Here is a 112,199-nt window from a genome sequence, read left to right on the forward strand (position 1 = left end):
TGGCGATGACATGATCGGGCGGCGGCAGGTCGGGATTGCCCATGCCCAGGTCGATAATATCCTCTCCCGCGGCGCGGGCTGCGGCTCGCATCGCGTTCACTTCGGCGATGACATAGGGCGGCAGGCGCTTCATGCGGTAGAATTCTTCGGACATTATAGGGGCTTTCCTGAAAGCTCTCGGTAAGGAATAGTGCGTGGCACGCATTCGGCGTGTCACAATCTGGCTATAACCCGCCAGGCTGCGGCGCGCCAGTGAAAGCGGCTGATATCGGCAATGCCAGGAGGAGGAAGGTGGCCATGGAAACGCAGGATGTCCTGGAGCCCCATCTCCCGACCCTGGCGGAGATGCAGAAATGGACCCAGGTGCTGGGCCGCGCGCAGCAATTGATGCTGGAGCAGGCGGCGGGCGCGACCGGCCGGGTGCTGCCCTTCGATCCCGAAACCGTCGCCCGCATCCAGACCAGCTTTGCCGATGAAGGGCTGGCGCTGTGGCAGCGCTTCCTCGATTCCGGCGGCCTGCTGCGCGACCAGCCCGATCCGCCGCCGGCCGACAGCCCGGCCGCGCGCAAGGACCGGCGCTTTGCCGATCCCGCCTGGACGACCCATCCCTTCTACGACCTGATCCGGCAAAGCTATCTGCTGATCTCCGACTATCTGATGAACCTGGCCGATGCGGTCGACGGCGTCGATCCCAAGGCGAAGGCCAAGCTGCGCTTTGCCACCACCGGCATGCTCGATGCGATGGCGCCGTCCAACTTTCCGCTGATGAATCCGACGGTCGTGGAAAAAACGATCCAGAGCGGCGGCGAGAATCTGGTGAAGGGCCTCCAGCATATGCTGGCCGATATGGAGAAGGGCCAGCTCACCCATACCGATGGCACTCAGTTCGAACTGGGGCGCAACATCGCCGCGACGCCGGGCAAGGTGGTTCACGAAACCCCGCTCTACCAGCTCATCCATTATGCGCCCTCGACGGCCAAGGTGCTGGCGACGCCGCTCATCATCTTCCCGCCCTGGATCAACCGCTTCTACATTCTCGATCTCTCGCCCGAAAAAAGCTTCGTCAAATGGGCGGTGGACCAGGGGATCAGCGTCTTCCTCGTCTCGTGGAAATCGGCCGACGCCTCGATGAAGGACATGGTCTGGGACGATTATATCCTGAACGGCCAGGTCGACGCGATCGATACGGTGCGCGACCTGTTGAACGTGCCCAGCCTCCACACCATCGGCTATTGCGTGGCCGGCACGACGCTGGCCGCCACGCTGGCGCTGCTGGCGGCGCGGGGCGAAGCCGACAAGGTGGCGAGCGCGACCTTCTTCACGGCGCAAGTGGATTTCAGCGCGGCCGGCGACCTCACTTTGTTCGTCGATGACGAGCAGATGAAGCTGGTCGACCGTCTCTCCTCCAGCGGCTTCCTCGACGGGCGCTACATGGCGGCGACCTTCAACCTGCTGCGCGGGCGCGACCTCATCTGGAACTATGTGGTCAACAACTACCTGCTCGGCATGGACTATCCGCCCTTCGACCTGCTCTACTGGAATGGCGACACCACCAACCTGCCGGCGCGCTGGCATCGCGACTATCTGACTCAGCTCTATCGCGACAATATGCTGGTGGTGCCCGGCGCGATCAGCGTCGCGGGCACGCCGATCGACCTGACGCAGATCCACACCCCCGCCTATGTCCAGGCCGGCAAGGAGGATCATATCGCCCCGCTCGAAAGCGTGTGGAAACTGACCGAGCATCTCGCCGGGCCGGTGCGCTTCCTGCTGGCAGGCTCGGGCCACATCGCCGGCGTCATCAACCCGCCGGTCGCGCAGAAATATCAATATTGGACCGCCGATGCACCGCAGCCGACGCTGGATGATTTTGTTGCAGCTGCGCGCGAGACCAAGGGCAGTTGGTGGCCCGACTGGGCCGAATGGCTGCGCGGCATCGATTCGCGCGAGGTGGCTGTCCGCGGCGCGCGCAAGCCGGGCGGCGGCAAGCTTCGGGCAATAGAAGATGCGCCCGGACGTTACGTAAAAGCCCGTTAGAGGCGCGGATTTCAGCCATTCCCCATTGGCCGCTGATCAGTGCCAAGCCATCAATATGTCTGATTTGTTGCACTGCACAATGGGCCTTGTAATCCTTTGGGATAAGGCTTATTGTGCAGTGCAACAAACGGAGGATGGTCGATGGCCGTTACCCCTAAGTCTGCGCGTGCCAAGCCGGTCGCGAAAAGCGGTTCCGCAACCTTGTCTGCCAGTGAGGCACTCAAGGCGGCTGAGTCCGCCCTGGGTGAAAAGCCCGCGCCCAAAAAGCCTGCCCCGCGCAAACCCGTCGCCAAGGCTGCTCCGGCAAAGGCGTCCGCGCCCAAGCCGGTAGCAAAGAAGCCGGCGTCGGTCGCTGCTGCTGCTAAAGCCCCTGCTGCGGAACCGGCACCCGTTGCCGATCCGGTGGCGGTGGTCGCGGCGACGACGGCGGTGGATGCCGCACCCGAACCGATTGTTGAAGATGTTGAGGCGGTAGTGGCTCCGGAGCCTGTGTCCGCCCCGAAGACCAAAGCGAAGACGCTGCCTGCCACGGAAGGAACATTGATCATGAACGATATCCTCGAAACCGGTAAGAAGTTCGCCGAAGATACCAAGGCCAAGATGGAAACGGCCTATGCCGACCTGAATGAGAAGGCGAAGGCCGGTGTCGAAAAGTCGACCAAGGCGATGGAAGAGCTGAGCGACATCGCCAAGGGCAATGTCGAAGCGCTGGTGGAATCGGGCAAGATCGCGGCCAAGGGCTTCGAGACGCTGGGCCAGGAAGCCGTCGACTACAGCCGCAAGAGCTTCGAGAAGGCGACTGCCTCGATCAAGAGCTTCTCGACCGCCAAGACCCCGACCGAATTCTTCCAGCTGCAGAGCCAGTTCCTGTCGAGCAGCTTCGACGAGTTCACCAAGGAAGCCGCCAAGAGCAGCGAAGCCTTCATGAAGCTGGCCGGCGACATCAGCCAGCCGCTGACCGCGCGCGTGACCCTGGTCACCGACAAGGTGAAGTCGCTCGCCGCCTGAGGCGGGCTGATTTCACAGCCGAATTCCCGGGCCGATATCCGGCCGGGATGACGAACAAGGGCGGTGCTCCGGTCGGAGCATCGCCTTTTTTCTCGCCGGGGAAACGTGGTTACGCAGCGATGGCATGCGGTCGGCCCCCTTGCCTTGGCAGGACAAATCGCCATATTCTTCTGCATCATGAACCATCTCTTCAACGCATCGGCAGGCGCGCCCTTCAGGGCCGGTCCGGATCAGGACGATACGGGCGACAATGACCCGAACATCGGCGTCGCCACGCGTACCCGCACCCGCACCAAGAAGCCGTCGCTCTACAAGGTGCTGATGCTGAATGACGATTACACGCCGATGGAGTTCGTCGTGCATGTCCTTCAGCATTTCTTCCGCATGGACATGGAGGAAGCGACGCGGGTGATGCTGCACGTCCATCAGCGCGGCGTCGGCGTGTGCGGCATCTTCAGCTATGAAGTGGCCGAGACCAAGGTGAACCAGGTGATGGACTTCGCCCGGCAGAACCAGCATCCGCTGCAATGCACGCTGGAAAAGGCCTGATATCATCGGGTAAGGGCGCGCGCTTAACCTTTTCTTGGTCAGTGTAGCGCCTCTATTTCAATCAATTACATGATTGAAATACAATGTTTTTTCAGACTTATTCGGCATGAATGGTCCCGCTAAACGAAGTGGGGACTTCCAGCATGACGACTATCAGCAGTTACAACAGCATGACCATGCCGCCATCGCCGCGCATGTCGATGACCAATCGCATCGACGCCGCGGTGGAGGCCGGTTCCATCTCGGAAACGGATGGCGACGCGCTCGAAACCGCGCTCGATTCCATCGATTCCGCGCTCAACAGCTCCGCCAGTTCGGGCAGTTCACGGCTTGATCCGTCCTCGATGAAGGATCGGATCGATTCCCTGATCGACGAGCAGGTGTCGGCCGGCACCCTGACCGAGGATCAGGCGGCGCAGTTGCAGAGCCTCTTTGCCCAGGGACCGGGCGGCGCGGAGGCGTCGTCTGGCGACGAGATGAGCATCGACGGCCTGGCCGCCATGGACGGGATGCAGGGGCCGCAAGGCATGCGCGGCCCACCGCCGCCGCGCCCGGTCGAGGACAGCAGCGATGACGACAGCACGACCAGCGAGACGAGCGCGACCAGCGCCACCGATCAGCTGGATTCGATCATCGCCTTCCTCGAAAATCTCCGCTCCAGCCTCAGCCAGTCGCTCTACGGATCGACCAGCAGCGCCACGAGCAGCAGCAATAGCGGTCTGGTGGTCGACAGCCTCGCCTGACGGCGCGCCCTTCTGACGAGCGCGGGGGCTCGCAGACATCCGGCCGGCACCATGGGCTATCGCGCATGGGGCTGGCCGGATGAATTTTCACGATCTTGCCTTCGTTAATATCGGGGGCAGCATTTTGCCGCTAGAAGGGCGGCGTGACGCAGGAGACGGCCCCTTTCATCCACGACCTTGCCGTGATCGGCGGCGGGGTGAACGGGTGCGGCATCGCGCGCGATGCGGCGGGGCGGGGGGCCAGCGTGTTGCTGCTCGAACGGGGCGACCTGGCACAGGGCACTTCCTCGGCCTCGACCAAGCTCATCCATGGCGGGCTGCGCTATCTGGAACATCGGGCCTTCGGCCTGGTCCGCGAATCCCTGGCTGAACGGGAAAGGCTGTGGCGCATCGCGCCGCACATCATCCAGCCGATGCGTTTCGTCCTGCCCTGGGTCGAGGGGCTGCGCCCGCGCTGGCTGCTGCGCTTCGGCCTCTTCCTCTACGATCATATTGGTGGTCGCCGCGCCCTGCTGGCGACGGAGGCGATCGACCTGCGCCAGCATGTCGCCGGCGCGCCGCTGCGGGCGGGGTTCGGCCCTGCCTATGTCTATTCGGACGGCTGGGTCGACGACGCCCGCCTGGTCATCCTCAATGCCCGCGACGCCGCCGATCATGGCGCGGATATCCGCCCCCGCATGCAGGTGCTGCGGCTGGAGCAGGCCGGCGATCATTGGCGCATCCATGCGCGCGATGCGGCCGGGCAGGCGCAGACCTTCCATGCGCGGGTCGTGGTCAATGCCACTGGTCCCGCCGTGCTCGACCTGCTGGATCGGGCTGATCGCCGCGCCGATCGGCTCATCCGGCTGGTGCGCGGATCGCATATCGTCGTGCCGCGCCTGTTCGACCATGGCATGGCCTATTTCTTCCAGCTGCCCGACGGCCGCATCTTCTTCGCCATCCCCTATCAGCATCTCTACACGCTGATCGGCACCACCGACCGCGATCATCAGGATGGCGTCGATCCGATCGAGGCCAGTGCCGAGGAAATCGCCTATCTGTGCGAGGGCGCGAACCGCTATTTCGCCCGGTCGATCAGCCCCGCCGATGTCGTCTGGGCCTTTGCCGGCGTCCGGCCGCTGATCGACGATGGATCGGCCCGGTCGGAATCGGCGACGCGCGGCTATCATCTCGACCTCGACCGGGAGGAGGACGCGCCGCCGCTGCTCAGCATCTATGGCGGCAAGATCACCACCTACCGTCATCTCGCGGCCGATGCGATCGCCCTGCTGAAGCCGCTCGTGCCTGCGCTCGCGGGCGATGACTGGACGGCGGATGCGCCGCTCCCCGGCGGCGATTTCCCGATGACCGGCCTGGCTGATCTCGTCGCCGCGCTGGCGGGCGACTATCCTTTCCTCGATCTCGACACGGCCGAACGGATCGGCTGCGCCTATGGCACCCGTGCCCGCGACTGGCTGGGCGCGGCGCGCGACTGGTCGGACCTGGGCCGGGATTTCGGCCATGGCCTGACCGAAGCGGAACTCTGCTACCTGCTCGCGCGCGAATGGGCAGAGACCAGTGAGGATATTCTCTGGCGCCGGACCAAATTGGGTCTGCGCTTCGACGCCGCGCAACTGGCCGCGCTCGATGCCTGGCTTGAGGAGAGGGCATGACCGACCGCTATCTGCTGGTGCTGGACGAGGGGACCACCTCGACCCGCGCGATGCTCTATGCCCCCGACGGCCGCCGCATCGCGATGGCGCAGGCGGAACTGACCCAATATTATCCACAGCCCGGCTGGGTCGAGCATGACGCCGCCGAAATCTGGACCCGCACGCGCGATTGTGCCCGCCAGATGGTGGACCGGGCGGGTGGCGCGGACCGGATCGCAGCCATCGGCATCACCAACCAGCGCGAGACGGTGGTTGCCTGGGACCGGCGCACCGGCGAACCGCTGGCACCCGCCATCGTCTGGCAGGATCGACGCACGGCGGCGCAATGCACGGCGCTGCGCGAAACCGGTCATGAAGCGATGCTGCAACAGCGTACCGGCCTTGTCGTCGATCCCTATTTTTCCGCCAGCAAGATGCGCTGGCTGATCGATAATGTCCCGGCCGTGGCAGAGGCGGGGGATAGGCTGGCGCTCGGCACGATCGAAAGTTGGCTGGTATGGAAACTGACCGGTGGCCTGCATGTCAGCGACGCCAGCAATGCCAGCCGCACCCAGCTGGTGGCGCTCGACGGCACCGACTGGGATCCGGCGCTTTGCGACCTGTTCGGCGTGCCCTGTGCCGCGCTCCCCGAAATCGTCGACAATGCCGGCACCTTTGGCGAGACGCTGGGGGAATTGTTCGGCGGCGCCATCCCGATCCGCGGACTGGCGGGCGATCAGCAGGCGGCCAGCATCGGTCAGGCCTGCTTGACGCCTGGCGATGCCAAGGCGACCCTGGGCACCGGCGCCTTCATCCTCGCCAATATGGGCGCGCAGATGCCGGCCTCGCGCCATCGCCTGCTCGGCACTCTGCTCTACCGGATCGGCGACCAGCGCATCTATGCGCTGGAAGGATCGATCTTCATTGCCGGCAATCTCATCAAATGGCTGCGCGATCAGCTCGGCCTGATCGGATCAGCGGCGGAGACGGAGGCGCTGGCCCGCTCCGTGCCTGACAGCGGCGGCGTGCTGATGCTGCCGGCGCTGGCGGGGCTGGGCGCGCCGCACTGGCGGCCCGATGTGAACGGCGTCATCGCTGGCCTCACCCAGGGATCGACCCGCGCGCATATCGTCCGAGCCGCGCTCGAATCCCTCTCGCACCAATTGTCCGACCTCGCCACCGCCTTCGCCGCCGACGGCGCGCCCTGGCGCCAGTTGCGGATCGACGGTGGCATGAGCGCCAATGACTGGATCGCCCAGGATATCGCTGATATGCTTGATGTCAGTGTGGATCGTCCGGCGGATGTGGAAACCACGGCGCTGGGTGCGGCCATGCTGGCAGGGCTGGGGGCTGGATTGTTCCGCTCCCTGGACGAGGCCGCGACGATGGCAGGGAAGACGACTCGATTTGATCCGGCGATGCTGCCGCAGCCGCGTGATGCGCGACTGTCGGCATGGCACTGCCTGCGCGATCGGGCGCTGACCTCCTGAATCGGGCGATCTTCAGATTGACCGTAAAAATCGATCACCCAATCCGATTTAATCAGTTTTTCTGAAACTTCGCGGGGCCTTAGCCTGTTCTCATCCAAAGCTGAGGAGGACGATATGGTCGATAAGCCAGTGATGACGACAAGCGCGGGTGCGCCGATTGCCGATAACCAGAACAGCCTGAGCGCAGGCCCGCGCGGTCCGCTGCTGCTCCAGGATTATCAGCTGCTCGAAAAGCTGGCGCACCAGAATCGCGAACGCATTCCCGAACGCGTCGTCCATGCCAAGGGCTGGGGTGCCTATGGCACGCTGACCATCACCGGCGACATCTCCCAATATACCAAGGCGAAGGCGCTGCAGCCGGGCGCGCAGACGCCGATGATCCTGCGCTTCTCGACCGTGGCCGGCGAGTTGGGCGCGGCCGATGCCGAGCGCGACGTGCGCGGCTTCGCGATGAAATTCTATACGCCCGAGGGCAATTGGGATCTGGTCGGCAACAACACGCCGGTTTTCTTCGTGCGTGATCCGCTGAAATTCCCCGATTTCATCCACACGCAGAAGCGTCATCCGCGCACCAATCTGCGCTCGCCAACGGCGATGTGGGACTTCTGGTCCTTGAGCCCCGAATCGCTGCACCAGGTGACGATCCTGATGTCGGATCGTGGCCTGCCGACCGATGTGCGCCACATCAACGGCTATGGCAGCCACACTTTCAGCTTCATCAACGACGCTGGCGAGCGCTTCTGGGTGAAGTTCCACTTCAAGACGATGCAGGGCCATCGCCACTGGACCAATGAGGAGGCCGCGGATGTCGTCGGCCGCACCCGTGAATCCACGCAGGAGGATCTGTTCGAGGCGATCGAGAAGGGCGACTTCCCCAAATGGAAGATGCAGGTCCAGATCATGCCGGAACTGGATGCGGACAAGACGCCCTATAATCCGTTCGACCTCACAAAGGTCTGGCCGCATGCCGATTATCCGCCGATCGACGTCGGCGTGCTGGAACTGAACCGCAACGCCGACAATTATTTCGCGGAGATCGAGCAGGCCGCCTTCTCGCCGTCCAACATCGTGCCGGGCATCGGCTTCTCGCCCGACAAGATGCTGCAGGCGCGCATCTTCTCCTATGCCGACGCGCACCGGCACCGGATCGGCACCCATTATGAGGCGCTGCCGGTCAATGCCCCCAAATGCCCGGTGCATCATTATCACAAGGACGGGGCGATGCGCTTCTTCCCGAACAACCCCAACCCGGCCGCCTATTATGAGCCCAACAGCTTTGGCGGCCCGGTCGAGGATCAGCGCTTTCTGGAGCCGCCGCTGAAGATTTCGGGCGATGCCGACCGCTATAATCATCGCGAAGGCAATGATGATTTCGGCCAGCCGCGCGCGCTGTTCAACCTGTTCGACGATGCGCAGAAGGCGCGGCTCTTCGCCAATATCGCCGCCGCCATGGGCGATATCCCGGACGAGATCGAGGAGCGCCAGTGCAAGCTCTTTGATCAGGTCCATCCCGACTATGGCGCCGGCGTGCGCCAGGCGCGGGCGACGATCAAGGATCGCAATCCGTCGATTTCGGCCCCGACCGATGCGCTGTTGGCTGACGCATCCAGTTGAATAGACTTGTAATATTGTAAAAACAGGCACCGATGATGATCACCGGGGCCTGTTTTTATCTATTCGCTGTGAAATAGTCGGCGGCATAGGAATATATATTAACATTGTCCGCTTAACCCGGATGGGAACATGACGCGGCCCGCCCTTCGCCATATTTCCCTGAAAATGTCGGTATTTACCGGCCTGCTTTACTTTGCGGTCGCGTCGCTTGCTCTGCTGACCTCGCGATTCGAAGGCGGCTTGGCGTTCATCTGGGGCGCCAATGCCCTGCTGATGGCGGAAATGATGACCGCGCGCATGCGCGCCTGGCCGCGTCTCATCCTCTCCTGCATGATCGCCAGCACGATCGCGACCGCGCTGTTCGGCATCGGCGCAATGGCGGCGGTGCCGATGGCTATCCTCAATGTCGGGGAGGCGCTGGTGGTTGCCTATATCTGCCGCCGGCTTGGTGTCGGGCGACAGATCGCCGCATCGATGCGCGAACTGTGCATCTTCATCTTCGCACTGGCGGGCGTTGCCAATGTCCTTGCCGGTATCGGTGCCGGGCTGGTGGTCTCCACTTTGCTGGGTGGTGATTTTCCCCATATCTGGCTGCAATGGTATAGCGGCCATGTGCTGGGCGGCCTCATCTGCACGCCGCTGCTGCTGATCCTGCTGCAGGGCGAGGTAAGCCGCTGGGCGCGCCAGGCTCGGCCGATCGAGCGGCTGGAGGCGTTCGGCCTGCTGTCCGCCTTTGCCCTGTGCGCCTGGTGGATCTTCTATCGCGTCGATTATCCCATGCTGTTCGCCTCGTTGCTGCCGCTGGTGCTGATCGCCTTCCGCACCGGCTATGCGGGGTCGGCGGCGGCGATCGTCATCCTGGCGCTGATCGGCGGCACGGCGACCATGACCGGCCATGGACCGCTCCGTCTGGTCGCGGCCAGCATTCCCGAACGCATCCAGTTCTTCCAATTCTATCTGGCGCTCAGCTTCCTGCTGTCGGTCCCCGTGGCCGCCGAACTCAACAGCCGTCGCCGGCTGATCCGCATGCTGCGCGACAGCGAGGCGCGCTATCGCGCCTTCGCCGAACATAGTGGCGATGGCGTGGTCAATCTCAGCATCGACGGCATCATCCAATATGTCTCGCCCTCGGCCGTGGACCAGATCGGCATCGACGCCGACCGGTTGCTGGGCCAGCCGGCTGTCGACCTGATCGACCCGGAATATCGCCCCTTCGCCATCGTCACCCATCGCCGCGCGCTCGCCCATCCGGGGGAGGCGCATGCGGTCGAATTTCGCCCCAACCGGCCGGACAATGATTTCGACTGGTACGAGATGCTGGTCCGCGCCGTGCTGGACGAGCAGGGGCGGGCGATCGGGGTCATCAGCACGGTGCGCGACATTTCCCGCCACAAGGCGCGCCAGCGAGCGCTGCACCAGGCCGCGGCGCAGGATGCCCTGACCGGTGCCGATAGCCGCCGCGCGTTGCAGGAAAAGCTGGACGACCAGATCGCCCGCGTCGCGGCCGGCGGGCAGGCTTGCCTGCTGCTGATCGACATCGACCATTTCAAGTCGGTCAATGACCGCCACGGCCATGCTGCCGGCGACCGGGTGCTGGTGGGCTTTGTCGAGCGGCTGCGCCAGGCACTGCGTGGCACCGGCAGCGTCGGGCGCCTGGGCGGCGAGGAATTTGCCGTGCTGCTGCCCGATGTCGATCTGGAACGGGCCGAGCGCATCTGCGAGCATCTGCGCACCCGCGTCGGGGTGCGGCCTTTCCCGCTCGGCAATGGCGAGGATATCGCCATCACCTTCAGCGCGGGCCTTGTCGAACTGGACGGCAGCGCCAGCGCCGCGACCCTGATGGAGGCGGCGGACAAGGCGCTCTATGCCGCCAAGGGCAGCGGTCGCAACTGCCTGCGCTTCGCCGCCTGACGGTCCGGCGGAACGGGAACGTCTTTCCCGCCCGAAAAATCGGTGATGTTATGTTGTAACTTATGCCGGTCTCGACTATGTAGCACGCACCATGCTGCTTAGCTTCCGTCACGCCCTGGAATCCGGACGCCTTGATCGCCTCGCGATGGCGCTTTCGGGCCTGTGCGTCGCGCATTGTTTCCTGACCGCGGTGGTGCTGGGCCTGCTGGCATCGGCTGGCGGCATTTTCGACAGTCCGATCTTCCATGAAGCGGGGCTGGCGCTGGCGATCTTGATGGGCGCGATCGCGCTCGGTCATGGTGCGCTCGTCCATCGCTTCATGATGCCCGCCGCGATCGGTTCGCTGGGCCTTGGCATCATGGCCGGCGCGCTGACCATGGACCATGGCTGGCAGGAAAGCGCCTATACGCTGCTTGGAGTCGCCATCCTCGCGCTCGGCCACGATCTCAACCACCGCGCCAGCCACTGACCGCCGGCGATTATCGGGGGCTGGTCTTCCCGCATCGATGACCACGAAAAAGGGGGCCTTTCGGCCCCCTTCGTCTTTTCGTCCTGTCCGCCCGATCAGGCGTCCTTGCGCTCGACGCGATGCTCGCCCTTGACCCAGCGCACGGTGCCGGTGCTGGCGCGCATCACTACGCTCTCGGTGGTCAGCTTGTCGCCCGGCAGATGCTTCACGCCCGCCAGCAGCGATCCGTCGGTCACGCCGGTCGCGGCAAAGATGCAGTCGCCCTTGGCCAGTTCCTTGAGGTCATAGACCTTGTCCAGGTCGGTGATGCCCCACTTATAAGCGCGCTGCTTCTCGTCATCGTTGCGGAACAGCAGGCGGCCCTTGAACTGGCCACCCACGCAGCGCAGCGCGGCACAGGCCAGCACGCCCTCGGGCGCGCCGCCCGAACCCATATAGATGTCGATCGTGGTTTCGGGATTGGTGGTCGCGATCACGCCGGCAACGTCGCCGTCCGGGATCAGCATGATGCCGCAACCGATCGCGCGCAGTTCGGCGATCAGCTTCTCGTGGCGCGGGCGATCCAGCACGCAGACGATGATTTCATGCGGATCGACGCCCTTGGCCTTGGCCACCGCCTCGACATTTTCCTTCACCGACTTGTTGAGGTCGATGATGTTGTCGGGATAGCCCGGACCGACGGCGATCTTGTCCATATAGACGTCGGGCGCGTTGAGCAGGCCGCCTTCTTCCGAAATGGCGAGCACGGCCAGCGCGTTCGGGCCGGCCTTGGCGGTGATGGTGGTGCCTTCCAGCGGATCGAGCGCGATGTCGATCTTGGGGCCCTTGCCGATCGCATTGCCGACCTTCTCGCCGATATAGAGCATCGGCGCCTCGTCGCGCTCGCCCTCGCCGATCACGACGGTGCCGTCCATATAGAGGTCGTTGAAGGCCAGGCGCATCGCCTCGACCGCAGCGGCGTCGGCGGCCTTCTCGTCGCCCCGACCGACCAGCTTGGATGCGGCGATTGCAGCCGCTTCGGTGACGCGCACCATTTCGAGTACCAAGACGCGATCGAGAATCGAACTAGCCTGCACCATAGCCACTCCTCTGCTGTAACTGATAGAGCAGGGCGATAGGATGTCCGCCTCTGCTTGTCGACCCAACTTGCCCGGCTCGCAAAGCTTTTCATAGTCGTGATGCCACGGATGGACGCGCCTTTGCCTTATATGGCATTCCGCAGCGTCCAGCCGCTGCCATCATCCCGCCATGTTCGACTGTTCAGATGTCGTCATGCGGTGGGTCTTGTCTTTCCCTCTTTTGCTGATCGGCCTGCCGCCGGTGGCCGCGCAGGATATCGTGCCGGTGGATGAAGCGCCGCTCGCCCAGCGTACCGCGATGGAGCAATATCAGGCGCGCACCGCTGTCGTCCGGCCCTGCGATCGCAGCGGCGGCGGCATCGTCGTCTGCGGCAGCCGGGCGGAGCGCAATGCGAAGGAACGGCTGCCGCTACCGCGCGAACCGGTCGAGGGGCGACCGCTTGCCGGTGACACGCCCCGCGCTTCCGCTGCCGCACCCAGGCAAGGCGCCTGCGGTGTCGTCGGCGGGCAGGGGACGGGTTGCGTCGGTGGTGGCGTGCCGATCCTGGGCGCTGCCATGCTGGCCGGCAAGGCCATCACCCATTTGCTCGACCCCGACGCCGACATGGCGCCACCGCCGCCCCTGCCGGATTCGGTCAAGGGCGCCGGCCAGCACTGATCCCACCGGTCCCGGCGCGATCAATCCAGAATATGCATGACCATCGGCGTGTCGAGCAGGCTGTCGGAGCCGGCCAGCCGTTCCAGCGTCTCGCGCACGCAGCGTTCCTCGCCGGCATGGGTGACGATCGCCACCAGCACGCCGTCGGCCTGGTTGGCGCCGCGCTGGATCATGCTCTCGATCGAGACGCCGGCATCGCGGGTCGCGGCGGCAATCTCGGCCAGCACGCCGGGGCGATCCTGCACCTTGAAGCGCAGATAGGCGCGGCCGATCCGCTGGCCGGCGTCGGCCGGCTGTTGCGGGGTCAGGGCGGCGACCGGCATTGCCAGCGCATCGCCATATTCGTCGCGCGCCACGTCGATCAGGTCGGCAACCACGGCCGAAGCGGTCGGGCCGTCACCCGCGCCACGCCCCTGGAAGAAGAGACGACCGACGAAATTGCCCTCGGCCACCACGGCATTGAGCGAACCGTCGACATGGGCCAGCGGATGATCGAGCGGCACCAGCATCGGATGGACGCGCTGGAACAGGCCTTCCGGGCCGTTCTCCGCCATGCCGACCAGGCGGATGCGGAAGCCCAGCGCCGCTGCCTCGGCGATGTCGGCGGCGATCACATGGCGGATGCCGGTGGTCGCGACATGGTCGAAGTCCAGTTCGGTGCCAAAGGCCAGGCTGGCGAGGATGGTCAGCTTGTGCGCGGCATCGACGCCGTCAATGTCGAAGCTCGGATCGGCCTCGGCATAGCCCAGTTCTTGGGCTTCCTTCAGCACCTCGTCAAAGCCCCGGCCTTCCTTCTCCATGGTGGTCAGGATGTAATTGCAGGTGCCGTTGAGGATGCCATAGACGCGGCTGATCTCGTTGGCGGCCGCGCCTTCGCGCATGCCCTTGATGACCGGGATGCCGCCGGCGACCGCCGCTTCATATTTGAGCGCTACGCCCGCCTTCTCGGCCCGGCTGGCAAGGTCGAGGCCATGATGGGCCAGCATCGCCTTGTTCGCGGTGACGAACGGCTTGCCGGCGGCCAGGCACTGGCGCGCGAGGGTGAGGGCCGGGCCGTCGGCACCGCCGATCAGTTCGACCACCACGTCGATATCGTCGCGGGTCGCCAGCGTCGTCATGTCGTCGACCCACTCATAGGGGGACAGGTCGACGCCACGATCCTTGTTACGGTCGCGCGCGGAGATGGCGACGACCTGAATCGGGCAACCGGCACGGCGGGCAATCAGGTCGCCATTGGTGTTGAGCAGGCGAATGACGCCGCCACCCACCGTTCCGAGGCCAACGAGCGCGACGCGCAGCGGGGCATGGCGGTGGAGATTGGTCATGGCGTTTCCTGGTCCTTCGCACTGTAAGAGCCGCGCTGATAGCGGCCCGAACGCCGCTGTCCAAGGAAAAGCACAGTGGCGCCTAATTGAAAGATAAGTGCGTAGGCGGTCAGTTCGGCTTTCGATTGCGTGCGCAGCGGCCAAGTGCATTGAGGACGAACTGATAATCGGCGCGCGCCGCTTCGGCGTCCTGCACTGCCAGGGTGCGAACCGAGCGGGCCGGCAAAGTGGCCGGCAGGCTGCAGCTCAGCCGATACCAGAGCAGGCTGCCGGGGGCAGGGGCGCGGGCGGCTTCGTCGACGATTTCGCCCAGCGCCACGGCCCAGCTGGGCTGTTGTCCGGGGCGGCGGATGATCGACAGCGACACCGGATCGCCATTTTCGGTGCGCAGGAAAATCTGGGTCTCGCCTTCGCCGGCGATCGTGCCGGCAACATGGAAAGCGTCGCCCAGGCCGATGATTCGCGGCGGTGCGTCCGGCGCAACCAGCGCCGATAGAACGGTCTTTACCCGTTCGACCTCGGCGGGGGTGGCGGCGATCTGCGCATCGCGCGCAATCAGCTGAATCTGGCCCGGCCGCCCGCCCGGACGGGCGAACAACAGCACTTGCGCCTTCTTCAGCTTGGGTATCTTGCCCTTCGAATCGAGGCGGGCGTCATAGAGGTAGCCAACGGTCGGGCTTATGCCCCCTTCGCCGCGAATCAGTGCGGTCACTTCGGCCTCGACATAGACCCTGCGATAGCCCGCGGGGACGTCCGGAGCCTGTTCGGGCTTCAACGGGACGATGTTGCTTATGCGCACGTTGGCAACCAGCGGTGCCGCATCGGACAGGTCCGCAATGTCGGCGTAGGTCAATCCGGCGGCAACCGTCGATGATTGCGCTGTCATCGAATTTGTCTGAGAAAATGCCGGAAAAACGGCGGTATATGAGGCGGAAATGAGGCACAGCGAGGCGAGTGTCTTCATGGCCATGGTGGATTTCTTCTGCATCTTCGTCCTATGCTGTCAGCCCGTGGCAGGGATGTCACAGGCAAGTCATTCCGGTGTGTGATGGTAAACGCAAGCCGGTAGTTCGATAAAGCGTTTGCGTGCCACGATGCGCCGCGATAGGAGTTCGCACGGTAGCAAATGGACGGATAAGGGCCAAAGGTGGTCGGGGATAGCCCCGGGCAGCTCGGGCCGTTTTTGGCTGATTTGTACAACCCACTGGTAAGATGAGTTAAGGAGTGTCGTTGCCGAATGGCCTATGCTGACCACTCGCAAGGATCGAGTCGCACGATATCGATCGTCATCGTCGCCCTGATTCACGCTGTTCTCGGCTATGCCTTCGTCACCGGTCTTGGCATGAAATATGTCAAAAAGGCGGCGGAACAGCTGAACGTGATCGACGTGAAGGAGGAGCCCCCGCCACCTGACGAGGAGCCGCCGCCGCCGCCGCCGGACAAGCCGATTGAGCCTCCGCCGGTCGTCGCGCCGCCGCCGATCGTCCAGACCCCGGCCCCCGCGCCGCCGATCCAGACGGTTCGGACGCCGCCGCCGGTGTTCAATGAGGTTCCGGTGCCCGCACCGCCGCCGGCCCCGCCGCCGCCGCCCGCTGCAAAGCAGGCTGCAAAGGGCGTGTCGCCGCGTGGCAATCCGGGTTCCTGGGCAACCACGGAAGACTATCCTTCGCGCGCTCTGCGTGAAGAAAAGCAGGGGACCACTGGTTTCCGTCTTGAAGTGGGCGCCGATGGCCGTGTCACGAGCTGCACCGTTACGCAGTCGAGTGGCTCGCCTGAACTGGACGACGCAACTTGTAAGCTGGTTTCCCGCCGCGCGCGCTTTAGCCCCGCGGAAGATGACCAGGGTAACAAGATCCCGTCGACCTACGCGAACCGCATTCAGTGGCGGATCCCGCAGTAATTTAAACGGGAGGGCAGGCGCCCGGCGCCGCTCTCCCCTTTCACGATCCTTTTGAGAGGGAAGTCTTGAACATGTTGATGTATCTCGCAGCCGCGGCGCCCAAGCCGGAAAACCCGTACGGCCTGATGGAAGCCCTGGAGCAGGGCGGCACCATTGCCTGGACCGTCTTCATCATCCTCTGCGCCATGTCGGTCGGCACTTTCTACATCCTGTTCACCAAGCTGATCGAACAGCAGAAGGTGATCAGCCAGGGCAAGAAGATCCGTGCGACCTTCTGGCGCGCCGCTTCGCTGAAGGAAGCTTCGGCCAAGCTCGAAAAGAACTCGGCCTACAAGCAGATCGTCGATGACGGCATCAAGGCTCAGGAAGAGCATGGCAAGCTGAAGGATCCGGTCGAAGCCCATGACTGGCTGCACGGCTCGCTGGCTCGCTCGGAAGCCGCGATCAACTCGTCGCTCGGTGGCGGCCTGGCGTTCCTCGCCACCGTCGGTTCGACCTCGCCGTTCATCGGTCTGTTCGGTACCGTTATCGGCATCTACCGCGCTCTGATCAAGATCGGTGCTGCCGGTCAGGCCTCGATCGACGCCGTTGCCGGCCCGGTCGGTGAAGCTCTGATCATGACCGCGCTGGGTCTGGCCGTGGCCGTTCCCGCCGTTCTGGCCTACAACTTCCTGCAGCGCCGCAACAAGGCGATCTCGGAACAGCTGAACGGCTTCACCGTCGACCTGCTGGCCTACCTGGTTTCGGACGGCGCCGTGAAGCCGACCGTTGCTGCCGCTCCGGCCGCTGCTGCTGCCAAGCCGGCTGCTGCGCCGACCAAGGCCTAATCGCCTTAAGACGCCGGTTCGGGCGCCGGGTGGCGGCTGCGACCACCCGGCCCCTGCCGGACAGGGGCCCCGGTTAACGGGGCACCTACGACACCAAGGTTAGGATTGTATCAATGGCAATGAGTGTTGGCTCCGACGGCGGTGACGACAAGCCGATGTCCGACATCAACACGACGCCGCTCGTCGACGTCATGCTGGTGTTGCTCATCATCTTTCTCATCGCGGTCCCGGTCGTCGTCCAGACGGTCGATCTGCAACTTCCCAAGGTGGCGTTCGAGCCGACCACGACGAAACCCGAAAATGTTTCCTTGTCGGTCACCTCGGCGCCCGACGGCAGCTGTGCGGTTTACTGGAACCTGACCAAGGTCAGCTCCGACGAACTGCTCGATCGCGCCGTCGCCAAGCTGGAAGCGGACATCAAGAAGGCTGGTGGTGTTGAAAATCTGACGCCCGAGGATCTGCCCGAAGTGCATATCCGCGGCGACATCAATACCCCCTATCGTTGCATCGGCGGCACCATCTACACGATGCAGCGCGCCGGTTTCCCGAAGGTGGGCTTCATCTCCGAACCGGAACCCGGTTCGACGACGACCCGCCTCTGATCGGCCGCATAAGGAGAATTCGTTATGGCCATGAGCATGGGCTCCGATGATGGTGAGCCGATGGTGGAAATGAACACGACGCCGTTGATCGACGTCATGCTCGTTCTCCTCATCATGTTCATCATCACCATTCCGATCCAGACCCACGCGGTTAAGATCGATCTGCCGCAGAGCGCGCCTCCGAGCGACAATGTGGTCGACCCTGTCAAGAACAAGGTCGCGATCGATGCCGGCGGCGTGATCAGCTGGAACGGTGCGCCGATCGACCTGCTGACCCTGCGTCAGTATCTGCAGCAGTCGCTGCGTCTGCCCGTCGAGCCGGAACTGCAGTTCCAGCCGAACGCGCAGACCCGCTACGTCGTCGTTGACGAGGTGCTGGCGGAGATCAAGCGCGCGGGCGTGACCAAGCTGGGTTTCGTCGGCAACGAGCAGTATAGCTCGTTCTGATCCCTGATCGTTCGGGGCTTGTCGGTCTCAGACTTCCCGTCTCCGACCCGTCGGACGATCAATCGGACCACAGACCAGGGGCTGCTTCGGCAGCCCCTTTTTTGTGCCCGTCCGTCTCCCGCTTAACATTTCCCTTACCTTCCTGCGCGATGCTGAAGGGGAATGGGTGGATGTAGACCATGGGTGCTGAACGACTGACCGAACTGGAACGCAGGGGCCGGCTTGCCGAACGGCGCGACGTTGTGATCAGCGTCAAGGTGCGGCGTCCGGGTGAAACCTGGTTCACCAGCAATATCGCCGATATGTCGCTCACCGGCTTTCGCCTGCACAGTTTCATGAGGCTCACCGTCGGCAGCGAATTGTGGATCATGTTGCCGGGTTTCGAGGGGCGGCGCGCCCGCGTCCAGTGGGTGCGCGCGCATGAATCGGGCTGCACCTTCGAGCGCCCGCTCCATCCCGCCATCTTCGATTATATCGTCCAGCGCTGCCTCGCCGGTCGCTGACCGCGCGTCCGGCGGGACGGCGGTTCAGCCGTCCAGCTGGTCCTGGAACTGCAGGCTGGCCAGCCGCGCATAAAGACCGCCCAGCGCCACCAGCGTCGCATGGTCGCCCTGTTCCACGATCCGTCCCTGATCCAGCACGATGATCCGGTCGGCGGCCCGCACGGTCGCCAGCCGATGGGCGATGACGATCGTCGTGCGCCCCTGCATCAGCCGGTCGAGCGCATCCTTGACCAGCTGCTCGGATTCCGCGTCGAGCGCTGACGTCGCCTCGTCCAGCAGCAGGATCGGCGCATCGCGCAGCAGCGCGCGGGCGATCGACACGCGCTGGCGCTGCCCGCCCGACAGCCTTGCACCGCCTTCGCCCAGATGGCTGTCCAGCCCCTGGGGCAGGGCGCGCAGAAAGGCTTCGGCATTGGCCGCCCGCGCCGCGGCCCATATCTCCTCGTCGCTCGCATCCCATTTGCCGTAGCGCAGATTGTCGCGAGCGGAGGCGGCGAAGATCACGCTGTCCTGCGGCACCATTGCCATCACCGCGCGCAGCACGGCAGGATCGGCGGCCGGCAGCGGCACATCGTTCAGCCGCACTTCGCCCTGGTCGGGGTCATAGAAGCGCAGCGCCAGCTGGATCAGCGTCGACTTGCCGGCACCCGAAGGGCCGACCACTGCCACCGTCTCGCCCGGCGCAATGTCGAGCGTCACGCCGTTCAGCGCCGCCTGATCGGGGCGGGTGGGATAATGGAAATGGACATTGTCGAAGCGCAGCCGCGCGCCTTGGGCCAGCGTCGGGATCGCGACCGGCGCCGCCGGCGCGGCGATCGCCGGCTCGGCCGCCATCAGCTCGTCCAGCCGGCTCGCCGCCCCGGCGCCGCGCAACAGGTCGCCCCAGCTTTCCGACAGAGAGCCGAACGCGCCGGCCACCAGCCCGCCGGTCAGCACGAAGGCCGCGATGCTGCCACCCGACAGCCGCCCGGCCGCGACGTCGATCGCGCCCAGCCACAACACGCCGGTGATCGATCCGAACACCAATGCAAAGGCGATGGCGGTCATCACCGCGCGCAGCAATATGCGCTGCCGGGCGGTGGCAAAGCCGCTCGCGACGGTCGCGTCGAACCGGGCCGCCTCGCGCCCTTCCTGGCCAAAGCCCTGGACGATCTTCATCGCGCCCAGCACTTCGGTGGTGACGCTGCCGACTTCGGCCAGCCGATCCTGGCTGGCGCGCGACAATTTGCGCACCCGCCGGCCCAGCGTCACCAATGTCAGCACGATCACCGGTATGCCCAGGATCAGTAGCCCCGCCAGCTTGGGCGCCAATATGAACAGATAGATGAGGCCGCCAATGCCGGTGACCAGGTTGCGTAGCGCGACCGACACGGTCGATCCCACCACCTGATCGATGATCGCGGTGTCCGCCGTCATGCGCGACGCGATCTCCGACGGCCTGTTTTCCTCGAAGAAGGCCGGCGCCTGGCGCAGCAGATTGGCCTGGGTCGCGCTGCGAATGTCGGCGACCACCCGCTCGCCCAGCCAGGATACGAAATAGAAGCGCAGCGCGCTTGCCAGCGCCAGGATCACCACCAGCAGGAACAGATATTCGAACCAGCGGCTGATATCGCCGCCGCCGGTGAAGCCCTTGTCGATCACCAGGCGAAAGCCGCTCGGGATCGCCAGCGTCGCGGCCGAAGAGACGATCAGCGCGGTCAGCGCCCCGGCGATCCGCGCCGGATAGCGCGTCGCAAAGCGCCACAGCATGGCCAGACTCGACAGGGCAGGGCGATCGGCGCGGCGCGGCGCGGGTGCGGTGGCATCCTCCATGTCGGGGCGTTAGCAGCGCGGCGCGCCCGCCTCAATGGGCGGGCGTGATCCCGCCGCTCAGGCCGCCGGTGCGATCCGTTCGGCCAGCGCCATCAGGCGCGGCGTATCCGCCTTGCCGGTCAATGCATAGGCCATGTCGCCGGCCTCCCAATAGGCGACCGTGCCGTCGCGCCGCTCCGCGATCAGCGGCTGCCCTTCCGCCGGCGTTTCCGCCCGGTCGGCGAACAGCGACAATTGCTCGCCCTTTTCGGTGGTCAGCGCGATCGCGATCGCCGGGCTGTCGGCGGTCGGGAACAGTTGCACGTCCCGCACCTGCCAATTGGCCGGCAGGCGCGGCAGCACGATGCCGGTCGACCGCCGGATTTCGGCATCGTCCAGCTTGGCGCTCTCGACCTGCGACGCCATCTGCTGGCGCAGCAGGCCGGCGCGGCGCGATGCGGCCGCCTCGTCCAGGAAGGTGCTGGCCTGCGCCGCCTGGGGAAATTCGCCCAGCGCGCCCCGGCCGATCCACCCCGTCGCCAGCAGCGCCGCGATCGCCGCCGCCCGGCCGACATGGCGCCAGCCGCGCCCGGCCTCATTGTCATTGGCCACCGGTCGCGACATGTCGCGGCGCCGGCCGACCAGCGTCCCCTTGGTGCCGTCATGCATCAGGCGGAAATCGATATGCGGCCAGCGCTTGCGCCAGCGGCGCGCGACCAGCCGTTCGCCCGGCCGCGCAGCATCGTCCAGCAGCACCACGCCATGGGAGGAGAGGCGCGCGAACAGGCTGTCGGCGGCGCCCCGCACCAGCGGATGCACGCTCCAGGGCGGGCCATCGATGATGATCAGGTCGATCTGCTCGGGCAGCCGGTCGATCGCATACCAGCGACCCGGCCAGTCGGCGCTTTCGTGCGTCAGCGGCGCATGGCGGATATCCACGTCCAGCGCATGGTCGGCCAGCCATTGCCGGGTCGCGTCGACAAAGCCGCCATGCTGGTCGAAACTGTGCAACTGGCCGCCGCCATGCAATTGCAGCGCCCGCGCCGCGATCAGCGAGGATGCCCCCGCGCCCAGTTCGACGACATGCGTCGGCCGCAGCCGCGCAATCTCGCGCACGATATGGCGCAGGAAGCCGACATCGGCCTTCCAGCTTCCCAGATGGGGCAGCGCATCATGGGGCAGTTTGAGCTCGTCCAGCAGCGCGCGTTTGTCCGCCTTGCGCCCGCCCGACAGGCTGGCCAGCAGCCAGGGCCAGCCGATCGCGCCAAAGGTCAGGCGCCATGCCATGTCGGACACGCGGCGGGACAGGTCATCGGTCACGGGGTCGGATTCATTCAGCGAGAGGAAGCCGGTCAATTCACGGGAAGTCACGGGGAAATACGCTCCTGTCGCAAAGGCGGGGACTATGCCAGCAGTCCTGTTTCACGCATATGACGCCCATCCAATTGGTCAAATCATGACGCAGGAAACGCCGATGACCCGTATAATTTCCGCGACGGTCGAACGCTGGCCGGTGGCGGGCGCCTTCATCATCAGCCGCGGTGCCAAGACGGAGGTGGACGTCGTCGTCTGCACCGTGGGCGACGGCGATCATGTCGGGCGGGGCGAGGGGACGGCCATCTATTATGAGGGGGAGACCGCACAGGGCTGCGCGGCGGCGATCAACGCCTATGCCGGGCCGCTCGATCGCGAGGCGCTGTTGCAGGCGATGCCGCGCGGTGCCGCGCGCAACGCGCTCGACTGCGCGCTGTGGGATCTGGAGGCGAAACGGGCCGGCGTCCCGGTCTGGCAACTGGCCGGCCTTGCTGCACCGACGCCGCTGCCCACCGCCTTCACCATCAGCCTGGGCGAACCGGAGCGGATGGAGGCCGATGCCCGCGCGGCCGTCGCGCGCGGCTTTGGCCTGCTCAAATGCAAGCTGACGGGGGAGGGCGATCATGCCCGCATCGCCGCCGTGCGCGCCGGCGCACCGGGCGTCCGGCTGATCGTCGACGCCAATGAAAGCTGGCATGACCGCGACATCGTGGCGGAGGCAGCGGCGCTCGCCGAACTGGGCGTGGAAATGGTGGAGCAGCCGATCCTGCACGGGCGGGAGGACAGGCTGGCCGGCCTGCGCGCGCCGTTGCCGCTCTGCGCCGACGAAAGCTGCCACACCCGCGCCGATCTCGACCGGCTGGGCGATTTCGACGCGGTGAATATCAAGCTCGACAAGGCCGGTGGCCTGACTGAAGCGCTGGCTCTGGCACAGGCGGCGCGGGCCCGCGGCTTTCGCATCATGGTCGGCTGCATGCTCGGCACCTCGCTCGGCATCGCGCCTGCCGCCTTGGTGGCACAGGGCGCCGACTGGATCGATCTCGACGGCGCGCTGCTGCTGGCGAAGGATCGTGACGGTGCCCTGCCGCTGCGCGACGGCCTGCTCCACCCCGGCACCCTCTGGGGCCAGGGCTGAAACCATTCCTCCCCGCGTGCGGGGAGGGGGACCATCCGAAGGATGGTGGAGGGGGCAGGCCGCCTTGAGCTGGCCCCCAACCGACCACCGCTTTCCTACTCGGCCTTTCTCTGGTCTATCCTCGGCGATGCAAGTCCGATCATCGCCACCCATTGGGCGCCCGATCGCCTGTGGGCGGCATGACCCAAATGTCGCCTCGATGGCGCGTCACCGTCGCCTGGTCGTGACCCGATCGGCAGGCAACTGTGACCCAGGTGTCGCGCCGCTGTCGCGCGACAGGGGCGTGGGTGGTGCATATCCGGGGCAAACGGCCCGATTTGCCCGACGACACTGTGAACTTCGGGGCTGTCGCGTCGGCGTGACCCTACCGGGCCCGCCGATCGCGACAGATTGTCTTGGCTCAGTAACCCAGCGTCAGGCCGACGCTATAATATTTCGGGCCGACATTGGCCTTGGCACGCAGCTTGGGGATCAGTGGCATCGCCAGCGTCGCATAGGGTCGGGTATTGTCGCCGCTGAAGCGCACGCCGGCACCGATCGAGACCGACATGGGAATCGTATAGGCCGCCTCGACCCGGCCATAGAGCTTGGTGTCGCCATCGCGCAGATAGACGCCGCCGCCCGGCGTCAGGCTGAAGCCCGCCATGTCGAGCGCATAGCCGGCGCCGATCTCGGTGCCCCAATGGCCGTCGGCGCGGCCATAATTGACTTCGGCGCCCAGTCCCTCGGCATGGGCGGCAGGCGCCATAAGGGGGGCAGCGATCAGCAGGCAAAGGGCCGCCATCCGGTTCATTTTCATGGCAAATCCATATCAGTCATTGGTGATGGGTCGGTAAGGGCGCGGCCGGTCCCCGCCGGCAAGCGGAAAGGGGACCAGCCGAATCGGTCCTGCGGTGAAGCGAGCCGTCCTGCTCTACTCGTCGACGCGGCGGACCGGCTGCACCTCGGCATAGGGCATGATCATCCGGCCGTCGGGCGCAGCGGTGAAGGTCGTCTGGGTCGGATAGGCGAACTCGATGCCGCGCGCGTTGAACTCGCGCAGCACGGCCAGGCCGATCTTGTGCCGCACCAGGTAGATTTCGTCCCAGCCGGGCAGATAGACGTCGAACTCGACCTCGAAATCCAGGCTGGATGCGCCAAAGCCGATGAAGCCGGAGCGCACGAAATTGCCGCCCAGTTCCTCGATGATCGTCTTGAGGATGGAAGGAATCTCCGCCGCCAGATCGGGCGCGGTCTGATAGATGACACCGATCGGGAACTTGATCCGGCGATGGTCGAGTGTCTGATAGCTGGTGATTTCCTTCTGCAGCAGATTGGCGTTGGAAATCACCTTCTTCTCGCCGGTCACGGCGCGCAGCCGGGTGGATTTCAGGCCGATCTTCTCGACCGTCGCGGTGGTCGTGTCATAGGTGATCGTCTCGCCCTGGCGGAACGGCTTGTCGAAGATGATCGACAGCGCCGCGAACAGATCGGAGAAGATGCCCTGCGCGGCAAGGCCGATCGCGATGCCGCCGATCCCCAGACCCGCGACCAGGCCGGTCACGTTGACGCCCAGATTGTCGAGCACCACGATTGCGGCGATCGCGAACAGGGCAAAGGTCACCAGGATGCGGATCAGGCCCATCGCATTGGCCAGCGTCTCGCCCTGGCCATCGTCGGCCAGCGTCTTGCGCTCGATCAGGCCCAGGATGATCTCTCGTGCCCAGATCGCGGCCTGTACGACCACGGCGATGGTGAAGAAGAAGGTGACGGTCTTGTCCAGCGACGCGGGCGCGTCGGCGAACACCACCACCAGCCGGGCCGCGACCATGATCATGAAATATTGCGTGGTGCGCGCCGCCGCGCGGCTCAGCACATTGCCTAGGCCCAGCGGATCGCCACGCCGGCCGCGATGCTTGGTGCCGATCCGGCGCAACGTGGCGAGCGCCAGATAGATGATCGTGGCCGCGCCGATGGCGATCAGGATCTGGATATAATGCAGCTGGAACCAGGCGATGGTCGAATGCCACATTTCCGTGAGGTTGGGCGCACGCACACTGATGTCGATGCCGGGGTCGTTCTTGTTGGCCATGCTGATCCTTGATTGATGGTCCGTGGGCTCGATCAGGCTGCTGCTGCCAGCGGGGGCGCGTTGGCCAGATCGTCGAGGAACGCGATCAGCCCGCGTTCGTGACGCGACAGATAGCGCGTCCGGCGCGGCAGGCGAAGCCCCTGCCGCCATTCATCCTGTCCGTCCTTGCACAGGTCGATCAGGGCGGGGTGGATATAGGATTTGCGGCTGATCGCCGGCGTGTTGCCCAGCGCCGCCGCTACCGGCTCGATCATCTCCTTGAGCGAGACATGGCCCGCCGCCAGCGTCTCGAAGGCGATGGTGGATGCGCCCCAGGTGCGGAAGTGCTTGGCGGTGAAGTCGCCGCCCATGGCCTGCGCGATATAGGCGTTGACATCGCTCGAACTGATCGGATGCGCCTCGCCATCCTCGTCCAGATATTGGAACAGATGCTGGCCCGGCAGATCCTGCACCGCCCGCACGAATCGCAGCAGGCGGCTGTCGGTGATGCTCAATTGCTGTTCCTTGCCGGACTTGGCCCGGTAGCGCAGGGTCAGGCTGCGGCCATTCAGGTCGACATGCCGCCGCCGCAGCGTGGTCGCGCCGAAGCTCTTGTTGGTGGTGGCATAATGTTCGTTGCCGACGCGCAGCTTGGCGAGGTCCAGCAACCGCACCACCGCCGCGATCGTCCGCGCCTTGCGCAGGCCGCGCCGCGACAGATCCTCCTCCATCTGCGCCCGCAGTTGCGGCAGGGCACGGCCGAAGGCGGGGCAGCCGGCATATTTTTCCGCCTCGCGCGCGGCCCGGAAATCGGGGTGATAGCGATATTGCTTGCGCCCCCGCTCGTCATAGCCGGTCGCCTGGATATGGCCGTGGGGCGAGGGGCAGAACCAGCAGTCGCGATATGCGGGCGGCATGGCGATCGCGTTCAGCCGGCTGATCTCGTCCCGGTCGGTGATGCGGCTGCCGTCCGCCGCGCGATAGGCCCATCCCTGCTTCAGCGCGCGCCGGCTGATGCCGGGCATGCCGTCATGGCTGTGGATGATGGCGGGGGGCGACATGGGGACCGGGCGACCTTCTTTCTCCCGGTCCAACCCGTGATGATCGGCTTCGTTCCGCGTGCAGCCTGCCCGGCGCTGTCAGGACGGGCGCGATCGCAGCCGCTGCAACCAGCCGGTGCCCGCGCCATAATGGCCGGTCCAGGGCAGCAATGGACGGCGCACCGTCGTCGCCTGGGCGCAGCCGACGATCAGGCTGATGACCGCCAGCGGGAAGGCCAGCATCATGGTGGCGGGCATGGCAAAGGCGAGGATGATCGCCGAAAACCCGCCGCCAAAGGCCGCCAGGGTCGCCCGCAGGTCGCCGTCGGGTCCGCGCAGCCAGAACAGGCAGCCCGTGACGCCCAGCGCGAACATGGCGATATTCTGCATCGCGCCGGCCGGCACGATCGCGCAGGTGGCGATCAGCCCGACCATCGCCAGCGCTGCGCGGCGCCATTGCCAGCCGCCGATCAGGCGGGTGAGCAGCGGATAGAGCAGCAATTCGCAGGTCAGCGCCGCCAGCAGGATCGCGCCGGGGGCCGCCGCGCCCTGGCCGTCCGCGATGAAGGCGACGACCGCGCTCGCCGCCCAGGGCAGCATCCGCGACGGCGCCATGCGGATATGGCTGAACCAGCCGGTCATGCCCGGCCGCAATGCCCAGCGCCGGTCGGCCTGCCGCAACTGGAAGGCGGACAGGGCAAACAGCATCTGTACGCCCCATGGCATATAGGCGGGGGACAGCAGCGGGGCGGCCAGGATCAATCCCAGCATCAGTCCCTGAAGCCAGCCCAAAATCCGCAATTCCATGGTCATGCCGTCACTCCCGCCTGCGCGCCAGGCTGTTGGAAGAACGGCACGCGTCCGGCGTCCTTGCGCTTGCGGGTCAAATAAGTGTCGAGGCCGATCTGGAGCGAGAGCATCATGAAGATGAAAGGCTGATAGGCGATGCCCACGAACAGCGATCCGATCATGTAGACGACATGGCCCTGCTGCAGCGCCACGGCGAAGGGCGCGATCCAGGCCTCGTCCGGTCCGTCGCGCTTGCGATACATGCGGCGGATCGATTCGGTGCGGATGAAGCAGCTCAGATGCAGCAGTGCCCACAGGAAGAAGCCGAAATAGCCCTGCTCGCCCAGCATCTCGAAATAGGCACTGTGATAGGCGCGGCCCTTGTCGGTGACCAGGCGGCGCTCGATCCGCTTCTCGTCGCCGTCGCCGACCTCGCTCTGGGCGAAATAGGTGAAGCTGTTCTGGAGATAATTGTCGAAGCCGCCGCCGCCCGGATGGGTTTTCACATAGTCGAGCGTCCACATCCACACCGCGACGCGGGTGGAGGCGCTCTCGTCGCCCTGGTGATTCTCGATCGTCTGCATCCGCTTGGTGAAGCTGGCGGGCAGGAAGGGGATGGCGGCCAGCGCGGCAAAGGCCAGCAGCGGGCCATATACGAACTTGCGCTTCGACCGCATCAGCATCATGCCGGCCAGGATGACCAAGCAGACAAGGCCCGTGCGCGCCTCCGTGCCGACCGGCATCAGCATGCAGGCCAGGCAAAGCGCGTAGGCAAAGGCCTTCACCTTCCAGTCGGGCGGAAAGATGGTGCCATGCTGGGTCAGCCAAAGGATGATCGGGATCAGCGCGATCGCCACGCAAGAAATGATGCTGCCCTCATACAGGCCGCTATTATTGTCGACCATCAGATTGAGCACGCCATAGCCGCCGCCCGACAGCGCGGTCTTCATGCCGCCATTGATGATGATCGTGCTCGCGCACAGCACCATGAACAGCGCCAGCGCCTCGATCCGCAGCCGCGTGCGCAGCACCAGCGGCAGGAACACGGCAAAGACGATCGCCTTCCACACCCAGGCCCATTTGGTCGCGGCGTTGATCGGGAAATCGGCGGTCGCGGTGGTATAGCCGCACCAGGCCAGCAGGACGAGCAGCAGCACCTGCCGCGCGGAAAAGCGGCAATCCTTCTTGTCGTCCACCACTATCCATGCCCCGACCGCACAGACGAAGGCGATCAGCGAGATCGGGATCGAATTGAGCAGATAATAACAGAGCCGCTGCGGCGAAACGATGTCGATATAGGCGTAGATGATGACCAGCAAAAAAGGCCGCTTGAATCCCATCAGGAAGAAGGCGCCCAGGAAGGCGATGAAGAACAGGTCACGCATCGGCGGCGTCTCCGTCCGGCGATGCCGGCGGGGTGTCGATGTCGCGATCCAGGTCCGGGCGCGACAGCAGCCGCCAGGCGGCCAGCAGGATGACGCCATGGCTGATCAGCAGGGATAGGGTATCAATCATTGCGTGTTTTGATCTGCCGGTTCTGGACTCTTGCCCCGGAAAATCCCTAGCGTGACAGAGTTGACGGGGCGTTAAACCTTTTTCGGCAAAAAGTTACCGCTATGTCTCGTATCCTTCACGTTCTCGATCACAGCCTGCCGATGCACAGCGGCTATACGTTCCGCACGCGGGCGATCCTGCGCGCGCAGCTGGCCAAGGGCTGGGACGTGCGCGGGCTGACCGGCCGGCGCCATGTCGCGGCGGGACCGCAGGAGGAACTGGTCGACGGCCTGCATTTCCACCGCACACCGGGCGAAGCGGCCGGCGGAAACGCGCTTTTGCGCGAATGGCGCGACATTTCCGCCCATGCCGATGCGATCGAGTCGCTGGTGCGACAATGGCGGCCGGACATCATCCATGCCCATTCGCCGGTGCTCAATGCCATGGCCGCGCAGCGAGTCGCGCGCCGCCACGGGATTCCGCTGATCTACGAGATTCGCGCCTTCTGGGAGGATGCGGCGGTCGGCAACGGCACCGGGACCGAAGGCAGCCCGCGCTACTGGCTGACCCGCCAGCTCGAAACCCATGCGGTCCGTGCCGCCGACGCAGTTGCGGTCATCTGCGAAGGGCTGCGGTCCGATCTGGTCGCGCGCGGAATCGACTCGGCCAAGATCACCGTGTCGCCCAATGGCGTCGATCTTGATCAGTTCGGCGCGCCGGTGCCGCGTGATCCGGCCCTGACCGCGAAGCTGGGGCTTGAAGGCGCCGATGTCGTCGGCTTCATCGGCAGCTTCTATGATTATGAAGGGCTGGACGATCTGATCGCCGCCATGCCGCGACTCGTGCGGGCGCGGCCCAGGGCGAAGCTGCTGCTGGTCGGCGGCGGGCCGATGGAACAGGCGCTGCGCGATCAGGCGCTGGCCTCGCCCTTCACCGACCATATCGTCTTTGTCGGCCGGGTGCCACACGACCAGGTCGAACATTATTATGCCCAGGTCGATGTCCTCGCCTATCCGCGCAAGGCGATGCGCCTTACCGATCTGGTGACGCCATTGAAGCCGCTGGAAGCGATGGCGCAGGGCCGACTCGTCGCTGCGTCGAGCGTCGGCGGCCATCGCGAACTGATCGAGGATGGCGTGACGGGCACCCTGTTCGCGCCGGACGACCCGGCTGCGATTGCGCAGGCGCTGGCAGGCATGTTCGCGGATCGCGGCTTCTGGGATGAACGCCGCATCGTGGCGCGCGATTTCGTCGAGAGGGAGCGTAACTGGTCGTCAAACATTTTGCGTTATGAGCCTGTTTACCAGCGACTTCTGGGACGCGACTCGACCGCAAAGGCGGCCTGAGGAACGGCGGCGATGCCGAAGTTCACACCGTCCATGCGAGGACTGGCCATCATGGCGCTGGTCGCGGCAGGCTGCGGCGCCCTGGTGGTGCTGACCCTGCCGGTCGGCTGGGTGGAAATGCTGGTCGCGTCGAGCGGCCTGAGCGAGACGATCCCGGCGGCCGGTCCGCCGCTGGGCATGAAGGCGAGACTGCTGCTGGCCGGTTTCACCGCGCTGATGAGTGTAGGAATTGTGGCCGCGGTGCGGCGAAATGGATCGGATGCGCCGCACAGGCGCTTGAGAATAAGCGGAAGGCGTCATCCAGACGCCCAAGGAGCAAGAAAAATGGGTTTCGCATTTGCAAAGCTGACCGCGCTTGCCCGCGGACGCAATGTGCCCGCTGCCGAAGAGGCTGCACCCGCGCAGCGCCGCGCCGACGCGCATCCCGACGCGCCGCCCCGTCCTCCGATCTTTGCCAGCCGCGATTTTGGCGGTGCCGATATCTTCGCGCGCCCGGAATCGGGGCGTCGTCGTCTGGTGGTCGATAGCGACCCGGTAGAGCCGGTGGCGGCGACGGTGGTGCGCATGGAAACGCCGGCCGCCTTTGCCATGCCGACCTCGCATGAAGAGGCATCGGTCGAGGATATGGCTATCGCGCCCGCGCCCGCCTTCGCGCGTCCGTTCGACGCCATGCCGGCGCTGTCGAGCAATCCGATCCCGCTCGGCCGCGCGCCGTTCGCGCCGCCGGAAGACGCTATATTCGAGCCCTGGGAAGAAGAGGCAGCGGCGGAATTTGCCACCTTCGATGAAGAGCCGACCGATATTGCACCGGAGCCGGTCGTCGAACAGGCTCCTGTCTTCGTTCCGGAACCGGTGATCGAAGAACCGATCCAGGCGTTCGATCCTGCGCCCGAACCCACACCTTTTGTTCCGAGGGCGGAGGCATCATCCACCCCGAGCGCGCGCAACTTCGACAATCTGTCGATCACTGAACTGACTGAGCGGCTGGAGCGGGCACTGGTCCAGCGTGGCCGACCGGCGACCGCGCCGCGCGTCATTGCCGACATGCCGATCGCCTCGGCGGTGCCGGTGCGTGAAGCCGTGCCGGAAGATGTCGAGGATGCGCTGCGTGCCGCGCTCGGCACGCTGCGCACCATGACCGGGCGTCCCCGCTAAAGGACCGTCTTACCAGTCGCGGATGGTGAGGGCGGACAGCTCGATCCATTCGCCTTCCGCGTCGCCGCGCAGGTCGTCGATCACCATGTCGGCGACGAAATGGCCCGGCAATGCCCATTCCGCATCCTGCAATTCGCTGGCCAGCGCCTCCCGGCGCGCGCGCAGGCTGCCGCCCGCCACCCGCAACAGGATGACATGGCGGCGTCCTTCGAACAGGGCGCTGGCCCAGGGGCGGCTGACCGCGCGCTCGACCGTCGCCGGCTCGCCGATTCGGGCGATCAACTGGACCAGCAACTGGGCCAGTGGATCGGCCTCGCGCCGTTCTCCTGCTCGATTACGGACCAGATCTGCGCTCGTGCGCAGCATGTCGGCGCTTGTCATTGGCTCACGCTCCTGCGATATTCGTTCATGAAATGTTCTACGCGTCTCTTTACCCGATCGCCCGGATCGCGCCCCATGCGCAGGTCGAAGACCAGGCGCGGATCGCGCACGGCGTCGCGACCGAAACGGGTCGGCGCTATCTGATAGTCTCGCAGGAATTTCTCGATCGTGCGCAACAGCATGGACGGACCTCTCCTTTGTCGAGCCGATTCGCCCCCTGCGAATCAGTAGGCAATTTCCTATCTCATATTCATTTTCCTACTTGTCTAGGAAAATTCCTATCATTATGGATGCAACATGGATGAAGCGCAGGACGCCCGGACTGCCCTCGATCGGCTGATCGTCGAACGCGGGGAAAATTATGCCGATCTGTCGCGGCTGATCGGGCGCAATCCCGCCTATATTCAGCAGTTCATCAAGCGCGGCACGCCGCGCAAGCTGGACGAGGCGGATCGCCGTATCCTGGCGCGCTATTTCGGCGTAGCGGAAACGATGCTGGGCAGTCCTGTGCAGGCCGGCGCACCGATCCCGCGTGTGCGCGGCCTGCCTGCGGTGGTGGCGGTGCCGCGCCTGTCGCTTGGCGCCTCCGCCGGCGCGGGCTCGCTGGATGAGGATGAGCGCACCGCGGGAGTGATGGCGTTCGACGCGCAATGGCTACGGCATCTGGGCGTGCGGCCGCAGCGTGTGTCGATCATCCGGGTCGATGGCGAATCGATGGCGCCCACGCTCAACGATGGCGATGACATCATGGTCGATCATGAGGATGACGCCGATCGCCTGCGTGACGGCGTCTATGTGCTGCGGCTCGACGGCGTGCTGATGGTCAAGCGGGTGGCGATGGGGCCGTTGCGCGGCCGGTTCAGCGTATTGAGCGACAATCCCCATTATCCCGACTGGACCGATATCGATCCGGCGATGGTGGCGATCGTCGGCCGGGTCGTCTGGACAGGCAGGCGGCTGGTCTGAGAAGCCTGGTCCGTCTTTGAAAGGCGCCGTGCCTTTCCTATGTCCAGGAAAACAGGGGAAGGCTGGATCATGAACGATAATGGCGCGGTGATCCGCAAGGCGATCGAGTGGCGCGGTGCGCCGATGGCGCTGGCGACGGTCGTGTCGACCTGGGGATCGGCGCCGCGTCCGCGCGGCAGCCACATGATCGTGCATCAGGATGGCCGGCTGGAGGGCAGCATATCGGGCGGCTGTGTCGAGACCGATGTGTTGCAGCGCGCTGCCGAAGTGATTGCCGGCCGGCCCGGCCATGTTGCGCATTATGGCGTGGCCGATGGCGATGCGTGGGAGGTTGGCCTGCCGTGCGGTGGTGAGATCAGCGTGCTGGTGCAGCCGGTGGGGGAGGGTGGCTTTGCCCCCGACCTGTTCGACCGGATCGCGTCGGAAAGCGCGCGCGGCCGGGCGCTCACGCTCTCGACCGATCTGGACGAAGGCATCACCCGCGAAGGCGTGGTCGAGGGTCAGTTCCTTAACCGCTATGATCCGCCTCGCCGGTTGCTGATCGTCGGCGCGGTACAGATTGCCCAGTCGCTCGCTGCGCTGGCGCAGGCGATCGACGTCACGCCGGTGGTGATCGACCCGCGCGGCCGCTTCCTGACGGCAGAGCGTTTTCCCGGCATCGAGCTGGACGATCGCTGGCCCGACGCAGCGATCGCCGCGCGCCATCCCGGCGAATCGACCGCCGTCGTGACCTTGAGCCATGACATCAAGATCGACGATCCCGCGCTCATCGCCGCGCTCGCTGCACCGACCGGCTATGTCGCAGCACTGGGATCGCGGCGCAGCCATGCCGCGCGGCTCGAACGGCTCGCGGCGCAGGGTTTCGGCACCGATGATCTTGCCCGGATCGACGGGCCGGCGGGGCTCGACATCGGCGCGATCGGCGCGGCGGAAATCGCCCTGTCGATCACCGCCGGCATGGTCGCCGGTTTCAACGCCAAGCGCTGATCAGGCACAATCGCTCAGCAGCATTTCCCGCCATTTTTCCCGCCATAGCGTGCCTCCTGCCGGTTCCGGAAAAAGGCGGTGCGGTCCATCGGCGCATGGCCGGGATGATGGTCGCGCATATGGCGCAGATAGGCGTCATAGTCGGGCTGGCCGACCATCAGATGCGCCATGCGTCGCAGCGTCTGGAAGAACGGGCTCATGGCGCCGTGACCAGTTGCGCCGGAATCTCGCGCGCGGTCGGCGCGCCAAAGCGCCGCGCGGCGATGCACGTCCGGATGGTGAAGACCAGCAATGCCAGCACCACCGCCAGGAAGATCGCGACCAGCCCGGCATCGACATAATCGTTGAACAATATCTGGTGCATTTCCGCCATCGACTTGGCCGGCGCCAGAACCTCGCCCTTGTCCAGCGCAGCGCCATATTTGGCGGCATGGGCCAGGAAGCCGACCTTCGCATCGGTCGAGAACAATTTCAGGAAGCCGGCCGACAGCGTGCAGATCAGCAGCCAGGCGGCCGGCACCATCGTCACCCAGGCGAAGCGGTCGCGCTTCATCCGGAACAGCACGGCGGTCCCCAGCATCAGCGCGATTGCCGCGAGCATCTGGTTGGAGATGCCGAACACCGGCCATAGCGTGTTCACCCCGCCCAGCGGATCGGTCACGCCCTGATAGAGGAAGAAGCCCCAGGCCGCGACGCACAGGCCGGTGGCGATGAAGCCCGGCAACTGGCTCTTACTGTCCTTGAAGCTCGGCACCGCCAGCGCGATCAGATCCTGCAGCATGAAGCGGCCGGCGCGGGTGCCGGCATCGACGGCGGTCAGGATGAACAGCGCCTCGAACAGGATGGCGAAATGATACCAGAAGGCCTTCATCGCCGGGCCGCCGAACACATGGCTGAAGATTTCCGCCATCGCGACCGCCAAGGTCGGTGCGCCGCCCGCCCGGCTGATGATCGTATGTTCGCCGACATCCTTGGCCGTCTGGACGATCAGGTCCGGACTGATCGGGAAGCCCATGGCGGTGACGGCGGCGGACACGCTGGCAGGATCGGTGCCGATCACAGCGGCCGGGCTGTTCATCGTGAAATAGATGCCGGGGTCCAGGATCGACGCGCCGACCAGCGCCATGATCGCCACGAACGCCTCCATCAGCATCGCGCCATAGCCGATCAGCGGCGCGTCGCTCTCGGTCGCGATCAGCTTGGGCGTGGTGCCGCTGGCGATCAGTGCGTGGAAGCCGGACACCGCGCCACAGGCAATGGTGATGAACAGGAAGGGGAAGAGGCCGCCCGACCAGACCGGCCCGCCGCCGGCGGCGAACTGGGTGACGGCGTGCATCTTGAGCGGCGGCGCCATGATGACGATGCCGATCGCCAGCGCGGCAATCGCCCCGATCTTGAGGAAGGTCGACAGATAATCGCGCGGCGCCAGCAGCAGCCACACCGGCAGCACCGATGCTACCGCGCCATAGCCGATCAATATCCAGCAGAGCTGCACCGGGGTGAAGGTGAAGATCGGCCCCCAGACCGGCGACTGCGCGATCGCCTGGCCATAGACGATCGCCGCGAGCAGGCCGATCAGCCCCAGGATCGACACTTCGCCGATCCGGCCGGGGCGGATCCAGCGTGTATAGGCGCCCATCGCCATGGCCAGCGGCACGGTGGCGGCGACGGTGAACATGCCCCAGGGGCTTTCCGCCAGCGCCTTGACCACGATTAGCGCCAGCACGGCCAGGATGATCACCATGATCATGAAGGCGCCGAACAGCGCGATCGTGCCCGCCACCTGGCCCATTTCCATGCGAATGAGCTCGCCCAGCGACTTGCCGTCGCGGCGCATGGAGATGAACAGGACCATGAAGTCCTGCACCGCGCCGGCCAGCACGACGCCGGCAATGATCCACAGCGTGCCGGGCAGATAGCCCATCTGCGCCGCCAGCACCGGCCCGACCAGCGGCCCCGCTCCGGCGATCGCCGCGAAATGATGGCCGAACAGCACGGTGCGGTCGGTCGCGACATAATCCAGCCCGTCGGCGCGGCGGATTGCGGGGGTGGGCCGGCCCGGATCAAGCCGCATCACCTCGCGCGCGATGAATAGCGCATAGTAACGATAGGCGACCAGGAAACAGCTGACGGCGGCGACAACGATCCACAGCGCATTGACCGTCTCGCCGCGCGAGACCGCGACGACCGCCAGCGACGCCGCGCCCACCAGCGCGGTCAGGATCCATGGAATATGCCGGGTCATCGCTCTCTCAACGGTTCGGGATAGGGATTGGGCGCCACACTAGGCCGCTCGCCCCGAAAGACAACCGCCAGTCTGGGTTAGGCGCTTGTCGGGATTAGGGGATTCGGTCGCGCTCGTTCGTCCATCGGGTGAACAGGGCAGGAGGCATCGCATGACCGACCGGAGCAAGGACGTTTCGCGCAGGGGCTTGTTGCAGGCGGCGGCGGTCGTGGGGGCGGCGCTGCCGCTGGCGGCGCGCGCGGCCCCATCGGGCAATAGCGCGCGCGACCAGTTGCTGCTGGCGCCCGACATCCATTATTTCAACGCCGCCAATATCGGCCCGGCCTTCCGCAGCGCGATCGCCGCGCATGCGCGCGAGACGCAGGCCTTCCAGGCCAATCCCTCACCCCAGTATCGCACCAGATATCCGGTTGCCGCCGACGCCCTGCGCGCGCGGCTGGGCAAGCGGATGAACGTCAGTGCGCAGGAAATCGCGCTGGTCCGCAACAGCAGCGAGGCGAACACGGTCGCCGTGCGCGGCCTGGCGCTCAAGGCCGGGGACGAGGTGATCCTGACCGACCACAACCACCCCTCGACCCTGGAGACATGGAAGCTGCGCGCCGCGCGCGAGGGGCTGGTGCTCAAGATTTTGCCGGTGCCGGTCTATGCGACCTCGGCCCAGACGGTGGTCGATCTGTTCGCCGCCGCAATCACGCCGCGCACCCGCGCCATCTTCCTGTCGCACATGTCGAACGTCACCGGCATGATCTTCCCGCTGGCGCAGATTGCTGCGCTGACCCGGCCCAAGGGCATCTGGCTGCACGGCGATGGCGCCCAGACCTTCGGCTGGCTGCGGCTCGACCTGCCAGCGCTCGGCGTCGATTCATACTCGGGCAGCACCCATAAATGGATGATGGGCCCGCTGGAGGGCGGCGTCCTCTATGTTCGGCGCGAAGGGCAGGCCCAGCTTCAGCCGATCATGCTGAGCCATGGCTATTGGCTGACCGATGAGAAGAATCTGGATACCGCGCAGAAATATGAGATTCTCGGCCAACGCGACGATCCCAAGCTGATCGCGATCGATGCGACGCTTGATGCGCTGGATACGATCGGCGAGGCGGAGGTGGAGCGCCGCGCCTTCGCGATCGGCGACCAGATGCGCGACATGGTGCTGCGCCTGCCCGGCGCGAAGCTGGTCGGCACGACCACCAAGGGGCTGACCGGCCCGGTCATCACCCCGACCTTCGCCGGCAAGGATGTGCTGGCGATCCGCGACCATCTGTGGACCCAGGGCAAGGTGGTGGTCGCCCCGTCCAAGGCCGACGGCAAGCCGACCATCCGCTTCTCCCCCCATATCTACAACAGCGCCGACGAGATCGCCCTGATCGCCGACCTGCTGGCGAAGGCCTGACCGCTATCGTCGGCGGAATGGCCAGTCGATTACCGCGCCGGCCCATAGCGCCCACCAGATGATTACCGGCTGCAGCGCCAGCCGGGGGCCATGATACCACCAGCTCAGATGCACCCCGCCCAGCGCTATGTCATGCAGGGCATGGTTGAAATTGGCCGGCCAGACGCACAGCGCATAGAGAGCCAGCGCGATCGCGGCGGCGCGGCGCGTGGCCGGCAACATCAGTCCGGCGGCCCCGGCTAGTTCGGCGATACCGGTCAGCATGACGACGGTTTGTGGCTCCGGCACCCAATGCGGCGTGATCGCCACGAAACCGGCCGGTCGCATCAGATGCGCCGCGCCCGCAACCGCATAGGCCAGCGCCAGGACGGCACGGGCGATGGTGCGCGCGCTAACGGCTACAGCTCCAACTCGCCTTCATCCTCGCCGTCCCAATAATGGGCGCGCTCGGCATGGACCTTGATCATCACCAGGCCGGGCGTATCGGCACCCTGCGCGAACCAACGCTCCAGGTCGGGATTCCAATGCGCTTCAAAGGCGCTGCGGTCGCGGATCAGGTCGGCCCGGCCCTCGACCGCGATGAACAGGGGGCGCTGCCCCAGCAGGCCGCCCTTGCCGTGGAAGGACAGGCCGACCCGCGGATCGCGCTCGATATCCTTCACCATCAGCGTGTCTTCGGTCGTGAAATAATAGCTGTCGCCGCCATAGGCGACGTCCTGATTGTTGCTCATCGGCCGGGCGCCGATCTGGCCGTCCTCGGTATGGGTGGACAGCATCGCGAAATCGATCTGCTGCATCTTGTCTGCCAGGGTGGCGATGGTCTGCTGGGCCATGGTCGCTCTCCTCTTCTGCCCGGTTCAACGCTGACAGAGCGGATTCGGATGCGTCGGATTCGTCAGGAGGATGAAAAGAACATATAGTGAACATAAATCCGATTCGGAGGATGTACGCCATGCTTGCCCGCACGCCGTCGCTCTATCGCCTGATTGTGGCGCTGAAGCCGCCGACCCGCATCACGCGGCAGATCGACCATTTCGCCGAGACGCTGGCGCCCGATGCCCATCGTATCCTGCCGGCGCACCAGCATATCACGCTGGGGATCACCGACGACTGGCCGGACTATCCCTATGCGCTGGTGAAGGCGATGCACCGCAGCTTCACCGGCATCCTGGCCGATCCGTTCGATCTGTCGCTGGATCAGTTGAGCGAGGGTGGCCGGTCGGCCGCGCTGCGTCCGGCGCATGCACTGCCGCCGCTCCGGGAATTGCAGCGCAAGGTGGCGTTGGCGATGAAGCGGGCAGGGGTGGGGGCGCGTCCGGGCTGGAGCTTCAACCCGCACCAGACGCTCTATTATCGCGACGGCGCCCCGGCGACCCAGCGGATCAGCGGCTTTCACTGGCGGGTGGAGGATTTCGTGCTGCTATGCAGCCATGTCGGCCGCACCCATCATGAGCTGCTGGGGCGATGGCCACTGCGCGGCAGCGGCCAATATAGCCTGTTCTGAAGGCGCTCAGCGCTTGCGCACGAATTCCGCGCGCAGCACCAGCCCCTTGATGCCGTCATAGCGGCAGTCGATTTCCTGCGCGTCGCCGGTCAGGCGGATCGACTTGATCAGCGTGCCGCGTTTCAGCGTCTGGCCGGCGCCCTTGACCACCAGATCCTTGATCAGCGTCACCTGGTCGCCATCGGCCAGCAGATTGCCGACCGAATCGCGCACTTCCACGGCATCGCCGGCGTCGGCCCTGGCGGCGGCATCCGCCGCGCTGATCCATTCGCCGCTCGCCTCGTCATAGACATAGTCATCGTCGCTCATCGGCTTATCCCTGGCTTACGGCTTCGAGCACGGCGGCGCGCAGCTCGGGAATGCCCATGCCCTTTTCGCTCGACGTGGCGATGATCTCAGGATGGGCGGCCGGGCGCTTGCGGATCGCATCGGCGGTGCGCTGCGTCACGGCGACCAGTTCGCTCGCCTTGATCTTGTCGCTCTTGGTCAGGACGATGCGATAGCTGACCGCCGCGCCGTCCAGCATGTCCAGCATGTCGGTGTCGACATCCTTGATGCCATGGCGGCTGTCGATCAGCACCAGCGCACGCTTGAGCGCCGCGCGACCGCGCAGATAGTCGTTCACCAGGAACCGCCACTTCTTGACCAGATCCTTGGGCGCCTTGGCATAGCCATAGCCCGGCATGTCGACCAGGCGGAAGCGCAGCGGATCGCCGACGTCGAAGAAGTTGAGTTCCTGCGTCCGGCCCGGCGTGTTCGACGTGCGAGCGAGGCCATTGCGGTTGGTCAGCGCGTTCAGCAGCGACGATTTGCCGACATTGGATCGGCCGGCAAAGGCGACCTCGTTCACCGCCATGTCGGGCAGATAGTCGAGCGTCGGCGCGGATTTGAGGAAGCTGATCGGCCCGGAAAACAGCTTGCGGGCTTCCTCGATCAGGGCGGTGTTGTCGTCTTCTGTCATATCGAAAAAATCCCCCCCTTTCGGGGAGGATTTCCTTTTCCTTACTTGGTGGCCGTCGCGGTGTTCAGCACGGGGTGGCGCTTGTACAGCCACCATTGCTGCGCCATCGACAGGCAGTTGTTGGTGATCCAGTAGACCAGCAGGCCGGCGGCGAACGGCGCCATGATGAACATCATCATCCACGGCATGATCGCGAACACCTGCTGCTGCATCGGGTCCATCTGGGCCGGGTTCAGCTTGAACTGCAGCCACATCGAAATGCCCAGCAGCAGCGCCAGCACACCGATCGCCAGGAAGGAGGGCGGGGTGAAGGGCAGCAGGCCGAACAGGTTCAGGATATGCAGCGGGTCGGGCGCGGACAGATCCTTTATCCACAGCACGAAGGGCTGGTGGCGCATTTCGATCGTCAGCTGCAGCACCTTGTAGAGCGCGAAGAAGATCGGGATCTGGATGAAGATGGGCAGGCAGCCGGCCAGCGGATTGACCTTCTCCTGCTTGTACAGCTCCATCATCTTCTGCTGCAGTTGCTGCTTGTCGTCCTTATATTTCTCCTGCAGCGCCTTCATCTTGGGCTGCACCGCGCGCATCGCCGCCATGCTGGCGAACTGGCGCTGGGCGACCGGGAACATCAGGGCGCGGACGCAGAAGGTCAGGCAGATGATGGCGACGCCGAAATTGCCGAGCGTCTCGAACAGCCAGTGCAGCAGCGCGAAGATCGGCTGTTCGAACCAGTAGAACCAGCCCCAGTCGATCGCGCGGTCGAACAGCGGTACGCCGGCACGCTCATAGGCCTGCAGCGTCTTCACTTCCTTCGCGCCGACAAACAGCCGGTTGGTCTGGGTCATCGCCTTGCCCGGCGCCAGCATGACCGGCGCCAGCGCGATGTCGGTCTGGAACTGGGTGCCTGCACCCTTGCGCATCTGGCCGGTGAAGGCGTCCTTCTGGTCGGGGATCAGCGCCGACAGCCAATATTTGTCGGTGAAGCCGATCCAGCCGCCGGTCGATTGGAAGCTCTGGCTGGCCGGACCCTTTTCCAGATCCTTGTAGTTCACGTCATAATTGGCGGCGCCGTTGAACACGCCCATCGGGCCGACATGGATGGTCCAGGTGTCGGGATCGGCCGAGGGAGTGGCACGGCTGACATAGCCATAGGATTTGACCGCGATCGCGCCGGTGCCGCTGTTCGACACCTTCTGCGCGGCGGAAATCATGTAATTTTCGTCGATCGAATAGCGAATCTCGAAATTCTGGCCCGCGCCATTGTTCCAGCTCAGCGTGACCGGGCTGGTGGGGGTGAGTTCGGTGCCGCTGGCGGTCCAGACGGTGTTGGCATCGGGGGTCTTGATGCCCTCGCCCTGCCAGCCGAAGCCGGCGAAATAGGCGTCCTTGGTGCCGCTCGGGCTATAGAGGCGGATCGCCGGCGAATCCTTGGCGATCGTTTCCTTGTAGGTCGGCAGCACGACGTCGTCGATGCGCGCACCCTTCAGGTTGATGGAGCCTATGATCTTGGGCGTTCGGATGGCGACGCGCGGCGTTTCCTTCAGCACAAGCGCGCGATCGCGGATCGCGGTCGATGCATCCTGCGCCGGGGCCTCGCCCGCCGGGGTCAGCGGGGTGGTCTTGCCGCCCTCGATCTTCGTCGCGGGCGGATTGGCCGCCGGGAAGAAATGTTCGGAGATATAGGGCCAGCCGAACAGGATCGCGGCGGTCAGCAGCACCGCCAGAATGATATTCTTCTTGTCGTCCACGCTATTCGGCTCCGCCGTCTATACTCGTCAATGTCTCAGGGGACCGGGTCATAGCCCGAACCACCCCATGGGTGGCAACGCATTAGCCGCTTGAACCCCAGCCAGCTACCCTTGATCGCACCATATTTGCCGACCGCCTGGATCGCATATTCCGAACAGGAGGGGGCATAGCGACAGGTGGGGGGGAGGATGCGGGACGGACCCAGCTGCCAGGCGCGCGCGATCAGGATCAGCAGCCGGGCAATCATCACTCCTCCCCGCTGGCGGGGAGGTGGCGCGCCGCAGGCGCGTCGGAGGGGGAGGGCCGCTTGGCGTGATTCGTCGTTGCCGGGCTCGCGCCCTTGCGGCGGGGCGGGCGGCCCTGGCCTTCGGGCCGGGTTAATATCTTGCCCAGCGCCTTTTCCAGTTCGCCGCGCAGCAGCGCGAAGTCGCGCTCCACGCCTTCGGCACGACCGATCAGCACATGATCGGCACCAGCCACACCATGCACAGGCAGCAGTTCGCGTGCCAGGACGCGAAAACGGCGCTTCATCCGATTGCGGATGACAGCGCCGCCTATCTTCTTGGTCACCGTGATGCCGATACGCATCGCCGGATCGCCGTCGCCGCGCTCACGCACCAGCAGGACAAATCCCGGCATGGGCGCGCGTCGGCCCCGATTCGCCGCCAGGAAATCCGCGCGCTTGCCCATGATGGCAGGCGCGGCCGGCGGCGTCAGGTCGCTCAGGCGCTCAGGCTCTTGCGGCCGCGGGCACGACGGGCGCGCATGATGTTGCGGCCACCGGGGGTCGCCATGCGAGCGCGAAAACCGTGACGGCGCTTCCGAACCAGATTGCTCGGCTGAAAAGTGCGCTTCATCGTTCATTCCTCAAACAAACTAGAGAATCAGGTATGACAAAAAAGGGCCGCCACACGGGGCGACCGCAAGTCAGGGGCCGTCCGATAGGGAAATGGGGCGGGGAAGTCAATGGCGCTGCGCCGCGCTTCCCCGCAAACTCCTGCTTGTCCCGCCCGAACCGCTCTCGGGCTTACTTCCCGCGGGCGCTCGTCACCGCGTCCTTGAGCGAATCATAGCCGACCGCGCCGTTCAGCACCTGGTTGCCGATGACGAAGGTCGGGGTGCCGCTCGCCTGGAGCTTCTGAGCCAGGGCGATGTTCGACTGCAGCTCGGCATCATATTTGCTCGACGCCATCGCCGCTTCGGCATCGGCCTTGGTGATTCCGGCCTGGGTGGCGGCGCCGATGATCGATTCGCGGGTCACCTTGCCCGCGCCATAGAGCGCCTTGTGATAGGCCATGTAGCGATTGCGCTCGGCTGCCAGCAGCGACACCTTGGCCGCGTCGGAGCTTTCCTCCGACAGGATCGGCAGTTCGCGATAGACGATCTTCACCTTGGCATCGGCGCCGACCAGCTTGGCAAGGTCAGGCAGCGAGGCGCGGCAATAGCCGCAGGCATAGTCGAAAAACTCCACCACGGTGACATCGGCATTGGCTGCGCCTTCCCATGCGCCGGCAAAGGGCGTTTCGATCGTCTGGCGATTCGCGTCGATCGTGCCTTCCATCCGCTTGGCCTGCAGCTTCTCGATCGCCTGCGGGATGATCTCGGGATGCTCCAATATATAGTCGTGAACGATCTTTTCGATCGCGGCCTTGTCGCCGGTGGAGACGCTGCCGGGCGCCTGCACGGCAAGGGCGGTGCCGGCGGCGCCAGCGATCAAGGCGAGGGCGCCCAGGGTCATCTGCATTTTCCTGTTGGATAGGGCCGCACGAAAGCTGGGCCGGGTCTGATCTGTCATCTTCTCTTCCGCTTCTGCTCGACGGCAGCCCGCGAGACCATCGCGATATCCTGCGCCCGCAGATAGTCAACCGTTCCGGGCTTCAATCCCTGCATTGCCGCGTCCGCACTGCGCAGTGCCATACTGTCCTGCCCGATCATCGAAAAACGCTCGGCGCTGGCCAGCGCGGCGCGCGGCGTGTCGCCGCGATGCTCGTAGACGACGCCCAGTTGATACCAGGCGAAGGGATTTTCGCGGTCTCGCGCGATCGCATTGCGCAGCACGGTTTCGGCCTCGGCGTAATTTTTCTCATCCTCGGTCGCGATCAGGGCGTGGCCCAGCAATACCGCGATCAGCGGCTGCTGCGTCTTGGCGACGGCTTCGCGCAGCGGTTGGATCGCCTCGCCGGGCCGCCCGCTCTCCAGCAGGATCTGGCCCTTCAGCTCCAGGAAATAGGGGTCATGCGGCGCCGCCGTCAGCAGCGCGTCCGCCTCGCTCAGCGCCCTCTCGGGATAGGCACTTTTATGCCAGGCATAGGCGCGCGCATAATGGGCCGGGATCGACCGGTCGCTCTCGGGATATTTGAGCAGAGTCTGCTGCGGTTCGGACACGAATCCGATCAGCTTCGCCTTGATCCGCTCGAACCGCGCTTCCAACTGGGGATTGGGTGGCGTGTCCCAGGCCGGATCGACCGTATAGACCTCGCGCAGCACATTGATGCGCTCGCCCGACAGCGGATGGGTGCGGCCGTAACTATTCTCCTGCGGAATCGCGAGGCGATATTCCTGATTCTGCAGCTTCTTGAAGAATTCCAGGCTGCCCTTGCCGCTCAGATGCGCGGCACTCAGATAGCGTGCGCCGGCAAGGTCGGCGGAGCTTTCCTGCGCGCGGGAGAAGGCGAGATATTTGGACATGCCGACCTGCTGGCCCAGGCCCATGATGCCCATGCCGGCCTCCGCGCCGCCCGCTGCGATCGCCGCCGCGCCCAGCACCAGGCTCAGCAATGTGATGCTGGTCGCCTCCTTGATGCCGTCGGTGCGGATCACATGGCCGCCCTCGATATGGCCCAGTTCATGCGCGACCACGCCCTGCAACTGGTTCACATTATCGGCCTGCGCGATCAGCCCGCTATGCACCCAGACATATTGGCCACCCGCGACGAAGGCATTGATCTCCGGATCATTGATCACCATCACCTGGACATTGCGCGGCTGCATGCCCGCCGCCTTGACCAGATCACCCGACATGTCCGCCATGAAGGCTTCGGTCTCGGCGTCGCGCAGGATGCTCTGGGCCAGCGCCGGCCGCGCCATCAGCATCAGCGACCCCAGCAGAAGCGCGGCAAGGCGCAGCCACCGCGTCATCGTGCAAAGCCTTGATGGGGAAGGGGAACAGGCATTGGCCCGATTTATGCCCTTCTCGCCCTGAACATCAAGTGAAGCCACGAAAAACGCCGCCATCCGACCCCTGGGGCTGGATGGCGGCGTTTTTCATTCAGGCCTGTGCCCTGGCCTTATTGGCCGAAGGTGCGCTGCCACCAGCCACGGCGCGGTTCGCCATTCTCGTCGCTCTCGGCCTCGGCGGCGGGGTCGGCGGTGACGGCTTCGCTGGCCGGTGCAGCCGCAGCCGGTACCTCGGCGGGTGCGGCTGCGACTTCGGTCACGGCCGGCGCGGCCTCGACGGCGGCTTCCTCGGCGACCGGTTCGACCTTCTTCTTGCGGGTGCGCTTGGGCTTGGGCTTTTCGGCCAATTCCTCGGCAACCGCTTCGACGGCGGGCGCTTCGGCTGCCGCAGCGGCTTCGGCCTCGACATCCGCCTTCTTCTTGCGGGTGCGCTTGGGCTTGGGCTTTTCGGCCGCTTCCTCGGCAACCGGCTCGGCGGCGGGCGCTTCGGCAACGACTTCGGCCGGGGCTTCGGTTGCTTCGACGGCAGCCGGCTCGGCGGCCGCGTCCTTTGCCTTGCGGGCACGGGGGCGACGGCGCGTCTTGGGCGCTTCCTCGGCCGGGGCTTCTTCCGGCGCCGCTTCGGCAACCGGAGCCGCCTCGGCAGGCGCAGCCGCTTCGGCTTCGATCACCGTCTCGGCGCCGTCCTCGCCAGCGGTCTCACCGGCTTCGGCACCCGCTTCGCCACCTTCGCGACGGCGGCGACCGCCACGGCGACCGCGGCGACCACGACGACGGCTGCCGCCTTCGTCCTCGCCCTCGACGGCCGGCTCGGCTGCCACAGCTTCGGCATCGGTCTCGACTTCGGCCGATTCCTCGCCTTCTTCACCGTCTTCGGCGCCATTGTCTTCGCCGGTCTCGCCCTGCGCATCATCGCGCTGGCCACCGCGACGGCGGCGACGACGGCGACGGCGGCGTCCGCCTTCGCGTTCCTCGCCCCGGTCACCGCGCTCGCCACGCTCCTGACGTTCGGGGACGGCCTCTTCCTCGATCTCTTCCTCTTCTTCCTCTTCCTCGATCACGTCGAGGTCATCCTCTTCCTCCGCGAGCGGGGCATAGGTGACGACGCGTTCGGGGCGCGGACCGCTGGGCTCGACCGACATGCGGGCGCCCTCGATCTCGCCATCGGGCAGGACGACGATGCGCACGCCATAGCGCTGTTCGATCTCGTCCAGTTCGCGGCGCTTGTTGTTGAGGACGTAGAAGGCGGCTTCCTGGCTGGCGCGCAGGGTGATGACGCTGCCGCGACCACGGGCGGCCTCTTCCTCCAGCATGCGCAGCGCGCCAAGGCCCGCCGACGATGCGGTGCGGACCAGGCCGGTGCCTTCGCAATGCGGGCACTGGCGGGTCGATGCTTCCAGCACGCCGGTGCGCAGACGCTGGCGGCTCATTTCCATCAGGCCAAAGCCCGAAATGCGGCCGACCTGAATACGGGCGCGATCGTCCTTCAGCGCCTCCTTCATCGCCTTCTCGACCTTACGGATGTTGGAGTTCATCTCCATGTCGATGAAGTCGATGACGACCAGGCCTGCCATGTCGCGCAGGCGCAGCTGGCGGGCGATTTCGCGCGCGGCCTCCAAATTGGTGGCAACGGCGGTCTGCTCGATGCCATGCTCGCGGGTCGACCGGCCCGAGTTGATGTCGATCGACACCAGCGCCTCGGTCGGGTTGATGACCAGATAGCCGCCGGACTTCAGCTGAACGACGGGATTGTACATCGCCGCCAGCTGGTCCTCGACGCTGGCGCGCTGGAACAGCGACACCGCGTCGGCATATTGCTTCACGCGCCGGGCATGGCTCGGCATCAGCAGCTTCATGAAGTCCTTGGCGGCCTTGTAGCCATGCTCGCCCTCGACGATCACTTCCTCGATATCCTTGTTATAGATATCGCGGATCGCCCGCTTGATGAGGTCGCTGTCGTTATGGATCAGCTCGGGCGCGGCGGCGCGCAGCGTCTTCTCGCGAATCTCGTCCCACAGGCGGGCGAGATAGTCGAAGTCGCGCTTGATCTCGGGCTTGGTGCGCTGCAGGCCGGCGGTGCGCACGATGCAGCCCATCGACGAAGGCAGCGCCATTTCGGCGATGATCGACTTCAGTCGCTTGCGATCGGCTGCATTGCTGATCTTGCGCGAAATGCCGCCACCATGGCTGGTGTTGGGCATCAGCACGCAATAGCGACCGGCCAGCGACAAATAGGTGGTCAGCGCCGCACCCTTGTTGCCGCGCTCTTCCTTGACGACCTGCACCAGCAGCACCTGGCGGCGCTTGATGACGTCCTGGATCTTGTAGCGACGGCGCAGCGCCATGCGCTTGCGGCGCAGCTCGTCGGCCGCGTCGTCGCCCTTTTCGCGCTTGCGTCGGTTCGGGCGGCCGCCTTCGTTTCTTTCGCCTTCGCTGGCTTCGGCTTCGTGGGCGCCTTCCTCATCGTCATGATGGGTCGCTTCCACGACCTCGACGCCATCGTCGCCGGCGGCGTCCTCATCCTCGTCATAATCGGCGCGCAGCGCGGCCTCTTCCTCGGCATGCGCGCGTTCCTCGCGCAGCAACGCCTCGCGGTCTTCGCGCGGAATCTGGTAATAGTCGGGATGGATTTCGCTGAAAGCGAGGAAGCCGTGGCGATTGCCACCATAATCGACGAAGGCCGCCTGGAGCGAAGGCTCTACGCGGGTGACCTTGGCGAGATAGATATTGCCCTTGAGCTGCTTGTGCTCAGCGGATTCGAAGTCAAATTCCTCGATCCGGTTTCCCTTGACGACCGCGACCCGGGTTTCTTCCCGGTGGCGCGCATCGATCAGCATACGCATTGTCATTTATGTGTCTCCGGCGATGGCGGCCGCAGGCACTGGGCCGGGCCGCCACGCGATAGTGATGGGACGGCCGTGCGCGCGCCGGGTTCGGCGCGCGAGGCGGCATCGTCCAGGTTTGAAGGAAGAATTGCGTGTCTGCTGCGTCGGCAGGGCCGGACAGTGCGCCGGGCCGGACCATCCACGCCACAGCACCCGGTATCGGGGCCAGCGTGGAAGGAAAGTCATGCCTCATGCAGCGTCAACCTGTTGCGCATCGGCTCGAGCGACAGGCGCGCGCCGATGCAAATAATCAAGATCCGCAAAGGACCTTATTGATATGGTCGGTCCTCCCGGAATGTGAAGGGGTAGCAGTCATGGGCGCGCTGGGCAACGGTCCCTGAAAAGATTATGTCTTTATGATGACCTTGATCGGTCGGCCGGCGATTCATGCTGAAACCGATATTAACCGTTTCATTTTACCCCGTCACAACAGCCGATGCTTAATCCGAAATTCAGCGTGGGGACGCTGGACGGATAGACGTCATGAAAATGGGCTGGACGGCCGATGGGCGCGCGTTGCACAAGCGGCGCATGCTCAACATAATTGCGCTGGCAACGACGATGCTGGCCGCGACCCCCGGCGATGCCGGCGGCATCGCGGCCGTGGATGTGCAGGGCGACCGCGTCACCGTTCGGTTCGACGATCGGGTGGAGGGCGCGTCCGCCTTCCTGCTCGACGGGCCGCGCCGCATCGCGCTGGATGTCGCCGGTGCGCAGGCCGGTGCCAGCCGCTATGCCGGTTCCAATGCAGCGGTCAGTGGCATTCGCCAGGGCCAGCTCAGCGACACCATGGCGCGCATCGTGCTCGACCTGACGACGCCGGCGACGCTGGGCGATCCGCAGATCGCGGCCGATGGCAAGTCGCTCAGCTTCTCGCTCCAGAATGTGACTGATGGCCGATTTCGTACCGCCGTGGGGCAGGGGCGGCTGCGCTTCGATGTGCCCGCCAATATGAGTGCCCGGCCGCAAAAGCGCATTCATTCGATCACCGTGCCGATTCCGCCGGTCGCGCGCGGCGTCGATCTGCCCGCGATCGAGGGCGTGCGCGACGGATCGCGCCCGCTGGTAGTGATCGATGCGGGGCATGGCGGTCATGATCCGGGCGCCATCAACAAGGATAATGGCAAGCGCGAAAAGGATGTGACGCTGGCGATCGCGCAGGCGATCCGGGACCAGCTGGTCAAGTCCGGCCGGGTGCGCGTGGCGCTGACCCGCGACGATGACCGCTTCCTCGTGCTGCAGGAACGCTATGGCATCGCCCGCAAGCTGGGTGCCGATCTCTTCATCTCGGTCCATGCCGATTCGGCGGAAAATGCCGATGCCCATGGCGCCACCGTCTACACCCTCTCCGAAACCGCGTCGGACCGGGAAGCGGCTCGCCTCGCTGCGCGCGAGAACAAGGCCGATGTGCTCAACGGCGTCAATCTCGGCAACCAGTCGGGCGACGTCTCCTCGATCCTCATCGATCTGACGCAGCGGGAATCGATGAACATCTCGGCCAATTTCGCGCGGCTGCTGCAGCGCGAGGCTGCGCCCTATGTGCCGTTCCGCAGCGCCTATCACCGCTTCGCCTCGCTGATGGTGCTGAAGGCCCCGGACACCCCCTCGGTCCTGTTCGAGACCGGCTATATCAGCAATGCGGATGACGCCCTTTTCCTCTCCTCGCACGAGGGGCAGCAGGCGATCGCGCGCGGCGTCGCCCGTGCCATCGACGTCCATTTCGCCCGCAAGCTCGCCATGGGCAACGGCCGGTCGGGCGGCTGACGCGCCTATCCGCGCATCGGTGCTGGTATTGAAGGACTTTTGACCGGGAGTCAGGATGTAGAGCCTGATTCACGCCATCGATGGAAACGCAAAGCGCTTCCATCTCAGGCGATCAGGCTCTAGAGCCTCTTCCACCATGGAAGAGGCCCGTTCCAATCCGCCCGCATCGTCCTTCGCCTATCGCCTGCGCCGTGGCGCCGGGGGCATTGCCGACCGGTTGAAGCCCTTGTGGCAGCGCCGCCTATTCCGCTGGGCCGCGATCCTGCTGGGCGGCTTCCTGCTCGCCATCTTCCTGTTCTGGCTGATCTTTGCGCGCGGCCTGCCCGACGCGACCTCGCTGCTCGAATATGAGCCGCCGCTGCCGACCATGGTGCGCGACATCAATGGCCAGCCGGTCCACAGCTATGCGCGCGAACGCCGGGTCCAGCTGCAATATAGCGATTATCCCCAGCAGCTGATCCACGCCTATCTGGCGGCCGAGGACAAGACCTTCTTCGAGCATCATGGCGTCGACATTCCCGGTTTTGCCGGCGCGGTGTTTGACTATGCCAGCAAGCTCGGCTCGGGCCAGCGCGCCCGTGGCGGCTCCACCATTACCCAGCAGGTGGCGAAGAATCTGCTGATCGGCGACGAATATTCGCCCACGCGCAAGGTGAAGGAAATGATCCTCGCCTGGCGCATGGAAAATGTTCTCACCAAGCAGCAGATCCTCGAACTCTATCTCAATCAGATCTTCCTCGGCCGGAACGCCTATGGCGTGCAGGCGGCGGCGCGGGCCTATTTCGACAAGGACGTCGCCGATCTCCAGCTGCATGAAATGGCCTATTTGGCGATCCTGCCCAAGGGGCCGGCCAATTATCGCCCGGAAAGCACCACCGGCCATGCCCGCGCGATCGACCGTCGCAACTGGGCGCTGGGCGAGATGGAGAAGAATGGCTGGATCAGCGCGGCCCAGCGCGACGCCGCCATCGCCCTGCCGCTCGGCACCGTTGCCGCCCATGGTTCCAGCTTCGACGCTAACGCCGGCGGCTATTATATGGAGGAGGTGCGTCGTCGCCTGATCCAGCAGTTCGGCGAAAAGGCGGAGGATGGCCCCAACAGCGTCTATGCCGGCGGCCTGTGGGTGCGCAGCCCCTATGATCCCGTCGCGCAGGACCATACCCAGACCGCGCTGCGCAACGGCCTGTTGCGCTTTGGTGCCGGCCGCGGCTGGTCCGGCCCGGTCGGCCATATCGACCCCGACAAGGGCTGGGAACGCGAACTCGCTGCCAGCTTCATCAGCGTCGATTATGCCGGCTGGCGCGTCGCCGCCGTCATCAGCCGTGACCGCAGCGGCGCACAGATCGGCTTTGCCGACGGCACCACAGGTGCGCTGCCCGCCAGCCTGGCGCAGCTGCCCTATCGCCGCACCGGTGGCCCCGCCATCTCGGCGATGAAGCCGGGCGACCTGATCCTTGTCGCCCGTGACGGCGCCAGCTGGGCGCTGCGCAATATTCCCGAAGTGTCGGGCGGCATGGTGGTGGAGGAAGTGCATTCGGGCCGCATTCGCGCGATGCAGGGCGGCTTCGACTATCGTCTCTCCTCCTACAACCGCGCGACCCAGGCGCAGCGTCAGCCCGGCTCGACGATCAAGCCCTTCGTCTATGCCGCCGCGCTCGACAATGGCATGACGCCGGCCTCGATCATCGTCGACGGTCCCTTGTGCGTCTATCAGGGCGCGGGCCTTGGCCAGAAATGCTTCCGCAACTTCTCGGGCGGCAGTGCCGGGCCGCAGACGATGCGCTGGGGCGTCGAACAATCGCGCAACCTGATGACCGTGCGCGCCGCCAGCCAGACCGGCATGGACCGGGTCGTGCGCACCATCAAGAATATGGGCATCGGCGACTATCAGCCCTATCTGTCCTTCGCGCTGGGCGCGGGCGAGACGACGGTGGAGCGCATGGTCAACGCCTATGCCACGCTCGCCAATCAGGGGCGGCAATTCGCGCCCAAGCTGATGGACTATGTCCAGGACCGGCGCGGCAAGGTGATCTGGCCCGAACGCTGGCATCCTTGCGACAATTGCAACATGGCCAATTGGGACGGCAAGCCGATGCCGCGCTTCGGTTTCGAGGGGCGTCAGGTGATGAACCCGATGACCGCCTATCAGGTCGTCCATATCACCGAAGGCGTGATCCAGCGCGGCACCGCGACCGTGCTCGCCGACCTCAAGCGCCCGCTGTTCGGCAAGACCGGCACCACCAATGGCCCGACCAATGTCTGGTTCGTCGGCGGCTCGCCCGACCTCGTTGCCGGCGTCTATATCGGCTATGACCAGCCGCGTAGCCTGGGCGGCTGGGCACAGGGCGGCCGCATCGCCGCGCCGATCTGGAAGGAGGCGATGGCGCCGATCCTGGAGACCATCCCCAAGACGCCCTTCATCGCCCCGGCCGGCATCCGCATGGTCGCTATCGACCGCCGCTCGGGCAAGCGCGTCTATGGCGCCTGGCCGACCGATGAGCCCAAGCCCGCGGTCATTTGGGAAGCGTTCAGGCCCGAATCCGAACCGCGCCGCACCATCCGCAAGGAGGAGGCGGAGGCCCAGGCCAAGGTCGCGGCCAAGGCCGACGCGGTCCGCACCCGTCAGCGCAACGACGCCGACTTCCTGCAGGACCAGGGCGGCATCTATTGAGGGACGGGCGCGTCGGCGCCCGCCCTCTTTCCCTCAGCAGTGGCGTGGATTGGCGTCGCGGATCGACAGGCTGGCGGCGCCGCGCCGGCCCTCCAGCGCCTGCGCCAGCAGGATCTGGGTTGATCGCACCGCATAGCAGAAGGCGCAGGCGATCGCGTCGCTGCAGGCATAGGGAACGGGGCCGGTCCAGCGCGCCTGCAACAGGTCGATCAGCAGATTCTCGTCTTCGCTCAGGCGCGGTCCCCGGCCGGTGCGCAGTCCATGGCCGGTCACCTGCTCGCCCAGACGCAACAGGCTGTCGAGTGCAGGCGATAGCTGTTCGCAGCCATAGCGCCGCAGCCGCAGGTGCAACTGGGCCATCGCCGGCCGGCGTCGGCGTCGCGCCGCTGCCCAGCAACGCACGGCGTCGAGCAGGATATAGAGGGTGGCCGGGCTGTGCGTCGCCGGCATGGGCGTGGTCGGGTTCATGGGATCGCCTTTCATGGAAAAGGTTTCCCCCTTGATGCGCCGCCCTCGCGCGGGGCGGTCTGCGCCATCGGGCTAAGATGCCATTATGTCCGGCAGATTTCGGACCGTTGCCGCGCCGGCCCTCCGGCGGATTGATCTTCCCAAAAAGCCCGGCCTGGGATAGGGGCAGGCGTTTGATGCGTTCGGGTAGCTGACGCTGGACGCCACGAGATTCTGGAGACCTCCCATGCGCGCCGAAGCGCAGCAATATATCGACCGTATCGACGCCGCGCTGGACTTGCTGCGCCGCTTCCTCGACTGGGACCGTGCGCTGCGCCGGCTGGACGAGCTGAATGCCCGCGTCGAGGATCCGACCCTGTGGGACAATGCCAAGCTGGCGCAGGAGGTGATGCGCGAGCGCACACGTCTCGACAGCGCGATCGGCGCCACCCGCGCGATCGAGGCCGAAAAGACCGACAATGCCGAACTGATCGAAATGGCCGAGGCCGAAGGCGATGAGGATATGGTCTCCGAAGCTATCGCTGCGCTGAAGGCGCTGGCCGAGCGCGCCGACGAGGACAAGATTAAGGCGCTGCTGGCGGGCGAAGCCGATGCCAGCGACACCTATCTGGAAATCCACGCCGGCGCCGGCGGCACCGAAAGCCAGGACTGGGCCGAAATCCTCAGCCGCATGTATCGCCGCTGGGCCGAACGGCGCGGCTATAAGGTCGAACTGGTCGACTATCAGGCGGGCGAAACCGCCGGCATCAAGTCGGCCACCTTCCTCATCAAGGGCGAGAATGCCTATGGCTATGCCAAGACCGAAAGCGGCGTCCACCGCCTGGTCCGCATCAGCCCCTATGACAGCGCCGCGCGCCGCCATACCAGCTTCTCGTCGGTCTGGGTCTATCCGGTGATCGACGACAATATCGATATCGAGGTCAAGGAAAGCGACCTCAAGATCGATACCTATCGCGCCTCGGGTGCGGGCGGCCAGCACGTCAACACCACCGACTCCGCGGTCCGCATCACCCACGTGCCCTCGGGCATCATCGTGGCGTCGCAGAATGACCGCTCGCAGCACAAGAACCGCGCCACCGCGATGAACATGCTGAAGGCGCGTCTGTATGAGGCGGAACTGCGCAAGCGCGAGGAAGCGGCATCGACCGACTATGCCGCCAAGACGGAGATCGGCTGGGGCCACCAGATCCGCTCCTATGTGCTCCAGCCCTATCAGCTGGTGAAGGATCTGCGCACCGGCGTCACCTCGACCGCCCCCGACGATGTGCTCGATGGCGCGCTCGATCCGTTCATGGCCGCTGCCCTGTCGCAGAAGGTCACGGGCGAGAAGGTCGATGTGGAGGATGTCGACTGATGATCCGCATGGTGCTGGCGGGGCCGTTGCTCCTGCTGGCAGCCTGCGGGCCGCTGGCAGGCGGCAACCAGTCGGAACGCGCGGCCGGCGCCGCGTCCTTCCCCCGCGCCGACCGGCCGGTGGCGCCGATCGTGTCGACCCGCTGGTCGAGCGAGGAAGCGCGCGACCGGGTCAATGAGGCCGAGGACATCATGGACCGGGCCGGCATCCGGCCGGGCATGACCATTGCCGACATTGGTGCTGGCGAGGGCTATTATACCGTGCGCCTGGCCAAGCGCGTCGGCGCCAAGGGCCGGGTTCTGGCCGAGGACATCCTGCCCGAGGTGATCGATGCGCTCAGCCGTCGCATCACCCGCGAAAACTGGACCAATGTCAGCGTGAAGCTGGGCGCGCCGGAAGATCCCAAGCTGCCCGAAAACAGCTTCGACCGCATCTTCATGGTCCATATGTATCATGAGATCGCCGAGCCCTATGCGTTCCTCTGGCATCTCAGCCCCGCGCTGAAAGCCGATGGCGAACTGATCGTGGTCGATGCCGATCGGCCGACCGACCAGCATGGCACGCCCCGGCGCCTGCTCACCTGCGAACTGGCGGCAATGGGCTTCCGGCTGGAGGAGATGATCGCCAAGCCGACCGCCGGTGGCTATATGGCCCGCTTCCGCCGCAGCACCGCCCGCCCCGATCCGTCCAGCATCGTCCCCTGCGCGCTGCGCGGCTAGGGGCCTGCCCAGTCCGGTTCGCGACGCGACAGTTTCATGTCCGCCGAAGTTCACACCGTTATCGGGGTGATTCACCCTATTTGCGCCAGATATGCGCCTGCCGCGCGCCGGTGGCGCGCCTGTAACGCGACAGCCGGGCAGAACGCGACGCGTCGCTGACGCGCGCCCGAAGCGACAGTGACGCGACAAGGGTGCGCCAGTCAGGCGCCGGCCAGCCATTGGCGGGATGTCGCGCATGGATTGGCGGGCACTCTCGTCCATGGACAAGGGTGGAGCAGAGAATGACCGAATAGGAAAGGGCGGCTGACGACAGTCTCCCGTCATTGCGAGCGTAGCGAAGCAATCCCGGCGCGAGATGGATTGCTTCGCTACGCTCGCAATGACGATCTTCGGCTTTGACAACTGACGACTAAAGTCGGTCGCAAATTCCTCCTTGCAGGGGAAGATGGTCTAGAAGCGACCAGAAGCGGCCCATCCCATCATCGTCACCCTGAACTTGTTTCAGGGTCCATTTTCCCAATAGACCAATGGCTTGTTAGGCTTGATAGATGCTGAAACAAGTTCAGCATGACGTAGGTGGAATGGCCGCTCCCCACCGATGTCGCGCGGATCTAGTCCCGCGTGCCGGGCTGCCAATCCCTGGCGGCGCGCACGCCGGCCCGGCCGCGCCGCGCCAGTTCGCGTTTCAGGTCCGCGGGATGGGGCGCGATCAGGAAGCCGAAGCTGACCGTGCCGTCCTTGGTCTCGACCGCATGGTGCAGCCGATGCGCCTGGACGATCCGCTTCATGTAGCGCGAGCGGGCGACATAGCGGTGGCGCACCCGCTGGTGGACGATGATGTCGTGGAAGCCGAGATAGATAGCGCCATAGGCGGCGACGCCGGCGCCCACGGCCGTTGCCCAATTGCCCCAGCCCCATTGCACCCCGCCCAGCAGCAGCAGGATGGAGGGCATGGCGAAGATCACGAAATAGAGGTCATTGGCCTCGAAGAAGCCGGTGCGGGGGCGGTGGTGGCTGGCATGGAGGAACCAGCCCGGCCCATGCATCACCCAGCGGTGCATCACATAGGCAAAACCCTCCATCAGCGCGATCGTGACGACGAAGAGCAGCAGGAGGGCGATTGGAGGCATCGCCGCCTTATAGGCAGCGGCGCGGGCCAAGGCGACCCGTAAACACCGCATATAGAGCATCGTGCGCAAAAGTGGGAACCGGTTTTGCGCTTAAAACGATGCGGCAACAAAAACTTAGAGCGCGCGACCTGCGTCGGATATAACGCAGCGCGCTATAGAAAAGGGCCGCGATCCCCCCTGGAGAGCGCGGCCCTGTTCATCCCCGAAGGGAAGGCGGATCAGAAGGAGGCGGTGAGCGAACCGAGCACGCCGGCCTTGCTGATATTGTGGCCTGCCGACGAATAGAGCGACTTGTCGGTGTCGACATAGGATACGCCGAAGGTCAGGTGACCCCAGGTGTAGGTCGCGCCGATATTCCAGTCGGTATATTCCTTGCCGATGGTCAGGTAGCTCGGACCGAAGCTGTGGCCCAGATGCGCCGACACGCCCAACGGGGTGTTGGGGATCGAGGCCGAGACGTCGCCGGCGAGGTAGAGATTATCTTCCTTGCCATTGCCGACGGTCAGCGCCTTCGCCTTGGGGGCGTAGTTGGCGGTCAGCTTGGCGGTGGCGGGGCCGAACGTGCCCTTGATCGAGGCATAGGGCTCGACGAAGTCGGTGTTCGCACCGGCATTGCCCGGATAGTAATAATAGAGGACGCCGACGTCGATCGTCGCGCCGCCGACCGTGGTCGAATAGCCGCCGATCAGGTCGAGTTCCTGGTCCGAGCCGTTGGCGACATATTCGTCGATCGAGCTGCCCCAGGTCGAGACATAGAAGCCCGATTCATGGGTGACGGTGATGCCGCCCTGCAGCGCGAACTTCTTGTTGGTCTGTGAAATGCCGCGGAAGCGATAGTCGCTGACGACGGCCGCATTGCCGGTGACGGTGACCGCGGGAGCGGGCTCATCCTGGGCCATGGCGGGTGCCGACAGCGCAACAAGAGCGAAGGCCGAGAGGCCGAGAATGGACTTACGCATGATAATCCCCTTGATGGTTCTGCGATCGTCCCGCCTGCGTCCAGGCGCCTGCCTCTATGCTTCCCCCAGGGGAAGTGGGCCAGCTTGCCTCAACAAGTTTGGCCATGCCTGCGCGCGCTGCGGCGCACAAGATATTATTGCTATTTCATGTCTTTTGCGTCTTTTATTGTTGCTACGACGCAACAAGGTGCGCGGCTGCGATCGCCGGATGTCCGGCGTATCTGCATGATAAGGCATGATTTATTGGATATTTGAACGCTGTCGCGGTCGCTCAGGACGGGGAATGGTCCGAAATGTCGGGCTCATTCATTGCTGGATCATGTCTATCCTGCGGCTGCCGCAATTCGATGATCTGGCGCGGATAGGGGACGATGATGCCCTGTGCCTTGAACTTGTCCAGCACCCGCATCAGCACGTCGGATGTCACCCCGCCCACGCCATTTTCCGGATCGTTGATCCAGACGCGGATCTCATGCTCCAGCCGATATTGGCCGAGCGCGGTCAGCCATACCTTGGGCTCGGGATGCTTGAGCGCGCGCGGGCTTTCCTCGGCCGCTTCCAGCATCAGTTGCTGGGCCAGCGCGATGTCGCTGTCGTTGCTGATCCCCACCGGGATGCGGACGCGGATATTGCGGTCGGAATAGGACCAGTTCTCCACCTCCTGCGTCATCAGATTTTCGTTGGGGATGAGATGCTTCTTGCCGTCGCGGGTGATGATCGACACGGCGCGCACGCCGATCTTGCTGACCCAGCCGAAACTGTCGCCGACCGCGATCACGTCACCCGGCTTGATCGATCGGTCCATCAGCAGGATGATGCCGGCGATCAGATTGCCGACCGTCTTCTGCAGGCCGAAGCCGACCGCCAAGCCCAGCGCCCCGGAAAAGACGGTGAAGGCGGTGAGGTCGATGCCCAATATGTCGATGCCGATGAAGAAGGCGGCGATGATGACGGCGATGCCGGCCAGCTTCTGGCCCAGCAATTTCTGGGTCGGGTCGAGATCGGGCGCCTTCTGGATACTGCGCCGGATCAGCCGGTTGGCAAGGCGGATGCCGGCAAGCAGCGCAACCAATGTCGCCGCGACCGACAATAGGTCGAGCAGGCTGATCCGCCGCTTGCCCAGCGTCAGCGCGACATCATCGAGCATCGACCCGACCGGCGCGATGCCGCCGCTGCTGCCCGATATCACCATGACGAACAGCAGCAGGGCGAGCGGGGTGATCGCCCAGCGCGGGAAGCTGAGCGCCTGCAACAGATGCAGCGCGAACAGGGCGACGGCAAAGGCGAGCGCCGCGCCCAGGATCAGATGGGCGATGCTGTCCGCCGGCCACAGCGCCAGTGCCGTCGCGAACAGCGGCGCGCTGATCGCATGGCGCAGCATCGGGCGGACATGGGTGGATGCCAGTTCGCTGAGGGCAGGCAGGCGCTCGCGGATGCGCGGGGCCAGCAGCCGCGCCAGGCCATAGGCCATGGCATGGAGCAGCAGCGCGATGCCGACCGCGATCAGCGGCTGGGTGATGTCCGCATTGCCCGGCAGCCGGGCCAGCCATGCGGACAGCTGCGTCATCCGCGCGCTGCCCGGAAGCGGGCGAGACCGGCGTCAAGGTCGGCGATCAGGTCGGCGGGATCCTCCAGCCCGATCTGCAGCCGGATGACCGGGCCTTCCGCCTGCCATATGGTCGCGGTGCGATAGCGGGCCGGATCGACCGGCAGGGCCAGGCTCTCGAACCCGCCCCAACTATAGCCGATGCCGAAATGGGCGAGCCCGTCGATCAGCGCGGCGCGGGCCGTCTCGTCCCCGCCCTGCAGCACGAAGCTGAACAGGCCGGTCGAGCCGCTGAAATCGCGCGCCCACAGATCATGGCCGGGGCAGTCGGGCAGAGCGGGGTGCAGCACGCGGGCGACATCGGGCTGGTCCTTCAGCCACTGCGCGATCTCCAGCGCGCTCGCCTGATGCTGGGCCAGGCGGACGCCCAGCGTGCGCAGGCCGCGGCTGGCAAGCCAGGCATCGTCGGGGCTGGTCATCTGGCCGAACAGATAAGCGGACTGGCGGACCTTGGGGAACAGCGCCGGTGTGGCAGTGACCGACCCCATCATCACATCGCTATGACCGACAATATATTTGGTGCAGGCGAGGATCGCGATGTCCACGCCATGGGCCAGCGCCGGGAAGAAAAGCGGCGTCGCCCAGGTATTGTCGAGCAGGGTGACGATGCCGCGATCGCGCGCGATGGCAGTGATCGCAGGCACGTCCTGCACCTCGAAGGTCAGGCTGCCGGGGCATTCCAGGAAGATGGCGCGGGTGCGATCGGTCAGCAGCTCGGCGATGCCGGCGCCGATGGTCGGATCATAATAGAGCGTCTCGACGCCGAAGGGTTTGAGCACCTGTTCGCAGAAATTGCGGGTCGGGTCATAGGCGCTGTCGACCATCAGCAACTGGTCGCCCGGCCGCAGCACCGCCATCAGCGCGCAGGCGATCGCCGCCACGCCCGAGGGAAAGAGCATCGTGCCCTCCGCGCCCGGCTCCATCTCGGTCAGCGCATCGGCCAGGCTCCAGCTGGTCGGCGTGCCCTTGCGCCCGTAGAACAGCCGTTCATGGGTGCTGCTGCCGGCCGCCTTCCGCAGATGGGCGACATCGTCATAGAGGATGGTGGACGCGCGCCACACGCCCGGACTGACGATCGCGCCGGGTTGTCCCGGCATGCCGGTCCAGTCGGCGCGTCGGCCGGCCTGCGCCAGCTTGGTTAGCGGCCTTCTGCTGTCCTCGCTCATGCGGCCGGCCCGGTCGCCTTGGGCGTGGCGGGATCGAAGCCCCATTCCGACCAGCTGCCGTCATAGAGGCTGACGTCGCGCTTCCCGAGTGTTTCGAGCGCCGCGAGGATGATCGCGGCGGTCACGCCGCTGCCGCAGGTGGTGATGATCGGCCGGTCGAGATCGGTGCCGGCGTCGATCAGCAGGCGGCGCAGTTCCTCGCCCTGCTTCAAGCTGTTGTCGGCGGCAAAGAAGGCGGAGGAGGGGATGTTGCGGCTGCCGGGAATATGGCCCGACGCCATGCCGGGGCGCGGTTCGGCCTCGGCGCCGGTGAAGCGCCCCGCGCCGCGCGCGTCGAGCAGTTGCGCCGTGCCGCTGTCGAGATTGGCGAGGATGTCCGCCTTGCTACGGACCTGTGTGCGGTCCAGCCGGGCGACGGCGTTGCCCGGCGCGATGGCGGGCGTGCCGCTGTCGACCTGGCGGCCTTCGGCGACCCATTTGGGCAGGCCGCCGTCCAGGATCGCAGCCGATGCGCCCAGGCCATAGACGCGCATCATCCACCAGCCGCGCGCCGCGCTGTGGGTCGGGCTGTTGTCATAGACGACGATGCGGCTGTCGGCGTTGACGCCCAGCGCCTGCATGCGCTGCGTCATCAGCGCGTCGGGCGGCAACTGGCCCGGCACCGGATCGGCGGGATCGCTGAGGCTCGGCAGGTCCATGAAGGCGGCGCCGGGAATATGGGCCGCGTCGAACTCGGCGCGCGGATCGCGCGGCGTGCCGGGCAGGAACAGGCTGGCGTCGAGAATGACGAGATCGGGCTTGCCGATTTCGCCGGCCAGCCAGTCGGTGGAAACGAGAATGTCCATGCGGCCCCTTTTGCCTTGTCCGGCAGGCACTTTAGGAGCGCCTGGCCGGACAGGAAAGGGAAATGCTCAGGCCGGCGGCACTTCGGCGGCGGCGCGGGCGGCCGGCCGGCGAAATTGGCGCGGCCCCTGGTCGAGGCGGAAGGGCGACAGGCGTTCGGCGGGCGGATCCTGTTCCTGGCCGACGATGAAGGCCCGGCCGGTGCGGCCGGTGCCTTCGGGCGCTTCCTCATCCTCGCCCCAGCGATAATGGGCGTCGAAGGCGGCGATCGGCACCAGCAGTGTCCGCTCGCCCATCGTCACCGGCACGATCTCGTCCTGGGCCAGGCGCAGCTCGTTGGTCATGCGCACGGTTTCGCCCGGCGCGATCGAGACGATCGAATGCAGCGGCATGCCGGTCTCGCCACCGAAGAAATGGCGCAGCAACGCATCCTGCTGCGCGCCCGCATTGCCCAATATGCCGCGCACCATGATGTCGCGGGCCGGGCGATCGCCGCGATTGTGGAGCAGCAGCGTATAGCCGATGGTCACACCGATCAGCGAGGAGCGGGCGAGGCTGATGTCGAGGCCGAGGTCGATCCAGGGGCGATCGCCGGCGTCGCTGGCCGGCGCCGATGCCACGGGTTCGGGGGCTGTTGCCGGTGTGGGCGCGGGAGCAGGCGGGGGCGGCGCAACGGGGGCTGGGGCTGGCTGGGGGGCTGCCGGGGGGGGCGCGCTCGCCGGCACGGCGTCGACGTCCGCCCCCGCACGACGGCGCCGCATCAGCAGAAAGCCGGCGATCACCGCCAGCGCGGCGATGGCGGCGGCGATCCAGGGCCAGCTCAGACCCTGCGCTTCGGTTGCCGGCGCGGGTTCGGCAGTGGTGACGCTGTTGTCGGCCGTGACCGGCTCGGGCGCGGGCAGGGCGGCCGGCGACGGCGTTTCCACGGCGTTGGCGGCATTGTCCGGTTCCGCCACAGCGGGCGCCGGGCTGGGCTGCGCCGGTGTGGTGTCGCGCGCGGCCGGGCGTTCGGCCGGGGTAGGGGCGGGCGTCGTGCGCGGTGTTTCGGTGCGCGTCGGCGCTGGCGTCGGTGTCGGGCGCTGCGATGCGGGGGCAGGCGTGGTCGCTGGCGGGCGCTGGGTCGGCGCCGGCGTCACCGTGGGGGCGACGATCGGCGGCAGCGACGGAGTGGGCGTCGGGGTCGGCGTTGCCGTGCCCCGGAACACGTCGAGTTCCGGGCCTTGACGGCGCGGGTCATCGGCCGGCGGCGGCGGCGCGGCGCGCTGCAGATTGACGACCGGATCGCTGCCGGTGGCTTGCTGTGCCAGCGCGGGTGTGACTGCCAGCAGCGGCAGGGCGGAAAAGAACAGACGCATAGACCCCATGGCCCTGCCAAGGCAGAAATTTTGCTGAACGCCAGATGAACGGATGGCCTTGCGCGCCGGACCGATGACAAATTGCGTGTAATCGACTACATGCGCCCTCATGACCGATACCCCGCTCCATCTCGGCCGCGCCAGCACCCTGCCGCAGCGGCCCGAGGACGCCGTCCTCGACTATGTCCCCAATCCCCGTCCGGGCAAGCCCTATCTGGTGCGCTTCACGGCGCCGGAATTCACCTCGCTCTGCCCGGTGACCGGCCAGCCCGACTTCGCCCATCTGGTGATCGACTATGCGCCCGGCGCGACGATCGTCGAATCCAAGGCGCTCAAGCTGTTCCTGGGCAGCTTCCGCAACCATGCCGGCTTCCATGAGGATTGCACCGTCGGCATCGGCGAGCGGCTGTTCACCGAAATGCAGCCGATCTGGCTGCGCATCGGCGGCTATTGGTATCCGCGCGGCGGCATCCCGATCGACGTCTTCTGGCAGTCGGGCGAGCCGCCCGCCGGCCTGTGGCTGCCGCCGCAGGACGTGCCGGGCTATCGCGGCCGCGGCTGAACCATACGGCCGTTCGTTTCGAGCTTGTCGAGAAACAGAGGTGCTTGTCGCTTCTCGACTGGGCTCGAAGCGAACGGAGGAGGGCATTGGCCGGCCTTCTTGTTGGACGAACGCGCAACAGGCTTCGACCAACGACATTCTCTTGCGGATAGTTCACTTGACCCCCCGCGGGAAAGGGCCGATCCGGTTTGCATGTTGCGCGTGACTATGTCTCATTGCGCCATCCAAGCCGTATCGGAGTTGCTTCCCCCATGCCCTTGTCGAAAATCCTGCCGTTCCTGATGGCGGCTGCGCCGCTGGCGATCGCGGCGCCCGCGCTGGCCCAGACCGCGCCTGCCGGTCCCGCCGCCGGCGTCACCACCCAGCTACCCCGTGGCGCCGCACCCAGCCATTATGCGATCGAAGTGACGCCCGATGCGGCGAACCTCAAATTCACCGGCAAGGTGACGATCGACGTCACTGTCGCCGCCGCCATGCCGGCGCTGGTGCTAAATGCGGCCGACCTGACCGTTTCCAGCGTCACCCTGACCCCGGCCAAGGGCAAGGCGATCACTGGCACGGCCAAGGTCGATGCCGATGCCCAGACCGTCAGCCTCGACTTCGGCAAGCCGGTCCAGCCGGGCAGCTACAAGCTGACCATGGTCTATGCCGGCATCATCAACCAACAGGCGAACGGCCTGTTCGCGCTCGACTATACCGACAATGAAGGCGCCGCGAAGCGCGCGCTCTTCACCCAGTTCGAGGCGCCCGACGCCCGCCGTTTCGTGCCGAGCTTCGACGAGCCGAGCTACAAGGCGACGTTCGATCTCTCCGCCGTGGTGCCGGCGGGCCAGTTGGCGGTCGGCAACATGCCGGTCAAGACCAGCAAGGACATCGGTGGCGGGAAAAAGCTGGTGACCTTCGGCACCAGCCCCAAAATGTCGTCCTATCTGCTCTTCTTTGGCCTGGGCGAACTGGACCGCGCGACCAAGATGGCAGGCAATACCGAAGTCGGCGTCATCACCGGCCGGGGCAATACCGGCAAGGCGCAGCTGGCGCTCGACGCGTCGGCCGCGATCCTGCCCTATTATAACGACTATTTCGGCGTGCCCTTCCCGCTGCCCAAGCTCGACAATGTCGCGGGGCCGGGCCAGAGCCAGTTCTTCAGCGCGATGGAGAATTGGGGCGCGATCTTCACCTTCGAACGCACCCTGCTGGTCGATCCGCGCTTCACCTCGGAAGAGACCAAGCGCGCCATTTATGAAGTGGCCGCGCATGAAATGGCGCATCAGTGGTTCGGCGATCTCGTCACCATGGCCTGGTGGGACGATCTCTGGCTGAACGAGGGTTTTGCGAGCTGGATGGCGACCAAGGTCACCGACAAGCTGAACCCGGAATGGGAAGCGCTGCTGTCGCGCGTCGATGGCCGCGAGCGGGCGATGAGCCTCGACGCGCTCAAGACCACCCATCCGGTCGTGCAGAAGATCACCACCGTCGATCAGGTGAACCAGGCGTTTGACGCCATCACCTATCAGAAGGGCGAAGCGGTCATCACCATGCTCGAAGGCTATGCCGGCGAAGATGCGTGGAAGGCGGGCATCCAGTCCTATATGAAGAGCCACGCCTATGGGAACACCGTCACCGACGATCTGTGGAAGGCGGTCGAGGGCGCGGGCGCCAAGGGCCTGGTCAGCATCGCGCATGATTTCACCAGCCAGCCGGGCATCCCGCTGGTCAAGGTGGAGAGCGCCCAGTGCCAGGGCGGCAACACCATCCTGACGCTGAGTCAGGGCGAGTATAGCCGCGACGCCAAGGACAAGGCGCCGCTCAAGTGGAATGTGCCGGTCAAGGCGCAGGTGCAGGGCGGCGAGGCGCAGCGCCTGATCCTGCAGGGCAATGGCCAGATCACGCTGCCGGGCTGCGGCGCCTATGTCATCAATGCGGGGCAGACCGGCTATTATCGCTCGCTCTATCCCGCCGCCAATATCCAGGCGCTGGCCAAGGGCTTCAGCCAGTTGTCCAGCATGGACCAGACCGGCCTGATGGCGGACAATTTCCAGCTGGCGCTGGGCGGATACCAGCCGATCGGCCTGGCGCTCGATCTGGTCGACGCCGTGCCGGTGACCGGTAGCCCGGCCGTGCTGGCCGAAGTGCCCGGCTATTTGAAGAGCAGCTATGACATGCTGGAGGGCGACGCCGCTGCCCAGGCGAAGGTCGCGGCCTATGCCTCGGCCAAGCTGACCCCGGCGCTGACGGCCATCGGCTATGATGCCAAGGCCGGCGAAGGGCCGCAGGTGCCGGTGCTGCGCACCAGCCTGGTCGCGACGCTGGGCAGCATGGGCGACAAGGGCGTCGTGGCTGAGGCCAACCGTCGCTTCGCCGCGCTGGCGACCAACCCGGCCGCGCTCGATGGGCCGCTGCGCAATGTCTGGCTGGGCATCATCGCCCAGAATGCCGACCAGGCGACCTGGGACAAGCTGCGCGTGATGGCCAAGGGCGCGCAGAGCGACCTTGAAAAGAGCACGCTCTACGCGCTGCTCGGCAAGGCGAAGGACGAGAAGCTGGGTAGCCAGGCTCTGGATCTCGCCCTAACCGATGAGCCGGGCAAGACCACCAGCGCGGCGATCATCGGCCAGGTGGGCGTCGCCCATCCGATGTTGGCGGTCGACTATGTGCTGGCGCACAAGGCGCAATATGAGGCGCTGATCGACGTGTCGGCCCGCAGCCAGGCGCTGGCCCGTCTGGGCGGCGGATCGGCCGACCCGGCGATGGTGACCAAGCTCGACGCCTATGCGACCCAGTATCTGACGCCGGAATCGCGCAAGGTGGTCGATCGCTCGATCGCCGCGATCAAGACCCGGATCGAGACGCGCAGCCGCCTGAAGGCGCCGACCGCGGCCTGGTTCGCAGCGAAGAAATAAGGGCATGGGGCGGCGGAGCGATCCGCCGCCCTTTCCAAATGGGAAGAGCATGAATCAGACGGAACCACGGGTCGGATGCGGCGCGGCGATCCTGCGCGACGGCAAGTTGCTGCTGGTGCAGCGACGGCGGGAGCCGGAAGCGGGGCATTGGGGCCTGCCGGGCGGCAAGGTCGACCTGTTCGAGGCGATGGCCGCCGCGGCCGAGCGCGAGATTTTCGAGGAGCTGGGCCTGACGATCAGGGCGCGTGAATTGCTGTGCCTGACGGACCAGATCGATGAAGCACGCGGCACCCATTGGGTCGCGCCAGTCTATCTGGTTGAGGATGCGCAGGGCGAACCGGTGGTGAAGGAGCCCGACGCGCTGGCGCGCTGCGGCTGGTTTGCGCTGGATGCGCTGCCGCAGCCACTGACCCTGTCGACACGGGCGGCGCTGGCCGCCTTGCAGGCGCGATAACAAGGAAGGGCGGCATCGCGGCCGCCCTTTCCGGTTTCGGTCAGTTCGGCAGGCCCAATGCCCTGGCGATGTCGTCCCAGGCGAGCAGCTTGAAATTCTGCGCCGCCGCCGCGTTATGGCCGTCCTGCGCGATGAACAGCCCGCCGGGATAGGCCGGGCCGAAATCGCCCAGCATCAGTTCGATGCCGTCGGTTTCCTCCGACCCGCCAATCGCGCCATCGACGATGCGGAAGCGACCGACATAGGCGTCGTCGGACAGACGATAGGCGACATAGGCATTGTCACCCTGGCTGGAGACGAGGACATAGCCATCCTTCTCGCCGATCGCGGCGATGGCGACGCCTTCGGCATCCATCACCAGATGCTTGCCATCCGCCGACGCGATCTTCGTGGGCGTGGTGGCGCCAGATGCGCGCGCGTCGAAGCGCCAAAGGCCGACATCTTCCTCCGCGACATAGAGGATCCCGGTGCGGTCATCCACGGCGCAGCCTTCCGACTGGGTGCCAAGCTTCATGCTGCGGACGATCCGGCCGGTCGGCGTGGCGCCGGAGGCGTCGATCGCGACCTGATTGATCGTCCCGTCTTTCAGCACGATGAAGGCGTAGGTCGCCTCCGGTGCTTTGTACAGGCAGATGCCATAGGCCTCGCCCTTGCCGGCATCGACCTTGCCCAGGGCTGTCAACTTCGCTGTCACGCTGTCGAGGTGGAACAGGGCGAGCTTGGCGTTCGCCACATCATTGCGGTCCGACGCGACCACCAGGATACCGGCCTGGCCGTTCACCGCCACGCCGTCGCGCAGATCGACATTGTTGACCCGGCCGGCGTCCAGGAAATCGCGGGTCTTGCCGTCCAGGCCATAGACATAGAGGCCGGCCTTCTTGTCGGTGCCGACGATCAGGCTGGCGGCCGGGTTGGCGGCATTGCGCCAGATCGCCGGATCATCCGCCGCGTCGGCATTGGGCGTGCCGACCGGCATGGTTTCGCCGCGCGCAGTGACGGTCACGGCCGGGGTCGCATTGGCGATGCGCACTTCGACCGGCACTTCCGTTTCGGTGGTGGTGCAGGCGGCCAGCGCGAGAAGGCTGGTGAGCGACAGGGCTAAGGGCTTCATCATGATATTCCTCACTTGCCGCGCGCGACGCATTTGCCGCCATCGGGGCCGATATTGCCGGTACAGGTGCGCACCGCGATGGTGGGTTCGCTGGTGTCGGTCAGGTGATTACCGTCAGCCCGCTTTGTGAGGTCGAAGCCGTCATAGAGCTTGCCCGACGCGGTATAGGTGCGGAATTTCAGGCGATCGCCATCCACGTCCACGACCTGATAGAGTTCGGTCGCTTCCGCCGTCTTGTCTGGCTGGGTGCGGGCACGGTCGTTGAGGCCGTACATCTTGGAGCCGGTGACCGAGACGAGATAGACCGGCCCCTGGATTGTGCCATTGGCCCGCGCCTGCGCCGATGCCTCGCGCCCGGCTTCGGAGGTTAGGCGGCTGTAGCAATGGTCATGGCCCTGCAGCACCAGATCGACCTTGCGCTTGTCGAACACCGGCTTCCACGCGGCCTTCACCTCGGACGTGTCCTGCGGTCGGGCGCAGGTGAAGACGGGCTGGTGGAACAGCACGACATTCCATTTCGCCTTGCTGGACGCCAGGGTGGCGTCGAGCCATGCGGTCTGCTGCGCCATGGTGCCGAGATCGATCGCCGACGTGCCGTCGAGGATGATGAAGCGCACCCCCTGATAATCGACAAAATAGGTGGCCCTGAGGCCCGGCACACCATTGTCGGGGAGCGCAAACTGCAGCGGGAAATAGGGGCCGAGCGTGCGGCTTTCGCTGCCGTCGGGCTTCACCACATCGACATATTCATGATTGCCGGTGGCGGGCAGTTGCGGGACGATCGACCAGTTATAGCTGCCGGCCTGGTTGAACTCGCCCCATTCGTCGTCGTGATCCAGATCGTCGCGCTGGGCGGCGAGGTCGCCGGCATGGGCGACCAGCTCGATCCCGCCATTGGCGTGGAAAGCCTGGCGGATGACGCGGCTGGCATAGGTCAGGATGCCGTTCTGGATGTCGCCCAGATAGAGGAAGCGGAACGGCCTGACCTCAGCCGCCGCCGTGCGGAATTGCAGCCACTCGCTCCAGCCCGCGCTGCCCTTCAGCCGATAGGCATAGACGGTATCGGGCGTCAGATTGTCGAAGTGGATCTGGTGATAGAGGGCCGGGCCATTGGCGCTGTCCTTGGCCGTTCCGACGGGGCCGGTCACGGTCCTGGCCTTTTCCTCCAGCGTCGGGCCGTCGACGGAGATGGCGATCTGCGCTTCGCTGGCGATCTGGGCGGCATCGGTGCGCCAGGCGACGGCCATGCCGCGCGACGGATCGGCAGCAGGCGTCAGCATGATCCGGTCGGGCAGGGTGCGCGCCGCATAGGGCGTGCCGGCGGAGCGGGGCACGGGCGGGGTAGCGGCGGTCTGAGCAGAGAGCGGCGCGGCGCTCGCCATCAGCAGCATGGTCAGGAACAGTCGGGACATGGGCGTCCTTTCCGGGAAAACGGGACTTGCCGGCCGCGCAAGGGCGCGACCGGCAAGCAGGGGACATCGAACGGGATCAGAAGCTGGCGGTAATGCCGAACTTCGCGGTCCAGTTATATTCCTCATATTGCAGCAGGCGCTTGGCGCCGGCATAGTTTTGATAGGCGAAATAGGGCTCGTTGGTGGCGTTGATCCACTCGGCAAAGACCCGGACGCCCGGTGCGACGCGATATTTCGCGCTCAGGTCGAGCTGGAAATGATCGTCGACATAGCGATCATCCTCGGCCTTGCCGCCCAGCTCATCCAGATATTTGTCACGATAGGTGCCCGCGGCGCGCAGCGAGATCGGCCCCTTTTCGTAACCCAGGACGATGTTGAATGTGTTCTTCGACGAAGCCGCCAGCGGCACCTTGCGCGGATCGGCGATGTCGCCGTCAGTCAGCACCGTGCCCTTGGCATCGGTATAGGTGTAGTTGGCGTTCAGCAGCAGGCCGTCGAACGGCGCCGGCAGGAAGCTGAAGACCTGGCTATAGGACAGTTCGAAGCCTTTGATCTTGGCCGTGTCGCCATTGATGTAGGTCGTCAGCTGATCATAATTGACGCCATAGATCACGCCCGGCTCCTCGATCGTCTGTTCGACGACGAAGTCCTTGATCGACTTCCAGAAGAAGCCGCCGGTCAGCGCTGCGTTGGTGCCGAAATACCATTCGGCCGACGCGTCGATGTTCCAGGCGCTATAGGGCTTGAGGTTCGGGTTGCCGAGCGTCGCTTCACGATCCTCGTTGATGTCGAAGCGCGGTGCCAGGTTGGACAGTTTCGGACGGACCAGGCTCTTATAGCCACCGAAGCGGAAGACCAGGTTGGTGACCGGCTCGTAGCGGACCGTCAGGCTGGGCAGCCAGTTGGTATAGTTGCGCACGAAGCGGGTCGGCGTGATCGTGATATCCTCGACCTCGTCGCCGGTCGCCAGCGTCTGGAAGGCGCGAATGTCGTTGCGGGTCTGCTCCATACGCACACCGGCAATGACGCGCAGCGTGTCGCTGTCCCAGCGGCCCAGCAGGTAGCTGGCGAGAATGTCCTCGGTCACCGAATAGTCGGAGGTGGTCGAGTTGAGCAGCGTGTCGAACTCGTTCAGCTCGAAATTGGCCTGGTTGTCGTAGAAGAAATTGGACGGGCCGGTATGGCTGGGCAGCGGCAGAATATCCTGGATGCGATAGGTCTGCCCGCCGAGCACATCGGCCAGCGTATAATCGCCATCATAGCCGTCATAGACATCCGATTGGAGATTATAGCTCTTCTTGCGCCAGCGCGCCTTCATGCCGGTCTGGACGGTGAAGGTGCCGCCATCGGTGGCGAAGGCACGGCTGATGTCGCCCTTGATCGTATATTCGCGATCCTTCGAGTCCGACAGCGTGGTGCGTTCCAGCTCATCAAACTCATAGTTGGATGCGTCATAGAAGGCGTCGGTATTACCGGTGACCGTGTAGCGCGGCTTCATCGGATTCGAATAGTCGAAGCCGACATTCACGCCATTTTCTTCGAAATCCGCCTGGAAGCGGGTCGGGTCGATCGAGCCATTTTCGCGCTCGCTGGCTTCCGACCAGCTACCCGAATAGGTCAGCTTCCAGGGACCGGTATTGGTTTCACCGCCCAGGGTCAGAGACTTGATACGCTGCTTTTCGAAGCGGTCCTTCATCCGGCGACGGACGCGGATGCGGTCATCCTCATCGGAGAATTGCGCGCTGGTCGCGTCGCCCGATTCCGGTTCGCCGCTCATCTGGAAAATGATGTCGCCGCGATATTCCTGATCTTCAAACTGGCTGTAGAGGCCGCGCGCGTAGAGCTTGGTGGTGTCGGAGGCGAGCCAGTCGAGGCTGAGCGAGCCGCCCAGGCGCTTACGCTGCACGTCATAGTCGCGATACTGGAGCTCCTCGGCATAGGCGATGCCATCGTCTGTCTGGTTCCAGTCGGCCGCCTCGATATTGTCGCTCTCGAACTTGCGCTTGTAATAGCTGAAGCCGCCGGCGATGCCGAAGCGATCGGTGATGCGGGTCGAGAAATCGACGCTGCCCTTGGGCGTCAGCGCGTCGGCATAGTCGTTATAGCTGCCTTCCAGCTTGACCGAATAGAGATCCTTCTTGCGGTCGAAGGCGCTGGTGGTCTGGATTTCGATCGAGGCACCGATGGTGTCGCCGTCCATGTCCGGGGTCAGCGACTTCTTGATCTCGATCGATTCGATCAGTTCCGAAGGGATGACGTCCAGCGCGACCGAGCGGACATCGCTTTCCGGCGCCGGCACGCGGGTGCCGTTGATCGACGCGGCGTTGAGTTCCGGGTCGAGGCCGCGAACCGACACGAAGCGGCCTTCGCCCTGGTCGTTCAGGATGTTGACGCCGGGCAGGCGGCGGATCGATTCCGCGACATTCTGGTCGGGGAACTGGCCGATCGCGTCGCGGGTCAGGACGCTTTCGACGCCGTCGGCCGCGCGCTGGCGCGACAGCGTCGACGCCTGGTTGGCCACCTGGCCGACGACGATGATCGATGCGTCGATGTTCGAGCCGATGCGGATGTCGGCATCGACATCGCCAGTGGTGGGCACGACGACGGTGGTGCGCACCGGATCGGCACCGGTGTAGCGGGCTTCGATCGTGTAGGTGCCCGGCGCGACGTCGGGGAAGCGGTAGGAGCCGTCACGGCCGGCTTCGGCGATGCGGCCATTTTCGACGATGCGCAGTTGGGTCGACTGCAGCGCACGGGTGCCGGTGCCGTCGGACACGGTGCCGCTGATGGTGCCGGCCAGGGCGGCGACGGGCATGGTGGTAGCAAGGATGATCGCGGCGCGGCTCGCGCCACGGAACAAGGTCTTCATGGTGAATGCTCCCCTTCGGTTGGGGAGGCCATTGGCGATGAGTCCTTACGGCTTCATGGCATTATGATTGCAGTTAAAAGTCTAAAAAATGTAACTTATGTGACGTGATGCAGGGGCCACATTATGGGGCGCTCAGTCGCGACGCGGGCCGCTGCGCCGGGACAGGCCGCCACGATGGTGCAGCCGGCCGCCTTTTTCCAGCCGAGCCATATGGTCGATGAAAAAGACGGCGCCGATACACAAGATGATGGCAATCAGGAATTCGGGCGGCATGTGGACTCTCCAGCCTTTGGGTGATGCTGAAGAATTAAACCGCCGGACATAGGGTTTCGAGCCGCAGGTCGGCCCATATCCATTCTATTGTCGTAGGATTTTGAAGAATAGGGCGACCTGGCGTCGGTCGCCCCATCTCATCTCGTCAGGCGAGCGGCGCGGTCGCCCAGTGGCGCAGGCGCGCATAAAGGGCGGCGATCACGCCGGCGAAGATCAGCACCGACAGCGGCACCGCCCAATGGCTTTCGCCGACCAGCGCCAGCGGCGCGTCGCTGTCGGTCGAGGCGACGATGCCGGCAAAGGCGACGCCGAACAGGCTTTCGCCGACGATGAAGCCGGTCGCCATCAGCACGCCCATGCGCTCGGCAAATTCCGGGTTCGCCTGGCGCAGCGACCAGCGATTGTAGAAATGGCCGATCACCGCACCGACCGGGATCAGCAAGGTCAGCGCCATCGGCAGATAGATGCCCATGCCGACCGCGAGCGGGGGCAGGCGCATCTTGCCGGTCTTGCCGAGCAGTTCGTCGAGCGCGACCACGACCACGCCGATGCCGGCGCCAAAGCCGATCAGGCCCCAGTCGAGGTCGCCGCCCAGCACGCCCTTGGCGAGCGCGGAAATGAGCGCGGCCTGCGGCGCGGGCAGGGCGGTCGCCTTGGCGCCGGGCGCGCCGGCAAAGCCGAAGGCGCTGTTCAGCAGGTCGAGCACCGGCGGGATCACCAGCGCGCCGAACAGCACGCCCAGCACCAGTGCGATCTGCTGCTTCCACGGCGTCGCGCCGACCAGCTGGCCGGTCTTCAGGTCCTGGAGGTTATCGTTGGAAATGGTGGCGACGCCGAACACGATCGCGGTGGTGAACAGCGCATAGGCGATCAGCGCCTGGCTCTGTTCGGGATGGCCCGAGCCGTAGATGGCGGCGAGGATCAGCGACGCGCCGAGCACGGCAAGAATCCCGACGCCCGAGATCGGGCTGTTCGACGCGCCGATAAGACCCGCCATATAGCCGCAGACCGACGCGATGACGATGCCGGCGACCAGGATATAGGCCAGCGTCAGGCCGATGATCGGCACCGGATTGGCGGCGATCGGCCCGCCCTGGGCAAAGATCCACAGCAAGACGGCGATCGGCACCAGCGAGGCGAGGATGGTGCCAAAGACGATGCCGATCGGCAGGTCGCGCTCGGTGATGTCCAGCGTGCCGGCGTCGCCCGACTTGCGGACCTTGGCGGCGTTGAGGGCGGAGCGGATGCCGCTGATGATCGGACCCAGGATCTTGAGCAGGGTCCAGATCGCGGCAATGCCGATCGTGCCGGCGCCGATGAAGCGGGCCTTCATGCGGAAGGTGGTGCCGACCAGGTCGGCCAGGTCCGCGCCGGCGGGCAGCGGGCTGGTGAGATAGGGGACGATGCCGACCCAGCTGATGAGCAGGCCGACGAACATGGCGGCGCCGACGGAGATGCCGACCAGATGGCCGACGCCGATCAGCGCCATCGAGAAGCTGGTCGAGACCGAGCTGGCGCCCGCGCCCAGCTTGAAGAAGGTGGCGGCTTCCTCGGCCAGGATCTTGGTCTTGGCGATGATCGAGAAGCCGGCGGCGGCGATCGAACTCATGACGATGGCGGCCAGGCCGCGCTTATTCTCTTCCAGGCCCTCGCGCGAGCCGGCGCCGACTTTCAGCACTTCGGCGGCGGCGACACCCTCGGGATAGGGCAGGTCCGATCCGGTGACGAGCGCGCGGCGCAGCGGCACTGAATACATGACGCCCAATATGCCGCCCAGCGCGATGGTGCAGGCCGACAGCCAATAGGGGAAGCCCTGCCACCAGCCGATGATGACCAGGCCCGGCAGCACGAAGATGATCGCCGAGAGCGTGCCGGCGGCCGATGCGATGGTCTGGACGATGTTGTTTTCCAGGATCGTGCCGGTCGCGAACAGGCGCAGCACCGCCATGGAAATGACGGCGGCGGGGATTGAGGTGGCGAAGGTCAGGCCGATCTTGAGGCCCAGATAGACGTTCGCGGCGGTGAACAGCAGGGTGATGAGCGCGCCCAATATGACGCCGCGTAGCGTCAGCTCCGCCATCGGCACGGCCTTGGCCGAATCGGTTGTCACTGCTCTTTTCCCTTCGCCAGTCGATCGATCAAGCGGCTGGTAATAATGTTGCTGGCGCTTGGATCAATCTTAAACTGGCCGGCAGGGCGGTCAGGAATCGCGGCCGGCGCCCGTATCCGCCAGCACGGCATGGTCCAGATAGGCGTCGACCAGCTTGGTCCAGCGCTCGTAACCGCGCGGATTCATGTGCAAACCATCGGCACGGAACAGCGATGCATCGGGCAGGCCGTCGGTGGCGAGCAAGGGGCGACCGACATCGAGATAATCGAACTTCATCGCCCTGCTGCGCGCCGAAACGGTCATGTTGACCGCCGCCATCTGGGGCCAGAGCGTCCAGCGGATCGGGCTGGGCTTGAGCGAGAGATAGGCGATATGCGCCCTGGGATAGTCGGCGCGAAGCTGGCGGAGCAGGGTCAGCACGTCGGTAGCGACCTTGTCCGGCGTGGCGCCGGCGGCCAGGTCATTCTCGCCGACATAGACGATGATCGAGCGTGGCTTGGCCTTGGGCAGCAGCCGTTTGTAATAATGCAGCACGTCGGGCGTGGTCGCGCCGCCAAAGCCGCGATTGACCGTGCCGATATCGGTGAAGCTGCCCTTGATGTCCCACAGGCGGATGCTGGAACTGCCCAGGAACAGCGTGGCGTCGGCGACTGGCGGGCCGGCCGCTTCCGCTTTCGCAAAGGCGGCGATCTCGTTGGAGAAGGGGAAGGTCGGGTCGGCATTGGGAACCGCGATCTTGTCCGGCGCCGGGGCCTGCGTCGGCAACGGGGCAGCCTGCAACGGCCCGGCCGCGGCGAGCAGCAGGGCAAGGCCCAGCGCCGCCCGCCGGTGCGGCTCAGTGCCGGTGGCGCGGGCGCAGCTGATATTTGCCATCCGCATAATCGCCGAACAGGCCGGTGATCGCTGGGTGATCGACCGGCTCCTCGCTGTCGTCGGCCACCAGATTCTGCTGGCTGACATAGGCGACATAGCTGTTCTCGCCATTTTCGGCGAGCAGGTGGTAGAAGGGTTGCTGCTTGTCGGGCCGGGCATGTTCGGGGATCGATTCATACCATTCCTCGCTGTTGGCGAAGACCGGGTCGATGTCGAACACCACGCCGCGAAAGCCGAAGCTGCGATGCTTGAGGACATCGCCGATGCTGAAGCGGGCATGGACGACCGGCGGGGCCGTGATGCCGGTACCGATATTCTGAATCGTGACTTTCATATGACCAATTTAGGGTGCCCGCGCAGGGAGACAAGAAAAATACCGAAAAGGGTGCTTGGCAAGGATGGAATCATTCGCTAATGGGCGCCCCTCGACCCGATCGGTGCGGCATTTTTCCTTGCGGTTCAATGCTTCCGGTCTTCTGCGGAGAGGTGGCAGAGTGGTCGAATGCACCGCACTCGAAATGCGGCGTGCCCGTGAGGGTACCGAGGGTTCGAATCCCTCCCTCTCCGCCATAATCTTCCCGTAAGATTGTGAGATAAAACGATTTCTTCCTGATCCACGGCTGCCGAGCGTTCAACCGCTACGCAATGGTGCTACAGAATGAGATCGATGACTTATCTCCGGGTGACCACAGATGGTGGTTTCGAGGTCCGCATGACCGTCCCGAAAACGCTTCAGTCGAGCATCGGAAAATCCAATCCCACTTGACGATTGGGACGAGCATCGCGAGCAGAAGCTAATCGTCGGGCTGCGTCGGCGATCGTCGAATTTCAGGTTCGGATCGAGGCTGCCCGTGAGGGATGGCTTGACGACGATGCCGCCCCATCGCCGAAACCCGGAACTCTCTCTCAGGCTCTTCGGATCGATCCAGTGCCGGCACGAAAGTCGCTTTTTGAAGCGATCATCAATGGACGGAGAAGCAAGCCTTCCATCAAACCTTCAGTGCGCGGTCTGCGTGCGCTGGCTGCGCCGTAGGTCATCCCCCGTCAATGGTCAGGCGCAGGCCGGTCACGCTGCCCTTGGGCGCGATCAGTTCCAGTTTCTGGACGGGGCAGTGATCGGGGATGGTTGCGCTTTGTTCGGCCCCCATCCCGGACAGGGCATGCAAGCTGAGCGGTGGGCCACCGCCGCTACAGCGCAGGCGAAGGGTCGGGAAGGTCTGGTCATCGGCGGGCCGCCCGCTCATCCTGAAGCGATGCGCGCCGGGCGGGAGCAGCAGCCGACGGACGGCGATGCTGTGCGGGCCACTATCCGGATTGCGATAGGAAAGGCTGGCGTCGTGCGGATCGACATGCAGCGGAAGATCGTCGCGTGGCTGCAATTGCCAGGCGAAGGGTGTGGCCGTGTCGCTGAAGCCGCGATCCGCGTGGCTGGCGGTGTCCGCCGATGCGCAAAGGCCGTCCCAGGTGTCGCGCGCGGCTGTTGCGATGCCCTGATCGAGCCAGCGCGACACCAGCCTGTTGAGGGCGCGGCAGTCGATCCGGGCGCGATGGCTGGCCAGATGCTGGAGCAGGGTGCGGAATTGCGGTGGCGCGAGGGTCGTGCGGGCTATCGAGAGAAGCGGATATTGGAAGTCCGGATTGTCGGCGAGCAAGCGGGCGAGCGCGGCACGGCCCGGAGGGCTGGCCATGAAGGGCATGATCGCCTGGCGGATGGTCGGTTCGCTGGCCTGTGTCTGCAGCAGCGCGCGCAGGCGAAGCGCGGCGTCGTCCCAGCGCCCGCCCCGTGCTGCGTCGACCAGCGCCATATATTGCGGGATATCGTCATGCCAGCCGCGCGAGGCGGCGAGGCTGAAGGCCTGGAGGGCGTGTTGCCGATCGCCAGCCCGGAGCGCGGACAGGCCGAACAGGGTCAGATTTTCCGACGCGATGGGGCGCCGCAGCAGCAGGCGCCGGGCTTGAGGGTAGAGGAGGGCGGGGTCCGTGCCGCGTGCGAGCCCCTGTTCGACGATGGCGGCCTGGGCGAAGAAACGGAAGGGCGGGGGGACGAACGCGGCGAGGGCGGGGCGGGCGCGGGCTTCCCGGTCGAGTTGCGCGCCCGTCACAATGAGCGCCCAAGCCAGGCAGGCGAGGGGCACCAGCAGCGCGATTGGCCGGTGCCCCCATGGCGCGTCTCTGGTCATGCCCCGCTATCGGCAGGGCGGCCATATTCGTAATAATCATAGCCATAATAGGCGGCATTTCCGCCCGCGCGCCGGGGATCGAATTTCGTCAGCAGTGCGCCGACGACCGGAGCATGGACGAGGGTGAGCCGGCGCAGGGTGCTCTTGATCGTCCCGCGATGCCCCTTGCTCGCGTCGATCACCAGCAGGGTGGCATCGGAGGCGACGGACAGGGATGTGGCGTCCGAAAGGCCCAGCATCGGCGGGCTGTCGATGATGACATGGTCGAACTGGCCGCGGCAATGCTGCATCAGCGCTTCCAGCCGGGTGCTGCCGAGCAGCAGCGACGGGTTGACCGGGGTGGGGAGCGCCGTGATGGCATGGAGGTTCGGCACATCGGTTCCCAGGATCGCCCGATCCAAGCCGATCTCGCCGGTCAGCAGGGCGGTCAGGCCGTGTGCGCTGGGCAGGTCGAGGATCTTGTGAACGGTGGGCCTGCGCAGATCGCCGTCGATGAGCAGGGTCTTTCGTCCGAGTTTCGCGAGTTGTTCGGCGATCGCCACCGATGTTGTCGACTTGCCCTCTTCCGCGCGGGAACTGGTGATGGTGAGGATCTTAGGGAAGCCGTCCGCGCCGGCATAGCGCAGATTGGCGATGAGCGAATTATAGGCTTCGCTGAGCGCCGATTTGGGATCGCGCATTTCCAGCCGGATATCGTCACTGGCTTCCTGCGGGACCAGGCCGAGCAGGGGAACGCCGAGCTTGTGCTCGACATCGTCGGGTGCGCGGATCGCATCGTCGAAATGTTCGCGGACGAAGACGAATATGCCCGCACACAATATGCCGGCGAGCAAGGCGAGGCCGAGGTTGAGCACCAGTTTCGGCGATGCGGGGAAGCGCGGCGTTTCGGCCCGATCGACCAGCGAGACATTGTTGGAGGTCGCGCCGGCGGTTGCATTCAGCTCATTATAGCGGGCGAGCAGCGTGTCATAGAGCGAGCGGTTGGTTTCGGCGACACGCTTGAGGATATTATATTGGACGCCGCGATCCTGTTCGCCCAGGGCAAGGGTGCGCAGATCGACGACCTGGCGCTGCAGGGTCGCCTCCTTGGCCTGTGCTGCCTGAAATTCGATGTGCACCGAGCTTTTGATCGCATTGCCGACCGCCATGATCTGGGCGCTCAGCCGATCGACCTGCGCCTGCAGCGCTGCGGCGGTCGGATGGCCGGCCAGATGGCGCGAGCTTTCCTGGGCCAATTGCGATTCGACCTCGCTCCGCTGTCGGATAAGGGCCTGAATGGCCGGGTTTTCCAGCACCTGGGGCACGGTCATCACGGGCGAGTTGCGGACGCTGTTCCACCGATCCTCCGCGGCGATCCGCTCCGCCGTGGCCTGGCTTGCGGCGCCATTGACCTGGACGAGCGTGTCGTTGGTTACCGATAGCGTGGCTTCCTTGTCCGCATTCTGGCCTTGTCCCTGGACCCGGACGAGGCCGGCGGCACGGGAATATTGGTTGAGGTCGCGCTCCGACGTTTCCAGCCGGATACGGGCCTGGTCGAGTTGTTGCGCGAGATATTCGCGGGCATAGGAGGAACTGTCGAACTTGCGCGCCAGATTGGCGGAGACATAGCTTTCGGCGAAGAGATTGGCCAGCTTCGCGGCATAATTGGGGTCGCTGCCGCTGAAGCTGATGGCCACCAGGCGGCTGGCATCGGGCAGTGAGACGGACAGGTTGCGGGCGACCGCATCAATGGCGGTGTCGCGCCGGAGCCGCTGCAGCGCATCCTTGCCCTGATAGCGATAGTCGAGATCGGCCTCGGTCGGCATGGGGGTGCCCACGGCATCGAAAAAGGCGGGCTCGGTCCAGAATTTCCCGTCATCCACCACCTTGGCGGCGAGTGCCCGGCTGCGGATCACATCCACCTGGGTCTGGAGGAAACGGTCGGCATCCTGATAGGCAACCGCCGGCGTGACATCGTTATTCTCGATGATCTGGTCCGCCTGCTGCTCGATCAACACGCGCGAGGTGGCGATGTAGCGGGGCTGCATCAGCAAGGTCGCCACCAGGCCGAGCGCGAGTGCGCAGGCGATGATCGCACCGATCCACCAGATATTGCGGCGGATCGCGAAGATGATCCTGGAAAGGTCGAGGTCGAACAGCGGCGCTTCGGCCGGATCGCCCTGGGCGCCGGCGCTTGCGGGCCGGGCAGGAGCGACATGCGGGGTGGGGAGGGAATCAAGTCGCGCGGTCATCGATCAATACCTGCGGAAGATGTTGAAGAGCGGGGCAGCGGTCAGGAAGTCCCGATAGGTGCCCTTGACGGCAGAAAAGCCGATGACGATCTGGTCGCCGCCCAATATCTGGGGATCGGGGGCCCTTCCTTCCTCTATCAGCGCCAGATTGAAGATGGCGCCGCTGCGCTGACCATCGATCGTGCGGAAGATGAGCACCTGATCCTTGACGGCGACGCGTGTGAGCCCCTCGGCGCGCGAGACGGCTTCCAGCAGGGACGAGGTGCCGGCAATTTCGTAGACGCCGGGCTTCATGACATTGCCGCTGACGGTGACGCGCTGCGCGACCGATTGGACGATCCCGACCATGACCTGCGGATCGCGAATGAAATTCTGGCCGAGCCGGGACGCGATCATCGCGCCCAGTTCATTGGGTGTCTTGCCGGATACGGCCAGTTCGCCGATCAGCGGGAAATTGATGTTGCCGCCGGAGTCGACCTGCAGTTCGTCGAAGCTGAGATCCGGTTCCTGGAAGACCCTGATCGATATCTTGTCTTCCGGTCCGATATAATAGGGACGCCTGGGCGATGCCGGATCTTGCGCTGGCATGAGCCGATAGGCGGCTTCCCCTCTGGGCAGGTCGGCGGGAGAGAAGCAGCCGCTCAAGGAAAGGACAAGTGGGAGGAAAAGAGGAGCAATTGTTAACCTTCGGATGGAATTCATTTCATTCGAATCCTTTTGCTCTCGCTTGCTATCAAAGCAATCATCGACGCTGCAATGCACAATATTGCTTGGTTCCTCAAGGGGTAGTCGATGAATGATTGCAAAAGGATAGCAATCAGAATGATTGCCGGTGCTGTCACCCGATCTTCATCGTCGCGGAGCAATGGAATTGTCAGCCTGCCAGCATAGGCGATCCAGCCCAGGCACAGGATTGCGCCGGCAAGACCGCTTTCCAGCACAAGTTCGAGGAGATCATTATGGGCGCGTCCGGCCCGATGGCGGTTCACATTCTCGATCGATTCATCGATCTGGAAGACCTCGTCGAACGTGCCTATGCCGCTGCCGATCGGCCAGTAGCGCCCGATGGCGATGAGGCTGTCCTGCCAGATCAGGCCGCGGGCGTCATGGAGGCTGTCAAACCGGTCGAAGGCCTTACTCAATCGGGCGTTGTTCATGGCGATGACGGCGAATCCGGCCAGGGCGATCGTCATGGCGGCGGCGAGTATGGCGGTGCGACGCGCGCGGTTGAATGATTGGTGCCGGCCTGGGGCCAGCAGCCATTGGATGGCCGGCAGGATCAGCAGCATGATGCTGGAGCGTGACTGGGTCAGCAGGACGCCCATGGCCAGGAGGAGGCAGGTCGCCAGCTTGATCACCTGTCTTGCCGGCCGAGCCGGTGTCGGGATGGCGATGGCAGCGCACAGGGCGATGACGAGGAACAGGCCGGATGAGTTGTGATTGGCGAAGCTGCCATAGAGTTGGTGGGGATTGCCGCCTGGAAACCAGTTCAGGGCCTGACGGGCGGATATGAGCTGGCCCGCGCCCAGCACAAGGCTGGCAAGGCCCAGGGCGGCGAGGCCGGGCAGGATCAGCGCGCGTTCGGATTTTCCGCTGTCCATCGCCAGCAGCAGCAGGATGGTCGGGGCGGTCAGGCCGACCAGGGCGACGAGCGTCCGGCCCGGATCGAGCGAGAGGGGCATCCATAGCCCTGGACGGCCGGCAAGGGCCAGGCTTTCAGCGACCAGATCGCGCCCCGGCAGGGCCTGCCACAATGTGGGCGGAAGCGGGACCAGCTGGATTGCGGGCAGGGCCAGGGTGCCGACCAGCAGGATGTGCAGTCCGGTCGGCGCTGCCTGCCAGAATGTTCGCACGCAGGCGGGGCGGACGGCGAGGAGGGCGAGGGCGGCAAGCTGCACCGCCGCATTCATGAGGGCGTAGCGCACGCCGCCACCGCCAAGAATGATGGCGATGCCGAGGAGAAGGAGGGCGCTGCCCCGGCGCCAGCCTGTCAGCGAGGGGCGCATGCTGGGCCTGCCGTTGGTCATGCCTGTATTGCCCCCGGAGCAAGGCCTGCTCCCTGATGCGGGGGCGGGGCAGGTGTCGATAAGGGGCAGTTCCGATCCGACTGCGTCACATCGGCTGCGCCGGTATACCGCTGTGTCGCATCATCAGCTGATATCATCTGATGATGCGACGAAGTCTCAGCTCGCGCCGCGGGACTTGTTGTCGTCGATGACCTTCGCGACGGCGACCGTGCCGCCGATGGTGGCAACCACCAGAAGCAGCAACGGCAAGGGGGCGATCCCATTTTCCCGCCGAACGGTCATGCTCTTGCGCGGCCCCTGGTCGCTCCATGCCGATTGGCTGGTGGCGGGGCGGGCGAGCGTCGAGGCCCTGGTTCCGGCCTGGGCCGCAAGCGGGGTCATCAACATTCCTGTCACGATTGCACTGGATAAGATCGACTTTATTGCCATGATCGGTCTCCCAATTGAAGTTTTGATACGAATCTTGCGATCAATCAATTCGAATTCTATAGGTTCCTTGAATCATTCATGCAACGAAAAAGGCGAATGCGTGAAGTTCGGATTGTTTCGTGCAGGAATGGTTTTCCTCTTTTCTTTCTGCCTGATCATGCCCGGTGGGTCATCGGGGGCGGATCGTCGCGAGCAAGTGGAGGCCTATCTGCTCCGGGTGGCGCGGATCGACTGGCGGATTCGCCGGGCCGCGCTGAAGGATTGCCCGGTGTCGGCGATGCGACCTGGCTTCGTGCTCGACGCCAGAAGTGCATATATGGCGGGGAAAGAGGCGCGCCTGTCCGACCTGCCCTGGGTCATCGGCTTTACCGACATGGCTGCGGCTGACGGAGCGCTCCTGCCCGGCGATGAAATCAGGGAGATCGAGCGGGTTCCCGTGTCCCAACTGATGCAGGGCGCCGATGGGCAGATACTGCCGGAGCATATCCTCGCCCATATCGACCATATGGTGCCGCAAGCCAGCTATCGACTGGAGGTGCAGCGGGCCGGCCATGCCCGGTCGGTGGATGTCCCTGCACGCGCCCTGTGTCCTGGCCTGACGATCGTCAAGCAAGGCCGGCGGGGTGATGCCTTCAGCGATCTGCACAATGTGGCGATCACGACCGGTCTGCTGGACAAGCTGGGGTCCGATGACGCGGTCGCCTTCATTATCGGCCATGAACTGGCGCACACGATATTTGCAGATTCGCGCAAGGGCCCCTTGTCCCGCCGTGACAAGGAATCGCGGGCCGATCTTTATGGTGCCCATATCGCCGCATGTGCCGGCTTTGATCCCGGCAAGGCGATTGAGGCGCTGGCGGTTGTTCGCTCCATGAATGTCGGCGGGCTGTCGCTGACGCATCGCCCCTACAAGGTGCGGCAGCAGGCGATCGCCCAATATCTGTCCGTTCGGCCTGATTGCCAGGCCGCATTTACATGGGAGCGGGGGGAGAAGTGATGAGTCAGGATCTGTTCTTGCAGGCCGGCGCCGTTGCAGCCGGTGCGGCTGCGGTCCTGTTCTGGTTGCTCGGGCTTGTGCATCTGTGGCGCCGGCAGAGCGCATCGCGCCCCTTTGTCGCCGTCGGGGTGGGAGACCGGCTGGTCGCTCTGCTCTGGCCGCTTGTCTATCTGGTTGCGCTTGTTGCGCTCATCTTTGCGGCGGTGCGCGGCGCGGGCCGTCGATAGGGGCGGCGTTATCCGTGGCCCGGCGGCCATTGTGCCGGGTGGTTGGGCACGTCGACCAGTGGTTGCGGCACGGTGTCCGGCTGGTCGCGCATGTTGGCAAATTGCAGGTCGCATTCGGCCAGGCAGTTGCGCGCGCGCAAGGCGTGCAGCGTATTGTTGTCGAGATGGATCTGGCTGGCGCGCAGGGAAATGCCGTCGACCATCCGGTCGGGGCCGAGCTGGGTGATATGCCATCCGATGCTGCCGAGAAAATCGGACCAGATGCTTTCCATCACCGTCGTATAGGCGCTTATCCCGGTCAGCAGCCCATATTGGACAAGCGCGCTTGCCAGTTGCAGCATGACCCGCCGTCGCTGGTTGCGCAGTTCGGGGTGCAGATAGATTTGCGAGACTTCCCGGATGTGTGCGCCCTGGGGAATGTGCGCCTGACACAGGTCGGGAAACAGCGTGTTCAGAAGATGGGCGCGATCGGTCGGCAACAGGCGGAGCGACCCCAATATGCTGCCCATGCCGGGGTCTGTCACGACGAGATATTGCGTCAGTTTGCTATCGAATTCGTCGCATTCGAACGGGGATGCGGAGGGGGCCGTTTTCGCGGGCGGACCATATTGGGGGTGGCGTGTGTGGCAGGGGGTGGCGCGGCTTGGCCGTTCGGACACGCCGATCAGGCGCGGGAAGGTGGCGTGATAGCCCGGCATCCGGGCGATCTGCTGGGAAAATGACAATGTGCAGCCCATGGTCGACATCACTCAATGAGGAGCGGGCGCGCTGCCTGACGGCAACGGTCCGGAAGAAAGCGAAAGGCGGCAGGCCGCCCGCAAGATCGAAATTTCGAAAGTGCTGCCGATATTGCGTCATGAAGACGCATGCCGATCGGCAAGTCCGTATCCGGCGTGGCGCTAAGGCTTTCGCCGCGCATCGGAGGCGGGGCGGGGGAGCAGGAATGTGCGCCCGGTAGGGGGCGGAAAAAGGCGGGTCAAGGAACGTTCTCCATGACGATTACCGGCGCCATGCCGGAGATGGCATGGCACCAGCAATCGATATGCGGTGCGACCCGTTGGAGCTTGATTCTTCTGTTCTATTTAATCGATTGTTTACGAAGTGAAACGAATGTCAGCAATCACGATGTTGATATGTAATTTATCGGAATTGCCTAAACCATCCCGGAGACTTCATCTGCGTCAATGCTCTCAAAATCTCCGGGATGCTCCATCTCGCAGCTGCACCTGCGTTTGGAAAGAAACATATTGAATACAGATGTGTAATGGGAATTCGAAGTCCGCGCTACGTTGGGACATGATCGTTCGTGGCACATTCGCAGGCAATCAACAAGCGATTCATTGACGAATATGCTTGATTATTACAGATGTAAAAATGGCCAATCGGTCCCAGCCGCCGGAAGCGCTGGGCATTGTCAGGGGAGAGGATAGGCGATGGTCGAGGCGTTCGGCTAATGCGGCGGCCCGTGAAGGAAGAAGCCGATCTTGCTTGAGCGGGGCTGAAGCGCTGCCCTAAGGCACAGGCTTTCGGTCCTGAGAGGGTGGCGGCACTTTGGCTTATGGTGGCTGTGCGATATCGACCAGAGCGGCCTGCTCTGGCTGCGGCAGCGATCAATCCTGTCTGGTGGATGCTGCTGTCGACGGATGTCGGCTGCTCCAGGGCGGCGATGGCGCCATGTCGGCGCAATTCACTGGGGCGCGAAAGCATCATGGCGACGGCCAATGCGACAGGAGTAGGATCTTCTCATAGCATTGAGCGATTCTGCCTGGCGGCATTGCTCGCCGGAATGTCGAGATATGATGCGAATAAAGATATTATGATATGATCGTTATTTTGGGAATGATGTAAAATGTATACAATTTATAGTTATCGAGGATCGATAGTTTGCGAATGATTTTCAAATTAATATCGTTTTAACGAAACTGTTGTCAATTTAACGAGGAAACGATATTCCAATGATGGCGAATGCTGGTCGGGCTTGGCGAGGATAGAAATCCGGACATGACAAATGCAAGTGTTGAAAAAGACTCCCTGGTTGGTCTGACGGCGAGCATCGTCTCCGCCAATGTTTCCAACAGTCCCGTTGGAACCCATGACATGTGTGACATGATCCTGAGCGTGCATTCCGCCCTGTCGAGCCTGGCGACGACCGGTGCCGTGCCGATGGCCGCAGTCGAGGCGGCGCGTCGTGAACCCGCCGTGCCGATCGAGGAATCGATCCAGCATGATTTCATCGTCTGTCTGGAAGATGGCAAGAAACTGAAGACGCTCAAGCGCCATTTGCGGGCCAAATATCAGATGAGCCCGGAAGAATATCGCGCCAAATGGGGGCTGCCGATCGATTATCCGATGGCTGCGCCCAGCTATCTCGATCAGCGCCGGCAGATGGCGCACAAGATCGGTCTCGGCCTGCGTCCCAAGGCGGGCAGGAGCAAGGATGATGACGGGGCGGTCTCTGCCGCCGCTGAAAAGCGCGAAACGCCTGCGCGCCGCCGCAAGGCGAACTGAACCCTGGACGCCGCACTGGCCCCTCAAGTCGGTGTCAGTGCGGCCAGTTCAGCGCGCGATGCGACGCGAAGTTTGCGCGACCGTCTGTCTGCGTCAAAGGCGGCACGCATAAGTCGGCCTTTATCCAATGGGATCAGGCAAAGCTGGAATCGGAATCGATTCCGCAGCCGATTTCGACCAATTGCGGGCATTTGTTCTCTCTGCTCTACTTGCCGAATGCAGACGCTAGAGAAACTCCTGAGCAGATTCGCCAAGGAAACGGACTCACGCTGGTGGATCGGAAAGAGGCCGGACGTTCGCGAAGGACAGCTTGCAAAGACGATTGCTAAAAATGTCGGTTTGCCGACGTCGACCGATGACCCGTTTGCGCGACAGGGGATGATCCGTTTGGACAAAGCGAATGCTGCTAGGGTCCTCGCGGTGGCTGGGTCCACGAGTCTGGCTTACGAACAGCCTTCGCCACCAAGCGGAGTGCTTTCAGATGCGAAAAGCGCGCTCAATGACCTAGATGAAGATGCTACCTTCTTTAGCAATGGGCGCTGGGAAGAGGGTGGTTCACAAAGTTGGAATCCGCTCACTACCGCAACGTTTGATTGTGGCCTCATAGGCTTTGACAGCAAAAACGCCTTCATTTTCTGGATCGAGGAAGAAGACTGAGACGTCAGCTATAAAAACCGTCCAACCAAAAGCCGCCAGTCTTCTAACCACCCATTCCTGCCATTCGGCGCTGCGTGACTTGTCCGCGCTTTTCAGCCTGCGGCTCTGCGCGGTGAGGGCGCGCAATTGGCGTCGGGGGGTGAGCAGTGGTGCCGCGCTTTGCGGATGCCGGCCTGTAGGTGGTGTGGGCGGAACGGCTTGCCGATGCGGACCACATTGCCCGGCAGTTGTGCGATGTCGTCGATCGCGGAGACCAGCAGGAAAGGGATGCCGGGATGCTGCGCGTCCAGCCGATTGGCAAGCAACAGGCCAGTCATGCCGGGCATGAGATGGTCCGCGACGATCAGGTCGGGAATGGTACCCGCTTCGATTTCCGCCAGGCAGGATCCGGCGTTGTCCATTTCGACGACGCGATAGCCATCCTCGCGCAGCAGGGCGGCGATGCCTTTCCGCACGAGGCCATGGTCGTCGATGACGAAGGCCAGTTTCGCATCGTTCGACGCGTGCTGTTCGTCCGATGCGGCCGGGGTCTGGGGCGCAAGCGGCAGCCAGAGGCCGATTTCCGTTCCGCTCTTCCGGTTGCTGATGATATCCAATCTTCCACCCCCATTTTCGGCCATGTCGCGTACCATCGCGAGGCCCAAACCTGTTCCCATGCCGCGCTTCTTGGTCGTGAAGAAGCGCTCGCCAGCCCTGCGTCGTGTCGTTTCGTCCATGCCGCTTCCCCGATCCCTGACGAACAGGCGGATCCATGGGATGGGCACGGCGTTCCGCGCGGTCGTCTCATCGATCCGTTGGGCGCCGACGATCACTTCCCCGCCCGCAGGCATGGCATCGCGGGCATTGGCGACCAGATGGAGCAGCGCCACTTCCAGCAATTGCCGCTCGGCAATCAGCTTCGGCAAATCCGGGGCGGCTTCGATGCGCAGGCTGATCGTCGGGCCGGCGATCGTCGACAGGATCGGCTGCATCTCGTCCAGGAAGCGGGATGGTGCCAGGGCGGTCGATTGCACGGCTTCCTTGCGGGTGAAATCGAGCAGATTGCGGAGCAATGTCTGGGCGGAGGCGGTAGCGGACATCGCCATGTCGAGATGGTCGCTGACCTGCCGGTCATGCCCTGTCGACCGCGCGATCAGTTCAAGGCCGGCCATGATGGGCAACAGGAGCTTGCCAAGGTCATGGACCAGCGTGGCGGCATGTCGGCCGAGCGCTTCCATCTTATGGGAATGCAGCGAATCCGCCGTGGCCGGCCCGGCCATGGCCTCGGCTTTGGCGGCGCTGCGTTGCGCCCCGGCTGCGCATGGCTCCGTCAAACGAGGCAGGGTGGCGGCCCCCGCGTTGGCGAAGAGTTCGAGCAAGCTGGTTTCCGCGTCGGTCGGATGGTCCGCATCATGCCAATAGACCCGGAGCATCGCCGGGGACGGTTGCGTCCCGATCGGGAAGGAGGCCATGCTTTTCATGCCGTTGCGCATCGGGGACGGAGACGTGGCGTTCCGGGGCGCCAGGAACGCGCGCGTGCCGGCATATCCGATGGGGGAGACGGATGGTGCGGCGCCTGTCATGCCCGCTCCATGCGTGTTGGTGGCTGGCAGGCCCGCGTCTGCGGGAAAGAGGAGGACGCTATCCTTTGCGCCGACAATGTCCTGGCATGCGCAGCGCAGCGCCGTTTCGAGATCGGCCTGGGTCGCCGCGCCGGCAACGGTGGCGAGGGCATGGACGATGTCGCTCCAGCGCATCGAAGGGCGGCCGGTCTGCCAGAAGGATTTGGGATCAATCTCTGGCATGGTTGTCCCACTCGGTCATGCTGCCGACGCGTTCGGGGCGACCCGCGGCGGCATCGTGGCCGCTTGAATGGAGGGCGCGAAACATGTCGAGGTGCAGGATGTTGGCGGTTTGCAAGGTGCCGGGAAGGTGTGGCCCCAGGATGGGGCGGGCCAGATGATAGCCCTGCAGGCCATTGGCGCCCGCCTGGCGCGCCATGTCCGCTTGCTGCGCGGTCTCTATACCCTCCACAATGACGGTCGCCCCAAGGCTGCTGCCCAGCCGGACGAGATGCAGGAAGGTGGCAAAGGCGCCGGCCGCATCCGCGGCATGGCGTACAAAGCTGCCGTCGATCTTGATGATGTCGACGGCGAGTCGGGCGGCCTGCTCGATCGATCGCCGGCCCGTGCCGAAATCGTCCAGCGCAATGCGCACGCCCAACTGGCGGCAACCGGCGACAAATTCACAGGCCTCCTCCAGCGAGGCGAAATCGGCTGTTTCGGTGATTTCCAGCGTCAGGCGGCAGGCGACCTCGGGCCGATCCCTCAGTCTGTCGCGCAATCTGTTCCACATCGTGTGGCGGCCGAACCGGTGGAAGGAACTGGACCGGGCGGAGATGTTCACGCCCAGCCGCAGTGTCGCGTCATGTTCAAGCCGATCGACCGCGATGGCGGCCAGCCTGGCATCCATCGCGAAGGAAAGGTCGAGCCGCTCCACGGCCAGGATGGCCATTTCACATGCCGCGAACGCGCCATCGTCATCGCCGATCCGAAGCAGGCTTTCATGATAAAGCGGGGGCAATCCCTGGCCGGTGGCGGCAATCGCCTGATGGGCAAAGGCCGCCCGTCCATTGGCCAACTGGCCCAGCAATTCGGCGGCGCTTTTCATGTCCGCGCGATAGCTGGCCGCTTCGGTCCTGGCATGCGCCAGCGGACGTTGCCGATCGGCATAGTCATAGGCCTTGAGGCGCGCGATGTCCCGCTCGCTGCGGCCGGGCATGAAGGCGATGGCGGTGATGGCCGGGATGACGAAAAACGGCCCCTTGTCCGAGTTCAGGGGCGTGGCCAGCGCCAGTGCCCGTATCTGTTCGGCGAGCATGGCCGTCCGCTTGTGTCGCGGCATCCGGCTGAGGCGCATCGTGACCTCGATAATGCCCAGAGAGCGATGCGCTTCGATCCTTTCATGGCCAATGGTCTGGCGAACGGAAAGCAGAAGGCGTTCGAAGGCCTGCTCGCGGGCCTTGGGGCCGAAGGCGGCTTCGATCTCGGACAGGTTGGCCACGGAAATATGCACGAAGAGACAGGCCATCGGATCGCGCGGGGCGACGGCCGGGGGATCGGTCTTTGCTGGACTCATGATCGCCTCCTCGATCATCCGGAGATGAAAAGCGGAAAGGATTGGTGAATGAAAGGATTCGATTTCAATGGATGGGATATGTTTTTCGATATTGTTTGCTCAATGGCGAATTACATGATTCGGGATGAGTTGCGATTTATTGGCGTTGATTGGATGGTGCGGATGGCTCATTCAAGCTGATCCCGTCTGCAATATGCGGCGGCTTGCCTGTTCAAGCACAAGGGCCGTGAGACGGCCGGAAGCATAGGCGCCGGTATCGATGCCGATGCGCGATGCGCCTTGCGACACCTGATCGGTGATCGTGTGCCCATGGACCACGACCTTCTCATAATCCACATCCCGGTCTGCAAAGCCGTCCCTGATCCATCGGGTGAGGCTCGGCTCCTGTTCGAGCGGACCTTTGCCGACATCGACGCCGGCATGAACGAACAGATAGTCGCCCAGCAGGACATGCGTGCGGAGACGGTGCAGGAAGTCGCGATGCCGGGTGGGGACCGCGGCCTGCAGGAAGTCGGCAATCTGCGCCAGCGTGGCGGCATCATATTGCGCGGGCGTCATGCCATAGCTCAGCAGCGTTTCCCGGCCGCCCATCTTGAGAAACAGCCGGACGAGGGCTGGGGCGCCGTCGATGATCCTCAACAGGATCTCCTCATGATTGCCCATGAGGAAGACATGTTCGTCGGACGCCGGCGCCATGGCACTCAGCCGGTCCAGAACCTGCCGGCTGGAGGGCCCCCGATTGACATAGTCGCCCAGGAAGATGATCCGGCATTGGCCGTCATGGCCGGTGCGATCCCGCCCGATCCGCTCAAGCAGTTCTTCGAGCAGATCGGCGCGCCCATGGATGTCGCCAATGGCGTAGACGCGCATTCCATCCGGGACGGATGCCGGCGCGCGCACGGGATCGCGCCTTTGCAGGCTGCTGGTGAAGCGTTTCAGCATGGCGGCGAGTCCGCCTGGAGGATCGGCCGGATCGAACTGGCCGGGGCGGGCTGCGCATCCCTGGGGCGCCGCAGGAGCAGGCGCAGCATCGGGGCTTCGACATAGGTGTAGATGAGGATCGAGAGAAGGACCGCGCCCGCCAGGGTGGTCGCGACATAGAGATAGGCCTCCACGCCGGCCGGGATCGCGATCGCGCCGAACAGCAGGGTCACGCTGCGCAGGACGAACCGGTGGCTGAGGTAGAGGGCATAGGAACTGTCGCCCAGCAGGATCAGCGGGCGCGGCATGGCGCGATCGAGCCGGGCGGGGAGCGCCAGCGCGGCGCAGAGCATCAGGCAGGCGGGGATGCCGCCCTTGATGACGCGGGGCAGGTCGGTGTCGCCGGCCGCGACGAGCAGGCTCCCGCCCAGAAGGAACAGGCCGCAGGACAATGCCAGGCTCTGCCGGAGGCGGCCCTGTTCATATGCAAGGCCGAGGCCGATCCCCGCCACAAATTCCAGGATGATCGAATTGCCCCAGAAGCGAAGCGGGGTGAAGGTCGGCGGGAATATCGCGGTGAATGCCAGGAGCGCGCAAAAGCCGCCGATCAGCAAGGACAGGCCGCGACGGCGATCGAACCGCAGGCAAAGGCCGAAGAGGCAGTAGAAGAAGATTTCGTAGTTGAGCGTCCACCCCAGGGACAGCACCGGGGCTATCCGTCCGCCGGGCCGTTCGCTGGGGATGAAGAGATAGGAGGACAGCACGTTCCACAGGTCGAACTCGGTGGAGCGGACATGGCGGGACAGCAGCAGCAGCGTCGCCACCATCAGGCTGGTGAACAGCCAGTAGAGGGGCACGAGCCGGATGAAGCGCCGGCGCCAGAAACGCAATGGCGCGCGCTTGTCGCCCCACAGGCCGGTCGAGGTATGGAACATCACGAAACCGCTGAGGACGAAGAAGATGTCCACGCCGGCCACCAGCGGAAATTCGTTGAAGGGCATCGCCGTCCCCTTCGTGGCGTGGAATTCCAATATCCCGTGTCCCAGCATGACGCTCAGCGCGGCATAGGCACGCAGGGCCTGGAGCGCATTGATCTTCGGTCTGGTGGCGGTCGAACTATGCTGCATGTGCGTGAGCCTGATCCGTCGGTTGCGCTGCTTGATTGATTTGATGCCCTTAATTAAAGATATCGTCAACAAATCTATATGATTCGATCGCAATTTATATAGGATTAGAATGATTCGAGTCGGTTGCTTAATTCGGATTAATTCTGGATTGCCGACTTCTATCGTTTTTCGAGGGTTTTCGACCGCTTTCGTGGCACGCGGAGAGTTCGATAAATTTCAATATGTTGCGTTTTTCCGAAGGGACTGACGGCATCCGGTTCAATTGATCCAGATCAGTCTTTTCGCGCTTGCGGCATGTTCTGACATGCCGGCTTTGCTCAGGGGGATGAGATGAACATACATGCTTCGATCGATGGAACTGCCCTTCCATGGCGGCAGGGCAGGGCTCGTTCGAAGGCGCTTCTGCGCATGCAATTGATCCTGGCGCTGGTCGGGTCGGATATCCTCGCCCTGCTGATGGCCTGCATCGTGGCCGCCATCCTGTCGCAGGCGCAACTGGGCAGCCATTCGCCCGGCCCGATGCTGGCCCTCGCCATCCTTCCGCTATACGGGCTGAGCGGCTTTGTCTTTCGCGCCTTTTCCGGGGAGGCGCTGATCGCGCGGCTGGCTTCGGTCCGGGCGGCGATCTTCTCGGTCGCCGGCGCGACCGCGCTGCTCGTGATGGTGATGTATGCGGTCGGCACCACCGAGCATCTTTCCCCGTTCCAGCTGGCGAGCAGCGCCGCCCTGGCGACGCTCTTCCTGATCATGAGCCGCCTGTGCCTGACGCGCTATGCGGCCCATCTGCTGGACGGCGAACTCTACAGCGCGATCCATATCAACGAGGTGGACGGTCCGCCGACGATTGCGGGCGGATTGCCGCTGGCGAACCCGGAGGCGCTGTCGCCCGACGAATATCAGATGCTGGCCCGCTTTATCGGCCGGGCGGACCGCGTGGTGGTGCGTTGCCTGCCGGAACGGCGGGCCGACTGGGCGCATATGCTGCAGGGCATGAATGTGCATGCCGAAGTCATCGCATCGGAATTTGCCGGATCTCCGGTTCTGGCGGTCGGCGCCTACAAGGCGGACCCGACGCTGGTGATCGCGCGCGGGCCGCTCGACCTGACCGACCGGATCATCAAGCGGCTGTTCGACATCGGCTTCAGCGTCGCGGCCATCATTGCGCTGTTGCCACTTTTCTCGCTGATCGCGCTGGCCGTGAAATTGTCCAGCCCCGGCCCGGTACTGTTCCTGCAGCCCCGGATCGGGCGCCAGAACCGGGTATTCAATATCTACAAGTTTCGCAGCATGCGGGCGCTGTCCGGCGACCTGGACGGCGCGCGATCGGCGTCGCGCGACGATGACCGCATCACGCCGGTCGGGCGCCTGTTGCGCCGGACCAGCCTGGATGAACTGCCGCAGCTCTTCAACGTGCTGCTGGGCGACATGAGCATCGTCGGGCCGCGGCCGCATGCGCTCTATTCGCGCGCGCGCAACAAGCTCTTCTGGGAGGTCGATCAGCGTTATTGGCACCGCCATGCCTGCAAGCCTGGCATTACCGGCCTGGCCCAGGTGCGCGGCCATCGTGGCGCGACGCATCGGGAGCAGGATCTGACCGATCGGCTGTTCTCGGATCTGGAATATCTCAACAAATGGTCGATCTGGTTGGACCTTGGCATCCTGCTGCGCACCACCGCCGTGCTGGTCCACCGGAACGCATTCTAGCCGCCATCGCATTCCGGACAGGCCGATATCCGGCCTTTCCATCCTGTCGCATCATGATCGAACGAAGGTGAAAATGAGCATCAAGCCCATCCGCAAGGCCATATTCCCCGTCGCAGGGCTGGGAACACGTTTCCTGCCGGCGACCAAGTCGGTTCCCAAGGAATTGCTGCCGATCGTCGACCGGCCGCTCATTCAATATGCGGTCGACGAGGCGCGCGAAGCGGGGATCGAGACGATGATCTTCGTGACTGGTCGGGGCAAGGGCGCGATCGAGGATTATTTCGACATCGCCTTTGAATGCGAGACGCTGCAACGGGAGCGGGGCAAGGATCTGTCCGCGCTCGACGGCACGCGGCTGGCGCCGGGCCATGCGGTGTTCCTGCGCCAGCAGGAGCCGCTGGGCCTGGGCCATGCGATCTGGTGCGCGCGTGACGTGATCGGCGACGAGCCCTTTGCCGTGCTGCTGCCCGACGAGTTCATGCTGGGTGCGCCGGGGCGGGGCTGCATGCGCCAGATGGTCGAGGCCTATGAAGGGCTGGGCGGCAATCTTGTGTGCGTGCAGGAAATACCGATTGAGGAAACGCCGAGCTACGGCGTCGTTGTCCCTGGGGAAAGGCAGGGGGGCATCGTGGAGGTCAAGGGGCTGGTGGAAAAGCCGAAGGCGGGCACCGCGCCATCCAACCTCATCCTGCCCGGCCGCTATATCCTCCAGCCCGAGATCATGTCGGTGCTGGCGCGGCAGGAGCGGGGCGCAGGCGGCGAGATTCAACTGACCGACGGCATGGCGGCCCTGATCGGCCAGCAGCCCTTTCATGGATCGACTTTCGAGGGCCGTCGTTTCGATTGTGGTTCCAAGGCCGGTTATGTGCAGGCCAATATTGCCGTGTCGCTGCTGCGCGATGATTTGCGCGATGCGATCCAATCCTTTGTTTCTGACCTCGTCTGTCCTGAAGTCGCTTGATAAGGGCCTGACGGGTCATCATGGGGGAAGCAGATAATGCATGCTTCCCTACGGATAAGGTGATGAGAATGAACGCCTCTGGATTTTCCAGACGGGTGGCGGATCTCGATCTATCTGCTGCCACCGATACGCAGTTGATGCAGTTGGAAGACGCATTCAGGTCGATTGCGGATTCCATAGCGACGGCGCGCAAGGTCATGAGCGAGCTGGAGGCCGGTCTGGCCCTGCGCGCGACGCAGACGGATCAGGCGCCGATGCTGGCCCTGCCGTTCGAGGAAGACCGGCAGGATGTGGAGCGGGCGATCCGCGCGCTTGTTCCGGGCAAGAATGCGGTCGAGATCGAAAGCAAGTTCCGCAAGCGCGTGCTGGACCATTTCGATATCGAAGGCTGGATCGCGGCGGGTGTCCTGTCGTGCCTGGTGCGCTTTCCCGGTCGCTTCGTGTCGCATGCCGAACTGGCGGCCGCGGCCGGCGCCCAGTCGGACAAGTCGGGCGTCATTCGCGTCTATATCTGTCAGTTGCGTGCCAGCCTGGCGCTCAAGGGCTATTCGGGCGAGGCCATCGAAACCGGGCGCGGCGCCTATCGCATCGTGCGCAGCGCTGCGTTCGAGATCATCAACGCGGTTGCCCAGGTCTGAAGCGGCACCGGCCGCCGGATCAGGCGCGCAGGGGCAATAGCGGGGCGACGCGCTGCCTGGCATGGCGGCGCATTATCTCCGCCAGGATCAGGATCAGCAGCAGCGTCGCGCAATTCTGCATGAAATAGAAGGCCCAGCGCGATCCGCCATTGAGGTAGAGCAGCGATTCCACATAGATCACGACCAGCGGCACCGAGGCCGGATTGTTCCGGAGCGCGTTGAAGATCAGCCGCTGGCCCAGTCCCACCAGGGCGCCGACGAAGATCAGGCCCAAAAAGCCGAAATTCCAATAGGCTTCGGTCGCCGGCTTGATGGGAATGCCCCAAGTGTCCGGCGCGAACGTGTCGATCGGTTTGCCCAGAAACGCAACCCAGTTCACATAGATGAAGATGTTCTTCGGCTTGTCCGGCCAGAAGGCGCGGGGAATGGGAAGGGCGAGCACCGAGAGATAGCTGCGGCCCGCCAGTTCGCCCATATGATCCATCGCCTTGATGACGGCGATGTCGCCTTCCTCGGCCCCGCGCTTGTTGGTTTCGGACTGGCTGGCCTGCACCGCTTCGAGCAGGCCAGCGCCGGAGAAGACCGAGAAATTGACCTGGGTGGCATGATAGTCGCGGCGCAGCATGCCGAGCATGCCGAAGATCACGAAGGCGAACATGCCGGCGATCACCAGCGCCTTCTTGGGAATGGCGCGTGTCTTGAGCGAATAGATGACGATGATCGACAGCAGCAGGATGACGAGGCTGCTGCGCGACCCGTCGACCAGCCAGTAGATCGGCATCAGGCAGAGCGCGAGCAGCGCGAATTGCCAGGGCAGGCGCCGGCCGGGCGCGGCCGCGACCCACAGCATCAGCGCCACCACCGACGTCTTCACCCAGGCGAAGATCGCGCCATAGCCGGACAGGGTTTCATGTCGCCCCTTGTAGAAGGAGAGGATCTGCTGTTCGAGGCCACCCCGTGCCATGATGAAGACGAAGCCGATCAGGATCGCCGCGATCAGATAGCAGGCCGAAGCGGCGGGAATATAGCGGTCGATCTGGCGCCGATAATTGATCCTGACCGGCCCCTTCGACTTCAGCGCCATGAAGCCGAGATAGGAGAAGGCGAGGAAGATCGAGCAGATGATATCCAGCTTGATGTTGAGATTGGCATATTGGGCGCCGCCCATCCCCCACAGGAAAACGGAATAGCTGGTGCTGGTCGCCAGGAATTGGCGATTGGCGGCCAGCAGGGGCAAGAAGATGTGGCCGGGGTCGAACACGACCGAGAAGGCTGCGTCATAGAGCGCGGGAAAGGCGAGCGGATGGAAGATGCCGACGCGGCGCATGAACAGGATCGGGAAGAACAAAGTCAGCTGATAGAGCGCGTTGCTGATGCCGCGGGTGAAGATCAGGGCGGCCCCCGTGTCCATCACCATGGCGTTCACCGGCGGGGTGATAATCCGGTAGACCAGCACATAGAGCGCGATCGCCCACCAGAGCGCGCGCGAGGGCTTTTGGGTCAGCGCGGTGAAGAAATCAGGGGCGGGATATGTCTGGGTCATGGCTGCTGCTTTCCGCGCTGGGGCTGCTCTGGCCGGATGATCGGTTCGATGGCTGGCGGGATCAGGACCGCGCCGTCGGGCAGGTCGCAGGCCACCACCTGATTGGCGCCGATGCGCGACCGGGCGCCGATCCGCACCGGCCCGATAACGATGGCGCCGGGATAGAGGACGACATCGTCGCCGATGACCGGATAGCGCGGATCGTGCCGGCTTTTGCGGCCCAGCGTCACATGCTGGTAGAGGGTGGCATTGGCGCCGATGACGCAGCCCTCGCCGATCACGATGCCGACGGGATGGGGCAGGATCAGCCCCGGACCGATGATGGCCGTGGGTGAGACGTAAATGCCGAACCGCCTGACCAGCCGGCGGGCATGATGGCGCGCGACCATCTGGTGGACAAGGCCGGAGCGGCTGCCGGCCCGTGTCGCGGCATAGATCCAGCGGGCGGCGACGGCCTGGGCATAATGATAGCGGGCGAGCCGGCGCAGCAATGCCTTCATGGCCGATGCGCCGGCACGAGATCGGCAAGCGCCCGGAGCGAACTGCGTCGCGCGGCCAGGATATCGTCTCTCGAAAAGCTGCGGCCCATGCGCAGATTGTCCCGTGCCTCGCTGGCCAGCGAGCGCGGCGGCGTATCGATGACCGCCGCAATGATCGACAGCAGCGCTTCGACATCGCCGGGCCGGTGGAGCCGTTCGGCGCGCAGCAATTCGGGGGTGCCGCCGGCGGTGGAGCCGATCACGATGCGGCCCTGGTTGAGCGCTTCGATCACGGCGCGGGGCAGGCCCTCCTGGAAACTGGGTTGCAGATAGATGTCGACGTCGCCCAGCCACCGGGCGATGGCGTCGCCGGGCGGCAGGGTGCCGATGAACCGCACCTCGTCCTGCAGGCCCAGCGCATCGCGCAACTGGAGCAGGGTGGCGGGGTCGCCTTCGCCCACGACCTCATAGCGCCAGCGGAGCGATGGGCGTTCCCGCTTCAACTGGTGCAGGGCGCGCATGGCGATGTCGATGCCCTTCAGCCGCGTATGCAGCGCCCCGATCGTTCCGAACCGGATGATGTCGGAAAAGCCGTCAAATATCCGGGTGGCGGTGACCGGCGGCAATTCCACGTTGGATGCGACATATTCCAGGCCATGGGTGGGATAGCGTTGCTGGAGAAAGGCGCGCGTCACATAGCGCGCAACCGGCGCGTCGCGGATGACGCGCCGGTTGCGCCGGGTGAAGAGTGGGGCGTAGAGGCGGGCGATCTTCGAACCATGGTTCCATAGTGCGTCCCACGGGCATGCCACCACCTCCACCAGATAGGGCTTGCCGTGAAAGCGGGCTGCGGCGCAGGCGATCAGCGCGGTTTCCGAAGGCAGGCGCGCGATCACCACATCGGCCTGCTTGACCGCGGCGAAGACCGCCTTGCGGGCGTCGCGCATCCCGCGCAGCCGATCGACGCCGCGCCGGGCCGGCAGGAGCTGAAAATCGACGCGCGGGCCATCGGACCGGCGCTGGCCGGCCGGATCGGGCAGGGGAATGGCGCGGCTGACCACGGTCAGCTGCTCGAAGACATCGAGATAGCTTTGCCATGCCGAATAGGGGAATTTCCCGCCGATGGTGAAGACGGCACCGTCGGCAGAGCGACCGAAAATATGATCGACGGCAAAAAGGGCTTTCATCGCGGCTGGCTCGTTCCGGGCTGGTTGCAGGTCATGGGCGGACTCGGCTGTGCCCGGCCTGGATGAAGGCGCGCACGAACAGGAGCAGGACGATCATTTCGATCGCTGCCCGCGCGAGCGCGATGCCGATCCCGCCGCCGGTTGGGGCGATCAGCGCGGAGACCAGCAGGTAGAGCAAGGTCGAGGCAATGAAGACGAGCGCGCAGAAGCCTTCCTTCCGCAGGCTGGTCAGCCCCACCTGGACCAGTACGCGCGACGAGGCGGCGAAGGGGACCATCAGCATCTGTGCGGCGAAGATGCGCGATCCTTCGGCCAGGTTCGCCCCGAACATGATGGGATAGCTGATCCCCGCAAGGGCGATCGTCACGGCGCTGGCGCACAGGTAGAAGCCGCCGATGCCGATGACATAGCGCCGGATGTCGCGATAGGCGGCACCCGGATCGCCGGCCATCAGCCGCCCGATCCGCGGCAGGAGGACGCGGGTCAGCGGCACCGTCGTGTTGATGGCCGCGGTGGTCAGCTTTTCGCCGGCCGCGAAATAGACGACCTGCAGCGGATCGGACCATATCGCCAGCGCAACTACGCTCCACCGGTTGGTGAGCGATGGGAAGCCGGTGAAGAAGAAGAAGCGCAGCGACAGCGCCAGCGACGCCAGCAGCGCGCTGGGCGAGGTCAGTCGGAAGCCATAGCGCCTGCGGGCGAGCAGATGGCCGTAGAGGGCGGCAGCCAGCAGGGGGATGACGAAGAGCCACAGCGCCAGCAGCGCATCGGCCGGCCCCCGGACCAGGGCCAGGATCAGCGCGAAACTTGTCAGCGAACAGGACAGGTCTATGCCGGCGAGCGTCCTGGGCCGTTCCGCCGCGATATAATACCATGAGGCGGAAAAGCCGTAGGCCAGCCCGATCGCGAGCGCAGCGACATAGGCGCCGCTGTCCGCCAGCAGATCGACATAATGGCAGATGATGGCCAGCCCCGCGGCGACCAGCAGAAACATGACAGATCGGCCGAGGCAGAGTTCGGACAGGACGGCGCCGGTGACATGCCGGTCGCCGCTGGCCAGTTCACGCACCGACATCAGGCCATAGCCGAATTCGACGAAGGCGCTGCACATCAGCCCCACCGCCATCACGGTGGAGAAATAGCCCATCGCGTCGATCCCTAATGTCCGTGTGAGATAGGGATAGACCAGCAACGGCGCCGCATAGCGCAGCAATTGCGAGATGGAGGCGAAGGCGAGATGGGAACTCAGCCGTGGCATCGGGCCTCTTGTCGATAGGGCGCGCTCGCCGGTCATGACGCGTCTGTCATGCGAGAAGGCCGGCGCGCGCCGAGGGCGGGGGCGTCAGAGCCGGTAATAGTCACGATACCAGGCAACGAAATTGCGCACCCCCTGCGCGATCGGGGTCGAGGGGGTGTAGCCGGTGAGATCGCGGATCAGGCTGGCATCCGCCCAGGTCGCCGGCACGTCGCCTGCCTGCATCGGCATGAGGTTGCGGATGGCGTCCCGCCCGGTGGCCTCCTCGATCGCGGCGATGAAGTCGGTGAGTTGCACTGCCTGGGAATTGCCGATATTGACGACGCGGAACGGCGCGACCGGCGACTGGCTGTCAACTTCGCTCTGCGGGGCCTGAACGTCCTTGTCCGGTCCCTGGTGCGGGATCGCGTCGAGCAGTAGGCGGATGCCCTGGACCAGATCGTCGATATAGGTGAAGTCCCGCCGCATATCGCCATAATTATAGACGTCGATCGGCTCGTTGCGCAGGATCGCCTTTGTAAACTTGAACAGCGCCATGTCGGGACGGCCCCAGGGGCCGTAGACGGTGAAGAAGCGGAACATGGTGGTCGGTAGGCCGAACAGATGGGCATAGCTGTGCGCCATCGCCTCGGTCGCCTTCTTGGTGGCGGCGTAAAAGCTCAGCTGATGGTCGGCCTTGTCAGTTTCGCGATAGGGCATGGCGTCGTTGGCGCCATAGACCGATGAGGTGGAGGCCAGCAGCAGATGCTGTGGCGGGAAGGCGCGCGCGGCTTCGAGCAGTTCGAACGTGCCGACCAGATTGCTTTCCAGATAGCTGCGCGGATTTTCGATCGAATAGCGCACGCCCGCCTGCGCGGCGAGATGGACGACTAGGTCGGGGCGATAGTCGCGGAACAGGTCCATCAGCAGCGACGGGGTTTCGATCGACTGGTTCACCACCGTGAAATGGGGGTTTTGCAGCAGCAGAGACTGGCGGCGCTGCTTGAGGCCGACATCGTAATAATCCGAAAGATTATCGATGCCGATGACATGAAATCCGTCCTGGAGCAGGCGATGGCACAGATGATAGCCAATGAACCCTGAAGAACCGGTGACGAGAACGGTTTTCATCAATCAACTCCGTAGATGTCGCGGGTGAATATCTTTTCCTCGACATCGGCGAGGTTCGGTGACTTGCGATTGGCGATGATCACGCTGCATCGTGACTTGAATTCATCGAGATCGGCCAGAACCTGCGATCCGAAGAAATCGGGGGCGCCCAAAGTCGGTTCGTAGATCACGACCTCTATCCCCTTGGCCTTGATCCGCTTCATGATCCCCTGGATCGCGCTCTGGCGGAAATTGTCGGAGCTGGCCTTCATGACGAGCCGGTAGATGCCGACCGTGCGCGGCTGCATCGCGATGATCTGGTCGGCCAGGAAATCCTTGCGGGTGCGATTGGCGTCGACGATCGCGGTGATCATGTTCTGCGGCACGTCGCTGTAATTGGCGAGCAACTGCTTGGTATCCTTGGGCAGGCAATAGCCGCCATAGCCGAAGGACGGATTATTATAATGGTTGCCGATCCGCGGATCGAGGCTGATGCCGTCGATGATCTGGCGGGTTTCCAGGCCGCGGTGCAGGGCGTAGCTGTCCAGTTCGTTGAAGAAGGCGACGCGCATCGCGAGATAGGTGTTGGCGAACAGCTTGATCGCCTCCGCCTCGGCCGGATCGGTCAGCACCGTTTCGATATCCTGGCGGATGGCGCCCTGGCGCAGCAACTGGCTGATGACCTGGCCCAGCATCGATTTTTCGCCCACGACGATCCGCGAGGGATGGAGATTGTCGTGCAGCGCTTTCCCTTCGCGCAGGAATTCCGGCGAGAAGATGATGTTGTCGGTGCCGAACCTGTCGCGCATCGCCTGGGTGAAGCCGACCGGGATGGTCGACTTGATGATGATGATCGCCTGCGGGTTGATCCGCGTGACCTGGGCGATGACCGCCTCCACGCTGGAGGTGTCGAAATAGTTGGTGGTCGGGTCATAATTTGTCGGCGTGGCCACAAGGACGAAATCCGCGCCGGCACAAGCCTGGTCGAGGTCCAGCGTGGCCGACAGGTCCAGGTCGCGGGTCTGCAGATAGTCTTCGAGATCGGCATCGACGATCGGGCATAGGCGCGCATTGACCGCATCGACACGGTCCGCAGCGACATCGACGGCAATGACATGATTATGCTGAGCAAGCAGAACTGCATTTGAAAGGCCGACATAGCCCAGCCCGACTACCGCTATGTTCATGCGTAATCCCTCGATTCCTGTCAGATATGTGATTTTGTCATGAATTCATGGCGCGGCGGCGCGTGGGGTTTCCTGATTTGCGGGACGAAATCGCAGAATTGCGCCGCATCCGAACGCCGTCGCGTGAATGCAGCGCAATTCCTCTCTCCCTTCCATGACGAGATTGAGCATACGCGTTCGTATCCGATCGTCAACGATAGAAATCAACTTGATTGATATTTACGAATCATTGCGAATCAAATAGGCGTTCCGTCGAATGCTGTTGAGCGGGGGCTATATGAAGATCGTACACATCATCACGCGGTTCATCCGGGGCGGCGCCGACGAAAACACCCTCTATTCCTGCAACGGCCAGGCCGAGCAGGGGCATGAGGTCTATCTGATGTATGGCCGGGAAAATCATGCGGACATATTGGGACGCCTGCATCCCGACGTCCGGCCCATCTGCATCGATGCGCTGGTGCGCGAGGTCAGCCCGGTGAAGGATCTGCAGGCGCTGCTCGACATGGGGCTGCGCCTGCGCAAGATCCGCCCCGACATCGTCCATACCCATACCAGCAAGGCCGGGTTCGTCGGGCGGCTGGCAGCCATGTTCTCGCAATCGCCGATCATCGTCCATGGCGTGCATATCCTGCCCTTCCTGAATGTCGGGCCGATGGAACGGCGCATCTATCTGGCGTGCGAGAAAATGCTGTCGCCGGTAACCGACGCATTCGTGGACGTCAGCGCGGGCATGAAGACGGAATGTCTGGTCAACCGGATCGGCGACGAGGACCGGCATCATGTCATTCCCAGCGGCATGGACGTGGCCGCGTTCCAGCAGGCCGAGCCGCTGAGCGAGGCGGAACTGGCGGTGATGGCCGAGGCGCCGGTGATGGGATGGGCGGACGCGCAGGTGATGCTGATGGTGGCGGCGTTCGAGGAGCGCAAGCGCCATGTCGAGTTCCTCGATATCTTCGCGCGGATCGTGGCCGCCAATCCGCGGGCCTGCCTGCTGCTGGCCGGGGCTGGGCCGCTCGAACCGGCGATCCGCGCGCGGATCGAGGCGCTGGGGCTGGCCGGCCATGTCCGGGTGATCGGCTTCCGCAAGGATATTGCGCGCTGGATCAAGACCGCGCAGCTGTGCATCCTGTCGTCCGAACGCGAAGGCTTGCCGCGCGTGATCGTCCAATATGCGCTGGGCGGCAAGCCGATCATCGCCACCGACCTGCCGGGCATCGATTTCATCGTCCAGAATGACGTCACCGGCTTTCGCGTCGACACGGTGGAGGCGATGGAGCGGCCGATCAATCTGGTGCTGAGCCATGAGCCGACGTCCGAACGGCTGGAACAAGGGGTGCGGGGCATCGACCTCAGCCCCTGGAGCGTATCGTCGATGAACGAGCGGCTCGAAGCGCTCTATGCCGATCTGTGGGACCGCAAGATCGGGCCGCGGCAAAATGGCGCGGAGGCCTTTCCCGCGGTCCGGCAGGCCTGAGCCGCAGCGGGCGCTGGTCCGGCGGGCCTGCGCCCAGGGGGCTTGCCCTGGCGCATTTTTTCATGTGAGAGCAGCGGCGCATGGACGATCCCGCACTCTGGTTCGAAGCGGCATGTCTCGGCCTGTTGCAGGGACTTACCGAATTTCTTCCCGTCTCGTCGAGCGCGCATCTGCGGATTGCGGGCCTGTTCCTGGGCTCCGGCAAGGATCCGGGGGCGGCGTTCACCGCGATCACCCAGATCGGGACGGAGGCGGCGGTGCTGCTCTATTTCCGGCACGACATCGCCCGCATCGCCTGGGCCTGGCTGCGGTCCTTCCGGCCTGGCCCACAGGGCAAGCCCGGCGATGTCCGCATGGGCTGGCTGGTCCTGCTCGGGACGGTGCCGATCGTCGTGCTGGGCCTGGCGTTCCAGCATGCGATCGAGCATTCGCTGCGCAATCTCTATTTCACCGCGTCGACGCTGCTGATCTTCGGCGTTGCACTGGGGCTGGCGGACCGGTTCGGGGCGAAAGTGCGGAAACTCGAACAGTTGAGCCTTGGCCATGGACTGGTGCTGGGGCTGGCGCAGGCGATGGCACTGATCCCCGGCGTGTCGCGGTCGGGTGGGACCATCACGGCGGGGCTGATGCTTGGCTATACGCGCGAGGCGGCGGCCCGCTATTCCTTCCTGCTGGCGGTTCCGGCGGTGCTGGGGTCGGGTTTCTACCAGCTCTGGAAAAGCTGGGGGCAAGCGGGCGGCATCGGCCTGGGGCCGACATTGCTGGCGACGCTGATCGCCTTCGCCGTCGGCTATGGCGTGATCGTCGCCTTCCTGAAACTGGTCAGCAGCCGCAGCTATCTGCCCTTCGTCCTCTATCGCCTGATATTGGCGTCATGCCTCTTCGCGCTGCTGGCGACCGGCAGGATCGCGCCGATGTCCTGAGCTGGGGCGGATATGCGTCCGGGCGGTCCTGCCGATCTACATTCCGCGTCTTGGCGAAGACCGATGTTTCGACTAGGGCATCACCGATGCGCCGGTTCATGCTGGTGTATTGCATAACTGACGCCGGTGTTCCGCAAGGAACTTAATCGGGAATGCGGTGCGGGGGCCTGGCCTCTTATTCCGCGGCTGTCCCTGCAACTGTAAGCGGATAGCGCGATGCACGAGCCCATAAGGGCAGCCACTGGACAGAGCGTCCGGGAAGGCGTGCATCCCGCAACGACCCGCGAGCCAGGAGACCTGCCGGCGTTTCGGTCGCTCTTGTCCTGACCCAGGGGTTGGTCATGGCACGGTCTCTCTTCCGTCTGGGCGGCGAAGCGTGTGGCTGGGGCTGCACGGCCGCGTGGTGTCGGGCGCCTGTCGCGCCTGCCTGCCACCTCGCGCCGACCGGCGATGCCGGCAAGCCCCGCCTGGTTGCGTCCCGGCGCGCGGAGGATTTGCCTGTGAGCCAGACCGGCGCGGGCAGGGATAGGGCGACCGCGAACCATGCGGGGGCCCACGGGCCGGCCGTTCGGGGCTGGTGTCCCGATGCCTGGCGCCCGATGGCGGCGGGCGACGGGCTGATCGTGCGCGTGAAGCCGCGCCTTGGCCGTCTTTCGGCCGATGATCTGGCGGCGCTGGGCGAAGCGGCGATCGCCCATGGCAACGGCCTGATCGACATGACCCGGCGCGCTAACCTCCAGATCCGCGGCGTGCGCGACGATAGTTGGCGCCCCTTGCTCGACCGGCTGCTCGACCTTGGCCTGGTCGACCACGATGCTCGGCGCGAGGGCGCGCGCATGATGATGGTCGCGCCGGACTGGCGCGAAGGGGATGACAGCCATCGCATCGCCCGCCAGTTGCTCGATCGCCTGGACGAACTGCCGGACTTGCCGGGCAAGATGGGCTTCGTGATCGATGCCGGCGCCGCGCCGCTCCTGCCCGGCGAAGCGGGGGATTTTCGCATCGAACGGGCGCGCGATGGCGGCCTGATCTTGCGTGCGGAGGGGCGGGCACAAGGCGTGCCGGTGGATAGCGGCCGCGAAGTGGATGCGCTGCTCGCGCTCGCCCGATGGTTCGTGGAGAGCGACGGCGCGCGCGCGGGGCGCATGGCCCGGCATGATGCGCCGCTGCCGGATTGGGCAACGGGCACGACAGAGGCGGCGGCGCCACGCCCGCGACCGGTCCCCGGCGCATGGGATGGCGGCATGGCCTATGGTCTTCCCTTCGGCCGGATCGACGCGCGGCATCTTCTCGACGCGCCGGCCATGCGGCTGACCCCGTGGCGCATGCTGCTGGCCGAAGGGCAACTGCCCGGCCTGTGCGCAGACGCTGCCGACCCGCTGATCCATGTGGAGGCTTGCCCCGGCGCGCCTGCCTGTCCGCAGGCGAGTGTGGAGACGCGCGATCTCGCCCGCCAGCTGGCCCCCCATGTGGCGGGCCGCCTTCATGTCTCCGGCTGCGCCAAGGGCTGCGCCAGTTCGATGCCGGCCGATGTTGTGCTGACGGGGCGGGACGGGCGCTACGACCTTGCCTTCCATGCCCGCGCAGGATCGGCGCCCGTCCGTCCTGACCTCACCGCCACCGACCTTCTTGCCCATTTCGGAGCCTGTTGATGCCCCATGATTATGAGAGGGATGGCGCGGCAATCTATCGCCAGTCCTTCGCCACCATCCGCGCCGAAGCCGACCTCGGGCGCTTTGCTGCCGAGGAAGAGCCGGTCGCCGTGCGCATGATCCATGCCGCGGGCATGGTGGACCTGGCGGCCCATATCCGCTTTTCGCCGGGCTTTGCAGCGGCGGCGCGGCAGGCCCTGGCCGCAGGGGCACCGGTGCTGTGCGATGCGCGCATGGTGTCGGAAGGGGTCACGCGCGCGCGCCTGCCCGCCGACAATGCCGTGCTCTGCACCCTGCACGACACCGCCGTGCCGGACATGGCGCGGGCGATGGGCAATACCCGATCCGCCGCCGCGCTGGAATTGTGGCGGCCGCATCTTGCCGGGGCACTGGTTGCCATCGGCAATGCGCCCACGGCGCTGTTCCACCTGCTCGACATGCTGGAGGATCCGGCCTGTCCGCGCCCCGCAGCGATCATCGGCTGCCCGGTCGGCTTCGTCGGCGCGGCGGAATCCAAGGCGGCACTGTGGGCGGCGCAGCCGGTCCCCTGCTGCGTCGTCGACGGGCGGCTTGGCGGCAGCGCGATCACGGTCGCGGCGATCAATGCGCTGGCGAGCCGCGCGGAATGAGCGGCACCGTCTATGGCGTGGGCCTTGGCCCCGGCGCGCAGGACTTGCTGAGCGTGCGCGCCGACCGGCTGGTGCGGGGGGGACGGCATGTCGCCTATTTCCGCAAGGCCGGCCGACCGGGGCAGGCGCGCCGCATCGCGCAGGGCATGTTGCGGGACGATGCAATCGAACTGGCGATGGAATATCCGGTGACGACCGAAATTCCGGTCACCGATCCGCGCTATAACGACTGCCTTGCCGCCTTCTATGCCGATTGCACCGGGCGGCTGCTGGCGATCGCGGAGGCGGGCGAGGATGTGGTCGTCTTGTGCGAGGGCGATCCCTTTTTCTACGGCTCCTTCATGCATCTGCACAGCCGGTTGGCGGGGCTGGTCCCGGTCGAAGTGGTCCCCGGCATCATGGGCATGTCGGGCGCGTGGAATGCGACCGGCCTGCCGATCACCTGGGGTGACGATGTGCTGACCGTCGCGATGGCGACGCTGCCGGAAGAGGAACTGGTCCGCCGCATCCGCGATACCGACGCGCTGGTGGTGATGAAGATCGGCCGGCACCTCGCCAAGCTGCGCCGCGCGGTGGCGGCGGCCGGGCGCAGCGATGAAGCATGGCTGGTCGAACATGCCGCCATGCCGGAACAGCGCGTGACCCGGCTGGCCGATGTCGACAGGGTCACGCCCTATTTCTCGATCCTGCTGATCCACGGCCAAGGGCGCCGGCCATGAATCTTGCGGCGGGAGAGGGGGGCTGGATCGCGATCGCGGGGCTTGGGCCAGGGGGCGAAGCGCTGGTGACGCCGGAGGTCGACGCCGCGCTGGCTGCCGCGACCGACGTGGTGGGCTATATCCCCTATGTCGCGCGGGTCGCGCCGCGTGCGGGGCTGGCGTTGCATCCTTCGGACAATCGGGTGGAACTGGACCGGGCGGCCCATGCGCTGGAGCTGGCCGCGCAGGGGCGGCGGGTCGTCGTCGTCTCCTCGGGCGATCCGGGCGTCTTTGCCATGGCATCCGCCCTGTTCGAGGCGCTGGAGGCCGGACCTGCCCACTGGCGCGACATCGACATTCGCGTGCTGCCCGGCATCACCGCGATGCTGGCTGCTGCGGCGCGTGCGGGCGCGCCGCTTGGCCATGATTTCTGTGCGATCAACCTGTCGGACAATCTCAAGCCCTGGTCCCTGATCGAAAAGCGGCTGCGGCTGGCGGCGGAGGCGGATTTCGCCATGGCCTTCTACAATCCCCGGTCGGCGTCGCGGCCGGAAGGGTTCGTGCGCACGCTGGCGCTGTTGCGGGAACTTTGTGGCGATGCACGCCCGATCCTCTTCGCCCGCGCCGTGACCACCGCGCAGGAGACACTGCATATCGTGCCGCTGGGGCAGGCGCGGGCGGACATGGCGGACATGCGCACCATGGTGATCGTCGGGTCGAGCCGGACCCGCATCATCGAGCGGCCGCGCGGGCCGATCCTCTACACGCCGCGCGGCATCCCCGACGAGGCGGCGGGATGAGCGATCCAGTCGAGCACATCCTCGGGCCGGTGGAACTCCCACCGATCGGGCAGCGCGGGCCGGTCGATCATCAGCACGCACAGGCCCAGCGCGCGCGCGGCGTCCAGCTTGGCGGCTGCGCCCGTTCCACCGGCATTTTTGGCGACGATCAGGTCGATGCGATGGTCCCGCAGCAGGCTTGTGTCGTCCGCCACCGTGAACGGGCCGCGATCTACGATCAGGGCATGATCGGGCAGGGGGGGCACCGCGTCCGGCGCATCCACGAAGCGCAGCAGATAATGATGCTGGGGCTGGGCGGCGAAGTCCTCCACATGCATGCGCCCCAGGGCGAGCATGATCCGCTGAGGCGGGCCGTCGAGCGCGGCCACCGCCGCTGCCATGTCCGGCACCGTGGTCCAGCGATCGCCGGGGACGGGCGTCCAGGGCGCACGGGTCAGCGCAGCATGGGCGATTCCCACCCTATGCGCAGCCGCCACCGCATGGGCGCTCATCGTCGCGGCAAAGGGGTGGGTGGCGTCGACCAGATGGGTGATGCCTTCCGCACGCAGATGCGCGACCAGTCCCGCCACCCCGCCAAAGCCGCCGACCCGCACGGGCAGGGGTTGTGCCCGCGGGCTGGCCGTGCGTCCGGCATAGCTGAAGGTCGCGCGGATGCCGCGCGCCGCCAGCAAGGCCGCCAGCGCGCTTGCCTCCGTCGTGCCGCCCAGCAGCAGGATATTGGGCATGGATGACATGAATTCTCCCCCCTGGTTGACGATCGTCGGCATCGGCGAGGACGGGATGGACGGCCTGTCTGCGGCAAGCCGCGCGGCACTGGCGGCGGCGGACCTGGTCATGGGGCCGGCCCGGCACCTTGCGCTGCTCGGCGGGATTAGCGCGCCGATGGTCGAATGGCCAGTGCCCTTCGCGGACGGGATCGCGCGGCTGCTGGCGCATCGTGGGCGGCCGGTGGTGGTGCTGGCGTCGGGCGACCCCTTCTGGTTCGGCGCGGGGAGCAGCATCGCGCGCCATCTGGCGGCGCATGAATGGTGCGCGCATCCCGCGCCCTCCACCTTCGGGCTGGCGGCGGCGCGGCTGGGCTGGGCGATACAGGATGTCGCGTGCCTGGGCCTGCATGCCGCGCCGCTGGATCGGTTGCGTCCGCACCTCGCGCCGGGCGCGCGGGCGCTGGTGCTGCTGCGCGACGGGGCGGCGGTGGCGGGGCTTGGCGCCTGGTTGTCGGCCAGGGGATTTGGCGCGTCGCGCCTGCATGTGCTGGAAAGCCTCGGCGGCCCGCGCGAACGGATCCGGTCGATCGAGGCGGGGGCGACGATACTGCCCGACATCGTTCATCCTGTGGCGGTCGGGCTGGAGGTCGCCGGTGACGGCCCTGTCCTGACGGTCGCCAGTGGTCGACCCGACGCGCTGTTCGACCATGACGGACAGATCACCAAGGCGCCGGTGCGCGCCCTGACCCTGTCGGCGCTGGCGCCCCGGCCGGGGGACTATCTGTGGGACATTGGCGCCGGGTCGGGATCGATCGCGATCGAATGGCTGCTGGCTCATCCGGCCAATCGCGCCTGCGCGGTGGAGGCCGATCCGGCCCGTGCGGATCGCGCCCGCGCCAATGCCCGTGCGCTGGGCGTGGATCGGCTGGAGCTGATGGTCGGTCGCGCGCCGGACATGTTGCCTGATGGCCCGATGCCGCAGGCGGTCTTCATCGGTGGCGGTCTGTCGCAGGCGCTGCTGGAACGGCTGGAGGCACTGCTGCCACCCGGCACGCGGCTGGTCGCCAATGCGGTGACATTGGAGTCGGAGGCGCTGCTGGCGCTCTGGCACGGGCGGCGGGGCGGCAGCCTGCTGCGGATCGAACTGGCCGACGCTGCGCCGCTCGGCAATCGCCATGGCTGGCGGTCGCGCTATCCGGTGGTGCAGTGGAGCGTCACGCTATGATCGTTGCGGGCTTCGGTTTCCGTGCCGGCGCGACCACCGCGTCCCTGCGGGCGGCGCTGGTGGCGGCCGGCGGCGGACGGGATGTCACCCATCTCGCCACGCTGGCGGACAAGGCCGGGGGACTGGCGGAACTCGCCGCGCAACTGGCCCTGCCGCTCATCCCCATTGCGGCCGATCGCCTCGCATCCTGGCCCACCATCACCCGGTCGCCGGCATCGCTGGCCGCGCGTGGCACCGGCAGCGTCGCCGAAGCATGTGCCCTGGCCGGCGCGGGGAAAGGCGCCCGCCTGCGCGCCGCCCGCAGCCTTTCCCCCGATCGCATGGCGACCTGCGCCATCGCTCAAGGAGCATCATCATGACCGTCCATTTCATCGGCGCCGGTCCCGGCGCGCCCGACCTTCTGACCCTGCGCGGCCGCGATCTGATCGCGGCCAGCCCGATATGCCTCTATGCCGGATCGCTGGTCCCGGCGGAGGTGCTGGGGCATTGTCCGCCCGGCGCCCGCATCGTCAACACCGCGCCCATGGACCTGGACGCCATCATGGCGGAGATCACCGCCGCCCACGCCGCCGGGCAGGATGTGGCGCGGCTCCATTCCGGCGACCTTTCGGTCTGGTCGGCCATGGGCGAGCAGATCCGCCGCCTCCGGGCGCTGGACATCCCCTTCACCGTGACCCCCGGCGTGCCGGCCTTCGCTGCGGCGGCCGCTGCGCTGGAGGTGGAGCTGACGCTGCCTGAACTGGCCCAGTCGCTCGTCCTGACGCGCACGCCGGGGCGCGCCAGCACCATGCCGCCGGCCGAGAGCCTGACCAACTTTGCGGTGACGGGCGCGACCCTGGCCATCCATCTGTCGATCCACAATCTGGCGCAGGTGGTGGCCGATCTCATGCCGGCCTATGGGCAATCCTGCCCGGTCGCGGTCGTGTGGCGGGCAAGCTGGCCCGACCAGCGGATCGTGCGGGCGACCCTCTCGTCGATCGAGGCGGCGGTCGCGGGCAGCATGGAGCGCACCGCCATCATCCTGGTCGGCCCGGCGCTGGACGCGGCGGATTTTGCCGAAAGCAGCCTCTATGCGCAGGGCTATGACCGGCGTTTCCGGCCCCAGCATGCCGGATCGCGCTACGCCGGGTCGTCCGAGTGACGGTGCCGGGCCTGCTCGTTTCGGCGCCCGCATCGGGCGCCGGCAAGACGACCGTCACGCTCGGCCTGCTCCGCGCGCTGCGCGACGTGGGCGTGACGGTGCAGCCGTTCAAATGCGGGCCGGATTATATCGACCCGGCCTTCCATCGCGTTGCCTGCGGCCGGCCGTCCTTCAACCTGGACAGCTGGGCGATGGACGGCGCGCTGCTGGACCGGGTGGCGGCCGAGGCCGGCGATGCCGACATGATCGTGGCCGAAGGGGCGATGGGCCTGTTCGACGGGGTGGCGGGGCGGGGCGCGGCCGGCCATGGCACCGCCGCCGACGTGGCGCGCCGCATGGGCTGGCCGGTGCTGCTGGTGCTCGACATATCCGGACAGGCGCAATCCTGTGCGGCGACGGCGCTGGGCTTTGCCCGTTTCGATCCCGATGTGACGATTGCGGGCGTCATCCTCAATCGCGTCGCGAGCCCGCGCCATGAACGGCTGGCGCGCGCGGGGCTGGCGGCGGCGGGCATTGCGGTGTTCGGCGCCTTGCCCCAGCACGCGGACCTTTGCCTGTCCGAACGGCATCTGGGGCTGGTGCAGGCCGGCGAGCGGGAGGGGCTCGATCAGGCGCTGGAGCGCCATGGCGCACTCATGCGGGAGCGGGTCGATCTCGCCGCGGTTCGGGACGCCGCACGGGCGCACGGCGTCAGGGCCGGCGGGCGCCTGCCCGATCCCCCGGCGCAACGGATCGCGGTGGCGCAGGACGTGGCTTTCTCCTTCCTCTACCCGCATCTCCTCGAAGGCTGGCGACAGGCCGGGGCGCAGATCATGCCCTTCTCCCCGCTGGCCGATGAGGCGCCAGCCGACGATGCCGACCTGATCTGGCTGCCCGGCGGTTATCCCGAACTGCACGCCGGGACCATCGCCGGCGCGCAGCACTTCCTGACGGGCCTGCGCCGCCATGCCGAGGATCGGCCGGTCCATGGCGAATGCGGCGGCTATATGGTGCTGGGCGATGCGCTGATCGACCGGGACGGCACCGCCCATCGCATGGCCGGGCTGCTCGGCCTTGTCACCAGCCATGCGGATCGCCGGCTGCATCTGGGCTATCGGCGGGCGGAACTGCTGGCGCCTGTCGCGGGGCTGCGCGCCGGCACCATGCTGCGCGGCCATGAGTTCCATTATTCTACCATCCTGGGCCAAGATGACGCGCCGCTGATGCGGGTGACCGATGCCGACGGTGCTGCGGTCGCGGAAACCGGCTCGCGGCGCGGCTGGGCCAGCGGTTCCTTCTTCCACATGATCGCGAGCGCATGATGATCGACCTGCACCTCATCGGCATCGGCACCGGCAATCCCGATCATCTGACGGCCCAGGCGGTGCGGGCGATGAACAGCGCCGACCTCATCCTGCTGCCACGCAAGGGCAGCGCCAAGTCTGACCTTGTCGACCTGCGCCGCACCATCTGCGCGGCCGTGCTGACGCGGGCGGTGCGGGTGGTGGAATTCGACCTGCCCGTGCGCGATGCGCGCGGCGACTATCTTGGCGCCGTCCAGGACTGGCACGATGCCATCACGCAGGCCTGGGCCGGGCAGATCGCACGCCACTTGCCCGATGGCGGCCGCCTTGCCCTGCTGGTCTGGGGCGATCCCTCCCTTTATGACAGCAGCCTGCGGATCGCCGACCGGCTGGCGGAGAGGGGGCTGGCGATCCGGGTAAGCGTCGTGCCGGGCATCACCAGCCTGCAGGCGCTGACCGCAGCGCACGCCATCCCCCTCAACCGGCTGGGCGCGCCGGTGGTCATCACGACCGGGCGCCGGCTGCGCGACGATGGTTGGCCGGCCGACGGCGACAGCGTCGCCGTGATGCTGGATCAGGGCTGTGCCTTCGACGCGCTCGATCCCGCCGGCATCCATATCTGGTGGGGGGCCTATCTCGGCATGGAGCATCAGCTGCTGATCGAAGGGCCGCTGGCGGTCGTGCGGGACAGGATCGCGGGCCTCCGCGCGCAGGAAAGGGCCCGGCATGGCTGGATCATGGACATCTATCTGATGCGCAGGGGGGCATGATCCTGGCGGCGGCTTGTTCAACATTACCCACCGCGACGTAAGCGCACCGTCTGGACTAAGAAACGCTGACCGCGGGGGGGCTGTTGCGCATCCTGTTTGGACCGCTTCAGATGTGATGATCAGTCCTTCTGATTGAATGTAACGTCTTCGCTATCGTGACGTGCCGGCTCTGGCGCATCATCAGCCCCGCCGTCGCCAGCGCCGGAACAAGGATAGCCCCAGCACCCCGCCGCCCACCACGGCCGCGATCGCGCCGCCGGCCGAGGCCAGCGCCCAGGCCCCGGCGGCCAGCAGGCCCGTCAGGAAGTCGACGATAATGAGGGTGAGGTGGATCATGCAGGAAGGAAGACGGCGCTAGGCGCCAAGTTCCTTCGCCTCCTGATATTTCAGCTCCAGAAAGCGATTCTGCGTCGCCAGCTTGTCGAGATCGCCGCTCGCCAGTTGCTCGCTCATCCGGCCGATCTCGGCGTCGATCACCGACAGTCCCTCGATCAGCTGCTTCTCGGGCACGCGGCCATTGCGTTCCTCGCGCCGCAGCGGCGCGGGGATCGACTGATAGCCGGTGACCAGTTCGGGCAGATGATCGGCCAGCAGCTTGCGAATCTCGTGTGCGGCCGGATCCTGCTCGCCCAGCCGTTCGAGCTGCGGCGCCAGCGTCTCCAGCTTGACGCCGATGCTG

At 65.2% G+C, this 112,199-nt stretch carries 108 protein-coding genes, 1 tRNA gene and 1 riboswitch (2 of these 110 running past the window's edge); of the genes, 50 read left to right on the forward strand and 59 right to left on the reverse strand.

The features are described from left to right. Window positions 1-154, reverse strand: partial view of an LL-diaminopimelate aminotransferase gene (locus tag U0025_RS22875; RefSeq protein WP_004209971.1) — the start only. 1,058 nt of this gene lie to the left of the window's left edge; only the first 154 of its 1,212 coding nucleotides appear in the window; its start codon is at window positions 152-154; its stop codon lies off the left edge, out of view. 143 nt (window positions 155-297) lie between these two features. On the opposite strand from U0025_RS22875, the gene U0025_RS22880 reads away from it, so the two are divergent. From U0025_RS22880 to U0025_RS22920, 9 genes are all read left to right on the forward strand, one after another. Next, window positions 298-2,037, forward strand: a complete 1,740-nt coding sequence (locus tag U0025_RS22880) for a PHA/PHB synthase family protein (RefSeq protein WP_004209972.1) — start codon at window positions 298-300, stop codon at window positions 2,035-2,037. 141 nt (window positions 2,038-2,178) lie between these two features. Continuing rightward, window positions 2,179-3,045 carry a phasin family protein gene (locus tag U0025_RS22885; RefSeq protein WP_004209973.1) on the forward strand — a complete coding sequence of 289 codons (867 nt, stop codon included), beginning with the start codon at window positions 2,179-2,181 and terminating at the stop codon, window positions 3,043-3,045. A gap of 177 nt (window positions 3,046-3,222) precedes the next feature. Continuing rightward, window positions 3,223-3,594: an ATP-dependent Clp protease adapter ClpS gene (gene clpS, locus U0025_RS22890; protein WP_004209974.1), complete on the forward strand. Its 372-nt coding sequence runs from the start codon at window positions 3,223-3,225 to the stop codon at window positions 3,592-3,594. 143 nt (window positions 3,595-3,737) lie between these two features. Then, on the forward strand, window positions 3,738-4,337 hold the full coding sequence (locus U0025_RS22895) for a hypothetical protein (protein ID WP_004209975.1): 600 nt from the start codon (window positions 3,738-3,740) through the stop codon (window positions 4,335-4,337). 143 nt (window positions 4,338-4,480) lie between these two features. Then, window positions 4,481-5,989: a glycerol-3-phosphate dehydrogenase gene (locus tag U0025_RS22900; protein ID WP_004209976.1), complete on the forward strand. Its 1,509-nt coding sequence runs from the start codon at window positions 4,481-4,483 to the stop codon at window positions 5,987-5,989. Continuing rightward, entirely contained in the window at window positions 5,986-7,458 is a 1,473-nt protein-coding gene (locus U0025_RS22905) for an FGGY family carbohydrate kinase (protein WP_004209978.1), read from the forward strand. The genes U0025_RS22900 and U0025_RS22905 overlap by 4 nt, the downstream gene beginning before the upstream one ends. 114 nt (window positions 7,459-7,572) lie before the next feature. Continuing rightward, window positions 7,573-9,072 (forward strand): catalase, encoded by a 1,500-nt coding sequence (locus U0025_RS22910; protein ID WP_004209979.1) that lies wholly within the window; start codon window positions 7,573-7,575, stop codon window positions 9,070-9,072. 129 nt (window positions 9,073-9,201) lie between these two features. After that, complete coding sequence (locus tag U0025_RS22915; protein ID WP_004209980.1) at window positions 9,202-10,983, forward strand: sensor domain-containing diguanylate cyclase; 1,782 nt, start codon at window positions 9,202-9,204, stop codon at window positions 10,981-10,983. A 91-nt stretch (window positions 10,984-11,074) separates the two neighbouring features. Next, entirely contained in the window at window positions 11,075-11,452 is a 378-nt protein-coding gene (locus U0025_RS22920) for a MerC domain-containing protein (protein WP_004209982.1), read from the forward strand. A gap of 95 nt (window positions 11,453-11,547) precedes the next feature. On the opposite strand, the gene glpX is transcribed toward U0025_RS22920, so the two are convergent. Then, window positions 11,548-12,531: a class II fructose-bisphosphatase gene (glpX, locus tag U0025_RS22925; RefSeq protein WP_004209983.1), complete on the reverse strand. Its 984-nt coding sequence runs from the start codon at window positions 12,529-12,531 to the stop codon at window positions 11,548-11,550. Between the two features lie 220 nt (window positions 12,532-12,751). Here glpX and U0025_RS22930 point away from each other — a divergent pair, with 220 nt between their 5' ends. Beyond that, complete coding sequence (locus U0025_RS22930; protein ID WP_037490872.1) at window positions 12,752-13,189, forward strand: hypothetical protein; 438 nt, start codon at window positions 12,752-12,754, stop codon at window positions 13,187-13,189. 20 nt (window positions 13,190-13,209) lie between these two features. On the opposite strand, the gene U0025_RS22935 is transcribed toward U0025_RS22930, so the two are convergent. Next, window positions 13,210-14,514, reverse strand: a complete 1,305-nt coding sequence (locus U0025_RS22935; RefSeq protein ID WP_004209986.1) for a homoserine dehydrogenase — start codon at window positions 14,512-14,514, stop codon at window positions 13,210-13,212. A 109-nt stretch (window positions 14,515-14,623) separates the two neighbouring features. Continuing rightward, a complete protein-coding gene (locus U0025_RS22940; protein ID WP_004209987.1) occupies window positions 14,624-15,502 on the reverse strand; it encodes a hypothetical protein in 879 nt (292 codons plus the stop codon). A gap of 249 nt (window positions 15,503-15,751) precedes the next feature. Here U0025_RS22940 and U0025_RS22945 point away from each other — a divergent pair, with 249 nt between their 5' ends. The 5 genes from U0025_RS22945 (at window position 15,752) to U0025_RS22965 (ending at window position 18,793) form a co-directional block, all read left to right on the forward strand. Next, entirely contained in the window at window positions 15,752-16,414 is a 663-nt protein-coding gene (locus U0025_RS22945; RefSeq protein WP_004209989.1) for an energy transducer TonB, read from the forward strand. A 71-nt stretch (window positions 16,415-16,485) separates the two neighbouring features. After that, complete coding sequence (locus tag U0025_RS22950) at window positions 16,486-17,241, forward strand: MotA/TolQ/ExbB proton channel family protein (protein ID WP_004209990.1); 756 nt, start codon at window positions 16,486-16,488, stop codon at window positions 17,239-17,241. A gap of 113 nt (window positions 17,242-17,354) precedes the next feature. Further along, window positions 17,355-17,843, forward strand: coding sequence for an ExbD/TolR family protein (locus U0025_RS22955; RefSeq protein WP_004209992.1), 489 nt, complete (start codon window positions 17,355-17,357; stop codon window positions 17,841-17,843). Window positions 17,844-17,867: 24 nt separating this feature from the next. Further along, a complete protein-coding gene (locus U0025_RS22960; RefSeq protein WP_004209993.1) occupies window positions 17,868-18,290 on the forward strand; it encodes an ExbD/TolR family protein in 423 nt (140 codons plus the stop codon). A 179-nt stretch (window positions 18,291-18,469) separates the two neighbouring features. After that, window positions 18,470-18,793: a PilZ domain-containing protein gene (locus U0025_RS22965; protein ID WP_004209995.1), complete on the forward strand. Its 324-nt coding sequence runs from the start codon at window positions 18,470-18,472 to the stop codon at window positions 18,791-18,793. 24 nt (window positions 18,794-18,817) lie between these two features. Here U0025_RS22965 and U0025_RS22970 read toward each other — a convergent pair whose 3' ends face one another. Beyond that, the gene (locus U0025_RS22970) at window positions 18,818-20,605 is read right to left on the reverse strand and encodes an ABC transporter transmembrane domain-containing protein (protein ID WP_037490876.1); all 1,788 of its coding nucleotides are present in this window, start codon (window positions 20,603-20,605) and stop codon (window positions 18,818-18,820) included. Between the two features lie 57 nt (window positions 20,606-20,662). Further along, window positions 20,663-21,955 carry a class I SAM-dependent methyltransferase gene (locus U0025_RS22975; RefSeq protein WP_004209997.1) on the reverse strand — a complete coding sequence of 431 codons (1,293 nt, stop codon included), beginning with the start codon at window positions 21,953-21,955 and terminating at the stop codon, window positions 20,663-20,665. A 103-nt stretch (window positions 21,956-22,058) separates the two neighbouring features. On the opposite strand from U0025_RS22975, the gene dgcA reads away from it, so the two are divergent. Next, entirely contained in the window at window positions 22,059-23,033 is a 975-nt protein-coding gene (gene dgcA, locus U0025_RS22980; protein WP_004209998.1) for an N-acetyl-D-Glu racemase DgcA, read from the forward strand. A gap of 400 nt (window positions 23,034-23,433) precedes the next feature. Here the strand turns inward: dgcA and U0025_RS22985 are convergent, their stop codons facing one another. The 6 genes from U0025_RS22985 to U0025_RS23010 form a co-directional block, all read right to left on the reverse strand. Beyond that, window positions 23,434-23,832: a hypothetical protein gene (locus U0025_RS22985; RefSeq protein ID WP_004209999.1), complete on the reverse strand. Its 399-nt coding sequence runs from the start codon at window positions 23,830-23,832 to the stop codon at window positions 23,434-23,436. Between the two features lie 114 nt (window positions 23,833-23,946). Further along, the gene (locus tag U0025_RS22990; RefSeq protein WP_004210000.1) at window positions 23,947-25,104 is read right to left on the reverse strand and encodes a mechanosensitive ion channel family protein; all 1,158 of its coding nucleotides are present in this window, start codon (window positions 25,102-25,104) and stop codon (window positions 23,947-23,949) included. A gap of 32 nt (window positions 25,105-25,136) precedes the next feature. Next, window positions 25,137-26,144: a DNA topoisomerase IB gene (locus U0025_RS22995; protein ID WP_004210001.1), complete on the reverse strand. Its 1,008-nt coding sequence runs from the start codon at window positions 26,142-26,144 to the stop codon at window positions 25,137-25,139. Window positions 26,145-26,222: 78 nt separating this feature from the next. Continuing rightward, window positions 26,223-26,936: a hypothetical protein gene (locus tag U0025_RS23000; protein WP_004210002.1), complete on the reverse strand. Its 714-nt coding sequence runs from the start codon at window positions 26,934-26,936 to the stop codon at window positions 26,223-26,225. Next, on the reverse strand, window positions 26,933-28,297 hold the full coding sequence (locus U0025_RS23005; protein WP_004210003.1) for a putative O-glycosylation ligase, exosortase A system-associated: 1,365 nt from the start codon (window positions 28,295-28,297) through the stop codon (window positions 26,933-26,935). The genes U0025_RS23000 and U0025_RS23005 overlap by 4 nt, the downstream gene beginning before the upstream one ends. Continuing rightward, window positions 28,290-28,427, reverse strand: a complete 138-nt coding sequence (locus U0025_RS23010; protein WP_004210005.1) for a hypothetical protein — start codon at window positions 28,425-28,427, stop codon at window positions 28,290-28,292. The genes U0025_RS23005 and U0025_RS23010 overlap by 8 nt, the downstream gene beginning before the upstream one ends. Window positions 28,428-28,528: 101 nt before the next feature. On the opposite strand from U0025_RS23010, the gene U0025_RS23015 reads away from it, so the two are divergent. Beyond that, window positions 28,529-29,752, forward strand: a complete 1,224-nt coding sequence (locus U0025_RS23015; protein WP_037490880.1) for a TIGR04063 family PEP-CTERM/XrtA system glycosyltransferase — start codon at window positions 28,529-28,531, stop codon at window positions 29,750-29,752. A 12-nt stretch (window positions 29,753-29,764) separates the two neighbouring features. Then, window positions 29,765-30,907, forward strand: coding sequence for a hypothetical protein (locus U0025_RS23020; RefSeq protein ID WP_257010973.1), 1,143 nt, complete (start codon window positions 29,765-29,767; stop codon window positions 30,905-30,907). A gap of 9 nt (window positions 30,908-30,916) precedes the next feature. On the opposite strand, the gene U0025_RS23025 is transcribed toward U0025_RS23020, so the two are convergent. Both U0025_RS23025 and U0025_RS23030 read right to left on the reverse strand, forming a co-directional pair. Beyond that, the gene (locus U0025_RS23025) at window positions 30,917-31,288 is read right to left on the reverse strand and encodes a hypothetical protein (protein ID WP_004210012.1); all 372 of its coding nucleotides are present in this window, start codon (window positions 31,286-31,288) and stop codon (window positions 30,917-30,919) included. Further along, on the reverse strand, window positions 31,285-31,470 hold the full coding sequence (locus U0025_RS23030) for a hypothetical protein (protein WP_004210013.1): 186 nt from the start codon (window positions 31,468-31,470) through the stop codon (window positions 31,285-31,287). The genes U0025_RS23025 and U0025_RS23030 overlap by 4 nt, the downstream gene beginning before the upstream one ends. A gap of 115 nt (window positions 31,471-31,585) precedes the next feature. Between U0025_RS23030 and U0025_RS23035 the strand changes: the two genes are divergently transcribed. Both U0025_RS23035 and U0025_RS23040 read left to right on the forward strand, forming a co-directional pair. Further along, window positions 31,586-32,254, forward strand: a complete 669-nt coding sequence (locus U0025_RS23035; protein ID WP_004210014.1) for a S24 family peptidase — start codon at window positions 31,586-31,588, stop codon at window positions 32,252-32,254. A 69-nt stretch (window positions 32,255-32,323) separates the two neighbouring features. Further along, the gene (locus U0025_RS23040; protein WP_004210016.1) at window positions 32,324-33,241 is read left to right on the forward strand and encodes an XdhC family protein; all 918 of its coding nucleotides are present in this window, start codon (window positions 32,324-32,326) and stop codon (window positions 33,239-33,241) included. 14 nt (window positions 33,242-33,255) lie between these two features. Here the strand turns inward: U0025_RS23040 and U0025_RS23045 are convergent, their stop codons facing one another. Both U0025_RS23045 and U0025_RS23050 read right to left on the reverse strand, forming a co-directional pair. Then, window positions 33,256-33,441 (reverse strand): YbdD/YjiX family protein, encoded by a 186-nt coding sequence (locus tag U0025_RS23045; protein ID WP_004210018.1) that lies wholly within the window; start codon window positions 33,439-33,441, stop codon window positions 33,256-33,258. Beyond that, window positions 33,438-35,486, reverse strand: coding sequence for a carbon starvation CstA family protein (locus U0025_RS23050; protein WP_004210020.1), 2,049 nt, complete (start codon window positions 35,484-35,486; stop codon window positions 33,438-33,440). Before U0025_RS23050 ends, U0025_RS23045 begins: the two co-directional genes overlap by 4 nt. Window positions 35,487-35,637: 151 nt before the next feature. Between U0025_RS23050 and U0025_RS23055 the strand changes: the two genes are divergently transcribed. Then, a complete protein-coding gene (locus U0025_RS23055; RefSeq protein WP_004210022.1) occupies window positions 35,638-36,876 on the forward strand; it encodes an aminotransferase class V-fold PLP-dependent enzyme in 1,239 nt (412 codons plus the stop codon). A 3-nt stretch (window positions 36,877-36,879) separates the two neighbouring features. Here U0025_RS23055 and U0025_RS23060 read toward each other — a convergent pair whose 3' ends face one another. Both U0025_RS23060 and U0025_RS23065 read right to left on the reverse strand, forming a co-directional pair. Continuing rightward, entirely contained in the window at window positions 36,880-37,257 is a 378-nt protein-coding gene (locus tag U0025_RS23060) for a DoxX family protein (RefSeq protein ID WP_072893499.1), read from the reverse strand. A 17-nt stretch (window positions 37,258-37,274) separates the two neighbouring features. Next, window positions 37,275-37,709, reverse strand: coding sequence for a pyridoxamine 5'-phosphate oxidase family protein (locus tag U0025_RS23065; protein WP_004210025.1), 435 nt, complete (start codon window positions 37,707-37,709; stop codon window positions 37,275-37,277). Between the two features lie 119 nt (window positions 37,710-37,828). Between U0025_RS23065 and U0025_RS23070 the strand changes: the two genes are divergently transcribed. Further along, window positions 37,829-38,380: a 2'-5' RNA ligase family protein gene (locus tag U0025_RS23070; RefSeq protein ID WP_004210027.1), complete on the forward strand. Its 552-nt coding sequence runs from the start codon at window positions 37,829-37,831 to the stop codon at window positions 38,378-38,380. Between the two features lie 6 nt (window positions 38,381-38,386). Here U0025_RS23070 and U0025_RS23075 read toward each other — a convergent pair whose 3' ends face one another. The 9 genes from U0025_RS23075 to U0025_RS23115 all read right to left on the reverse strand — a co-directional run bounded on the left by U0025_RS23075 (window position 38,387) and on the right by U0025_RS23115 (window position 47,116). After that, window positions 38,387-38,689, reverse strand: coding sequence for an alkylphosphonate utilization protein (locus tag U0025_RS23075; RefSeq protein ID WP_004210029.1), 303 nt, complete (start codon window positions 38,687-38,689; stop codon window positions 38,387-38,389). A gap of 4 nt (window positions 38,690-38,693) precedes the next feature. After that, window positions 38,694-39,341, reverse strand: coding sequence for a ribosome biogenesis GTP-binding protein YihA/YsxC (yihA, locus tag U0025_RS23080; RefSeq protein ID WP_004210031.1), 648 nt, complete (start codon window positions 39,339-39,341; stop codon window positions 38,694-38,696). Between the two features lie 41 nt (window positions 39,342-39,382). Continuing rightward, a complete protein-coding gene (gene yidC / locus U0025_RS23085; protein ID WP_004210032.1) occupies window positions 39,383-41,089 on the reverse strand; it encodes a membrane protein insertase YidC in 1,707 nt (568 codons plus the stop codon). A 35-nt stretch (window positions 41,090-41,124) separates the two neighbouring features. Next, window positions 41,125-41,337, reverse strand: coding sequence for a membrane protein insertion efficiency factor YidD (gene yidD, locus U0025_RS23090; RefSeq protein ID WP_004210035.1), 213 nt, complete (start codon window positions 41,335-41,337; stop codon window positions 41,125-41,127). After that, complete coding sequence (rnpA, locus tag U0025_RS23095) at window positions 41,337-41,780, reverse strand: ribonuclease P protein component (protein WP_004210037.1); 444 nt, start codon at window positions 41,778-41,780, stop codon at window positions 41,337-41,339. The genes yidD and rnpA overlap by 1 nt, the downstream gene beginning before the upstream one ends. 32 nt (window positions 41,781-41,812) lie before the next feature. Further along, a complete protein-coding gene (rpmH, locus tag U0025_RS23100) occupies window positions 41,813-41,947 on the reverse strand; it encodes a 50S ribosomal protein L34 (protein WP_004210039.1) in 135 nt (44 codons plus the stop codon). A gap of 170 nt (window positions 41,948-42,117) precedes the next feature. After that, window positions 42,118-42,885 carry a DsbA family protein gene (locus U0025_RS23105; RefSeq protein WP_174320752.1) on the reverse strand — a complete coding sequence of 256 codons (768 nt, stop codon included), beginning with the start codon at window positions 42,883-42,885 and terminating at the stop codon, window positions 42,118-42,120. After that, the gene (locus tag U0025_RS23110) at window positions 42,882-44,228 is read right to left on the reverse strand and encodes a M48 family metalloprotease (RefSeq protein WP_004210042.1); all 1,347 of its coding nucleotides are present in this window, start codon (window positions 44,226-44,228) and stop codon (window positions 42,882-42,884) included. Before U0025_RS23110 ends, U0025_RS23105 begins: the two co-directional genes overlap by 4 nt. Before the next feature lie 149 nt (window positions 44,229-44,377). Further along, entirely contained in the window at window positions 44,378-47,116 is a 2,739-nt protein-coding gene (locus tag U0025_RS23115; protein WP_004210043.1) for an Rne/Rng family ribonuclease, read from the reverse strand. A gap of 519 nt (window positions 47,117-47,635) precedes the next feature. On the opposite strand from U0025_RS23115, the gene U0025_RS23120 reads away from it, so the two are divergent. Next, window positions 47,636-48,916: an N-acetylmuramoyl-L-alanine amidase gene (locus U0025_RS23120; protein ID WP_004210046.1), complete on the forward strand. Its 1,281-nt coding sequence runs from the start codon at window positions 47,636-47,638 to the stop codon at window positions 48,914-48,916. A gap of 136 nt (window positions 48,917-49,052) precedes the next feature. Then, window positions 49,053-51,587: a penicillin-binding protein 1A gene (locus tag U0025_RS23125; protein ID WP_004210048.1), complete on the forward strand. Its 2,535-nt coding sequence runs from the start codon at window positions 49,053-49,055 to the stop codon at window positions 51,585-51,587. 33 nt (window positions 51,588-51,620) lie between these two features. On the opposite strand, the gene U0025_RS23130 is transcribed toward U0025_RS23125, so the two are convergent. Next, on the reverse strand, window positions 51,621-52,070 hold the full coding sequence (locus tag U0025_RS23130) for a hypothetical protein (protein WP_004210050.1): 450 nt from the start codon (window positions 52,068-52,070) through the stop codon (window positions 51,621-51,623). Between the two features lie 211 nt (window positions 52,071-52,281). On the opposite strand from U0025_RS23130, the gene prfB reads away from it, so the two are divergent. Both prfB and U0025_RS23140 read left to right on the forward strand, forming a co-directional pair. Beyond that, entirely contained in the window at window positions 52,282-53,409 is a 1,128-nt protein-coding gene (prfB, locus tag U0025_RS23135; protein WP_004210053.1) for a peptide chain release factor 2, read from the forward strand. Next, window positions 53,409-54,128 (forward strand): class I SAM-dependent methyltransferase, encoded by a 720-nt coding sequence (locus tag U0025_RS23140; protein ID WP_004210055.1) that lies wholly within the window; start codon window positions 53,409-53,411, stop codon window positions 54,126-54,128. The genes prfB and U0025_RS23140 overlap by 1 nt, the downstream gene beginning before the upstream one ends. 611 nt (window positions 54,129-54,739) lie before the next feature. Here the strand turns inward: U0025_RS23140 and U0025_RS23145 are convergent. The 6 genes from U0025_RS23145 to U0025_RS23170 form a co-directional block, all read right to left on the reverse strand. Further along, entirely contained in the window at window positions 54,740-55,258 is a 519-nt protein-coding gene (locus U0025_RS23145) for a sterol desaturase family protein (protein WP_037491955.1), read from the reverse strand. A gap of 218 nt (window positions 55,259-55,476) precedes the next feature. Continuing rightward, complete coding sequence (locus tag U0025_RS23150; RefSeq protein WP_004210057.1) at window positions 55,477-56,217, reverse strand: TorF family putative porin; 741 nt, start codon at window positions 56,215-56,217, stop codon at window positions 55,477-55,479. Between the two features lie 271 nt (window positions 56,218-56,488). Then, window positions 56,489-57,784 (reverse strand): mechanosensitive ion channel family protein, encoded by a 1,296-nt coding sequence (locus U0025_RS23155; RefSeq protein ID WP_004210058.1) that lies wholly within the window; start codon window positions 57,782-57,784, stop codon window positions 56,489-56,491. Next, the gene (gene metC / locus U0025_RS23160) at window positions 57,781-58,989 is read right to left on the reverse strand and encodes a cystathionine beta-lyase (RefSeq protein ID WP_004210060.1); all 1,209 of its coding nucleotides are present in this window, start codon (window positions 58,987-58,989) and stop codon (window positions 57,781-57,783) included. Before metC ends, U0025_RS23155 begins: the two co-directional genes overlap by 4 nt. Continuing rightward, window positions 58,986-59,834, reverse strand: coding sequence for a 3-mercaptopyruvate sulfurtransferase (gene sseA / locus U0025_RS23165; protein WP_004210065.1), 849 nt, complete (start codon window positions 59,832-59,834; stop codon window positions 58,986-58,988). Before sseA ends, metC begins: the two co-directional genes overlap by 4 nt. A 66-nt stretch (window positions 59,835-59,900) precedes the next feature. Then, window positions 59,901-61,187, reverse strand: a complete 1,287-nt coding sequence (locus tag U0025_RS23170; protein ID WP_004210066.1) for a hypothetical protein — start codon at window positions 61,185-61,187, stop codon at window positions 59,901-59,903. A 109-nt stretch (window positions 61,188-61,296) separates the two neighbouring features. Here U0025_RS23170 and queF point away from each other — a divergent pair, with 109 nt between their 5' ends. From queF to U0025_RS23185, 3 genes are all read left to right on the forward strand, one after another. Continuing rightward, on the forward strand, window positions 61,297-61,749 hold the full coding sequence (gene queF, locus U0025_RS23175; RefSeq protein WP_004210067.1) for a preQ(1) synthase: 453 nt from the start codon (window positions 61,297-61,299) through the stop codon (window positions 61,747-61,749). Window positions 61,750-62,000: 251 nt separating this feature from the next. Next, a complete protein-coding gene (locus U0025_RS23180; protein ID WP_004210068.1) occupies window positions 62,001-64,649 on the forward strand; it encodes a M1 family metallopeptidase in 2,649 nt (882 codons plus the stop codon). Window positions 64,650-64,698: 49 nt separating this feature from the next. After that, a complete protein-coding gene (locus U0025_RS23185) occupies window positions 64,699-65,103 on the forward strand; it encodes an NUDIX domain-containing protein (RefSeq protein ID WP_004210069.1) in 405 nt (134 codons plus the stop codon). A 40-nt stretch (window positions 65,104-65,143) separates the two neighbouring features. Here the strand turns inward: U0025_RS23185 and U0025_RS23190 are convergent, their stop codons facing one another. The 7 genes from U0025_RS23190 to hspQ all read right to left on the reverse strand — a co-directional run bounded on the left by U0025_RS23190 (window position 65,144) and on the right by hspQ (window position 74,085). Continuing rightward, a complete protein-coding gene (locus U0025_RS23190; RefSeq protein ID WP_004210070.1) occupies window positions 65,144-66,217 on the reverse strand; it encodes a phytase in 1,074 nt (357 codons plus the stop codon). A gap of 8 nt (window positions 66,218-66,225) precedes the next feature. Next, window positions 66,226-67,626: a purple acid phosphatase family protein gene (locus U0025_RS23195; protein ID WP_004210071.1), complete on the reverse strand. Its 1,401-nt coding sequence runs from the start codon at window positions 67,624-67,626 to the stop codon at window positions 66,226-66,228. 76 nt (window positions 67,627-67,702) lie between these two features. Further along, window positions 67,703-70,495 carry a TonB-dependent receptor gene (locus U0025_RS23200; protein WP_004210072.1) on the reverse strand — a complete coding sequence of 931 codons (2,793 nt, stop codon included), beginning with the start codon at window positions 70,493-70,495 and terminating at the stop codon, window positions 67,703-67,705. A gap of 132 nt (window positions 70,496-70,627) precedes the next feature. Continuing rightward, window positions 70,628-70,768, reverse strand: a complete 141-nt coding sequence (locus U0025_RS23205) for a hypothetical protein (RefSeq protein WP_004210074.1) — start codon at window positions 70,766-70,768, stop codon at window positions 70,628-70,630. 145 nt (window positions 70,769-70,913) lie between these two features. Continuing rightward, window positions 70,914-72,848: an OPT family oligopeptide transporter gene (locus tag U0025_RS23210; RefSeq protein ID WP_202600257.1), complete on the reverse strand. Its 1,935-nt coding sequence runs from the start codon at window positions 72,846-72,848 to the stop codon at window positions 70,914-70,916. Window positions 72,849-72,968: 120 nt separating this feature from the next. Beyond that, the gene (locus tag U0025_RS23215; protein ID WP_004210077.1) at window positions 72,969-73,757 is read right to left on the reverse strand and encodes a GDSL-type esterase/lipase family protein; all 789 of its coding nucleotides are present in this window, start codon (window positions 73,755-73,757) and stop codon (window positions 72,969-72,971) included. After that, window positions 73,714-74,085, reverse strand: coding sequence for a heat shock protein HspQ (gene hspQ / locus U0025_RS23220; RefSeq protein ID WP_004210078.1), 372 nt, complete (start codon window positions 74,083-74,085; stop codon window positions 73,714-73,716). Before hspQ ends, U0025_RS23215 begins: the two co-directional genes overlap by 44 nt. A gap of 146 nt (window positions 74,086-74,231) precedes the next feature. On the opposite strand from hspQ, the gene U0025_RS23225 reads away from it, so the two are divergent. Then, a tRNA-Ser gene (locus U0025_RS23225) sits at window positions 74,232-74,321 on the forward strand. A gap of 464 nt (window positions 74,322-74,785) precedes the next feature. On the opposite strand, the gene U0025_RS23230 is transcribed toward U0025_RS23225, so the two are convergent. From U0025_RS23230 to U0025_RS23245, 4 genes are all read right to left on the reverse strand, one after another. Beyond that, window positions 74,786-75,931 (reverse strand): hypothetical protein, encoded by a 1,146-nt coding sequence (locus U0025_RS23230; RefSeq protein WP_004210079.1) that lies wholly within the window; start codon window positions 75,929-75,931, stop codon window positions 74,786-74,788. Further along, window positions 75,928-78,162, reverse strand: a complete 2,235-nt coding sequence (locus U0025_RS23235; protein ID WP_004210081.1) for a GumC family protein — start codon at window positions 78,160-78,162, stop codon at window positions 75,928-75,930. The genes U0025_RS23230 and U0025_RS23235 overlap by 4 nt, the downstream gene beginning before the upstream one ends. A gap of 3 nt (window positions 78,163-78,165) precedes the next feature. Continuing rightward, on the reverse strand, window positions 78,166-78,750 hold the full coding sequence (locus tag U0025_RS23240) for a polysaccharide biosynthesis/export family protein (protein ID WP_234832072.1): 585 nt from the start codon (window positions 78,748-78,750) through the stop codon (window positions 78,166-78,168). A 110-nt stretch (window positions 78,751-78,860) separates the two neighbouring features. After that, window positions 78,861-79,844, reverse strand: a complete 984-nt coding sequence (locus U0025_RS23245) for an O-antigen ligase family protein (protein ID WP_157225203.1) — start codon at window positions 79,842-79,844, stop codon at window positions 78,861-78,863. A 322-nt stretch (window positions 79,845-80,166) separates the two neighbouring features. Here U0025_RS23245 and U0025_RS23250 point away from each other — a divergent pair, with 322 nt between their 5' ends. Together U0025_RS23250 and U0025_RS23255 are read left to right on the forward strand one after the other, a co-directional pair. After that, window positions 80,167-81,615 (forward strand): M48 family metalloprotease, encoded by a 1,449-nt coding sequence (locus U0025_RS23250; protein WP_157225204.1) that lies wholly within the window; start codon window positions 80,167-80,169, stop codon window positions 81,613-81,615. Continuing rightward, a complete protein-coding gene (locus tag U0025_RS23255) occupies window positions 81,615-81,842 on the forward strand; it encodes a hypothetical protein (protein ID WP_004210090.1) in 228 nt (75 codons plus the stop codon). The genes U0025_RS23250 and U0025_RS23255 overlap by 1 nt, the downstream gene beginning before the upstream one ends. A gap of 8 nt (window positions 81,843-81,850) precedes the next feature. On the opposite strand, the gene U0025_RS23260 is transcribed toward U0025_RS23255, so the two are convergent. Continuing rightward, entirely contained in the window at window positions 81,851-82,567 is a 717-nt protein-coding gene (locus U0025_RS23260) for an acyl-homoserine-lactone synthase (RefSeq protein ID WP_157225205.1), read from the reverse strand. Window positions 82,568-82,708: 141 nt separating this feature from the next. On the opposite strand from U0025_RS23260, the gene U0025_RS23265 reads away from it, so the two are divergent. From U0025_RS23265 to U0025_RS23275, 3 genes are all read left to right on the forward strand, one after another. Beyond that, complete coding sequence (locus U0025_RS23265; protein ID WP_037490894.1) at window positions 82,709-82,981, forward strand: hypothetical protein; 273 nt, start codon at window positions 82,709-82,711, stop codon at window positions 82,979-82,981. Window positions 82,982-83,843: 862 nt separating this feature from the next. Further along, window positions 83,844-84,350: a Ros/MucR family transcriptional regulator gene (locus U0025_RS23270; protein ID WP_037491965.1), complete on the forward strand. Its 507-nt coding sequence runs from the start codon at window positions 83,844-83,846 to the stop codon at window positions 84,348-84,350. Window positions 84,351-84,566: 216 nt separating this feature from the next. Continuing rightward, window positions 84,567-85,007 carry a hypothetical protein gene (locus U0025_RS23275; RefSeq protein ID WP_037490896.1) on the forward strand — a complete coding sequence of 147 codons (441 nt, stop codon included), beginning with the start codon at window positions 84,567-84,569 and terminating at the stop codon, window positions 85,005-85,007. A gap of 92 nt (window positions 85,008-85,099) precedes the next feature. Here the strand turns inward: U0025_RS23275 and U0025_RS23280 are convergent, their stop codons facing one another. Further along, window positions 85,100-86,791 (reverse strand): ATP-binding protein, encoded by a 1,692-nt coding sequence (locus tag U0025_RS23280; protein ID WP_004210095.1) that lies wholly within the window; start codon window positions 86,789-86,791, stop codon window positions 85,100-85,102. After that, entirely contained in the window at window positions 86,778-88,124 is a 1,347-nt protein-coding gene (locus U0025_RS23285; RefSeq protein WP_004210097.1) for an EAL domain-containing protein, read from the reverse strand. The genes U0025_RS23280 and U0025_RS23285 overlap by 14 nt, the downstream gene beginning before the upstream one ends. Before the next feature lie 48 nt (window positions 88,125-88,172). Here U0025_RS23285 and U0025_RS23290 point away from each other — a divergent pair, with 48 nt between their 5' ends. Further along, on the forward strand, window positions 88,173-88,304 hold the full coding sequence (locus U0025_RS23290) for a hypothetical protein (RefSeq protein ID WP_257010975.1): 132 nt from the start codon (window positions 88,173-88,175) through the stop codon (window positions 88,302-88,304). Here the strand turns inward: U0025_RS23290 and U0025_RS23295 are convergent. Both U0025_RS23295 and U0025_RS23300 read right to left on the reverse strand, forming a co-directional pair. Then, window positions 88,296-89,066, reverse strand: coding sequence for a metallophosphoesterase (locus tag U0025_RS23295; RefSeq protein WP_004210099.1), 771 nt, complete (start codon window positions 89,064-89,066; stop codon window positions 88,296-88,298). The two genes, U0025_RS23290 and U0025_RS23295, sit on opposite strands and share 9 nt — an antisense overlap. Next, window positions 89,060-90,172, reverse strand: a complete 1,113-nt coding sequence (locus U0025_RS23300; RefSeq protein WP_004210100.1) for an acyltransferase family protein — start codon at window positions 90,170-90,172, stop codon at window positions 89,060-89,062. Before U0025_RS23300 ends, U0025_RS23295 begins: the two co-directional genes overlap by 7 nt. Window positions 90,173-90,580: 408 nt before the next feature. On the opposite strand from U0025_RS23300, the gene U0025_RS23305 reads away from it, so the two are divergent. From U0025_RS23305 to U0025_RS23315, 3 genes are all read left to right on the forward strand, one after another. Next, on the forward strand, window positions 90,581-91,876 hold the full coding sequence (locus U0025_RS23305) for a sugar transferase (RefSeq protein WP_004210103.1): 1,296 nt from the start codon (window positions 90,581-90,583) through the stop codon (window positions 91,874-91,876). A gap of 73 nt (window positions 91,877-91,949) precedes the next feature. After that, complete coding sequence (locus U0025_RS23310) at window positions 91,950-92,837, forward strand: UTP--glucose-1-phosphate uridylyltransferase (RefSeq protein ID WP_004210105.1); 888 nt, start codon at window positions 91,950-91,952, stop codon at window positions 92,835-92,837. A gap of 197 nt (window positions 92,838-93,034) precedes the next feature. Then, a complete protein-coding gene (locus tag U0025_RS23315; protein ID WP_157225206.1) occupies window positions 93,035-93,475 on the forward strand; it encodes a winged helix-turn-helix domain-containing protein in 441 nt (146 codons plus the stop codon). A 19-nt stretch (window positions 93,476-93,494) separates the two neighbouring features. Here U0025_RS23315 and U0025_RS23320 read toward each other — a convergent pair whose 3' ends face one another. From U0025_RS23320 to U0025_RS23345, 6 genes are all read right to left on the reverse strand, one after another. Then, a complete protein-coding gene (locus U0025_RS23320; protein ID WP_004210109.1) occupies window positions 93,495-95,018 on the reverse strand; it encodes a hypothetical protein in 1,524 nt (507 codons plus the stop codon). Next, complete coding sequence (locus tag U0025_RS23325) at window positions 95,015-95,518, reverse strand: serine O-acetyltransferase (protein ID WP_004210110.1); 504 nt, start codon at window positions 95,516-95,518, stop codon at window positions 95,015-95,017. The genes U0025_RS23320 and U0025_RS23325 overlap by 4 nt, the downstream gene beginning before the upstream one ends. Beyond that, complete coding sequence (locus tag U0025_RS23330) at window positions 95,515-96,684, reverse strand: glycosyltransferase (RefSeq protein ID WP_004210112.1); 1,170 nt, start codon at window positions 96,682-96,684, stop codon at window positions 95,515-95,517. Before U0025_RS23330 ends, U0025_RS23325 begins: the two co-directional genes overlap by 4 nt. A 31-nt stretch (window positions 96,685-96,715) precedes the next feature. After that, window positions 96,716-97,942: a lipopolysaccharide biosynthesis protein gene (locus tag U0025_RS23335; RefSeq protein ID WP_004210113.1), complete on the reverse strand. Its 1,227-nt coding sequence runs from the start codon at window positions 97,940-97,942 to the stop codon at window positions 96,716-96,718. A gap of 84 nt (window positions 97,943-98,026) precedes the next feature. After that, on the reverse strand, window positions 98,027-99,049 hold the full coding sequence (locus U0025_RS23340) for an NAD-dependent epimerase/dehydratase family protein (protein WP_004210115.1): 1,023 nt from the start codon (window positions 99,047-99,049) through the stop codon (window positions 98,027-98,029). Further along, on the reverse strand, window positions 99,049-100,215 hold the full coding sequence (locus tag U0025_RS23345; RefSeq protein ID WP_004210117.1) for a nucleotide sugar dehydrogenase: 1,167 nt from the start codon (window positions 100,213-100,215) through the stop codon (window positions 99,049-99,051). Before U0025_RS23345 ends, U0025_RS23340 begins: the two co-directional genes overlap by 1 nt. 277 nt (window positions 100,216-100,492) lie before the next feature. Between U0025_RS23345 and U0025_RS23350 the strand changes: the two genes are divergently transcribed. From U0025_RS23350 to cobJ, 6 genes are all read left to right on the forward strand, one after another. Then, window positions 100,493-101,692 (forward strand): glycosyltransferase, encoded by a 1,200-nt coding sequence (locus U0025_RS23350; protein ID WP_169331140.1) that lies wholly within the window; start codon window positions 100,493-100,495, stop codon window positions 101,690-101,692. Between the two features lie 80 nt (window positions 101,693-101,772). Further along, the gene (gene uppP, locus U0025_RS23355; protein WP_004210121.1) at window positions 101,773-102,615 is read left to right on the forward strand and encodes an undecaprenyl-diphosphatase UppP; all 843 of its coding nucleotides are present in this window, start codon (window positions 101,773-101,775) and stop codon (window positions 102,613-102,615) included. 107 nt (window positions 102,616-102,722) lie between these two features. Then, window positions 102,723-102,934: riboswitch (cobalamin riboswitch) on the forward strand. 280 nt (window positions 102,935-103,214) lie between these two features. Continuing rightward, window positions 103,215-104,267, forward strand: a complete 1,053-nt coding sequence (locus U0025_RS23360; protein WP_037490901.1) for a cobalamin biosynthesis protein CobG — start codon at window positions 103,215-103,217, stop codon at window positions 104,265-104,267. Next, window positions 104,267-104,896: a precorrin-8X methylmutase gene (locus U0025_RS23365; RefSeq protein WP_004210124.1), complete on the forward strand. Its 630-nt coding sequence runs from the start codon at window positions 104,267-104,269 to the stop codon at window positions 104,894-104,896. Before U0025_RS23360 ends, U0025_RS23365 begins: the two co-directional genes overlap by 1 nt. Then, on the forward strand, window positions 104,893-105,615 hold the full coding sequence (gene cobI, locus U0025_RS23370) for a precorrin-2 C(20)-methyltransferase (protein ID WP_004210125.1): 723 nt from the start codon (window positions 104,893-104,895) through the stop codon (window positions 105,613-105,615). Before U0025_RS23365 ends, cobI begins: the two co-directional genes overlap by 4 nt. After that, on the forward strand, window positions 105,612-106,394 hold the full coding sequence (cobJ, locus tag U0025_RS23375; protein WP_004210126.1) for a precorrin-3B C(17)-methyltransferase: 783 nt from the start codon (window positions 105,612-105,614) through the stop codon (window positions 106,392-106,394). The genes cobI and cobJ overlap by 4 nt, the downstream gene beginning before the upstream one ends. Here the strand turns inward: cobJ and U0025_RS23380 are convergent. Further along, entirely contained in the window at window positions 106,355-107,119 is a 765-nt protein-coding gene (locus U0025_RS23380) for a cobalt-precorrin-6A reductase (protein WP_037490904.1), read from the reverse strand. The genes cobJ and U0025_RS23380 overlap by 40 nt on opposite strands. Between U0025_RS23380 and U0025_RS23385 the strand changes: the two genes are divergently transcribed. The 5 genes from U0025_RS23385 to cobF are packed head-to-tail and all read left to right on the forward strand — an operon-like array spanning window position 107,118 to window position 111,520. Next, a complete protein-coding gene (locus tag U0025_RS23385) occupies window positions 107,118-108,326 on the forward strand; it encodes a bifunctional cobalt-precorrin-7 (C(5))-methyltransferase/cobalt-precorrin-6B (C(15))-methyltransferase (RefSeq protein ID WP_037490906.1) in 1,209 nt (402 codons plus the stop codon). The genes U0025_RS23380 and U0025_RS23385 overlap by 2 nt on opposite strands. Then, window positions 108,323-108,685, forward strand: a complete 363-nt coding sequence (locus U0025_RS23390) for a cobalamin biosynthesis protein (RefSeq protein ID WP_004210129.1) — start codon at window positions 108,323-108,325, stop codon at window positions 108,683-108,685. Before U0025_RS23385 ends, U0025_RS23390 begins: the two co-directional genes overlap by 4 nt. Beyond that, entirely contained in the window at window positions 108,682-109,467 is a 786-nt protein-coding gene (gene cobM, locus U0025_RS23395; RefSeq protein ID WP_004210130.1) for a precorrin-4 C(11)-methyltransferase, read from the forward strand. The genes U0025_RS23390 and cobM overlap by 4 nt, the downstream gene beginning before the upstream one ends. Continuing rightward, the gene (locus tag U0025_RS23400) at window positions 109,464-110,768 is read left to right on the forward strand and encodes a cobyrinate a,c-diamide synthase (protein WP_004210131.1); all 1,305 of its coding nucleotides are present in this window, start codon (window positions 109,464-109,466) and stop codon (window positions 110,766-110,768) included. Before cobM ends, U0025_RS23400 begins: the two co-directional genes overlap by 4 nt. Next, window positions 110,768-111,520 carry a precorrin-6A synthase (deacetylating) gene (cobF, locus tag U0025_RS23405; protein WP_004210132.1) on the forward strand — a complete coding sequence of 251 codons (753 nt, stop codon included), beginning with the start codon at window positions 110,768-110,770 and terminating at the stop codon, window positions 111,518-111,520. Before U0025_RS23400 ends, cobF begins: the two co-directional genes overlap by 1 nt. Before the next feature lie 180 nt (window positions 111,521-111,700). Here the strand turns inward: cobF and U0025_RS23410 are convergent, their stop codons facing one another. Together U0025_RS23410 and U0025_RS23415 are read right to left on the reverse strand one after the other, a co-directional pair. Continuing rightward, complete coding sequence (locus U0025_RS23410) at window positions 111,701-111,856, reverse strand: hypothetical protein (protein ID WP_004210133.1); 156 nt, start codon at window positions 111,854-111,856, stop codon at window positions 111,701-111,703. A gap of 18 nt (window positions 111,857-111,874) precedes the next feature. Beyond that, window positions 111,875-112,199: the 3' end of a hypothetical protein gene (locus tag U0025_RS23415; RefSeq protein WP_004210134.1), read on the reverse strand. It continues 386 nt past the right edge of the window; the window shows 325 of its 711 coding nt (coding positions 387-711); the start codon falls outside the window, past its right edge; its stop codon occupies window positions 111,875-111,877.

This window comes from Sphingobium yanoikuyae (genome assembly GCF_034424525.1).
Taxonomy (GTDB): domain Bacteria; phylum Pseudomonadota; class Alphaproteobacteria; order Sphingomonadales; family Sphingomonadaceae; genus Sphingobium; species Sphingobium yanoikuyae.

Excerpts from the sequence above, each read along its gene's own strand:
- U0025_RS23250 (WP_157225204.1), top strand. The coding sequence starts at position 80,167 with ATGCTGGGCCTGCCGTTGGTCATGCCTGTATTGCCCCCGGAGCAAGGC.
- U0025_RS23065 (WP_004210025.1), bottom strand. The coding sequence starts at position 37,709 with ATGGCCCAGCAGACCATCGCCACCCTGGCAGACAAGATGCAGCAGATC.
- U0025_RS23195 (WP_004210071.1), bottom strand. The coding sequence starts at position 67,626 with ATGTCCCGACTGTTCCTGACCATGCTGCTGATGGCGAGCGCCGCGCCG.
- cobM (WP_004210130.1), top strand. The coding sequence starts at position 108,682 with ATGACCGTCCATTTCATCGGCGCCGGTCCCGGCGCGCCCGACCTTCTG.
- U0025_RS23200 (WP_004210072.1), bottom strand. The coding sequence starts at position 70,495 with ATGAAGACCTTGTTCCGTGGCGCGAGCCGCGCCGCGATCATCCTTGCT.
- U0025_RS23185 (WP_004210069.1), top strand. The coding sequence starts at position 64,699 with ATGAATCAGACGGAACCACGGGTCGGATGCGGCGCGGCGATCCTGCGC.
- U0025_RS22940 (WP_004209987.1), bottom strand. The coding sequence starts at position 15,502 with ATGCAGAAGAAATCCACCATGGCCATGAAGACACTCGCCTCGCTGTGC.
- U0025_RS22985 (WP_004209999.1), bottom strand. The coding sequence starts at position 23,832 with ATGAAAATGAACCGGATGGCGGCCCTTTGCCTGCTGATCGCTGCCCCC.
- U0025_RS23290 (WP_257010975.1), top strand. The coding sequence starts at position 88,173 with ATGAAAGGATTCGATTTCAATGGATGGGATATGTTTTTCGATATTGTT.
- U0025_RS22955 (WP_004209992.1), top strand. The coding sequence starts at position 17,355 with ATGGCAATGAGTGTTGGCTCCGACGGCGGTGACGACAAGCCGATGTCC.
- U0025_RS23005 (WP_004210003.1), bottom strand. The coding sequence starts at position 28,297 with ATGCGTGACCTGTTCTTCATCGCCTTCCTGGGCGCCTTCTTCCTGATG.
- U0025_RS23380 (WP_037490904.1), bottom strand. The coding sequence starts at position 107,119 with ATGCCCAATATCCTGCTGCTGGGCGGCACGACGGAGGCAAGCGCGCTG.
- U0025_RS23345 (WP_004210117.1), bottom strand. The coding sequence starts at position 100,215 with ATGAACATAGCGGTAGTCGGGCTGGGCTATGTCGGCCTTTCAAATGCA.
- queF (WP_004210067.1), top strand. The coding sequence starts at position 61,297 with ATGACCGATACCCCGCTCCATCTCGGCCGCGCCAGCACCCTGCCGCAG.
- U0025_RS23190 (WP_004210070.1), bottom strand. The coding sequence starts at position 66,217 with ATGATGAAGCCCTTAGCCCTGTCGCTCACCAGCCTTCTCGCGCTGGCC.
- U0025_RS23245 (WP_157225203.1), bottom strand. The coding sequence starts at position 79,844 with ATGCCCCTCTCGCTCGATCCGGGCCGGACGCTCGTCGCCCTGGTCGGC.
- yihA (WP_004210031.1), bottom strand. The coding sequence starts at position 39,341 with ATGACAGAAGACGACAACACCGCCCTGATCGAGGAAGCCCGCAAGCTG.
- U0025_RS22935 (WP_004209986.1), bottom strand. The coding sequence starts at position 14,514 with ATGACCAATCTCCACCGCCATGCCCCGCTGCGCGTCGCGCTCGTTGGC.
- U0025_RS22965 (WP_004209995.1), top strand. The coding sequence starts at position 18,470 with ATGGGTGCTGAACGACTGACCGAACTGGAACGCAGGGGCCGGCTTGCC.
- U0025_RS23180 (WP_004210068.1), top strand. The coding sequence starts at position 62,001 with ATGCCCTTGTCGAAAATCCTGCCGTTCCTGATGGCGGCTGCGCCGCTG.
- U0025_RS23045 (WP_004210018.1), bottom strand. The coding sequence starts at position 33,441 with ATGAGCCCGTTCTTCCAGACGCTGCGACGCATGGCGCATCTGATGGTC.
- U0025_RS23235 (WP_004210081.1), bottom strand. The coding sequence starts at position 78,162 with ATGACCGCGCGACTTGATTCCCTCCCCACCCCGCATGTCGCTCCTGCC.
- cobI (WP_004210125.1), top strand. The coding sequence starts at position 104,893 with ATGAGCGGCACCGTCTATGGCGTGGGCCTTGGCCCCGGCGCGCAGGAC.
- U0025_RS23155 (WP_004210058.1), bottom strand. The coding sequence starts at position 57,784 with ATGACGCAGCTGTCCGCATGGCTGGCCCGGCTGCCGGGCAATGCGGAC.
- U0025_RS23025 (WP_004210012.1), bottom strand. The coding sequence starts at position 31,288 with ATGACAAGCGCCGACATGCTGCGCACGAGCGCAGATCTGGTCCGTAAT.
- prfB (WP_004210053.1), top strand. The coding sequence starts at position 52,282 with ATGCGCGCCGAAGCGCAGCAATATATCGACCGTATCGACGCCGCGCTG.
- U0025_RS23115 (WP_004210043.1), bottom strand. The coding sequence starts at position 47,116 with ATGACAATGCGTATGCTGATCGATGCGCGCCACCGGGAAGAAACCCGG.
- glpX (WP_004209983.1), bottom strand. The coding sequence starts at position 12,531 with ATGGTGCAGGCTAGTTCGATTCTCGATCGCGTCTTGGTACTCGAAATG.
- U0025_RS23295 (WP_004210099.1), bottom strand. The coding sequence starts at position 89,066 with ATGCTGAAACGCTTCACCAGCAGCCTGCAAAGGCGCGATCCCGTGCGC.
- U0025_RS23410 (WP_004210133.1), bottom strand. The coding sequence starts at position 111,856 with ATGATCCACCTCACCCTCATTATCGTCGACTTCCTGACGGGCCTGCTG.
- U0025_RS23325 (WP_004210110.1), bottom strand. The coding sequence starts at position 95,518 with ATGAAGGCATTGCTGCGCCGGCTCGCCCGCTATCATTATGCCCAGGCC.
- U0025_RS22995 (WP_004210001.1), bottom strand. The coding sequence starts at position 26,144 with ATGTCGCCCCCCGCCATCATCCACAGCCATGACGGCATGCCCGGCATC.
- U0025_RS22920 (WP_004209982.1), top strand. The coding sequence starts at position 11,075 with ATGCTGCTTAGCTTCCGTCACGCCCTGGAATCCGGACGCCTTGATCGC.
- U0025_RS23270 (WP_037491965.1), top strand. The coding sequence starts at position 83,844 with ATGACAAATGCAAGTGTTGAAAAAGACTCCCTGGTTGGTCTGACGGCG.
- U0025_RS23010 (WP_004210005.1), bottom strand. The coding sequence starts at position 28,427 with ATGATTGATACCCTATCCCTGCTGATCAGCCATGGCGTCATCCTGCTG.
- U0025_RS23015 (WP_037490880.1), top strand. The coding sequence starts at position 28,529 with ATGTCTCGTATCCTTCACGTTCTCGATCACAGCCTGCCGATGCACAGC.
- U0025_RS23140 (WP_004210055.1), top strand. The coding sequence starts at position 53,409 with ATGATCCGCATGGTGCTGGCGGGGCCGTTGCTCCTGCTGGCAGCCTGC.
- U0025_RS23330 (WP_004210112.1), bottom strand. The coding sequence starts at position 96,684 with ATGAAAGCCCTTTTTGCCGTCGATCATATTTTCGGTCGCTCTGCCGAC.
- rnpA (WP_004210037.1), bottom strand. The coding sequence starts at position 41,780 with ATGGGCAAGCGCGCGGATTTCCTGGCGGCGAATCGGGGCCGACGCGCG.
- U0025_RS23280 (WP_004210095.1), bottom strand. The coding sequence starts at position 86,791 with ATGCCAGAGATTGATCCCAAATCCTTCTGGCAGACCGGCCGCCCTTCG.
- U0025_RS23000 (WP_004210002.1), bottom strand. The coding sequence starts at position 26,936 with ATGACCATGGAATTGCGGATTTTGGGCTGGCTTCAGGGACTGATGCTG.
- U0025_RS23055 (WP_004210022.1), top strand. The coding sequence starts at position 35,638 with ATGACCGACCGGAGCAAGGACGTTTCGCGCAGGGGCTTGTTGCAGGCG.
- clpS (WP_004209974.1), top strand. The coding sequence starts at position 3,223 with ATGAACCATCTCTTCAACGCATCGGCAGGCGCGCCCTTCAGGGCCGGT.
- U0025_RS23255 (WP_004210090.1), top strand. The coding sequence starts at position 81,615 with ATGAGTCAGGATCTGTTCTTGCAGGCCGGCGCCGTTGCAGCCGGTGCG.
- U0025_RS23040 (WP_004210016.1), top strand. The coding sequence starts at position 32,324 with ATGAACGATAATGGCGCGGTGATCCGCAAGGCGATCGAGTGGCGCGGT.
- U0025_RS23170 (WP_004210066.1), bottom strand. The coding sequence starts at position 61,187 with ATGCGTCTGTTCTTTTCCGCCCTGCCGCTGCTGGCAGTCACACCCGCG.
- U0025_RS23285 (WP_004210097.1), bottom strand. The coding sequence starts at position 88,124 with ATGAGTCCAGCAAAGACCGATCCCCCGGCCGTCGCCCCGCGCGATCCG.
- U0025_RS23110 (WP_004210042.1), bottom strand. The coding sequence starts at position 44,228 with ATGACGCGGTGGCTGCGCCTTGCCGCGCTTCTGCTGGGGTCGCTGATG.
- U0025_RS23120 (WP_004210046.1), top strand. The coding sequence starts at position 47,636 with ATGAAAATGGGCTGGACGGCCGATGGGCGCGCGTTGCACAAGCGGCGC.
- U0025_RS23265 (WP_037490894.1), top strand. The coding sequence starts at position 82,709 with ATGCCGATCGGCAAGTCCGTATCCGGCGTGGCGCTAAGGCTTTCGCCG.
- U0025_RS23320 (WP_004210109.1), bottom strand. The coding sequence starts at position 95,018 with ATGACCCAGACATATCCCGCCCCTGATTTCTTCACCGCGCTGACCCAA.
- U0025_RS23340 (WP_004210115.1), bottom strand. The coding sequence starts at position 99,049 with ATGAAAACCGTTCTCGTCACCGGTTCTTCAGGGTTCATTGGCTATCAT.
- dgcA (WP_004209998.1), top strand. The coding sequence starts at position 22,059 with ATGACCCGTATAATTTCCGCGACGGTCGAACGCTGGCCGGTGGCGGGC.
- U0025_RS23020 (WP_257010973.1), top strand. The coding sequence starts at position 29,765 with ATGCCGAAGTTCACACCGTCCATGCGAGGACTGGCCATCATGGCGCTG.
- U0025_RS23150 (WP_004210057.1), bottom strand. The coding sequence starts at position 56,217 with ATGCGTAAGTCCATTCTCGGCCTCTCGGCCTTCGCTCTTGTTGCGCTG.
- cobF (WP_004210132.1), top strand. The coding sequence starts at position 110,768 with ATGATCGACCTGCACCTCATCGGCATCGGCACCGGCAATCCCGATCAT.
- U0025_RS23390 (WP_004210129.1), top strand. The coding sequence starts at position 108,323 with ATGATCGTTGCGGGCTTCGGTTTCCGTGCCGGCGCGACCACCGCGTCC.
- U0025_RS23215 (WP_004210077.1), bottom strand. The coding sequence starts at position 73,757 with ATGCGGATGGCAAATATCAGCTGCGCCCGCGCCACCGGCACTGAGCCG.
- U0025_RS23335 (WP_004210113.1), bottom strand. The coding sequence starts at position 97,942 with ATGCCACGGCTGAGTTCCCATCTCGCCTTCGCCTCCATCTCGCAATTG.
- U0025_RS22885 (WP_004209973.1), top strand. The coding sequence starts at position 2,179 with ATGGCCGTTACCCCTAAGTCTGCGCGTGCCAAGCCGGTCGCGAAAAGC.
- cobJ (WP_004210126.1), top strand. The coding sequence starts at position 105,612 with ATGAATCTTGCGGCGGGAGAGGGGGGCTGGATCGCGATCGCGGGGCTT.
- U0025_RS22990 (WP_004210000.1), bottom strand. The coding sequence starts at position 25,104 with ATGGCCAACAAGAACGACCCCGGCATCGACATCAGTGTGCGTGCGCCC.
- U0025_RS22915 (WP_004209980.1), top strand. The coding sequence starts at position 9,202 with ATGACGCGGCCCGCCCTTCGCCATATTTCCCTGAAAATGTCGGTATTT.
- U0025_RS23275 (WP_037490896.1), top strand. The coding sequence starts at position 84,567 with ATGCAGACGCTAGAGAAACTCCTGAGCAGATTCGCCAAGGAAACGGAC.
- U0025_RS22970 (WP_037490876.1), bottom strand. The coding sequence starts at position 20,605 with ATGGAGGATGCCACCGCACCCGCGCCGCGCCGCGCCGATCGCCCTGCC.
- U0025_RS23385 (WP_037490906.1), top strand. The coding sequence starts at position 107,118 with ATGGATGACATGAATTCTCCCCCCTGGTTGACGATCGTCGGCATCGGC.
- sseA (WP_004210065.1), bottom strand. The coding sequence starts at position 59,834 with ATGGACATTCTCGTTTCCACCGACTGGCTGGCCGGCGAAATCGGCAAG.
- U0025_RS22960 (WP_004209993.1), top strand. The coding sequence starts at position 17,868 with ATGGCCATGAGCATGGGCTCCGATGATGGTGAGCCGATGGTGGAAATG.
- U0025_RS22905 (WP_004209978.1), top strand. The coding sequence starts at position 5,986 with ATGACCGACCGCTATCTGCTGGTGCTGGACGAGGGGACCACCTCGACC.
- U0025_RS23230 (WP_004210079.1), bottom strand. The coding sequence starts at position 75,931 with ATGACCAGAGACGCGCCATGGGGGCACCGGCCAATCGCGCTGCTGGTG.
- U0025_RS22880 (WP_004209972.1), top strand. The coding sequence starts at position 298 with ATGGAAACGCAGGATGTCCTGGAGCCCCATCTCCCGACCCTGGCGGAG.
- rpmH (WP_004210039.1), bottom strand. The coding sequence starts at position 41,947 with ATGAAGCGCACTTTTCAGCCGAGCAATCTGGTTCGGAAGCGCCGTCAC.
- U0025_RS23075 (WP_004210029.1), bottom strand. The coding sequence starts at position 38,689 with ATGAGCGACGATGACTATGTCTATGACGAGGCGAGCGGCGAATGGATC.
- U0025_RS23070 (WP_004210027.1), top strand. The coding sequence starts at position 37,829 with ATGCTTGCCCGCACGCCGTCGCTCTATCGCCTGATTGTGGCGCTGAAG.
- U0025_RS23105 (WP_174320752.1), bottom strand. The coding sequence starts at position 42,885 with ATGACAGATCAGACCCGGCCCAGCTTTCGTGCGGCCCTATCCAACAGG.
- U0025_RS22950 (WP_004209990.1), top strand. The coding sequence starts at position 16,486 with ATGTTGATGTATCTCGCAGCCGCGGCGCCCAAGCCGGAAAACCCGTAC.
- U0025_RS23365 (WP_004210124.1), top strand. The coding sequence starts at position 104,267 with ATGCCCCATGATTATGAGAGGGATGGCGCGGCAATCTATCGCCAGTCC.
- U0025_RS22945 (WP_004209989.1), top strand. The coding sequence starts at position 15,752 with ATGGCCTATGCTGACCACTCGCAAGGATCGAGTCGCACGATATCGATC.
- uppP (WP_004210121.1), top strand. The coding sequence starts at position 101,773 with ATGGACGATCCCGCACTCTGGTTCGAAGCGGCATGTCTCGGCCTGTTG.
- U0025_RS22910 (WP_004209979.1), top strand. The coding sequence starts at position 7,573 with ATGGTCGATAAGCCAGTGATGACGACAAGCGCGGGTGCGCCGATTGCC.
- U0025_RS23145 (WP_037491955.1), bottom strand. The coding sequence starts at position 55,258 with ATGCCTCCAATCGCCCTCCTGCTGCTCTTCGTCGTCACGATCGCGCTG.
- U0025_RS23130 (WP_004210050.1), bottom strand. The coding sequence starts at position 52,070 with ATGAAAGGCGATCCCATGAACCCGACCACGCCCATGCCGGCGACGCAC.
- U0025_RS23050 (WP_004210020.1), bottom strand. The coding sequence starts at position 35,486 with ATGACCCGGCATATTCCATGGATCCTGACCGCGCTGGTGGGCGCGGCG.
- U0025_RS23350 (WP_169331140.1), top strand. The coding sequence starts at position 100,493 with ATGAAGATCGTACACATCATCACGCGGTTCATCCGGGGCGGCGCCGAC.
- U0025_RS23210 (WP_202600257.1), bottom strand. The coding sequence starts at position 72,848 with ATGGCGGAGCTGACGCTACGCGGCGTCATATTGGGCGCGCTCATCACC.
- U0025_RS23305 (WP_004210103.1), top strand. The coding sequence starts at position 90,581 with ATGCAATTGATCCTGGCGCTGGTCGGGTCGGATATCCTCGCCCTGCTG.
- U0025_RS23035 (WP_004210014.1), top strand. The coding sequence starts at position 31,586 with ATGGATGAAGCGCAGGACGCCCGGACTGCCCTCGATCGGCTGATCGTC.
- metC (WP_004210060.1), bottom strand. The coding sequence starts at position 58,989 with ATGAGCGAGGACAGCAGAAGGCCGCTAACCAAGCTGGCGCAGGCCGGC.
- U0025_RS23315 (WP_157225206.1), top strand. The coding sequence starts at position 93,035 with ATGAGCGAGCTGGAGGCCGGTCTGGCCCTGCGCGCGACGCAGACGGAT.
- U0025_RS23205 (WP_004210074.1), bottom strand. The coding sequence starts at position 70,768 with ATGCCGCCCGAATTCCTGATTGCCATCATCTTGTGTATCGGCGCCGTC.
- U0025_RS23360 (WP_037490901.1), top strand. The coding sequence starts at position 103,215 with ATGGCGGCGGGCGACGGGCTGATCGTGCGCGTGAAGCCGCGCCTTGGC.
- hspQ (WP_004210078.1), bottom strand. The coding sequence starts at position 74,085 with ATGAAAGTCACGATTCAGAATATCGGTACCGGCATCACGGCCCCGCCG.
- U0025_RS23300 (WP_004210100.1), bottom strand. The coding sequence starts at position 90,172 with ATGCAGCATAGTTCGACCGCCACCAGACCGAAGATCAATGCGCTCCAG.
- yidD (WP_004210035.1), bottom strand. The coding sequence starts at position 41,337 with ATGATTGCCCGGCTGCTGATCCTGATCGCGCGCGCCTGGCAGCTGGGT.
- U0025_RS23310 (WP_004210105.1), top strand. The coding sequence starts at position 91,950 with ATGAGCATCAAGCCCATCCGCAAGGCCATATTCCCCGTCGCAGGGCTG.
- U0025_RS23125 (WP_004210048.1), top strand. The coding sequence starts at position 49,053 with ATGGAAGAGGCCCGTTCCAATCCGCCCGCATCGTCCTTCGCCTATCGC.
- U0025_RS23240 (WP_234832072.1), bottom strand. The coding sequence starts at position 78,750 with ATGCCAGCGCAAGATCCGGCATCGCCCAGGCGTCCCTATTATATCGGA.
- U0025_RS23030 (WP_004210013.1), bottom strand. The coding sequence starts at position 31,470 with ATGCTGTTGCGCACGATCGAGAAATTCCTGCGAGACTATCAGATAGCG.
- U0025_RS22895 (WP_004209975.1), top strand. The coding sequence starts at position 3,738 with ATGACGACTATCAGCAGTTACAACAGCATGACCATGCCGCCATCGCCG.